A 108,995-nucleotide genomic window follows, 5' to 3' on the forward strand; every position below is an offset into this window, starting at 1 on the left:
GCACATGACGATGCCGAGTGCCGGCACGAACGGGAACAGGGGGACCGAGTAGCTGCGGTCGAGGTCCGGCCGCAGGCGGCGGAGCAGGATGACCGACAGGTTCACGAGCGCGAACGCGAACAGGGTGCCGATGCTGGTGGCGTCCGCGAGTTCACCGAGGGGGATGAGCGCGGCGACCACGGCGACGACCGCGCCGACGATGACCGTTCCGGCGACGGGCGTGCCGCTGCGGCGACCGACCCGCGAGAACACCCGAGGCACCATGCCGTCCTGCGCCATGCGGTACAGGATGCGCGTCTGGCCGTAGTAGACGGTGAGGACGACGCTCGCGATCGCGATGACGGCGCCGATCGAGAAGAAGAGCGCGACGAGCGGTTGCCCGGTGATCTCGGTGAGGATGCCGACGAACGCGGACTCGTCGTCGGCGAACTCGGTCCATGGGCGGGCGCCGATCGCGGCGATGGCGACGAGGATGTAGACGGCGGTGACGATGACCATCGACAGGATGATCGCGCGCGGCAGATCGCGGCGCGGGTTCGTCGCCTCGTCGCCCGCGGTCGATGCCGCGTCGAAGCCGATGTAAGAGAAGAACAGGCGGCTGGACGCTGCGGCGATCCCGGCGACCCCCATGGGTGCGAGCGGTTCGAAGTTACCGAGCGAGAACGCCGAGAACGCGATGACGACGAACACGAGTAGGACGGCGAGCTTCACGAACACCATGACCGTGTTCGCCCACGCGCTGTCCTTCGCGCCACGGACGAGCAGCAGCATGGCTAGTAGCACGAGGGCAGCGGCCGGCAGGTTGATCAGGCCGTCGGCGACGCCGATCGGGTTCGCGAGCGCGGGCGGGAGGCCGAGTCCGAACACCGCGAGCGCCTCGTTCACGTACTGGCCGGCACCGACGGCGACGGCCGCGACGGAGACCCCGTATTCGAGCACGAGACACCACCCGCACACCCAGGCGACTCCCTCGCCCATCGTCGCGTAGGCGTAGGAGTAGCTGGACCCGGAGACGGGCACCGAGCCGGCCATCTCGGCGTAGGACAGCGCCGACAGCAGGGCCGCGAGCCCGGCGACCGCGAACGCGATCCACACGGCCGGGCCGGCGAGTGGGACCGCGGTGCCGAGGACGACGAAGATGCCCGTGCCGAGCGTGGCACCGACGCTGATCATCGTGAGCTGCCACACCCCGAGCGAGCGGCGGAGGGACCCACCGGACGCCGCCTGATCCGTACCGAGGCGGACGAGCGGCATGCGCCGGCGCAGCTGCGCGAGGAGCGGGAGTCGGCGATCAGTCACGGGTACCCATGGTAGACGCGGGTGGCGCGGTCGCTCGCCGCGGGTGGACGACGGATGCCCGTGCCTATCCCGTCTCGGCGAGCTCCGGTCTGGTCTCGTGCCGACGGCCATCGGGTGTCGTCCAGGTGAGGACGCCGCCTGGATGGTGCTCGAGGTCCCAACCCGTCAGGTGTTTCAGCCGGTGATGATGTCGGCAGAGACAGGCGAGGTTGTCGACAGCTGTCGTGCCGCCGTCCTGCCAGGCGACCGAGTGGTCGAGGTCGCAGCTCCGGGCGGCGCGCCCGCAGCCCGGTGCACGACACGTGGTGTCTCGCAGGCGGACGGCGCGGGCGAGGTCTGCCGGGACCCGGTACTGGCCACGCCCGACGGAGAGCACGGCTCCCGTTTCGGGGTTGGTGAGGATGCGGGTCATCGAGGGCGCGGTGACGGCGAGTCGGGCGGCGGTGTCGGGGTCGATCGGGCCGTAGCCGTCGAGCTCGCCCGGTTCGTCGGTGACGCCGAGGGCGGACAGTGCCGGAACGGTCATCTGCACGGTCGCCCGGATGCGGGCCTCGATGCCGACCGGCTCGGCGAGCAAAGGGGTGGCCCCGGCGGCGATCGCCTCCTCCGCGATCCTGGCGGCGGCGTCGAGCGGCGCGGAACCGGGAAGCCACGTGAACGTCCCGGTCGTCTCCGGGTCGACGGGGATGGGGCCGACGTCGTCGTGCACCGTGCCGGCGACGGCGAGCGAGGCGAGGGCGTCGGCGCGCAGCTGCGCGAGCGTGCGGGTGTCGCCGGCGATCCGCGCCGGGACCGCGACGGCGTCGAGACGGTTCCTGATCGCGTGGGCGAGCGGCGCCGTGGTGAACAGGTGCACCCACGCCATGCCGTCGGCCGCAGCCTCGAGCTCGACCCGGCGGTCGGCGATCGAGCGTGCGCGCCGAGCGGTGAACGACTCGGGATGCAGTCGCTCGCGCACGACCCTGGCGCGATGCCGGAGGCGAGCGGCCGTGGATCGGGTGGCGACGGGCAGCACCTGCTCCAGGAACACCGCACGACCCTCCGCCGGGACGTCGCGCAGCTGGTCGGTGATGGCTCGGGCGTGACCGCCACTGATGGAACCCTGCGCCAGCGCCTCGAGCACGGTGGGTGCGTCGTGGACGAGCGCTTCGGCGTCGCCGACCCGCGCTTGGAGCGTCGGCTCCGACATCCTCGTGGCGATCGCGAGCGACGCGCACATCGACCGCCTCGCGAGGTCGCGGGCGTCGGTCGAGGTGGTGCTCGCGGAGACCAACGCTGATGCGGTGGCGTCGGCATACGCGAACGCCTCCGCGAGGAGCCGGGCCTCCTCCGCGTCGAGTGCCGAGCGGCGGCGGGCGAGGTCGACGAAGCGGTCGGTGAACGAGGCGATCCGGTCGGCGAAGACGTCGCTCGGGTGCTCGTGGGGCGCAGGCACCCCCGGCGCCCCGGGTGCCTCAGGCCCCTGGATCGCGTCGTTCTCGGTCATGGATCCAGTCCACCATGGACCACTGACATTCGAGTTGACCAGTTCCCCCGGGCGCCCGAAGGCCTCGCACAGACGACCGCCGAACGCCAGAGCGACAGCGCCGTCACCCGTGACTCGTACGATGAGCGAGTGGGTATGCGTTCGCTGCTGAGTCAGCTGGCCGGGGGAGTCCGAGGAGCGGCGCCGGACGGCGTCGACGAGCAGGCGGTCGTCCGCCTCAATGCGGAACGGCCCGTGCGCGAAGTGCTCGAGTTGGCCGGCCGGATCGGGGAGTCGATGCTGGCTCTCGGAGCCGCAGCGGCCGAGGTCACCGACGCCATCCGCCGGGTCTGCCGGGCGTTCGACCTCGAGTGCCAGGTGGACCTCACCTTCACCTCGATCCTCATCGCGCACGACGGGTCCGAGCTGTCGCCGGGCGTCACCGTGCTCCGCGTGGTCCGCTCGCCCTCCGCCGACTTCGACCGGCTCGCCAAGGTCGTCGTAGTCGCCGAGGGCATCACCAACCGATCCGAACCGATCATGACGGTCACCGACGTCGCCCCCGACGAGGAGGCCGACGTCCGCGACGAACTGCACGCCCGCCTGGGCGCCGCCCACCGCGACCTCGACCGCATCCTCACGGCACGCCGCACCTACCGGCGAGGCTTCGTCACCGTACTGCTGTCGACGATGGCAGCGGCCGTCGCCGTCCTCCTCGGGGGCGGCGTGGTCTCGATGCTGCTCGCCGCCGCCACCACCGCGCTCATCGACAGTGCGTTCCGCGCCTTGAACGTCTGGAAGCTGCCGGTCTTCTTCCTCCAACTCACCGGGGCGGCCATCGCCACGACCGTCGCCGTCCTCATCTCGATCCTCAGCCCTTACGTACCGGACGACCTCTCGGCCCTGCCGCCCGCCCTCATCGTCGCGTCGGGCATCGTGGTGCTGCTCGCAGGCGCCTCGCTCGTCGGAGCGGCAGACGACGCGATCAACGGGTTCCCGGTCACCGCGAGCGGACGGCTCGTCGAGGTGATGCTCCTGACCATCGGGATCGTGGTCGGCATCGGTGGCGTCCTCGACCTCGCCCGACGCCTCGGCATCTCCCTCGTGCTGTTCGACCTCCCCGTCAGCCCTTGGCCCGTCGCTGTACAGATCGTCGGCGCGGCGGTGGCCTCGGCCGCGTGGGCGATGGCCTCGCAGGCGGCCGTCCGCGCGGCGTTCTTCGCCGGAATCACGGGCGCCGTCGCATTCTCCGTCTTCGTGTTCGTCTCCGGCAGTGGCGTCGCCCCCGCAGCGGCCAGCGCGCTCGCCGCGCTCATCATCGGCTTCGCCGCGGAGGCACTCGGCCCGCGGCTGCGGATCCCGGCGATCATCCTCACCATCTGCGGGATCGTCCCGCTGCTGCCCGGGCTCGCGATCTATCGCGGCATGCTCGCGCTCGTGAACGGCGAGCAGGGTTCCGAAGGGGTCGAGCAGTTGCTGCAGGCAGGGCTCACCGGCCTCGCGCTCGCCGCCGGCGTCACACTGGGTGAGATCCTCGCCCGCCGCACGGGCGTCTCGGGCCGCGTGCTGCTGCCCGGGTACATCCGGCGTTCCAAGCGTCACCCGCGCTGAGCGGGGCCGGGGGCGGGGCGCCGTACTTGTCGAGATGCGCCCTTCGACAGGCTCAGGGACCCGGTGGTTGCGGCTCAGGGACCCGGTGGTTGCGGCTCAGGGACCGGGTGATTGCGGCTCAGGGACCGGGGGACAGGCTCAGTGCCCGGCTGGCGTGGCCGTCCGCTGCTGCGGCTTCGCCGCGGAGGTCAGGAACGACGCCAGGACGACGACCGCGAGGACGACGATCATCGCGCCCCGCAGCCCGAAGTGCTCCCCGAGGAAGCCGAGCAACGGCGGCCCGACGAGGAACGCGACATAGCCCGCCGAGGCGACCGCGCCGACCGTCGTCGTCGGGTCGTCGCTCTCGCCCGCCGCGGAGAGCGTCACCGGGAAGCCGAGCGCCGCACCGAGCCCCCACAGCAGGACCGCGAGCCCCGCGACGAGCACATTGTCGGAGAAGACGACGAGGGCGATGCCGACGGCCGACACGATCGCGCTCACCCGCAGTACGTTCGCCTTGCCAAACCGGGCGATCAACGGCTCACCGGAGAACCGTCCGATCGTCATGGCGAGCGCGAACCCGGCGAAGACGATGGACCCGACGGCAGCCGTGGTGCCGTGCCCGTCGACCATGATGAGCGGCAACCAGTCGCCGGCCGCACCCTCCGCGAGCGCGAGGGCGAGCACGATGAGCCCGAGGAAGACGACCCGCTGCTGCCGCCAGACCGCGAGCTGCGCACGGATCCCGGGGGAGTCGGCGCCCGTGTCGGACTGCCGTCCGGTCTCGGCCGGGATCTTCGGCGTCGCCCACACCAGCGCCGCCAGCGCGACGGCCGCGACGATCAGCAGGTGGATCGTCACGGGGAAGGCGATCGCGGTGAGCGCGATGCCGGCCACTGAGCCGATGACGGAACCGAGGCTGTAGCAGCCGTGGAGGACGGGCAGGATCGATCGGCCGGACAGCTGCTCGATGAGCGCACCCTCGATGTTGATCGCGATCTCCGCGAGGCCGAAGCCCAGGCCGATCCCGACGAGACCGAGGAAGACACCGATGCCCTGCCCGACGCCCGCCGTGAGGGCGAGCAGGGCCAGCCCGGTGACGAACGCCGCCCCGCCGATGACGATCGGCCGCCGTGCACCGAACCGCCGGACGAGGGCCGCGGAGGAGAGGATGCCCGTCATCGACCCGACGGAGATCCCGAAGAGGATGAGGCCCATCTCGGCGGTGCTCGCATGGACGAGGTCGCGGACGGCGGGCGTGCGGACGATGAAGGACGACAGGCCGACCCCGACGGTCAGCATGAAGACGAAGATCGCCCCGCGCCGCCGCCGGAGATCGGCGGACAGCGCGGGGCGGGGGTTCGCCTGACCGGCGCGGGCACTCATGCTCCGAGCCTAGGGGTGGCGAGGTGGTGCGGGTGGTGCCTGACTAGCCCGAAGGGTTCTCGACCGGGTCGCCCTCGGCGTCGGTCCCCGTCTCGGGGTCGACCTCCTCGGGCTTCGGCACGTCGTGCTTCGCGGCGTCCTTCACGTCGTCGTGCGTGTGCGGGGGACCGGGGCGGGGGCCGTCACTCGACATCGCCACGCCATCCCTGTCCGGTCTGACCCTCGGTCTCGACGAGCTGCTTGAAGTTGCCGAGGTCCTTCTTGATCGCGTGGTTGTCCACACCGAGCGCCGATCCGAGGTGCTCGAGGAGGCCCTTGGGCTCCCAGTCGAGCTGCACGGTGACACGGGTCTTCGCGTCCTCGAGACGGTGGAACGTGACGACGCCGGCGTGATCGACCTCGCCACCGGTGCTCGTCCAAGCGACGCGCTCGTCCGGGTGCTGCTCGGTGATCTCCGCCTCGAAGACGCGGGTCTGGCCGGCGACCTTGACGGTCCACTCGGTGAGGACGTCGGTGACCTGGGTGATGGACTCGACCTCGTCGAGGAACTTGGGGAAGTCCTCGAAGCGGGTCCACTGGTTGTAGGCGACGGAGACGGGAACGTCGACGTCGATGGTTTCGATGACCTGCGTCATGGGAGCCATCCTCTCTGCTTCTGCGGTACCTGCGTGTGTCTCGTCCGGAAAGCCCGAACGCGATTGCGACGGTACGCGTGCAAGCTGCGATTCCGGGGGCGTAGCCGGAGACGCGGCAACCTGTTACCCTGCCCGGCCTCGGCTCACAACTGGAAGCGGTACCCCATGCCGGCCTCCGTGAGCAGATGACGTGGTGCACCGGGCTCCGGCTCGAGCTTCTTCCGCAGCTGGGCGATGTACAGGCGGAGGTAGCCGGTGTCGGTCACGTGCGTCGGCCCCCAGATCTCCGTGAGCAGCATCTGCCGGGTGACGAGTTTGCCGGCGTTCCGGAGGAGGAGTTCGAGCACCTGCCACTCCGTCGGCGTCAGGCGGACGGTGACCGGTGCGGCGCCGGGGACCTGTCTCGTGACCTGCTTCGCGGCGAGGTCGACCACGATGTCGTCGAACTGCACGGTCGGTTCCGCCTCGGCGCCCGGCACCCGGCGGGTGAGCGCACGGATCCGCGCCAGCAGTTCGTCGATGGCGAACGGCTTCGTCACGTAGTCGTCGGCCCCGGCGTCGAGCGCCTCGACCTTGTCCGTCGAACCGGCCCGCCCGGACACGACGAGGATGGGCGCATCGGTCCACCCGCGCAGCCCCTCGATCACCTGCTTGCCGTCGAGTCCCGGCATGCCGAGGTCGAGCAGGTAGAGGTCGGGGCGGTGCTCCGTCGCGGCGTTGAGGGCTGCGGTGCCGTCCTCGGCGGTGATGATCTCGTAGCCGCGCGCGGTGAGCGTGATGCGGAGGGCGCGGAGGATCTGCGGGTCGTCGTCGGCGATCAGGATCTTCATCGGGCTGCTGGCTCCTCGGTCGGCACGGCCGGCAGCGACACCACCATGGTGAGACCTCCGCCCGGGGTGTCCTCGGGTTCGAGTGTGCCACCCATCCCCTCCACGAAGCCCTTCGAGAGGGCGAGACCGAGGCCGAGGCCGGTGAGGTTGTCGGTGTCGCCGAGCCGCTGGAAGGGGACGAACACGTCCTCGCGTCGGTCGGGCGCGATCCCCGGGCCGTGATCGACGATGCGGATCTCCACGGCGCCGCGGAACGCGCTCGTCGCGATCCGGACGGGGGTGTCGTCCGGGCTGAAGCGCTGCGCGTTCGTCAGGAGGTTCACGATGACGCGCTGCAGGAGGCCGGCGTCGGCGAGGACGGGCGGGAGGTCGGGCGCGAGGTCGAGCTCGGCGTCCTGCGGCCCGATGCCGAGCTCGTCGAAGGCCGGCAGGATCGCGTCCTCGACGTCGATCGGGGCGACCGTCACCGCGAGGACGCCGGCCTGGAGACGACTGACGTCGAGCAGGTTCGTGACGAGGGCCGCCAGCGTGCGCAGGCTGTCGTCGGCGGTCTCGAGGAGGTCCTGGCGGTCCGTCGTGGTCAGCTCGACGTCGGTCGCGCGCAGGCCGGTCACCGCGGCGGTGGCGGCGGCGAGCGGGCGGCGGAGGTCGTGACTGACCGCGGAGAGCAGCGCGCTCCGGACCCGGTCGGTCGCGGCGAGCGGACCGACCTCCTGGGCGGTGGCGCGCAGGTCGGTGTGCTCGAGCGAGGCGTCGAGCTGCGCAGCGATGACGGCGAGCAGGCGGCGATCGGAGGCCGCGAGCACGCCGCCGTGCAGCTCGAGCACCGCACGGGTGCCGATCGGGATGCTCGTGAAGTCCCCGCCGCGGGTCGGTTCGCCGTCGACCGCGAGGACCGCGTCTCCGGCGACGAGGCGGACGCCGGCGAGCGAGAACGACTCGCGGGTCCGACTGACGAGCGCCTGCAGGGCGCCCTCGCCGCGGAGCACGCTGCCCGCGACCGTCGCCAGCAGCTCGGACTCCGCCGCCGCGCGCCTCGACACCCGGGCACGACGCGCCGAGAGGTCGACCACGCCGCTCACGATCACCGCGATGACCACGTAGAGCACGAGCGCGACGAGATGCGCGGGGTCGTCGATGGTGACGGTGTACAGCGGTTGGACGAAGACGAAGTCGAGCGTGATGCCCGAGAGGACGGCCGCGAACACCGCCGGCCAGAAGCCGCCGACGAGGGCGACGAGCACGACGAGCAGCTGGTACGAGAGCACCTCGCTCGTGATCGACTCCTCGGTGCGGGCGAGGTGGAGGAGCCAGGTGACGAGCGGCCCGCCGATCAGCGCGAGGGCGAAGCCGGCGATGTGGCGCCGCGCACTCAGCGCACCGCCGAGCTTCGGCAGCCGGAACCGCCCACCGGCCGCCTCGTGGTTGACGATGTGGACGTCGATGTTGCCGGACTCGCGGATGACCGTGTTCCCGATGCCGGGGCCGGTGACGGCGGCCGACAGGCGACTGCGCCGGCTGACGCCGATGACGAGCTGCGTCGCGTTCGCCGCCTTCGCGAAGTCCACGAGCGCGCGCGGCACGTCGTCGCCGACGACCTGGTGGAAGGTGCCGCCGAGGGTGTCGACGAGTGCCCGCTGCTGCGCGAGTGCACCGGGGTTCGCGGTGCGGAGGCCGTCCTGCGTCGTCACGTGCACCGCGATGAGCTCCCCGCCGGAGGAACGGGCGGCGATCCGGGCGCCCCGACGGAGCAGGGTCTCGCCCTCGGGTCCGCCGGTGAGGGCCACGACGACTCGCTCGCGCGCCTCCCAGGTGCTGTCGATGCCGTGCTCGGCGCGGTAGTCGCGGAGGGCGGAGTCGACCTCGTCGGCCAGCCACAGCAGGGCCAGCTCGCGGAGAGCGGTGAGGTTGCCGAGGCGGAAGTAGTTGGACAGGGCGGCGTCGATCCGCTCGGCCGGGTAGACGCGGCCGCCGGCGAGCCGGTCGCGGAGCGCCTGTGGAGCGAGGTCGATGAGCTCGATCTGGTCTGCGGCCCGGAGCACGGCGTCGGGGATGGTCTCCCGCTGCGGCGCCCCGGTGATCTGCCGCACGACGTCGTTGAGCGACTCGATGTGCTGGATGTTGACCGTCGACAGCACCGGGATGCCGGCGGCGAGCAGGGCCTCGACGTCCTGCCAGCGCTTGTCGTTCGTGGAGCCCGGCGCGTTCGTGTGGGCGAGTTCGTCGACGAGGGCGAGCCCGGGGCGGCGCTCGAGGACGGCCTCGAGGTCCATCTCGTCGAGCGTCACACCCCGATGCTCGACGCCCCGGCGCGGCAGCGTCTCGAGGCCCTCCGTCAGTGCGGCCGTCGCGGCCCGGCCGTGGGTCTCGACGACCGCGACCACTACGTCGACGCCCTCCGCGGCGAGGCGGTGGCCCTCCTCGAGCATGGCGTAGGTCTTGCCGACCCCGGGGGCCGCGCCGAGGAGCACCCGGAGTCGTCCGCGCTGCATGGTGTTCAGTTCTCCTGGAGCATGGCGTAGGTCCTGCCGACCCCGGGGGCCGCGCTGTGTCGTCCGCGCTGCATGGTGTTATCCGTCCAGTCCTGCCACGGCGAGGTTGAGCTGCAGGACGTTGACCGTGGACTCCCCAAGGTAGCCGAGGTCGGGACCCTGCGTCAGACGCTCGACGAGGGCCCGGACCTCGCCCTCGTCGAGGCCGCGCTCGGCGGCGACACGGGGCACCTGCAGCAGCGCGTACGCCGGGCTGATGTGCGGGTCGAGGCCGGACGCGGAGGCCGTCAGCGCGTCGGCGGGGACGCTCGCCGGATCGACGTCTTCGAAGGAGGCGATGGCCGCCCGGCGCTCCTCGATCGAGGCGACGAGGTCGGTGTTCTCCGGCCCGAGGTTGCTGCCGCTCGACGCGCCGCCGTCGTAGCCGTCGCCCGCTGCGGACGGACGCGACTGGAACCACTGCGGCAGCGGCTTGCCGTCGGCGTCGGTGAACGACTGCCCGATGAGCGCCGAGCCGACCGTCTTCCCACCCTCCGAGACGGGCGAGCCGTTCGCCTGCCACGACATCGTCGCCTGTCCGATCCCGGTGACGATGAGGGGGTAGCCGACGCCGAGGACGACGGTGAGGGCGAGCATGGCCCTGATGGCGACCCAGTACTGGGCGATGCCGCTGCGGGATGCACTCATGATGTTCTGTCTGCTTTCGTGTGCTGGGGTACTGGGGCGAGGGGACGGGGTCCGGCTAGAAGCCGGGGATGAGCGTCACGACGAGGTCGATGAGCTTGATGCCGATGAACGGCGCGATCACACCGCCGAGCCCGTAGATCAACAGGTTCCGGCTGAGGACCTTCGAGGCGCTGAGCGGTCGGTACTTCACGCCGCGGAGGGCGAGCGGGATCAGGATCACGATGATGATCGCGTTGAAGATGATCGCCGAGAGGATCGCCGACGCCGGGGAGTGCAGCTGCATGATGTTCAGCAGGGCGAGCCCCGGGAACACCCCGGCGAACATGGCCGGGATGATCGCGAAGTACTTGGCGACGTCGTTCGCGATGGAGAACGTCGTGAGGGCACCTCGCGTGATGAGCAGTTGCTTGCCGATCCGCACGATGTCGATGAGCTTCGTGGGGTCGGAGTCGAGGTCGACCATGTTGCCGGCCTCCTTCGCGGCGGAGGTGCCCGTGTTCATCGCCACGCCCACGTCGGCCTGGGCGAGCGCCGGAGCGTCGTTCGTGCCGTCACCGGTCATCGCGACGAGGTTGCCGCCCTCCTGCTCCTTGCGGATGAGTTCGAGCTTCTGCTCGGGCGTCGCCTCGGCGAGGAAGTCGTCGACCCCGGCCTCCGCGGCGATCGCCTTCGCCGTGAGCGGGTTGTCGCCCGTGATCATGACGGTGCGGATGCCCATCGCACGCAGCTCGGCGAAGCGTTCCGCGATGCCGGCCTTGACGACGTCCTTCAACCGGACGACACCGAGGACCCGGGCGGTGCCGGTGGTGTCGGTCTGCGCCACCACGAGCGGGGTGCCACCGCCGGCGGACACCGCTTCGACGTGCTCCTGGAGCTCGGCGCGGATCGCCTCGTCGAGCGGGTTCGACTCCTGCACCCAGGCGAGCACGGCCGAACCGGCGCCCTTGCGGATCTGTGCGCCGTCCGGCTGGTCGAGACCGCTCATGCGGGTCTGCGCGGTGAACGGGACGATCTCGCCCGCGACGGATCCGCCGAGGTGGACACCCCGCTCGGCGGCGAGGTCGACGATCGACTTGCCCTCGGGCGTCGGGTCGCTGAGCGAGGACCGGGCGGCGGCCTGCGCGAGCTCGTCCGGCGTGACACCGCGGAGGGCGATGAACTCGACCGCCTGGCGGTTGCCGTAGGTGATGGTGCCCGTCTTGTCGAGCAGCAGGGTCGTGACGTCGCCGGCCGCTTCGACGGCACGGCCCGACATCGCGAGTACGTTCCGCTGCACGAGCCGGTCCATGCCGGCGATGCCGATCGCGGAGAGGAGGGCACCGATGGTCGTCGGGATGAGGCAGACGAGGAGGGCGATGAGGACCGGGACGCTGACGGGGGCCGCCGCGTAGGAGGCGATCGGGTTGAGCGTGAGCGCGACGATCACGAAGACGATCGACAGGCTCGCGAGCAGGATGTTGAGCGCGATCTCGTTCGGCGTCTTCTGCCGCGCCGCGCCCTCGACGAGGCCGATCATGCGGTCGACGAAGGTCTCGCCGGGCTTCGAGGTGATGCGGACGACGATGCGGTCGGACAGCACCCGGGTCCCGCCGGTGACGGCGCTGCGGTCGCCGCCGGACTCGCGGACGACCGGGGCCGACTCGCCCGTGATGGCCGACTCGTCGACCGAGGCGATGCCCCAGACGATGTCGCCGTCACCCGGGACGAGTTCGCCGGCGGTCACGACGACGACGTCGCCGAGGGTGAGGTCCGCCGAGGAGACCTGGCCGGTGGCCGTGTGCTCGGCGGACGGATCCGCCGAGGCGTCGTAGGCGGTGACCTGGTTCGCCATGGTCGAGGTGCGCGTCTTGCGGAGGCTGTCGGCCTGGGCCTTGCCGCGGCCCTCGGCCACGGATTCGGCGAGGTTCGCGAAGACGACGGTGAGCCACAGCCAGATCGCGATGCCCCAGGTGAACGACGCCGGCACGGCCGAGCCGCCGGACTCCTGCGCCCCACCGAGGAACGGTTCGGCGATCGCGAGGACGGTCGTCAGTGCGGCCCCGACCTCGACGATGAACATGACCGGGTTCTTGACCATGAGTCGCGGGTCGAGTTTGCGGAAGGCGCCGGGGGTCGCGGCGAGCAGCTGTGCCGGACCGAACGCGGCCTTCGCGGGCTCGTGGTGGTGGTCCTGTTCCTGCTCGGGTTCCGCCGGGGCGGGAAGCGTGTGCGTGGTGGACATGGTTTATGACAGCCCTTCCGCCAGGGGACCCAGCGCGAGTACGGGGAAGTAGGTGGATGCGGTGATGACCACGGGGAAGTAGGTGGATGCGGTGATGACCACGGGGTGTGCGTGGTGGACGTGGCTCATGACAGCCCTTCCGCCAGGGGACCCAGCGCGAGGACGGGGAAGTAGGTGAGTGCGGTGATGACCACGGCGACACCGGTGAGGAGGCCGACGAACTGCGGCCGGTTGGTCGGGAGCGTTCCGGCGGTCGACGGCACCCGGTCCTGCGCGGCAAGCGAACCGGCGAGTGCGAGGACGAGCACGATCGGGACGAAGCGGCCGAGGAGCATGGCGACACCGAGGGCCGTGTTGAACCACGGGGTGTTCGCCGTGAGGCCGGCGAACGCGGAACCGTTGTTGTTCGCGGCGGAGGTGAAGGCGTAGAGGACCTCGGAGAGGCCGTGGAGGCCAGGGTTCCAGATCGACGTCGTCTCCACGTCGGAGCGGACGCCGGGGATGGCGAAGCTCAGGGCGGTGCCGGCGAGCACGAGGGTCGGCGTCACGAGGATGTACAGGCTCGCGAGCTTGATCTCCCGCGGACCGATCTTCTTGCCGAGGTACTCCGGGGTCCGCCCGACGAGCAGCCCACCGATGAACACGGCGATGACGGCGAGCACGAGCATGCCGTACAGGCCCGAGCCGACGCCGCCGGGGGCGATCTCGCCGAGCATCATGTTGATCATCGGCATCATGCCGCCGAGTGCCGTGTAGGAGTCGTGCATCGAGTTGACGGCACCGGTGGAGGTGAGCGTCGAGGTCGAACCGAACAGCGTGGAGGCGAAGACGCCGAAGCGCTGCTCCTTGCCCTCCATCGCGCCGCCGGCCGCCATCGGTGCCGCTCCGAGGCCACGGGCTTCGAGCGCCGTGAGGATCGAGAACGACGCGAGGAAGATGACGCCCATGACCGCGAGGATCGTGTAGCCCTGCTTGTGGTCGCCGACCATGCGGCCGAAGGTGCGCGGCAGGGAGAACGGGATCGCGAGCATGAGGATGTTCTGGACGAGGCTCGTCCACGCGGTCGGGTTCTCGAAGGGGTGCGCGGAGTTCGCGTTGAAGAACCCGCCGCCGTTCGTGCCGAGGAGCTTGATGGCCTCCTGCGAGGCGACCGGTCCGCCGGGGATGGTCTGCGTCGCACCCGTGATGGCGCTGACGTCGGTGAAGCCGTTGAGGTTCTGGATGGTGCCGCCCGCGATGAGCACGACCGCCATGACGACGGAGAGCGGCAGCAGGACACGGAGGGTGCCGCGCGTGAGGTCGACCCAGAAGTTGCCGATGGTGCCGCTGCGCCGACTCGCGAAGCCGCGGACGAGGGCGATGGCGACCGCGATGCCGACGGCGGCGGAGACGAAGTTCTGCACCGCGAGGCCCGTGAGCTGCACGGTGTAGCCCATCGTGACCTCGGGGGAGTACGACTGCCAGTTCGTGTTCGTGACGAAGGATACGGCCGTGTTGAACGACAGGCCCTCGGGGACGGCGGGGAGGCCGAGCGCGAACGGCAGGACGGCCTGCGCACGCTGGAGGGCGTAGACGAGGAGGACACCGACGAGCGAGAAGGCGAGCACCCCGCGCAGGTAGGCCTGCCAGGTCTGCTCGGAGCGGGCGTCGACACCGATCACACGGTAGAAGCCCCGCTCGACGGCGAAGTCCTTGCCGGAGGTGTACACCCGCGCGAGGTACTCACCGAGCGGACGGTAGAGCAGCACGAGGACCAGGACGAGGGTCGAGACCTGGAGGATCGCGAAGAGGGTCTGCATCAGAACCTCTCGGGATTCACGAGCGCGTACACGAGGTACACGACGGCGGCGACGGCCAAGACGGCGGCGAGGAGTTCGAAGACGATCACAGTCTCTCCACTCCCCGGGCGACGAGGCCGACCACAGCGAACACGGCGATGATGCCGAGCACGTAGACGAGGTCGAGCAAGAGGACTCCAGTGTGTGAATGGTGCGTGGTGCTGATGCGTCCCGTTCGGGACAGCTCAGAGCCAACACCCGTCAGCAGCCCGGATCGGCGGTCCTCACGGTTTCCATACGCCTTCCGCGTCGATCCTCACGACCTCCCTACGGTGCGTGGTGTCCACAGCCGCAACGACGCCAAGCTCAACGTCGCGTCTCTGCGCGCTAGACTGGAGTCATCATGATCAGCCCGTTGCCGAAAGGCGCGGGCTGATTTTCTGTTCGGGGGAGGTCCATGGTCGAGTACGCCAAAGACTGGTTGTCCGTTGAGCAGCAGGTCGCCCGACTCGAGTACCACGGCCTCGAGGTTTCGGATCCCGATCATGCCGCCTGAGTCGTGGAATCGATCGGGTACTACCGTCTGACCGGCTTCCTGTACCCGTTTCGGTCGTCCGAAGCGTATGTCGACGAGCATGGCCGCACCCGGGTCCGCATCCTCAGCGGATACCGGCCGGGCACACGTCTCTCGCACGCCGAAGCGATCATCGACTTCGACCGTCGACTGATCGAGATGCTCGATCATCTGCGCGACTCCGAGCATCCGAAACAGGTATACGACACCTACAATGCGCTGGCCGTGATCGCCTACCTGCTGGCATCGATCGATCCGGATACCGATTGGCCGGTGAGGGTCGCAGCACTGTTCCGCGGCTTCCCAACGTCCGAAGCTCTTACGATCGAGTCCCTGGGCGCGCCGACACACTGGGACACCCTCGATCTCTGGCGGGCATGAGCTCCTCGGAGATCTCAGGCAGCGTGGCTTGCTCGGCGGCCCGCACCGTGTCCAGTCGCCTGCTGCCTCAGTCCTGACAGTTCCTAGGGCGTCGAATCCCCCCGCTCGAACGCCCAGGCGCGGGCGGGGTTGTCGCGGGTGATCGTCGACACCGCTTCCGCGCCGAGGGCCTGCGCCAGCTGTGGTGCGATGGCCGTCAGCAGCGCCGCCGGACCGTCGTCGTCCGGCCGCGCGCGAGAGGCGGACGTGGTCGTGTCGGCGCCGAGGAGCAGCGCGGGCAGGTGTCCGTCGTCGATGAGGGCCTCGAGGATCCGCGTCAACCGGTCCGGCTCCATCGGGTGGCCGGGCGACGGTGTGTCGATGCACACCCACGCGCCGGAGCGCGCGGCGTCGAGGATCTGCTCGACGTGGGGGTTCCGGCCGAGATGCCCGAGGACGATGGATCGCGGGTCCACCTCGTCGGCGTCCAGCGCCGCCAGGACGAGGCCGGCCGCCGCTCCCTGCTCGAGGTGCACCGCGATCGGCACTCCGGTGGCGTGATGCGCCACTGCGGCGGCCCGCAACGCGTCCCGCTCGTCCTCGGCGAGGCGGTCGGGGCCGACACCGATCTTGATCAGTCCGCACCCGTGCCGGTCGATGTCGTCGATGAACGCCGCCGCCAGCTCGTCGGCCGAGCGCGTGGGTTCTGCAGCGCCCTCGGGGTAGACACGCCGCAGATGCCGGCCGGTCGCCGCCACGAGGTGGACGCCCGTCGACGCACTGATCCGTCGCAGTGCCGGGAGCCCGCGGCCGAGACCTCGAGGCGTCCACTGGATGATCGTCCCGCCGCCCGCCGCGGCGAACCGCTCGACCGCCGCCAGGGCGTCCGGCTCGTCGACCAGGTCCTGACCGGCCAGGACCGGTGTCCGCAGGAAGAGGTGGTCGTGCGAGTCGACCACGCCCGCCGTCGCCGGGTCGATGTCACCGAGCACCGTGCGGATCACCCGGGTCATCGGGCGTCGGCATCCCCGGCGGTCGCCGCATCGGGCAGCAGCCGCAGGGCCGCCATCACCCGGGGCAGACCCACGTACGGCACGAGGTGGACGAGCGACTCCGCGAGCTCCGTGCGGGTCATCCCGATCCGGAGCGAGGTCGTGAGGTGCCCGCTGAGCTGCGGGTCCACGCCGCCGAGCGCGGTCAGCGCACCGATGATGAGCAGCTGTCGGTCGCGCGGCGTCAGGCCCTCACGCTGATACGTCCCGCCGAACACGGCGCCGACGATCCACTCGTCGAAGCCCGGCGCCGCCGCATCCACCGTCGCGCGCCAGGCCGCGGTCGTCGTCTCGTCCTGCAGCCCCGCCAATCGTTCGCGGCCTGCCACCACATCGAACACCTCGTGCATCGTCTCTCCTTCGATCGTTCCGGCTGTAACGGTTGACACGTTACACTCGAACCATGACGACTGAGACCGACTTCCGCTTCGACGGCGGAGCCACCTGGCTGAACCTGCTCGCCACCCGGGGGCAGAGCTTCGGAACGCGACCGATCGAGCGCATCGGAACGCCGGAAGCCGGACGACGCTGGCTCGGGCTCGTCGGGTTCCCGCCGCAGGACGAGCTGAGCGACGCGGACCTCGCCGGACTGGTGCGGTTGCGGGAAGCGCTCCGCGAACTGGCGATGGCGGCGGTCGCCGGGCGGGAGCCGGCGGCCGAGGCGGCGCAGGAGGTCCGTGCGATCGCTGCGATCCCGGCTGAGCCGGTGTGGCGCGACCAGGTCGCCGGCATCCCGCTCGACATGGCGCTCGCCGCGATCGCCGTCCAAGCGCTCGTCACCCTGCAAGGACCGGACCGACAGCTCCTGCACCAGTGTGCCGAGGTCGACTGCCGGTGGGTGTTCCTCGACACCTCCGGTCGGCGCCACTGGTGTCCGTCGCCGGCCTGTGCCAGCCGGGGTCGCGTCCGCGCCCACCGCGCACGACAGGGCGGCCCGAGCCTCGGCTGACGCGGACCATCCTGTCGTGCGGTTGGCGGGTCGCGCGGACCCGTCGCTGCTACTTCAGCGGCCCGAAGGTCGCGTCGATGTCCGCGAGCTCCATCTCCGCCGTCGCCTGGATCAGCGCGAGGAGATCGGTGTCGAGGCCGGGGGAGAACTCCTCGAACCGCTCGGGCGCGATCGTCGACGGCACGCCCTCCGGAGCCTGCTGCGTCGCGTCCAGTTCGGTGCCGTCGTTCGACGGCGACATGCCCTGGAAGATCCGGCCCGCCTCGGACTGGCCGGCGAGGTCGAACGAGAACTGCTTGCTCTGCAGCCCCTGGTCCACGAGGAGCTTGACCTCGGGGAACTGCTCCGCGTTGGTCTTCGGGATCGGCAGCGACGACTTCCAGTTCACGCCGAGCGTCTCGAGGGCCTTCGCGTAGGCGTTCTCGTGCGCCTGGTCGCGGACGATCAGGTAGGCGATCGTCGAGCGGGCCGTCTTGTTCGACGTCATCTCGTACAGGCGGCACTTCTGCAGCCGACCCGTCGACTCCAACATGAGGTTGTACAGCAGGTCGAGCACGAGGTTGCCGGAGTTGTACACCCAGCTGCCGTTCCACGGGTTGCCGGCCGCATCCACCGGCATGGCCCCCTGCGCCGCGACGAGGTAGTGGTGCGTGTTGACCTCGGACAGGGCGATCGACAGCGGTGTCGCTCCGCCGGCGCCCGGCTGGTCCACCGGGTCCGTCTGCTTGCCCTGGTAGGCGGGCGAGCCGTCGAGCAACCGGGAGATGGTCGTGCCGATGAGCTCGACGTGACTGATCTCCTCGGTGCCGATGCCCTGGATGAGGTCACGGTAGGGCTTCCCGGCCGGCCCACGGAAGTTCATGGCCTGGAAGAGGTACTGCATCATGGTGCGCATCTCGCCGAACTGGCCGCCGAGCCCCTCCTGCAGGGCGGCCGCCGCCGCGGGGTCCGGCTCGTCTTCGGCGATCTCGTTGATGAACCGCTGCACGTGGAAGTACATGGTGATCCTCTCTGATCGGCGTTCCCGGAACCGTCCGCCCCGAGCGCTCGCGCCCAGCCTGCGCCTGTCGAGCGATCCCCGAGGGGTCTGTCATCCGGGCGGCGAAGGGCGTAGAGTCCGACGCTCCCTTACGCTGGGAGGCTGAGGCGTCGAGGGGATCTGGATCAGTGGAACTGCGGTGGTTGACGGCGCCCGAAGCCGAGGTCGCCGCGGCGATGGCCGACGAACGCCGCTCTGCCCGGTCCAAGGGAGTGCCCACCGGGCGCCGAGTGGTCTTCCACCTCTACTTCAGCCTCGTCCTCTGGTATCTCGCGATCGCCCTCGTCTCGGTCGGTGTCAGCGTCGACGAGTACCACGACAGTCGCGTCGAAGCCGACGACGTCATCGGCCTGGTCGTCGCCGCGCTCATCCTCGTGGGGCTGCTCGCCGGCGCCTGGTTCCTGCTGCGGTGGTCGCAACGGCCACCGTCGCCGAAGGCACGCCTGGCCGAGTGGCGGCGACACCTGACCGCGGTGGAGAACGGCTTCACCGAGGAGCCGAAGTCACGGGCGATGTTCTCCTCGCTCATCACCACGACCGGGAAGTACCACAACGCGTTCGTCTCCACTTCCGGGCCGCAGTTCCTGTCGGACCCCCGGTTCGTCCGCGACGAGGTCGAGTTCGGCAACCTCCTCGACGAGGTGAAGCGTTCGGGGGACTGGCACTACCTCGTGGTCCGGCTGCCTGCACCGCTGCCGCACCTCCTCCTCGACGCGACGAGGAACGACACCGTCCGCAGCGACCTGCCACCCGGCCTCGACCGCGGTGGTCTGATCTCACTCGAGGGCGACTTCGACCGCTGGTTCCGGGTGTACGCGCCCTCGGGCTACGGGGTCGACGCCCGGTACGTCCTGACGCCGGACGTGATGTCGTCGCTCATCAGCACCGCCGCGTACTACAACGTCGAGATCCTCGACGACCGCGTCGTGTTCTTCAGCAAGCCCGCCGCCGACTTCGCCTACCCGGCACCGTGGATCGCCGTCGACGCCATCCTCACCGACCTCGTCCCGCGACTCGTCCGGAAGGCCGAGCGGTACCGCGACGAACGGGTGGTGGGGCAGGATGCCGAGAGCGTCCTCGATGCCGCACGGAAGGCCATGGATGCCGAGCAGCAGTGGACGAAGGGGCGGACGGTCGTCTCCGAGGACGGCCGACGACTCCGGGTCCGCGCGCGCTTCCACGCGCTGTGGGGTGTCGTCGGTGCGGCGACGTGGCTCATCACCCGCACCCTGCTGTACTTCATCCCCGCGGCGTTCGCCTTCGCCGGGTTCATGTCCGTCGTCGACGCCCGCTGAGGCGGAATCGGCCGCCCTCGGAACATCGCCGGGCGTGATCGCGTTCGCCCAGGTGTGACCCTCACGCTGCCGGCCCTCGCCGAGTCCGCACCAGACACCCTCGATCGCGCGCTCGCGAGCCTCGAGTGGACGATCCACGGCACCTACCGCGACCGCCTCGCGGACGGTTCCCGGCTCGACCGCGGGCACCCGGCCTCCGGCTTCCTGTACGTGTCGAGCGGACGTATCCGGCTCACCACCCCGGAGGGCGCCCTCGACCTCGACGCCGGCGACCTCGTGTTCTTCCCCCGGGCGCACACGACCGTCCTCCGCGCGCTCGGCGAGGCGGAGCTCCTGGAGGTCGGCCTCGAACCGTCGCGCCAACGGCAGGCGGTCGCCGACACCCTGCCCGAGACGCTGACCGTGCGGGACTTCGCGGGTCAGGAGCGGTCCATGGTCGCGCTCATCGAGGGCATGGGATGCCCCTGCCCGAGCGGCCGCGCACGCCCCGGCGACGCCGTCATCTGCAGCCGGATCGCGACCACGATCGTCTCCGCCGCCCTCCGGTCCTGGAACGAGGCCGGGTGCGCGCCCGAGCGCTGGCTGCAACGCATCGGCGACCCGCACATCGCGGCCGTGCTCGACGCCCTGCACGCCGAACCCGGGCGTCCGTGGACGTTCGAGAGTCTCGCCCGCATCGCGATGATGTCGCGTTCCGCGTTCGCCGAGCGGTTCCGGCAGGTCGTCGGTCACACGCCGCGCGCCTACCTCACGACGGTGCGGATGGAGACCGCGAAGGGGCTCATCATCACGGGCGGGGCGACGGTCGCCGAGCTGGCCGGCGAGCTCGGCTACGCCTCGGAGGACGGCTTCGCACGGGCCTTCCAGCGCTACACGGGCCTGACGCCCGCCCGCTGGCGAGCCGAGGCCGCCGCCGCGTAGGCGTGCGGTCTCGGCCTCGGCGTCGGTGCTGCCTCAGCGCGCGGTGCGCGCCGAGCCGAAGATGACCCCACCGACGATCGCGGAGACCGCGGCGACGATGAGCGCCGGCACGATGCCGACCGCGTCGACGAGGATGCCGCCGACACCGGCGCCGACCGTGATCGCGAGCTGGAATCCGGCGACCACGAGCCCGCCGCCGGACTCCATGCGGTCGGGGACGAGCCGTCCCATCCAGGTGCTCAACGTCGTGAGCCACGCACCGAAGCCCATGCCCCAGGTGGTGATGGCGATGGTGACGACCAACGGCTGCCCCGGGAACAGGGTCACGAGCGCGATCGAGACACCGATGAACGCGGGGACCACGTAGCGGAGCGCCGCCAGGTGGCGGTCGACGAGCAGGCCGATGACGAAGTTGCCGACCACACCGCCGAGGCCGAACGCGGCGAGCAGCACGGCGACACCGGCGGCGTCGAGGTCGGGCACCCGCTCGATCGCGAGCCGGATGTAGGTGAACGCGATGAAGTGTCCGAGCACGGTGAGGATGTGACCCGTCAAGCCCATGCGGATGCCCGGGACCCGGAGGGTGTCGACGAGCGACCGCAGCCCGCCGCTCGACGGTGCCGGCGCGACGGGCGGGAGGACGAGCCGCAGCGCGACGGCGACGACGGCGGTGATCACCGCGACGGCCGCGAAGATGAGCCGCCAGTCCATGATCGACCCGAGGTAGGTGCCCACGGGGACGCCGGCGACGGTCGCGACGGTGGTGCCCGTGTTCACGAGCATGATCGCGCGACCGAGGTGCTTCGGGGCCGAGAGGCGGGCGGCGATCGCGATGGACATGGCCCAGAACGCCCCGAGTGCCGCACCGAGGAGCAGGCGGGCCATTAGCAGCATGACGAAGTCGGCGGAGATCGCGACGAGTGCGCTTGAGACCGCGGCCGCGGCTGCCAGGAGGACGAGCAGCAGGCGGCGGTCGAGGCGGGGGACGAGGATGCCGATGGTCGGTGCCGTCAGGAACCCGACGAAGGCCGTCGCGGTGACGGCCTGACCGGCCTGCCCCTCGGAGATGCCGAGCGACGCGGCCATGGACGGCAGCAGGCTCGGCGGGAGGAACTCGGCGAGCACGAGCACGAAGCTCGTCGCCATCATCACGGCGACGGACGCCCAGGCGGTGCGGTCGCGCTGGGGGCCGGCGACGGGGACGGAGCCGGTGCGCGGTGAATCGAGGGTGTCGGGGGTGCTCATGCTCCCAGTCTGGCGGGGGCTGACGACGCCCGCCCGACGCTGCGTCCGCAGGGTCCGACCGTTCGTCCGCAGACGCTCCGGTGTCGCGTTGCTGGCAACTCGGTGAACCCTGTGTCAAGAAGTTGCACTCCGTGCATCGGTGCACGTAGTGTACCCACGTGTCCACCACCGCCCCCGCCGAGGATCGACGCGCCGCCCTGCGTGCGCGCCACCATCGCGCGATCCTCGACGCCGCCCGCGTCATGATCGCGGAGCAGGGCATCGCGGGCTTCAACGTCGACGTCATCGCCGAGCGCGCCGACGTCTCACGGCGGACGGTGTTCAACCACTTCTCCTCCGTCGACGACCTCGTCACGACCTCCTGCACCGAGGAGCTGGCCGTCGTCATCGAGAGCTTCCGCGCCGCCGTCAACGCCCGCCCGGCCGGCCCGGGGTCGCGGGCCTCGATGTTCGAAGATGTCGCCGCGGCCCTCCGCACGACGGACATCCCCCGCGTCATCGCCTTCCTCTGGAACGCGCTCGGCGGCTTCGCGCCGGAGGACTCGCGGCCGCAGCAGCTCTTCCAGGCCACCTTCTCCCGCACCACCCAGGAGCTCGCCCACGAACTGGCCGAGCGCAACACCGACGTCGACGAACTCGAGGCCGGCTTCCTCGTGTCCTCCCTCATGCACGGTGTCGAAGTGCTCGCGCACCACTGGATCGCGAGCACCGGCGCCACCACGGACGATGATGCCCGTGCGCTCTGGACCACCCTGCTGGAACGGCTCATCGCGAGCGTCCGCACGGGCTACGGCTCCACGCACTGATCCCATCCCCTCCGTCCCCGCACACGTCACCAGCACCACCTCCCGAAGAATCGAGACTCCCTTGGCTGAACTGCTGTATCGCCTCGGACGCTTCTCCGCGCGCCGCGCGTGGGCCGTCCTCATCTCCTGGATCGTGATCCTCGGCATCTCGGTCGGCGCGTTCCTCGCGTTCGGCGGGACGCTGTCGAGCGCCGTGACCATCCCGGGCACGCCGACGGCGAAGGTCACCGACCAGCTCGAGGAGTCGTTCCCGAGCGCCTCCGGCGGCACCGGCGCGATGGTCTTCCACACCAAGGACGGCGACGCCTTCACGGACTCGCAGAAGACCGCCATCGGCGAGCTGCTCGACGAGACCGCCGACCTCAAGGGCGTCGACTCCACGGTCAACCCCTTCGAGACCCAGGAGACGATCGCCGACCAGGCGAAGCAGATCTCCGACGGCAAGGCACAGGTCGACGCCGGTCGCACGCAGCTGACCGACGGACAGGCGCAGCTCGACGCCGGCCAGGAGCAGCTCACCGCCGCACAGACCCAGCTGAGTGCCGCGCTCGCGCAGGCCCAGCAGGCGGCCGGCGGCACGCTCCCCGCCGCGGCACAGGCCCAGTTCGACACCCAGCAGGCGGCGATCACCCAGCAGCAGGCCGCGCTCGACGCCCAGCAGACCACGATCACCGACAACCTCGCGACCATCGACGAGCAGAGCACGAAGCTCGAACTCTCCTCGCAGCTGCTCGACCTCTCCTCCGGCATCCGCACCGTGTCGACCGACGACACCACCGCGGTCGCGAACGTCGTGTTCGAGCAGCGCCAGCAGGAGGTGACGCCCGAGACGAAGCAGTCGGTCATCGACCAGGTCTCCGAGGACGTCCCCTCGGGCGTCGAGGTCGAGTTCTCCAACGAGCTCGCCCAGAGCCTCCCGCAGCTGTTCGGTGTCGGTGAGGCCATCGGGCTCATCATCGCCGCGATCACCCTCCTCGTCATGCTCGGCACGGTCATCGCCGCATCGCTCCCGCTCGTCTCGGCGATCGTCGGTGTCGGCGTGGGTGTCACCGCTTCACTCGCGATGTCCGGTGTCGTCGACATGCTCTCGATCACCCCGGTGCTCGGGGTCATGCTCGGGCTCGCCGTCGGGATCGACTACTCGCTGTTCATCCTCAACCGCCACCGGAAGCAGCTGCTCGACGGCGTCGACCTCCACGAGTCCATCGGCCTCGCGAACGGCACCTCGGGCAACGCGGTCGTGTTCGCCGGCTCCACGGTGCTCGTCGCGCTCCTCGCGCTGAACGTCACCGGGATCCCCTTCCTCGGCATGATGGGCACCGTCGGCGCGATCTGCGTGGCCGTCGCCATCCTCCTCGCCGTCACCCTCACGCCGGCGCTGCTGTCGCTGCTCGGCCTGCGGATCCTCAGCCGCAAGGCACGCGCCTCCATCGGCACTCCGCGCCCCGACGCCGTCCCGACCAAGCCGATGGGCACGATCCGTGCGATCGGCACCCTCGTGGCCGGGCTCGTCGTCCTCGGCGTCGTCGCCCTGCCGGCCCTCGACATGCGGCTCGGCCTGCCCGACGGCAGCTCAGAGGCCGTCGACTCGACGCAGTACCAGTCCTACACGCTCATCGAGGACAAGTTCGGTGCCGGCGTCAACGGCCCGCTGCTCGTCGTCGCGACCCTGCCAGACGCCGCGACCGACGACGAGGTGATCGAGGAGCAGGTGCGCATCGGCCAGAAGATCGCCGACGTGCAGGACGTCAAGGCCGTCGCCCCCGTCGGCGCCTCGGACGACAACAGCGTCCTCGCGTTCCAGGTGATCCCCGAGGAGGGCCCGAACGCGGTCTCCACGGAGCAGCTCGTCCGCGACCTCCGCGACCTGTCGCCGCTGTCCGGCGACGTCGACCTCGGTGTGGCCGGCAGTGCGAGTGGCAACATCGACGTCTCGAAGCAGCTGTCCGACGCCTTGCCGCTCTACCTCGCGCTCGTGGTCGGGCTGTCGCTCATCATCATGATCCTGGTGTTCCGCTCGATCCTCGTGCCCGTCACCGCGACGCTCGGTTTCATGCTGTCGCTCGCCGCGACCTTCGGTGGCATCACGGCGATCTTCCAGTGGGGCTGGCTCGGTCCGGTGTTCGGCGTCCACGACCCGGGGCCCATCCTGAGCTTCCTGCCGACGATCCTGATCGGCATCCTGTTCGGCCTCGCGATGGACTACCAGTTGTTCCTCGTGTCGGGCATGCGTGAGGCGTACGCCCACGGTGCTCCGGCCCGACTCGCGGTGCGCCGCGGTCTCCACGCCGGTCGCACGGTGGTCGTGGCCGCAGCGATCATCATGATCTCCGTCTTCGGCGGGTTCATCTTCTCCCACTCGGCGATGATCCGGTCGATCGGCTTCGGTCTCGCGTTCGGTGTGCTCGTCGACGCGTTCGTCGTCCGCATGCTGCTCATCCCGGCGATCATGCACCTTCTCGGGACGAGCGCCTGGTGGATCCCGAAGTGGCTCGACCGCATCCTGCCGAACGTCGACGTGGAGGGCGCCGCGCTCGAACGCAGCCACCCCCACCACACCGGTTCGGTCGAGACGGTGCCGCAGCAGGACAGCCCGCGGAGTGCGGTCGACGGCGCGGAGACGGCGGCGCTCGGTGCCGGCGTGACCGCGGCGACCGCCGCCCACGTGGCCTCGCCCTCGAGCGAGCTGACCCGCCGGGAGGCGGCTGCGGCCGCCGACCGGACGCACCCGGCGCATGTGCTCACGACGGACCCCGACCCGGGCGAGCAGCAGGTCTCCCGGGTGGAGCCCGGCCTCGACGTCATCGTGCACCCGGCTTCGGCGGGCGTGCAGCGGGTCGCCGTCGGTGCCTACGTGATCGCGGTCGACGCCGACAACGGGACGGCCGTCGTCGAGCCGCCCGCCGGTGGTGTCGTCATCGTCCGGGCACCGAGGTAGCGTCTCGCCAGGCTCGGTGACCGGTGTCTCCGGTCACCGAGCCTGTATCTCCAACGCGCGACGCCGGTTGTCGCCGTCGAACGCACGCTCGGCGACGACCGCGGCCTCAGGCGAGATGCCGTAACCGATCGCGACCGTCCGCCAGTCCATCGTGCGCTCCGCTGTGTCGCGGATGATCGAAGCGGCGGCCGTCGCCGAGAGGCGGAACGCGTCGTGCACCGCGCAGAGTTCGCGGATGTCACGACCGTATCGTTCGCCTCCTTCGGTGATGGGAGTGGCTTCCACCCGGTCGGGGCGCTTGTTCGGTTCCAGGTCGAAGACGGGTGACAGCTTCCAGCCGGTGTGTTGCCGGAGGAATCCGTGGTTCCGGAAATGGTCGTCCACGTTGCCGATGAGCAGGCTGAGCGCGACTCGTCGGAACAGTTCGGCGAGATCCACTCGCGGGGTCGGACTGGCGAACGCGACTGCCTCGGCCAGGTGGACGTACGACAGGGGCTGGTTCTCCGGTTTCGTCGTGAGCGAGTGAGCACTGAGATACCCGATGCGCTGCTCGCCGATGCGGTCGAATCGTTTGGTGAGCAGGATCGACCGGCCCTCGGCGATCCGTTCCAGCTCGAAGTCCGGTGTCTCGACACCCGCCTGACGTGCGAGCGCGAGTGCGGTCGCCTCCCAGGCCATCGGGTCGGAGTATTCGGTGTCGCGAGCGAACTTCGCCATCCAGAGTGCGTCGTGATGGCGGACGACCGCCTTCGGTCGCGCTCCTCCGGCACTGGTCCCTGCCTCGATCAGCACCGCGAGCTCATCGTCGGACTCGGTGCCCGTCTCGAATGCCCGTGCTGCTGCGAGGATCCGGGGCAGGTCGTGGACCTGGGCCACGGGATGGGTGCGTCGCCCGAGGAACGTGCCTTCCACCGCGAAACGTAAGGCGCCCTGACGGGTCTCGTCGTTCACGTGCAGCAGGTAGTCCAGACCGCTTCGCGCCTGCGTTCCGGCGCGGATGATCCGACGCCCCCAGCTGTCGGGCATGGCGTCGCCGAGTGCGCCGAGCGCTTCGCGGCCGGACCATGCGCGGAGCGGACCAGCACTTCGGGGCATGTCGGGCGACAGGTCGTAGCCGCGTGGATCGAGGAGGAACGAGTCCGCGTATCGGAAGACGATGCCCGGCGCGGCCGACCCCGGGTGCCCGTCGGTCGCCACCCGGCCGGCCGGGACTTCGACTCCGTCTGGCAGGACGATGCTCACGTTCGCCTCGACCAGGTGGTCGGGCGCCAGGTCGACGGTCATCGTTGATCGTCTGCGGGCGTCGGTGCAGGGATCCGGACGCGCTCGACGCCAGCTCGAGCGAAGTTCCGCGAGCCGAAATCACTCGCCAGAGGATCTGATGCGTCGATGACCTGGGACAGGATCCCGACGGCTCGGAGTGCTGCGAACAGGTTCTCGGAGGAGGTCGACCGTCCGTTCTCGATGGCGCGCAGCGTGTCCCGCGAGATGCCGGCGCGCTCAGCGACGATGTCCGCCGTCAGGCCGACGATCTTGCGCCAGGCTCGGACGTTCGATCCGAGACGGACCATCTCGCGGCTCAGACCCGGACCGGCGGCCATGATGGCACCTTCTCGATAATGGCGATCATCTTCGTCATTATACGCGTTAATGGCGGAAATTCTCTCCATACGGGGTGGCGGCCGGTGGTCGCCTCCCCGTTACGGCTGCAGGCGGTCGACGATCCAGCCGCCGTCGGCCGCGAGGTAGCGGAGTCGCCGGTGCATGCGGTCGCGACTGGCGTGCCAGAACTCGACCATGTCGGGGACGAGCCGGTAGCCGACCCAGGTGGCCGGCCGCGGCACGTCGTCACCCGAACGCTCGAGCAGCTCGTTCGCGCGGGCGATGAGCGCGTCGAGCGTCTCCTCCGGGCCCTCGGCGAACGGCGTCGACTGGTGCGCGACCGCTGTGGCGGCCCGGGACTTCGGCGAGCGGTCGGCGAACAGTGCGTCCGACTCCTCGTCGCTCAACCGCTCGACCCGGCCCTCGAAGCGGAGCTGCTGCATCGTCTCGCGCCAGTACACCTGCAGGGCTGCGCTCGGGTTCTCCGTCAACTGACCGCCCTTGCGGCTCTCGGTCGAGGTGCCGAACACCAGGCCGCGACCGTCGATCGTCTTCACGTCCACGGTCCGGGCGCTGACGACGCCGACGGCGGTGGCGGTGGCGAGGGTCATCGAGCGGGGCTCGCTCACCTCGCGCTCCACGGCTGCGGCCAACCACGCCTGGGCGAGCGGCATCGGCTCGGTCGGCGGGGTCTCGAACTCGGGCAGGTGCAGGGAGTCGTCTCCGGAGAGGGGTTCAGCGCTCATGGCGCGAGCCTACCCGCGGAGGCCGTGGCCCGGAGCCTTGGGTGCCCGGCACAGTCCCCGCCCGAAGCGTGGTGCACCGACACATGGTGTGTGCTCCGGCTGCGGGTTAGCCTCGGAACCGATCACGAGGAGAGTGGGCACCACATGCCGTACACCGACACCGACGACGTCTCGATCCACTACGAGGTCGAGGGCGACCACGCCGACCCGGTGATCGTGCTCATCGCCGGTGGCGGCGCGCAGATGATCGCGTGGCGCCCCGAACTCCGCGCGATGCTCGTGGACGAGGGGTTTCGGGTGGTGTGGTTCGACAACCGCGACGTCGGCTTCTCCCAGCGCTTCGGCGGCGAGCACGACGTCGACGGCGGCTACTCGCTCGGCGACATGGGTGACGACGTCCTCCGCGTGCTCGACCACCTGGGGGTCGCAGCGGCCCACCTCGTCGGCCACTCGATGGGCGGGATGATGGCGCAGATGGTCGCCCTCGAGCACCCCGAGCGCGTGCTGAGCCTCGGCCTGCTGTCGACGATCCCCGGCCAGGACCCGCGCTACATCCTGCACGGCGAGCGGCCGGAGCTGCTCGTCGAGCCCGTGCGGACCAGCCGCGAGGAGTCCGTCGCCGTCATGGCCGAGCTGGCCGCGCCCGTCCCCGGCGCCCGGTACCAGCCGGACACCGCATGGGAAGTGTGGGCGACGGGTGAGGCGTACGACCGCGGCTACGCGCCCGAGGGCTACAGCCGGCAGTGGGCGGCCCTCCGCCGCGCGCCCGAGAGACTCGACCGGTTGCGCGAGGTCACCGTGCCCACCCTCGTACTCCACGGACGCGAGGACGACGTGCTGCACTGGAGCTCGGCCGTGGACATCGCCGAGGCCATGCCGGCGGCCGAACTCCACGTCCTGCCCGACATGGGGCACCTCATCCCCGCAGAGCTGTGGCCGACGCTCGTCGCCGGCATCGTCCGGGTGGCGCGGCACGCGGAGCAGCTGCGCTGAGGGTGACGTGGTCCCTGAGCCTGTCGAAGGGCGGGGACCGGGGCTACCCTTCGACAAGCTCAGGGACCGGCGTCGGGAGTTGAGGGAACGGGGTTCTCTACGGCATGCCGATGAGGCGCACCCGACAGGCGAGTTCGGCCGCGAAGCGCACGTCGGGATCTGCGAGGTCGAGCTCGAGCGACTGCTCGATGCGGCGGATCCGATAGTTCACCGCGTTCGGGTGGAGGTTCAGTTCCGCGCCCGCCCGCACGAGCGAGTTCCGATGGCTGAGGTAGGCGAGGAGCGTCCGGACCGCGATCGCCGCGCGCTCCGGCCCGAGGTCGTCGAGTGGCGACAGGATGTCGTCGAGCAGCGTGCGACTGAGCGGTGACGCGTAGAAGTCGAGGAGCACCCGGCGCAGCCCGGTGACGTCGGTCGCCTCCATCGTGCCGAACCGCCCACCCGCGATCGCCGCCTCCGCCGCGACCCTGGCCTCCGTCGCCGACTGCCGCAGCCCGGCGGCCCCGCTCTGCGGCGTGCCGAGGCCGACGGTGAACGTCCACTCGGGCCCGGCCACCGACGACGCGTGCGCGACGATGCGCTCCATGACGTCGCGGAGGCGCCGCTGGTGGTCCGCTGCACCGAGCTCCTCCGAGGCGATCACGACGATCTCGTCGCGGCGCATCGCCAGGTGCCACTGCTCGTCGCGTTGGTCGACGAGCTGCAGCGCGAACAGTTCGACGGAGGGGGCGAGCACCGTCGGCGCCCGTCGGTCCGGGTCGCTCACGTGCTTCGGGGTCAACCACGCGACCGCGTGCGACAGCTGCAGCGGGAGGCCGGCGCGCACGGCGTCCATCGCGAAGCCGTCGATGCGGGAGGACTCCGCGAAGATCAACTCGATGATGAGTTCCGCCCGGGACCGCACGGAGCCGAAGCGACCGTGGAGTTCGCGCTGCAGCGCCCGCGACAGCACCGAGGCGATGACGGGGAGCGCGATGGCGGCGGCTGGGTCGTCGCGTTCGGCGTGCACCCGGCCGATGGGGATCTCGCCGATGCACACGGCGTCGGGTTCGAGCCAGCTCGCGCCGGCGTCCTCGACGAGGGTGACGGGGACGCCGAGCGTGGTGCTCGCGACCTCGAGGATCGCCTCCCGGACGCCGACGCCGGAGGCCTGCTCCGTCTCGGCGGCGGACGCCGCGATAACGCGCTCGATCGCGAACTCCGCGCGAGACATCGCCTCCTCCGCGCCGCCGCGGATGGTGCGGTCCATGAGCACGGCGAGATCGGAGGCGATGCCCTGGCTCATGATCACGGGGAGGCCGCCACGGCCCGCGAGCGCGCGCGAGGTCTCGGCGATGGGGAACTCACCGACGAACAGGAGCGCCGCACACCCGGCCGCGATGGCCCGGCGGATGGCGATGTCCACCTGGTACGGCCGGGGGACCGCGCCGTCGGGGGTGGTGACGACGGCGATGGCGTGCTCGGTGGCGTCGTTGAGCTCGTCGAGGGCGAGGATCTCGACGCCGGTGACGAGGACGTCGGCCGGCGAGCCGGCGACGCAGCGAGCGCCGAGATGTTCGGCTTGGAGGATGACGTCGGCGACGGTGACTTGGGCCATGAGCACATTCTGCCCCGATTGTGTGGGCTGCGGGAACATTGTCGTGATTCCGACCCCTGCCTACGCTCGGTACATGTCAACGAACCACCCCGCCGCGCGGTCCGCGGCGTCGGCCACCCCGGTCACGAGCATCACCCTGGCCGACGTGCCCGCCCTCGCGGCCGGTTGCGCCGTCTTCGGCACCGGCGGCGGCGGCGCGGTGCAGACCCCGCAGCTCGGCGTCGAGATCGCACTCGAGCAGTACGGCCCGGTGCCGGTCAAACAGGTCGCCGACCTCGACGAGCACGACGTCGTCGTCGCGATGTCCGGCATCGGCGCCCCTTCGGTGGGCTTCGAGATGCTCGCGGCGACCGGCCAGGCCGAGATCATCGTCGAGGAGATCCAGCGGCTCACCGGCAAGCGCATCACGACGATCATGGCGACGGAGATCGGCGGCAGCAACGGCGTCGGTCCGGTCGGGTGGGCGGCGAGCCTCGGCCTCAGCATCCTCGACGCCGACGGCATGGGCCGCGCCTTCCCCGAGGCGCCGATGACGGCGATGAACGTCGCGAACCTCCCGCCCGGGTACGCCGTGTTGAGCGACGTGATCGGCAACGTCTCGATCCTGCGGCCCGTCAGCCTGTCGTGGCTCGAGCGCCACGCCCGCGCCCTCACCGTCGCGAGCGGTGCCATCTCGATCGGCGCGAACTACGTCATGGACCGCGACACCGTCCGCGGCGCCGTCATCGAGGGCAGCGTGAGCCGGGCCGTGCAGGTCGGGCGACGGCTGCTCACCGCCACCGACCCGGTCGAGGCACTCACCGACGAACTCGGGGCCGCGCTCATCACGGGCGGCAAGGTCGTCGACATCGAACGCCGCACCGAGGGTGGCTTCACCCGCGGTTCCGTGACCGTCGAGGGCATCGGCGAGCACCGCGGTCGCCTCACGCGGGTGGAGATCCAGAACGAGAACCTCGTGGTCATGGAGGACGGCGCGGTCATCGTGAGCGTGCCCGACCTCGTGACCATCGTCGACTCGGAGACGGGCGACGCGATCTCCACCGAGATGCTGCGCTTCGGCCAGCGGGTGAGCGTGCTCGCCTGGGCGTGCGACCCGCTGTGGCGGACGCCGCGCGGACTCGAACTCGCCGGCCCGCGGGCGTTCGGCTACGACCTCGACTACGAACCGTTCGGCACGACGAGTGCGGCCGAGACCCTGGGAGCGACCCGATGAACGCCGGCACCAGCACCGTCACGGACACCTCGGGCGAACTCGCCATCGGCATCGACGTCGGTGGGACCAACACCGACGCCGTCGCGCTCGCGGGCAACGGCGAGGTCGTCTCGTGGACGAAGCAGCCGACCACGCGCGACGTCACCGGCGGCATCCGCGCGGCGCTCGCCGACGTCCTCGAGCAACTGGGCGACGCCCGTGGCCTCGTGGCCCGCGTCATGCTCGGCACCACCCACGCGACGAACGCGATCGTCAACCGCCGTGACCTCGGTCGGGTCGTCGTCATCCGGCTCGGTTCGCCCGCCGCCACCTCGCTCCCGCCCCTCGCCGGGTGGCCGCGGGAGCTGCGCGACGTGGTCCTCGCCGGCAGCGTGCTCGCGGGCGGCGGCCACCTCGTCGACGGCTACCCGATCGCACCGCTCGACCGCGACCTCATCCGGCGCGAGCTCGACGCCCTCGCCGGCACCTTCGACGCGGTCGCCGTCTGCGGCATCTTCAGCCCGTCGTTCCCCGAGCAGGAGCTCGAGGTCGAGGCGCTCGTCCAGGACCACGTCGGAGTCGACGTCCCGGTGTCGCTCAGCCACGAGATCGGCGCCCTCGGACTCCTGGAACGGGAGAACGCGACCGTCCTGAACGCCGCCCTCTACGCCGTCGCCCGCGACGTCACGGCCGCCCTCACCACGGTCGTCGCCGAGGAGCAGCTCGACGCGACCACCTACTTCGCCCAGAACGACGGCACGCTCATGGCCGTCGAGTACGCGGCACGCTACCCGGTCCTGACGATCGGCTCGGGACCCGCGAACTCGATCCGCGGCGCCGCGTTCCTCTCCGGTGCCGACAACGCGATCATCATCGACGTCGGTGGCACCACGAGCGACCTCGGCGTGCTCGTCGACCGCTTCCCGCGCGAGTCGACCCTGCCGCGTGAGGTCGGCGGCGTGCGCACGAACTTCCGCATGCCCGACATCCTGAGCGTCGGCCTCGGCGGTGGCACGATCGTCGACACCGCGACGGGCGTCCCGCGGCACGACTCGGTCGGCTACCGGCTCACCGAGGAGGCGCTGCTGTTCGGCGGCTCCACCCCGACGCTCACCGACGCCGCATCGCTCCAGTTCGGCATCGCCGACCGCGAACTGCCGCCGCTCGACCGCGCGACCCGCCAAGCGCTCGAACACGCCCTCGGGGTCGCCCACGAACGCATCGAGTCCGCCGTGGAACGCATGTCGCTCGGCCGCACGGGCCTCCCGCTCGTCGTGGTCGGCGGCGGCGGGTTCCTCGTGCCGGACTCGGTCCTCGGAGCGAGCGAGGTGCTCCGCCCCGCGCGAGGCAACGTCGCCAACGCGGTCGGCGCGGCCATCGCGCTCGCCGGCGGGCGTTCCGATCAGCTCTGCGACTTCGCCGACCGCGCAGCCGCCATCGAGGAGGCAGGACGCTCCGCGATCGAGAAGGCGATCCAGGCCGGCGCAGACCCGCGCACGGTCGAGGTCGTCGACGTGCTCGAGACCCCCGTCTCGTACGCGACCCGTCCCACCCTCAAGGTCTCCGTGAAGGCGGCGGGTCCGCTCGCCAGGATCGGGACCGCCACGAGACAGCCCGTCTGACGGGCAGCACCAGCCGATTCCCCGCACCACCGCACCGGGCACCACGCATCACAGCCATTCCAGCACGGCACCTCACCCCATCTGATCCGGCCACCCGCGCACCACGGCCACCCGAGTACGAAGGATCCAGCATGAACAGCAAGCAGAAAGCCGCGGCGGCCCTCGCCACCGCGGCGCTCACCGCGGTGGCCCTCACCGCGTGTACCTCCTCGCAATCCTCGGATTCCTCCGGCGAGTACGTCTCCGGCGGCACCTTCGTCACCGCGATGAGCGGCGACCCCGGCAGCCTCGTCCCCATGACGGGGATCAGCCTCGAGGCCCGCGAGATCATCAGCTTCCACTACGAGTCGCTCGTGTACGTCGACGCCGACGGCGAGCTCGTCCCGTGGCTGGCCGAGAGCTGGGAGGAGGACGCCACCTCCATCACGTACACGCTGAAGGACGGCATCACCTGCGCCGACGGCACCCCGTTCACCGCTGAGACGGCCGCCGCGAACATCACCTACAACGCCGACCCGGCCAACGCGACCTTCTACTACGGTGCGCAGGTCTCCGAGCGCATGACCGCGACCGCCGACGGCAACCAGCTCACCGTCACGAGCACGACGCCCGACCCGTTCATCCTCGCCAACACCGGCACCGTCGAGATGGTCTGCCAGGCCGGTCTCGACGACCCGGACTCGCTCGTCGAGACGATGAACGGCACCGGCCTCTTCGCGCTGGACAAGGCGACGCCCGGCTCCAGCTACACCTTCACGAAGCGTGACGACTACACCTGGGGTCCAGGGGACGTCACGAGCGACACCAAGGGCCTGCCGGACACCTTCGAGGTCCGCGTCGTCACCGACCCCGGGACCGCCGCGAACCTGCTGCTCTCCGGCGACGTGAACGCCGCGAGCATCGGCGGAGCCGACCAGGACCGCGTCGAGGCCGCCGGTCTCGCCAGCGAGGGTGTGCGCAACCCGATCGGCGAGATGCTCTTCAACGAGCGCCCCGAGCGCCCCACCTCCGACCCGCTCGTCCGTGAGGCCCTCGTCACCGCGATCGACCGCGAGCAGGTCGGCGAGGTCGTCACCGACGGCACCGCCGAGGAGTCGAAGTCGCTCGTCGTGAAGAGCCCGTACCTCTGCGTCGCCGACGGCCCGCAGTGGACGCTCCCCGAGACCGACGTCGAGAAGTCCGGCGAGCTGCTCGACGAGGCCGGCTGGACGCTCGGCTCCGACGGCAAGCGTTCGAAGGACGGCGAGCCCCTGACGATCAAGTTCATCTACGACGCGGCGACCCCGAGCCACGCGGCAGCGGCCGAGCTCGTGCAGCAGACCTGGGACGAGCTGGGCGTCACGACGGAGCTCTCGGGCAACGACGCGAACGCCTGGTCCGAGCAGCTGTTCTCGACCTTCGACTGGGACACCGGCTTCGTCCAGATCGCCCCGGGCGGACCGGTCATCGTGAACACCTTCTTCGGTGGCGAGACCCCGGACAAGGGTGGCAACAACTTCATGTTCGTCGACAACCCCGAGTACGACGCCCTCGCCGAGCAGGCGAAGACGGCCAGCCCTGAGGCGACCTGCGACCTGTGGCAGCAGGCCGAGGCGAAGCTCATCGAGCGGACGGACGTGTTCCCCATCGCCGACGCGCAGGACTTCCTGTACCTGAACGGCGCCGAGGTCGAGCGTCCGAACTTCATCCGCCCGACGAGCATCCGGATGGTCGGCTGATCATGGCGATCCCCTCGACCGTGACCACCGGACAGGCCACCGACCCGGCCACGGGCCCCGGCGGCCCGGCGGTCGCGCGTCGAGGGGGTCGTGGTGTCCTCGGCGGACTCTCGCCGCGGACGTCCTTCATCCTCCGACGGCTGGGTCGGGTGCTCGTCTCCCTCGCCATCGTCATCGTCGCGACGTTCCTCATCGTGCAGCTCGTCCCGGGCGACCCGGTGCGGGCGGCACTCGGGAACAGCGCGACCCCCGAGCTCGTGGAGCGCACCAGGGCCGACCTCGGCCTGAACGTGCCCGTCCCGGAGCAGTTCGTCAACTACGTCAGCGGTCTGTTCCGCGGCGACTTCGGCACGGCGATCGGTTCGCAGCGGCCGGTCGCCGACACGATCGCGCAACGCTTCCCGGTCACCCTCACCCTCGCGGTCGCGTCCTTCCTCCTCGCGGCGATCGGCGCGTTCCCCATCGGTGTCGCCACCGCGGTGTCCTCGCGCACCGGCCGTCGCCGCCTCGCCGACCTCGGGGTCTCCGGGCTCCTCGGGGTCCTCATCGCGATCCCGAGCCTGCTGCTCGCCGTCGGCCTCATCGCCGTGTTCAGCATCGGCCTGAAGGTCCTCCCGGCGGCCGGTTGGGGCTCGTTCGACCAGGCGATCCTGCCGGTGGTCGCGCTCGCCGTCGGCCCCATGGCCTACCTGGCACGCATCGTGCACGTCGAGATGCTCGCCGTCCTCGAGATGCCGTACATGACGACGGCCCGCAGCAAACGACTGCCGACCCACCTGGTCTACCTGCGGCACGCGCTGCCGAACATGGTGACGTCGACGCTCACGATCGGCGGCATCATCCTCACGGGCATGGTCGCCGGCACCGTGCTCATCGAGACGGTGTTCGCCATCCCCGGTCTCGGCACGAGCATCGTGTCGTCGATCACCTCGAAGGACTACCCGATGATCCAGGGCATCGTGCTCGTGTACGCGATGCTCGTCCTCGGCCTCAACCTCCTCATCGACGTCGCGCTCGCGACGATCGATCCGCGCTCGTCGATCACGGAGGGCTGAGCCCATGAGCACACCCACCCGCACCCGTCGCTCGCCGCTGCTCGACCGTCTCCGCACCCCGCGCGGGCTGACCGGCGCCCTCGGCGCGCTCCTCATCATCGTGGTGGCGGTCGTCGCGCCGAGCGTGTGGGGGACGGCGGCCGACACGACCTCCGTCGCCGACCGCCTCGCCAGCGCGAGCCTCGCCCACCCCTTCGGCACCGACGAACTCGGCCGCGACGTGTTCGCACGGGTCATGGTCGCGACGCGGGTGTCCGTGCTCCTGACGCTCGGTGCGACGGCGATCTCCGTCATCGGCGGCGTGCTGCTCGGCGCCGTCGCGACGGTGCTGCCGCGGCCGCTGCGTCGCCTCGTCACGGCGCTCATCGACATCCTCCTGTCGTTCCCGTGGCTGCTCATGGCGCTGTTCTTCTCCGTCATCTGGGGCGCCAGCGCGACCGGGGCGATGCTCGCCGTCGGCTTCGCGGGCGTACCGACCTTCGCGCGCCTCACCTACACGCTCGCCTCCTCGCTCATCGGACGCGACTACGTGAAGGCCGCCCGCATCGCCGGCGTCGGCCAGGCCGAGGTGCTCGTCCGCCACGTGATGCCGAACATGCTGCCACCGATGCTCGTGAACGCGGCCGTCTCGGCGTCCGGCACCCTCCTCGCCTTCGCCGGGCTGTCCTTCCTCGGCCTCGGTGTCCAGGCCCCCGAGTACGACTGGGGTCGCCTGCTCGGTCTCGGCATCGCCCGCATCTACGGCAACCCGATGGCCGCGATCGGCCCCGGCATCGCGCTCGTCGTGTGCGGCGTCATCTTCACCCAGCTCGGCGAGCTCTGGAACGAGTCGTCGAAGCGGCTGCTCGGCCTGCCGGCTCCAGCCAGACGACGCGGCTCGCGCGCGGCGACCGAGGCCGCCACGGCCGCCGTCCCCACCGAGGAGGCGCCCGTCGTCGAGGTGCGCGACCTCCGCGTCGCGTTCCCCGACCGCGACGGTCGACTCGTCGAGCGCGTCCACGGGATCAGCCTCACGATCATGCCCGGCGAGGTCGTCGGCGTCGTCGGGGAGTCCGGATCCGGCAAGTCGGTGAGCGCGATGGCGATCGCCGCCCTGCTCGGACCGGACTCGTCGGTGCAGGCCTCCGAGCTGACGTTCCGCGGGATCGACATGACCGCACCGCTCACCGCGGGCGAACGGAGCCGCCTGGGCCTCGAACTCGCGATGGTCTTCCAGGACCCGCTCACCTCGCTGAACCCCTCGCTCACCATCGGCAAGCAGCTCCGCGAGACCGTCGAGGTCCACGAGGGCCTGTCGGCGGCCGAAGCGACGAAGCGGGCCGAGGCCGCGCTCGAGTCGGTGCGCATCCCGCTCCCCGCGAAACGGCTCAAGCAGTTCCCGCACGAACTGTCCGGCGGCATGCGCCAGCGGGCCATGATCGGGATGGGCCTCATGGGACGCCCCAAGCTGCTCATCGCCGACGAGCCCACGACCGCGCTCGACGTGACCGTGCAGCGGCAGGTCCTCCGGGTGCTCCACGAGGCGCAGGTGCAGACCGGCGCCGCGATCCTGCTCATCTCGCACGACATCGCCCTCGTGAGCGGCTTCTGCGACCGCATCCTCGTCATGAAGGACGGCCGCATCGTCGAATCCCTCGACGCCGACCGCCTCCACGAAGCCCGTCACCCGTACACCCAGGGGCTCATCGCCTGCGTGCCGGACATGACCTCGGACCGCACCATGCCGCTCCCGGTCATCGGCGCGATGGACGAGGACGACCTCCTGGTCCCTGCCCTTCGACAGGCTCAGGAACCGCTCGTCGACGGGCCGGACGACCAGCCCGTCATCACCACCGAAGGACAGCGCGCATGACCGGTCTCGAGTTCTCCGGCCTCACCGTCCGCTACGGCCACGGCGCCGCAGCACACACGGCCGTCGACGGCTTCGACCTCACCGTCCGCCCCGGCACCTCCCACGGACTCGTCGGGGAGTCGGGCTCCGGGAAGTCGACCGTCGCGGCCGCGGCCGTCGGACTCGTCCTCCCGACGGCGGGCAGCATCCGCCTGAACGGCGCCGACATCGTCGGACGCTCCGCCGCCGCCCGCAGGGCCAGACGCCGCGTGCAGCTCGTCTTCCAGGACCCGTACTCCGCACTCGACCCGCGCATGCCGATCGGCCTGTCGATCGCCGAGGGCTCCCGCGCCACCGGCCGCTCGTGGAGTCGCGCCGAGCAGCGGTCACGCGTCGGCGAGCTCCTCGAACGCGTGCAGATCGACCCGGACCGCGCCTCGGAGCTGCCGTCCGCCTTCTCCGGCGGTCAGCGGCAGCGCATCACGATCGCCCGGGCGCTCGCCGCCGAACCGGAGGTGCTCATCGCGGACGAGATCACCTCGGCGCTCGACGTCTCGGTGCAGGGCGTCGTCCTCAACCTGCTGCGCGAGCTGCAGCGCGAACTCGACCTCACGGTGCTGTTCATCTCGCACAACCTCGCCGTCGTCAACTACATGTGCGACTCGGTGAGCGTCATGCAGGCCGGCCGGGTGGTGGAGGCGGGCCCCACCTCGACGGTCCTCGCCGCTCCCGAGGACGCGTACACCCGCGAGCTCCTGGCCTCCGTGCCCGTGATGGGCCGCCGCATGACCTGGGACGAGGAGGAGCGGCCCGGCCGGTAGGCCGGACCGCTCCTGTCGTCGGCTCTCCCGTCAGTCGCGCTGCTTGCGCGGCAGGGTCTCCGGGAGGAACGCGATGCCGACGATGCCGATCGCACTGAGCACGAGCAGGTACGCGGCAACGAGCCACGGGGCTCCGCCGCTCGCGGCGACGAGGGCCGTGGCGACGAGGGGGACCGTCCCGCCGACGAGCGCGGCCGGGATCTCGCGGGAGAGCGCGATGCCGCTCCACCGCATCGACGTCGGGAAGATCTCCGCGAGCAGGGCCCCGGAGGTGCCGATCGTGGAGCCCTGGATGACCGCCAGGCCGAGGATCAGGCCGAGCGCGACGACGACCGACTGCTCCGTGTTGTAGAGCAGGAACATCGGGAACGCGTACAGGACCCCGAAGATCGCGGCGCCCATGAGGACCGGCTTCCGGCCGATGCGGTCGGCGAGACGGCCGAAGAGCAGCGCCGTCGGGATGGTGAGGACCTCGGCGACGATGAGGCCGATGAGCGCCTCCGTCGGGTTCACCGTCAGGGTGCCCGTGACGTAGGACAGCGAGAACACCTGCACCACGTAGACCCACGGCAGCGCGAACGCGAACAGCGCCATCCCGCAGATGATCACGCGCCAGTGCGAGCGGATCGCGCCGACGAGCGGTGCCGAGCTGGTCGAACCGCGCTCCTCGGCGCTCTCGAAGGCCTTGGTCTCCTTCACCCGCAGGCGGAAGTAGAGCGCGAAGGCGACGATGACGACGCTCGCGAGGAACGGGATGCGCCAGCCCCAGCTCTGGAACTGCTCGGTCGGCAGCGCGCTCACCACGGCGAACACGGTCGTCGCGAGGGCCATGCCGACGTAGACGGAGGCGCCGGGGAAGGAGGCGGCGAACGCGCGGTGCTTCACGTCGGCGGACTCGCTCGCCATCGTGATCGCGCCGGCGAACTCGGCACCCGATCCCATGCCCTGGAAGATCCGCAGGACGATGAGGAGGATCGGCGCCCAGACACCGATGGTCTCGGCGGTGGGCAGCAGCCCGATGAACGTGGTCGCGACGCCCATGAAGAGCAGCGTGATGAGGAGCGTGGGTTTGCGACCGAGCTTGTCGCCGTAGTGGGCGAAGATGAGCCCGCCGATGGGGCGTGCACCGAACCCGACCGCGAAGCCGGCGAACGCGCCGAGGAGCCCGGCGAGGTCGCCGGCGCCCGGGAAGAACAACGGGGCGAAGACGAGTGCCGACGCGAGGCCGTAGAGGGTGAAGTCGTACCACTCGATGACCGTGCCGACGGAGCTGGCGAGGATGGCCCGCCGGCGTTGCACCCGCGAGTCGAGCCCGTCGCGATCGATGTCGCTCTGTCCTCGGACGGTGTCCGTTCCGCGGGGTTCGCTTCCGCGCGCGCTGTCGATGGCCATGGCACTCCTTCGTGTTGGGCGCACCGGGACGGCCCGGACGCCTGAAGAGGCTACCGGCTGCCATGAGGACCGCCCATGTGCCCTCGACACACTCCGATGGGGATTCGGTGCGTCGAGGTCACATGGGCGGATCGGGAGGGTTACAGCGCCTTCGACTCGCGGAGGACGCCGGCGAGCTTCTCCATCTGCTTCGCCTGCGAGGTGTAGTCGAGGGCGGCGGTGTTCCAGGAGTGGATCTGACCGGCGACGAGGGCCGGGTGCGAGGCGAAGGTGGCCTGGGCCTCGAGGTCGCTCTGCTGGAAGCCTTCGACGTTGACGAGGAGGACGTCTCCCGTCATCATCTGGGCCGCGTTCTCCCAGCTGTAGATGTCCCAGTAGTAGTAGCCGTCCGGGTTCGCGTTCGTGTACGTCACGCCGAGTTCGCTGTAGAGCTCGGTCTCCGGCTCGTCCTGCGGCTTCACGACGTAGACGCCGTCGGCGTCCGCGTACATCTGCGTGACCTCGAGGTCGGTCTCCTTCGCGGCGGCGGTCAGGTCGGCGGCCGCGGCGTCGTAGCGCTCCTTGGCGGCGGCGATCGTGTCCTCCTCGGCTCCGAGCGCCTCGGACAGCTTGTTGAGCGAGGCGATGACGTCGGCGCCCTTGCCGCCGACCTTGATGGCGACGACCGGTGCGATCTTCTCGAGCTGCTCCTGCTGCTCGACGTCGGCGACCCCGTAGTACGGGCCCGTGAGGTCGAGGGTGCCTTCGCGGTCGGTCGGGTAGAGGCCGGTCACGATGAGGTCGGGAGCGGCCTCGGCGAGTGCCTCGAGGTCGATCTCGCCGTAGCTGTTGCCGACGATCGCGGTGTCGCCGAGGTCGTAGTCGGCGAAGCGCGGGTCGGTCGCCACGTCGACGCGACCGAAGACCGCGACGGGGTCGATGCCGTTGCCGTGCAGGCCGAGGGCGTAGTCGGCGAAGCTCGCGACACGCTTCGGCTGCTGGTCGAGCTTGACCGTGGTGCCGGTGTCGTCGGTGTAGCTCCAGGCGCCACTGCTGTCGGCGTCGGATGCGGCGGTGGGGGAGCAGCCGGCGAGGCCGACCAGGGCGAGCGCCGGCACGAGCACGAGTGCGGCGCGGCGGAGGCGTGAAGAGATCGTCATGATACTTAGGATAGCCGAACCTAAGTTACGAATCGGTATCGGTATCGGAATCCCGAATCGCCCGGATCACTCGGCGTCGAGTGCGATCGCGTCGTCGGGGTCGACGGGCACGATGAGGGGCGAACCGCTGCTCGGGTCGCGGATGACGATGGCGTCGAGGTCGAAGGCCTCCCGCAGGACGGCCGGCGTGAGCACCTCCCACGGCGTGCCGTCGGCGATGATCCGGCCGCCGCCCACGACGACGAGTCGATCCGAGTACCGGCCGGCGAGCGTGAGGTCGTGCAGCACCATGACGACGGTGGCGCCACGTTCACGGTTGATCGACCGCACGAGCCGGAGCACGTCCAGCTGGTGGCTGAGGTCGAGGAAGGTCGTCGGCTCGTCGAGCAGGATCGTCGGTGCCCGCTGCGCGAGGACCAGGGCGATCCAGGCGCGCTGGAGCTGCCCGCCCGACAGCGAGGCGGTGTCGCGGTCGGCGAGCGTCTCGAGGCCGGTGGCGGCGAGGGCCTCGTCGACGGCGATCGTGTCGGCGGGCGTCCACGGCTTGAGCAGGCTCTGGTGCGGGTGCCGACCGCGCGAGACGAGGTCGCGGACGGTCGTCGCCGACGGCGTCAGCGGCTTCTGCGGCAGGATGGCCAGCCGGCGTGCGACCTCGCGGGTCGGGATCGAGCGCACGGCGCGGCCGTCGAGTTCGACGGACCCGGCCGTCGGCGTGAGCAGGCGACCGAACGCCTTCAGCAGGGTCGACTTGCCGCAGCCGTTGGCGCCGATGAGGGTCGTCACCTGCCCGGTCTCGATGCGGAGGTCGAGCTGTTCGAACACCACCGTCTGCTCGTAGGCGAGCGAGACCCCGCGGGCCTCGAGGGCGGCAGCCGGGTGCGCTTCCGTGGTCATGGCGGGCTTGGTCATGCGGAGGTCTCCCGTTCCTTGCGGCGCGTCAGCAGCCAGATGAGATAGGGGGCACCGACGATCGCGGTGATGATGCCCACCGGGATCTCACCCGGGAGGACGCCGCGGACGAGCGCGTCGCCGCCCGTCACGATGACGGCGCCGAGCAGCGCCGAGGCGAGCAGAGGTGGACGACCGGTGCGGGCGATCCGACGGGCGAGCTGGGGTGCGACGAAGGCGACGAACTCGATCGGCCCTGCGGCGGACACGGCCGCGGCGACGAGCAGGACCGCGCACGCGATGACGATGATCCGGTGCCGTTGGACGGCGACGCCGAGGCCGGTGGAGAGTTCGTCGCCGAGCTGGCTGATGTCGAGGCTGCTCGTCTGCAGGACCGCGGTCGGCGTGAGGATCACCAGCGCGACGAGCACCGGCCACACGCTCGACCAGGAGATGCCGGAGAGACTGCCGACGAGCCACTGCGCCGCCGCTGCCGCCTCGGTGATCTGCGCGCGGGCGATGAGGTAGCTCGTGATGCCGCCGAGCGTCGCGGTGGCACCGATGCCGATGAGGATGAGCCGGAAGCTGTCGACCCCGCCGCGCCAGGACAGGGCGTAGACGGCCGCGGAGGTCACGAGTGCCCCGATCGCGGCCATGGCGGGCAGGCCGAGACTGAGTGCGCCGGCGCCGACGGAGTAGCTGCCGCCGACGAGGACGATCGCTGCGACGGCCCCGAGCGCGGCGCCCGAGGTGACGCCGAGGATGTCCGGGGTGGCGAGCGGGTTGCGGGCGAAGGTCTGGGTGAGTGCCCCGGCCAGGCCGAGGGCCGCGCCGACGAGCAGACCGCCGACGACGCGGGGGAGGCGGAGTTCGAACACGATGAGCTCCTGGCCGCCGGTCCCGCCGCCGAGGAGGGTGGTGATCACGTCGGGGATCGTCAGCGAAGAGGATCCTGCGACGATGCCGAGCAGCGCGAACACCAGCGCGACGACGAGGCAGACGATCGTGACGACGACGACCCGACCGCGCCACAGGCGACCGAACACGCGGCTGCCTTCCGGAACGGCGCTCACAGCTCGGCCATCCGTCCGCGCCGCACGATCATGATGAAGGCCGCGCCACCGATGACGGTGAGGACGACGCCCACGGGCACCTCGGCGGTGCCGCCGATCAAGCGCCCGATCACGTCGCAGGCCAGCAGCACGCCGGCCCCGACGAGTCCCGACGCCGGGAGGAGCCAGCCGTGATGTCCGCCGACGAGGGTCCTGGCGATGTGGGGTGCCGTGAGTCCGACGAAGGCGATCGGGCCGGTCAGCGCGACGGCCGCCGCGGTGAGCAGGGTGATCGCCGCGAGCCCGACGAGGCGTGCCCGGAGGAGGTTCTCGCCGAGCCCGTTCGCGAGTTCGGTCCCGAGCGCCAGGGCGTTCAAGGACCGCACGTTCGCGAGGGCGAAGACGAGACCGAGTCCGGCGAAGACGAGGGCCGCGTCGACACCGGTGAGCGACCGCCCGGAGAGCGAGCCGACCACCCAGATGCGGTAGGCCGCGAGCGTCGTCTCGTCCGACAGCACCAGGTAGGAGGTGAGGGCGACGAGCAGGGCGGAGACGGCGGTGCCGGCGATCGCGAGCGGCACGGGGCTCGAGAGGCCGCGACCGAGGGCGGCGACGGAGAACACGATGACGCTGGCGACGGTGGCACCGAGCAAGGCCAGCCACAGGGTGGTGACCACCGAGCTCGTGCCGAGCACGTAGACGCCGACGACGACGGCGAGGCTCGCCCCGGCCGAGACGCCGAAGAGGCCGGGATCGGCGAGCGGGTTGCGGGTCTGTCCCTGCATCACCGCACCGGCGATCCCGAGGCACGTGCCGACGAGGATCCCGAGCACGGTGCGCGGTACCCGCGAACCCCACACGACGGCACCGGTGTCCTGGGCGGGGTCGAACAGGGCTGTGATGACGGCCACCGGGCTGATGAGGTTGCTGCCGAGCATGAGGCTCGCAAGGGCGATGACGAGCAGGGCGGCACCCAGGCAACCGACGGCGAGCGCGCGTCTCGATCGGAGGAGGGTCGCGCTGCGCATGAAGTAAGCCTAGCCTCACCTATCATCGCCTCGGTGCACGCGTGCCTGGCGCCCGTCGGAGGTGGGAGTCGGCCGGAGTCGTGGCCCATGGAAGTCGGGCGGACGTGTGCGGTTCGCACATGGGTCGATCCTCCAGTGCCCGATACCGTTGTCCGAGACGGATGCAGCACGGCGAAGGTGCTCCCGCGACGCCGGAACGCGGCACGCCCGATGCCCAGGAGGACACGCATGACCGAGCAGCAGCAGCCGAACGGCGCCGACACCGAGGCCATCCTCGCGGCCACCGAGCGACTCGCCGTCCCACCCGGCTCCCTCGAAGGCGTCGTCGTCCTCGACCTCTCCCGCGTGCTCGCCGGCCCCTACGCCGCCTCGATGCTCGCCGACCTCGGCGCCACCGTCATCAAGATCGAGAACCCGAACGACCCCGACGTCTCGCGCGGCTTCCCGCCCTACCTCCGCGACGGCGACGAGGAGTTCAGCGGCTACTACGGCCAGTACAACCGCGGCAAGTTCGGCCTCGCCCTCGATCTCGCGAGCGAGGCGGGCAAGGAGGTGCTGCGCGACCTCGTCGCGAGCGCCGACATCCTCGTCGAGAACTTCCGCCCCGGGACGATGGCGAAGCTCGGACTGCCCTACGAGGCGCTCGCCGAGATCAACCCGAAGCTCGTCTACACCGCGATCTCCGGTTACGGACAGACCGGCTCGCGCAGTCGCCGCCCGGCGTTCGACAACACGGCGCAGGCCGCCGGTGGTCTCTGGTCGATGAACGGCTACGCCGACCAGCCGCCCGTCCGCGTCGGTGTGACCATCGGCGACCTCTCGGCGACCATGTTCGGCGTCATCGGCACGCTCGCGGCCCTCCGGCACGCCGAGCGCACCGGCGTCGGCCAGCTCGTCGACGTCGCCCAGGTCGACAGCATCATCGCCATGACCGAGACCGCCGTCGTCGACTACACCGTCGACGGCACCGTGGCCTCCCCGTCCGGCAACGAGCACGCCTGGGTGCGCCCCTACGAACTGTTCCCCTGCGCCGACGGCCAGGTGTTCTTCGGCGCCTACACCGACAAACTCTGGAAGGCGAGCTGCGAGCTCTTCGGCACTCCGGAGGCGATCGCCGACCCCGAGATCGACACCATGCGCAAGCGCTTCGACGAGGAGGTCTACGCCCGACGGGTGAAGCCGCTCGTCGTCTCCTGGTTCGCCGACCGCACCCGCGCCGAGCTGGAGGAACTCGCCGGCGATGTCGTGCCGCTCACCGCGGTCAAGACGATCGGCGAGGTCGTCGAGGATCCGGGCACCGCCGAACGCGACATGGTCGTCGAGACCGACTACGGCTCCTTCGGCACGCTCCGCTCCTTCGGCCAGCCCATCAAGCTGAGCGCCACCCCGGCCACGACCGACCGCCCCGCGAACCGCATCGGGGAGCACGCCGACGACGTCCTCGCGGCGCTCGCCGGGTACGACGCGGAGCGCATCGCCGGACTCCGCGCCGACGGAGTGATCTGAGTGGAACGCGAGGAACGGTTGGCGGCCGGGCCCGCGTCCTGGTACCGGAGCACCTTCGCGACCGGGATGCCGGAGCCGGTCGTCGGCGAGGAGCTCCCGGCCGGGTGGGAGGGCGTCTACTTCCCGTTCACGACGCCGTTCGCCCAGCTCCGTGAGGACGGCTCACCGGCCGAGGACGGCGTGCTGCCGACCATCGACCTGCCACGCCGCATGTACGCGGGGGAGGACACGGAGTTCCTCCGGCCGCTCCGCTACGGCGAGCCGGTGACGCAGCGCACGAGTCTCGGTTCGCTCGTCGAGAAGCAGGGTCGGGCGGGTCGCCTCGTCTTCGCGGACCTCGTCCGCGAGTTCGTCGTCGACGGCGAGGTCGCCGTGCGCAGCACCTGGCACGACGTGTTCCTCGAGGCGCAGCCGGCGGTCCCGACGCCGCGGGTGTCGGCACCGGCGCCGGCTCCGGAGGACGCGGCCGATCCCGACGAGGGTGCCGACTGGTCGGAGCGCCGCTCGCTCGACTCGCGGCAGCTGTTCCGGTTCTCGGCCGTGACCGGCAACACGCATCGGATCCACTACGATCGCCGCTGGGCGCGCAACGTCGAGGGGCTCGACGACCTGCTCGTGCACGGTCCGCTGACCCGCATCCTCGTCCTCGATGCGCTCGCCGCGCATGCCGACGGTCGCCGACTCGCGTCGGTGCGGTTCCGGGCGAAGGCGCCGGTGCTCGTGGACACGACGTTCCGCATCGTCGGCACGGACGACGCTGCCGGCACCTCGGTCGTCGTGCGTGCCGCCGACGGTACGGTCCTGGCCTCCGCCGACGCCGCCTGGCGCCCCTGACGGGAGCCCTGTCGGGTCGGCCTGCCTCCCGCGCGTCCTAGGCGTCGATCACGAGCGTCGGCGTCAGCGACCGCGAGACGCACGGGTACATGATCATCGACGCGTCGTCGGTGGTCAGCGAGTCACGATGTTCGGGCGTCCCATCGACCACCTGCACCGCGCACGAGCCGCAGACGCCCCGCAGGCACGAGCCGGGGATGCCGACCCGCGCGGCCTGCATCGCCTGCAGCATCGTCTGCCCTGCCGTGACCTCGACGGTGCGCTCGGAGCGCGCGCACTCCACGGTGAAGGCCGTGTTCGGCAGGTAGGCGCGGGGCTTCGGTTCGAACCGCTCGAGGTGCAGCCGGCAGTCGTCCGGCAAGGTCTCCGCCAGATCGGTGAGGGTGTCGGTGAAGCCGCGCGGCCCGCACGCGGACACGTCGGTGCCCGGCTCGAGCCCGGCGAGCAGCCCGGCGAGGTCGAGTCGACCGCTCTCCCCGCTGACGTGGATCCGCACGTGGTCGCCGAGGGCCTCGAGTTCCGGCCCGAACGCGACGTCCTCGCGGGTGCGCACCGCGTACACGAGCGTCCAGTCGGCATCGCCGGCGGCGAGTCGTCGCGCCATCGAGAGCAGCGGCGTGATCCCGATGCCCGCGGCGAGGAGCAGGTGGCGTTTCGCGTCGGAGAGCGGGAACAGGTTCCGCGGGGGCCGGATGAAGACCTTCCGCCCGACGCGGAGGAAGGTGTGGATGTAGTGGGACGCACCCCGCGAGTGCTCTTCGCGCAGGACCGCGATCCGGTAGTGGAACTCGTCGGCGGGATCGCCGCAGAGCGAGTACTGCCGTTCGTGGCGGGTGATGAGCTGCAGGTCGATGTGGGCGCCGGGGTCCCATGCCGGGAGGCGGCGGCCCTCAGGGTCGGCGAGCACCACACTGACGATCGTGGGCGTCTCGCGCACGATCTCCTGGACGATGAGCGGGGTCATGCCCGCGCGGTTGCGCATCAGGAATCCTCACTGTCGATGGCTTCGCCGATCATGAACGCTGCTCTCGCTCCAGCCATCAGTACAGGCTCCGGTTGCCGACGGCGACGGCCTCGTCGATCGCGTCACCGACCTCGGTGCTCAGCCCGGACATGCTCGCCCAGATCCGGCCGGCGCTCGGCACCTCGTCGGCGAGCTCCTGCATCTCGGCGTCCCAGATCCCGCCGCGGAGGAGCGCCCGACCGCAGTGCAGGTAGACCTCCTCGGTGCGCACCACGATCGCGAGCTGCGGTGTCACGTGGTCCTGCTCGAGCATCGCCATGAGCGCCGGGTCGTCGGTGACGATGGCGGTGCCGTTGATCCGCAGGGTCTCGCTCATGCCTGGCACGAAGCACAGCATGCCGATGTGGCCGTTCTGCACGATGTTCTGCAGGGAGTCGGCGAGCCGGTTGCCGAGGCGTTCCGGGATCACGAGGGTGCTCGGGTCGAGTGCGCGGACGAACCCCGGGTAGTCGCCGCGCGGCGAGTTGTCGCAGGTGCCCGCCGCGTCGGAAGTCGCGATGGTGCAGAAGGGCGAGTGGGCGAGGAAGGCGAGGCAGTTCTCGTCCAGCTCGTCCATGATCTTGGCCGTCGCCGCCGGATCCGGTTCGCCGAGCGAGCGACGGATGGCCTCGACGTCGATCGAGGCGAATGCGTTGGCCGGCATGGCGGACCCCTTCTCTGTCCCTCCGACCCTACGGTCGGTCCCCGCACGCATCAATGGTCCGTCGACACACGGTTCGGGTCGTTCTTGTGCCATCGTCCCAAGCCGCGTCATCGGCCGAAGGAGCGACGGAACATCGCCTTCGCGCGAGCCGCGGTGTCTGCGCGATGGGATGCCGGGATCCGGGTGAGGGTCGCACCCACCATCGAGACGGCCATGAGGATGTCGTCCGGCTCCACGTTCGGCGCGATGCGTCCAGCCGCCAGTTCCCGGCCGTGCAGCTCGTGCGCGAGTCGGTCGAGGCGCGTGCCGAGGGCGGTGACGCGTGGGTCGTCGCCCGCCCCGAGGATGGCCTCGACGAACGGTGAGGTGACGAGCGCCTGGTCGATCACGACGTCCAGCAGGGTGTCCAGGGTGGCGTCGGGGCGCGCGGCGTGCTCCTCGAGCTCGCCGACGTTCTCCTCGAGGACGGCGAGCGCGAGCGAAAAACGGTCGGGGAAGTGGCGGTACAGGCTGCCCTGGCCGACCCCGGCGCGTTTCGCGACCGCGCTGAGCGGGGCGCCGAACCCGTCCGCGGTGAACACCTGGCGCGCTGCGGCGACGAGTGCGCGGCGGTTCTCCGGACCCGCGCTCGGGCCGCGGTTCGGCTTCGCGGGTGTCGACGGCATCCCGGTAGCGTAACGCCGCGCGGCCGGTCCGGTGCACCTGGCTGGGAGCCCACCGTGAGGGCTGGTGGCCATGTCGTCGGCGGCGTACCGTGTACCGGACAATGATGTCCGGATCGCGGATCCGCCGTGCGCCACCATCCCGAGAACGAAGGAACCCCATGAGCGTCCTCACCGCCAACACCCCGATCGCCGCCTGGCTCGCCGACCCCACCGGTGGCCCGCTCATCCGCGGCCTCCTCGTCCAGTTGGGCACCGAGGAGTCGCAGCTCGCGCCCATCGCCGGCCTGCCGCTCCAGCAGCTCGTGGCTCTGAGTCAGGGCAAGCTGCCGCAGTCGCTCATCGACGAGCTCGTCCTCGCGGCGAACGACGGTGTCGCGCCGGTCGATGCGGCGCCCGAGGGGTGGCAGGAGCGCATCACCGCCGGACGGTTCGCCGGGAAGACGGTGATCGTCACCGGTGCCGCCTCCGGCATCGGTCGGGCGACGGCGTCGCGCGTCGCCCGGGAGGGTGGCCGGGTCGTCGCCGTCGACCTGTTCGAGGACAAGCTCGCCGACCTCGCCGCGAGCCTGCCGGACGCCGAGCTGGTGACCGTCGCCGGCGACATCACGAAGCAGGACGACATCGACGCGATCGTCGCCGCGGCAGGGGAGCGGATCGACGCGCTCGCCAACGTCGCCGGCATCAACGACGACTTCTCCCCGCTGCACGAGACGAGCGACGCGACCTGGGACCGCGTCATGGGCGTGAACGTGACGGGCGCCTTCAAGCTGACCCGGGCGGTCCTCCCCGCGATGGTCGCGGCCGGATCCGGTTCGATCGTCAACATCGCCTCCGAGGCAGGGCTCCGCGGCAACGCCTCCGGGAACGCGTACACGACCTCCAAGCACGCGGTCGTCGGCATGACCAAGAGCGCCGCGTTCATGTACGGCCCGCACGGTGTCCGCGTGAACGCCGTCGCCCCAGGCGGTGTCGCCACCGGCATCCCGTTCCCGCCGAACGTGTCCGAGGCGGGATCCGCACGGCTCGGCCCGTTCCAGGCGGCGATCCCGACGATCGCGACGGCCGAGCAGCTCGCCGCCTCCATCACCTTCCTGCTGAGCGACGACGGGGTGAACGTCAATGGCGTGATCCTGCCGTCCGACGGCGGATGGTCGGTGCAGTAGCACCGCGCTCTTCACGATTCGTTAAGAACCATCGTTCTTAACGCTTGATTCGGGTCGGTTGCGTGTTCGACTTCTGCAACGGTTGAAGGACACAGGCGCGCTCAGCGTCGCCCGTCATCTGCGAACGGTCCGAACGAGTACGGCCGGAACGACCGTCGCAGCGCGGTAACACCGCACTCAGGGCCCCACCGATCTTGGCGGAAGGTGGGGCCCTGCGCGGTGTCCGGGGTCCGTCGACTCGCCGCCTGTCGGCTCAGCGCGTGATCGACGCGGCGAACCGCCACGGCTGCGAGCGGATCGTCGCGACCGCGCGGGTGACGGCACCGAGGGCCACGACGTCCGCCCCGAGTTCGGACGCCCGGACGAGCGGGGTCGGCGCGTAGACGCCCTGCTCGAGCCAGCGATGGGCGGCGGCGATGACGGGGGAGGCGACCCGCGCCACGCCACCGGCGACGACGACCTCCTCGACGTCGAGGAGGCTGCCGAGCACGACGCACACGCGGCCGAGGCGCTCGCCGAGTCGTTCGACCAGCGCTTCCGCATAGGCGTCGCCTCCGGTCGCGGCGTCCACGATGTGGCTCACGTCGAGCGCGTCGACGGGCGTCAGGGCGAGCGGGGACGCCGAGGGCACCCGTCCCGTCCGGCGGTCCTCCTCCAGCCAGGACCGGGCGGCACCGTCGAGTCCCTCCGAGGAGCCGACACCCTCGACCATGCCGAGCACGCGGAGTTCGCCGGCACCACCGGCGCCGCCGTGCAGCAGGACGCCGTCGACGATGAGGCCGGCACCGAAGCTCACGCCGGCGAGGAGGACGGCGATGGACTCGCGCGCCACCGCGCCGAGGGCCCGTTCCGCGGACGCCGCCAGATTGGCGTCGTTCTCGAGCACCACCTCGCCCCAGGGGCCGAGCCGGGTCGCGAAGTCGGGGTTCATCCGGGCCCAGTAGTCGTGGTCGCCGCGCGGAGAGCGACCGTGCACGTCGACCGGAGCCGGCACGCCGACCGCCGTCACGAGCACCTGGCCGGCCGTCGTGCCGGCTTGGGCGGTCGCCTGCTCGACGGCGGCGCGGGCGGTGGCGAGGCGCAGGTCCGGATCCTCGTCGCCGCCCACGATCGGCAGTTCCGCCCGACCGACGACGTCGCCGCGCAGTGTCGCGACGAGCGCGGCGACCCGGTGCTGCCCCACGTCGAGGCCGACGACGAACGCGGTGTCGGCGGCCAACTCGTAGCGTCGCGCCGGCCGGCCCCGTCGGTAGTCGCCCGCGGCGCGTGCGTCGTCGAGCTCCCGGATCCAGCCGCGGTCGGCGAGGAGATCGCACGCGTTGAGGACGGTCGCGCGCGTCAGCCCGGTCGCGTCCATGACCTCGCTGGCGGTGAACGGGCCGTGATCGAAGGCGTATGCGGCGACGAGTTCGACACTCGCTCGGCCCGTCTCGACCCCCGGTTCGACCATGGGGTGACTGTAGCAGGGTTGCGAAACTAGATATGGTCGCTATATTTAGTGGCGAAGGTCGACCACCGCCGGTCACGACTCCGTGCCCGGCATCCGCACCCCGAAAGGATCCGCCCGAGCATGGACACGAGCACCACCACGTCACCGTCGAAGGCTCCGGACCTCCGGGTCGGCGTCATCGGCCTCGGCTTCGCCGGCACCACCCACCTCGACGCCTTCACCGCCCTCCCCGGCGCGACGGTCGTCGCCCTGTCGGGCCAGGAACCCACCAGGCTCGCCGAGCTCGCCGAGAGCCGCGGCGTCCCCGACACGTATGCCGACTGGGAGGACCTCGTCGCCCGCGACGACCTCGACATCGTCTCGATCGGCGTGCCGAACGCCCTGCACCACCCGATCGCCGTGGCCGCACTCCGCAGCGGCAAGCACGTCTTCTGCGAGAAGCCGCTCGCGACCACCGCCGACCTCGCCGCCGAGATGGTGGAGGCGGCGACGGCCGCCGACCGCGTGCTCGAGGTCGCCTACAACCACCGCCGTCGCGCCGACGTCGCCTACCTCGCCCGCTACCTCGCCGAGGAGCCCATCGGCCGTGTCTACCACTCGCGCGCCTCCTGGCTGCGTCGGCAGGGCGTACCCGGCATCGACTCCTGGTTCACGAACAAGGCGGCCGCGGGTGGCGGACCGCTCATCGACCTCGGTTCGCACGTCCTCGACATCGCCCTGTCCCTCCTCGGCGAACCGCGCGTGACACACGTCTCCGCGGTCGCCTACAACGAGCTCGGCCGCGCCGGTCGCGGTGGCTCCTCGGGCGGCGGTCCGGTCTCGAGCCGGTCCACGCACGCGTTCGACGTCGAGGACTTCGCCTCAGCCCTCCTGCGCTTCGAGGACGGCGGCAGCCTGCACCTCGAGGCGTCGTGGGCGTCCTACTCGAAGGCCCACGAGGACATCTCGGTCGAGCTCCTCGGCTCGGAGGGTGGCGTCCGCCTCCACGTCGACAACTACAACACCGAGGGCACGGTGACGATCTACCGCGACGTGGCCGGCGCACCGACGATCGAGCGACCCGCCGTGCAGGTGCCGTCCGGTCACCACCAGTCGGTCATCGCGGAGTTCCTCGAGACCATCCGTGCGGGCGAGTCCGCCGGTGGCGAGCTGCGGTTCGCCGGTCACCACGGCGAGTACGCCCTGCACCGCAGCCGCGTCATCGACGCCGCTTACGCCTCGGCCGCCGCCGGGCACGAACTGGAGGTCCCCGCATGAGCACCACGTCCCCCATCCGCATCCGTGTCTGGAACGAGTTCGTCCACGAGTCCCGCGGTGACGCGGTCGTCCTCGGGCACTATCCCGACGGCATCCACCGGGTCATCGCCGACGGACTCGAGGAGTCGCTCGGCGAGGCCGTCAGCGTGACGACGGCGACGCTCCAGGAGTCGGAGCACGGGCTCACGGAGGAGGCGCTCGCGAACACCGACGTCCTCTTCTGGTGGGGCCACATCGCCCACGACCAGGTGTCGGACGAGGTCGTCGAGCGCGTCGTCAGGCATGTCCACGCCGGGATGGGCATCGTCGTCCTGCACTCCGGTCACTACTCCCGCGTCTTCCAGCGTCTGATGGGCACGACGTGCGCGCTCAAGTGGCGCAACGACGGCGAGCGCGAGCTCGTCTGGACCGTTCTGCCGGACCACCCGATCGCCCAGGGGGTCCCGCACCCGATCGTCATCGACCGGCAGGAGATGTACGGCGAGCACTTCGACATCCCGCGGCCCGATGAGGAGGTGTTCCTCTCCACCTTCGCCGGCGGTGAGGTGTTCCGCTCCGGCGTCGCCTACCACCGTGGGCGTGGGCGGGTCTTCTACTTCTCGCCCGGCGACCAGGAGTACCCGGTCTACCATCACCCCGACATCCGTCGGGTGCTGGCGAACGCGGCCGAGTGGGCGCGTCCGACGATCGAGCGCACCCCGCCGACCGCCGACCAGCACCCCAGGGACTGGTTCCTGGGCGAGCAGGCGTAGTCTGCTGGCAGATCAGCTGGAATCACCGGGAGGGACGACATGCCGGAGAAGCAGAACCCGTCACTGAAGGACCCTGAACTCTACGAGAAGCTCCGAGACGACGGTGCGTCCAAGAGCAAGGCCGCGCGCATCTCGAACGCCGCGGCGAAACAGGGCCGCTCGAAGATCGGCGAGAAAGGCGGCGAGTCCGGTTCGTACGAGGACTGGACGGTCGCCGAACTCCGCGACCGCGCGAAGGAGATCGGCCTGAGCGGCTACTCCGGCAAGCGGAAGAGCGAACTGGTCTCGATGCTCCGGAACAGCTGAGCGGCTACTCCGGCAAGCGGAAGAGCGAACTCGTCTCGATGCTCCGGAACAGCTGAGCGCGCGGCACCGCCGCCGAGGTCACTCCGACCGGGCGGCGGAGTCGTGTTCGCTCGACGCGTGCACGACGACTTCGCCGGTGTTCGCCTCGTGCATGAACGACTCGAGCAGGGAGCGGTCCATCTCGCCGACCTCGTCGGTGTCGAAGGAGAACTGCAGCGCGATCGCGGGGTGCAGCCACAGCGTCGTCCGCCCCTCGGTGGTGGAGTCCTGTCGCACCGTCAGGGCGAACGACTCGTTCCGGCGGAGCTTCATCAGCGCGATCGTCTTGACGTGGGCGAGCATGCGGTCGTCGAGACGCACGCGAGCGTCGCCCGTGCCATACACCAGTTGTCCCATGGGAACCCTCGACTTCCGACCCCGGGAGACAGCCGTCGGCGCGGATGGCCGACATCTGAGCGCGCTCCGACGGGGTCCGGGTCGGATGGGCGCTCAACCAGGATACGAGACATCCGAGGGGTTCGCCCGATTATCCACAGACCCCTTCGGTCGACCGACTGGTCAGGCGGCCTGCGCGCATTGTCCGCCCCTCGGCCCTTCCGCGCAATGGCCCCTGCAGCCCGCGCATGCCGCGCTAGCGTGGCACACCTGAGAGGGGAGCTGACGATGGGATTCCTACGCCTCGGTGCGCTCCGATCACAGGTCGACGATCAGACGCTCGCCCAGCTCGAACACGTGATCCTGACGCGCATGCTCGATGACCAGTCCTTCCGCCTGCAGCTCCACCGTGGACGGTTCCACTCCTCCGAACCCGTCACCGTCTCGCCCGAGCAACCGATCGTGTTCGCCTTCGACGCCGAATTCGAGCCGCCGATCGACGAGCGGATGGCGGCCGAGATGCTCGAGGAGATCGAGATCACCGGCGGACTCCACGTCGTCGTCGCCTGACGCGCACCAGACCGATACCAGCACCACACCACAACCACCACCACAGGAAAGCAGGAGCGACATGAGCGACTTCACCGGAGCAGACGCATTGGGCACCGACCCCGACATGGTCGCGGGCACCCCTCCCACCGAGATCCCTGACGAGCCGACGGGCGAGGACACCGAGGACGAGCCGGACGTGCTCGAGCAGCCGGACGCCGCACCACTGCACGACGCCGACGGCCACTGAGCTGGAGCGCCCGCACGACCGAGAAGCGCCGCCGACCCGAGGGTCGGCGGCGCTTCGTCGTATTGAGGGTCGTGGCTCAGGCCTCGTCGGTGTCCTCGGGGTCGGCACCCGGGCGGACCGCCGCGTCGTCGCGGATGTCGATCCGGGTGACGCCGTCGCCCTGATCGGTGACGTCGATGCGGGGAGCCGCGTCCGCCTCGGTCGCGTTCGGGGCCGTGGTCAGCTGGTCGTGGCGGTTCTCGTCGTGCGTGTGCGGAGTCTGGTCGCTGTCGGTCATGCCCAGACGATAGCGCACGGCGCGCGACCCACCGCCGGTATACCTTTCCGGTCCAGGATTCAACCACTGCCGCGTCGCCGCGCGGTTTTCGACAATGGTCGCATGAGAAAGCTGTACTACTCGAGCGGCTATCTGCTGATGGCCGACCAGACCTGCAAAGCACTGCTGCGGTATGCCCGCGCCCTCGCCCAGTCCGGCGAGTCCGACATCATCACCGTGCCGACGATCAACGAGGGCGGGAGCATCGGCTTCGCGCACCTCCTCATCGGCCCGACGAGTCAGCTGTTCTCGACGCCCGTCGAGAACGCCTCGGAGGAGCCGCTCGACGAAGCGACCATCGTCGAGCTGGAACAGCGCACCGCCGAGCTGCAACCGGCGAGACCGGAATGGGCGACGGAGCTGACCGACATCGACGACCTGGAGTTCGACCAACGCTCGATGTGAGCTGCGGAGAGCACTCGACACAGGAGAGCGGGCCGACGGAGAACCGTCGGCCCGCTGTCGTTTGCGTGCTTCAGACGCGCGGTCCCGGCTCCGGCACGAGGACGAGCCCGTGCGTCGAGTCCGCGCTGATCGCGAGCGCTTCGAGCCAGGCACGGTTCAATTCGACCGGGACACTGCCCGCGTACTTGAACCGCAGCGACATCGCCGGGTGCAACCAGATCGTGGAGCGGCCGTCGCCCGCTCGCGGGTCGTCTTTCCAGCCGAAGTAGAACCCTTCACCGCGGCGCAGCTTCGCGCCGATCACGTGCTGCAGGTGCGCGAGCACCCGGTCGTCGAACGTCACGCTGACGTCGGCGTCGTAGATCATCTTGCCCATGGGTCCTCCAGTCCGCCCACCCCTCCTCCAACGGTAGGCCCGAGTCCGCGGGAGCGCCACGGAGCCCAGGGGGGTTGCGAAACCGTCGTCCAGGCACGAGTGGTGCAACACCCCGAGCCCGATCGCAAGCCTGCGATGCGGACACGACGAGCGATCTACCGTGTCGGCATGACTGACACCCCGACCCCACCCAACCGTCTCGACCTCGCCTTCTCGCCCACCCGGGCCATCGTCACCGCCTCCGACTCGGGCATCGGCCGCGCCGCCGCCGTCGCGCTCGCCGAAGCCGGGATGGACGTCGGCATCACGTGGCACACGGACGAGGGGGGCGCCGACGCCACCGCCGAGGAGGTCCGTGCGCTCGGTCGCCGCGCCGTCGTCGCCCAGCTCGACACCACCGACCTCACCGCCTGCGGTGACGTCGTCGACCGGCTCGTCGCGGAGCTCGGCGGACTCGACGTCTTCGTGAACAACGCCGGAACCGGTGCCTCGACGCCGTTCCTCGAGATCGAGCTCGAGGAGTGGCGCCAGGTCGTCGCCGCGGACCTCGACGGCGCGTTCGTCTGCATGCAACGCGCCGCCCGACACCTCGCCGAGGGTGGCGCCGGTGGACGGATCATCGCCGTGACGAGTGTGCACGAGCACCAGCCACGCGTCGGATCCACCGCCTACGACGCCGCCAAGCACGGACTCGGCGGTCTCGTGAAGACGGCCGCCGTCGAACTCGCCCCGTACGGCATCACGGTGAACTCGGTCGCCCCGGGGGAGATCGCGACGCCGATGACGGGTCAGACCGACGAGGACCCGCACGACACCGAGCGCCCCGGCATCCCCGTCGGCCGCCCGGGCGATGCGCGGGAGATCGCCTCCGTCATCGCGTTCCTGGCGTCGCCGGGTTCCAGCTACCTCACCGGGGTGTCCATCCCCGTGGACGGCGGCATGCTCCTGATGGGACCGCAGGCCGGATCGCACATCACGGCACACGATTGGCGCGCAGCCGCCAGCCAGTGACGCGGAACGGGAGAGGCACCGGTCGTGTACCGGTGCCTCTCCCGTGTCCAGCTCGCGGCTCAGACGCCGATCGGCAGCGCCTCCGCGATCGAGGTGCGGTGCAGGACGTCCCAGCGGCTCGTGTAGCTGCGCTCGGGGAGCGAGCGGAGCGCCTCCACCAGATGGGTCGGAAGCAGGTCGCGGCGGGCCTCACGCGTCAGGTCGCTGGGGCGGCAGGGGTACTCCATGCCGCGTAGGAATTCGTCGAGCTCGGTGAACACGAGCATCTCCTCTCTGGGCGCGTCGTGGCACCCGATGTCAGGCGGGCCGGCTGCGTCGACCGGTCGTCGGACCGCCGTGCCCTCCTTCGAGTGTCGTTCCCGTTCAGCCGCTCGGCGCGCTCTTGCCTTTCCGTCGTCGAGCTGCTACTCGGGCGCGGCGGGTGGTCTGGACTGGGGGTGGGGCGCGAGGCGGTTCCGGACTACCGTGTGCCCATGACGAAGCTCCGCGTCCACAATCTCGCCGTCTCGCTCGACGGCTTCGCGACCGGTGAGGGCCAGTCCTTCGAGACGCCCTTCGGCCACGCCGAGCACCGGCTGATGCAGTGGTTCCTGCCGACGCACACCTTCGTGGCGATGACCGGCCACGAGGCCGAGGCGGTCGGTGCCGGGACCCGCGGCATCGACGACGCGTTCGCGTCGGCCACGGGCGACCGCATCGGTGTCGAGATCATGGGTCGGCGCAAGTTCGGTCCGCAGCTCGGGCCCTGGGAGGACGAGAGCTGGCGCGGATGGTGGGGCGAGGAACCGCCGTTCCACAGCCCGGTGGTCGTCCTCACGCACCACGAGCGACCGGACCTCGTCGTGGGGGAGACGACCTTCCTCTTCCGAGCGCTGTCGCCGGTCGACGCGTTGGCGCTCGCCACCTCGCTCGCCGGCGGTCTCGACGTGCGGCTCGGTGGTGGGCCCACGACCGTCCGGACGTTCCTCGAGGCGGACCTCGTCGACCACCTCCACGTCGTCGTCGTCCCGATCCTGCTCGGCCGCGGAGTGCGCCTGTGGGACGGCCTCGAAGGGCTGGAGGACCGGTTCGCGGTGGAGGTGACGGCATCGCCGAGCGGGGTCGTGCATTACGTGTTCACGCGGACGCCGCGCTGAGTGTGAGAACGCCCGCCTCGAACGCCCACCTCGAACGCCCTCCCTGGGAATGCAAGGGGCGGCGTCGAACGGGTGACGTCCCCTAACGTGGCGTCATGCCCCAGACCATCGCAAGCCCACGATTCCCGTCAGCCCCGTGTTCCGCCGCCGTCGAACGGCCCGTGCGATGAGCCGCGGTGTCGCCGTCGTCACGGGCGGTACGGCAGGCCTCGGCCGGGCGACGGTCCGGGAACTCGCGAAGCGCGGCTGGGACGTCGCCGTGCTGGCACGCGGTGAGGACGGACTCGCCGCGACCATCGCCGAGGTCGAGCAGGCCGGGCGACGCGCGCTGGCCGTGCCGACCGACGTGGCCGACCGGGAAGCGGTCGAACGGGCCGCGGACCGCGTCGAGGCCGAGCTCGGACCGATCGAGCTGTGGGTCAACTGCGCCATGGTCGGGGTGTTCGGTGACTTCCTCACGACCGAGCCGGCGGACTTCGAACGCGCCGTCGCCGTCAACTTCTTCGGTTTCGTCAACGGCACGCGCGCGGCGCTCTCGCGCATGGTGCCTCGTGATCGCGGACACGTCATCCAGGTGGGCTCGGCGCTCGCGCACCGCGGCATCCCGCTCCAGGCGGCGTACTGCGGGTCCAAGTTCGGTGCGCGCGGGTTTACCGAGTCCCTGACCGCGGAGCTCATCCACGCCGGCAGTGCCGTCAAGCTCTCGACGGTCGACATGCCTGCCCTGAACACCATCCAGTTCAGCTGGGTGAAGTCGCAGCTGCCCGAGCACCCGCAGCCCGTCCCGCCGATCTACCAGCCCGAGGTGGGCGCCACGGCCATCGCCGACGTCGCGGACAAGCCCCGACGACGCACCTGGGTGGGGGAGTCGACCGTCGGAACCATCCTCGGTGACCGCTTCGCCGGTTCGTTCCTCGACTGGTTCCTCGCCAGGACGGGTTACTCGGGGCAGCTCGCCTCCGACAAGGACGACCCGCGCATGCCCGACAACGTGTACACGCCGGCCCCCGGCGATCACGGTGCTCGCGGGGTGTTCAGCGACAAGGCGCACTCGTGGAGTCCACAGACGTGGGCGATCCGACACCGTCCCGCCGTGTACGCGACCGCATTGGGCGCCGTCGCAGCGGGCGTCGCCCTCGTGACCGGCGCGGCGAAGCGCCGCTGACCGCCGTGGGGGCAGGGATGCGCAGGTCGACGGAGGAGTTCGACGCGGTCGTCGTCGGCGCCGGCCCGAACGGGCTCGCCGCCGCGGTGACCCTCGCCCGGGCAGGCCTGCACGTGCAGGTCGTGGAGCGAGGCGACACCATCGGTGGTGGCGCCAGGACCGCGGAACTCACCCTCCCGGGCTTCCATCACGACATCTGCTCGGCGGTCCACCCGATGGCGCTCGCCTCCGGGTTCTTCCGCTCCTTCAAGCTCGAACGCCGGATCGAGCTCGTGGTGCCGGAGATCTCCTACGCACACCCCCTCGACGACGGCCGCGCCGGCATCGCCTACCGCGACATCGACCGCACCGCCGACGCGCTCGGCCGCGACGGAGCAGCGTGGCGCGCGCTCATGGGGCCGCTCGCCGCGGACGCCGACCGGGTGTCGCAGTTCACCGGCGGCAAGCTGCTCCAGGTGCCCCGCCACCCGGTCACGGTCGCCAAGTTCGGCCTGCGCGCGCTCGAACAGGGGAGCCCCGCCTGGAACCTCCGGTTCCGCGAGGACACCGCCCCGGCGATGCTCAGCGGGGTGGCCGCGCACTCGATCCGGCCGATGCCGAGCCTCGCCACCTCGGCGGCAGCCCTGTCCCTCGGCGCCTACGCCCACGCCCGCGGCTGGCCCATCCCCATCGGCGGCAGCCAGGCGATCGTCGACGCCCTCGCCGCAGACCTCCTCGCCCACGGCGGCGAGATCGTCACGGGTACCGAGGTGCGCTCCATCGACGAGCTCCCCACAGCACGCGCCGTGCTGTTCGACACGACGCCGAAGGCGCTCGCCGAGATCGCGGGGAGCCGCCTTCCCGACACCTACCTCCGGCGTCTCTCCCGCTTCCGCTACGGCGACGGCGTCGCGAAGGTCGACTTCGCGCTGTCCGGTCCGGTGCCGTGGACGAACCCCGAACTCGCGAAGGCGGGGACCCTCCACCTGGGCGGCAGTCGACCCGAGATCGCCGCGGCCGAGCGGGACGTCGCGCGCGGTCGGCACAGCGAGTCGCCCTACGTCCTCGTCTCGCAGCCCGCCGTCGGCGACCCCGGGCGCGCGCCGGGTGACGCGCAGGTCCTCTGGGCGTACACGCACGTGCCGAGTGGCTCCGCGCTCGACCAGACCGAGGCGATCACCCGGCAGATCGAACGGTTCGCTCCCGGCTTCCGCGACGTGATCCTGACCTCCGCGTCGATGACCGCCCGCGACATGGCCCGGTACAACCCGAACTACGTGCTCGGCGACATCGCGGCCGGTGCGGCGAGTTTCGCCCAGCTCGTCGCGAGACCGGTGCTGTCGAACGACCCGTGGCGGACGCCGACCCCCGGCATCTTCCTCTGCTCGTCCTCGACCCCGCCCGGCCCAGGCGTCCATGGGCTCGCGGGGTGGCACGCGGCCCGCAGTGCGCTCCGCTCCGTCTTCGGACGCGACCGCATGCCCTCGCTCGCCCCGGATTGAGCGCCGACGACCTGCTGACCTCGTCCCTGCTTCAGCGAAAGGAACACCATCGTGTCCCACACCAGCCGCATCCTCGATTGCCCGCCCGACCGTGTCTTCGCCGTCCTCGCCGACGGGTGGCTCTTCCCAGCCTGGGTGGTGGGGGCGTCACGCATGCGCGACGTCGGCGATCGTTGGCCGCACGTCGGCGGGAAGCTGCACCACTCCTTCGGCGTCTGGCCGGCCGTGCTGAACGACGAGACGACCGTGTTGCAGTGGGACCCGCCGCACGCCTTCGTCATCCAGCCGAAGGGCTGGCCGCTCGGCGAGGCGCGCGTCGCGGTCGAGGTGGAACCGCACGAGCGCGGTTGCGTCGTCCACCTCCACGAACAGGCCGTCGCCGGGCCGGGCGCCCTGATCCCCGTGTGGCTGCTCGACATCGGCCTGCACCTCCGCAACATCGAGACCCTGCGTCGGCTCGCGCACCTCGCGGAGGGCGGCGCCGGCGGGACGCACCTCGTGGAGGCGGCTGAACCGACGGCCGACGATCGGAAGCGCGCCGAGTTCCCGAAGCGGTCGGTGTTCGCGCGGGTGGTGTCAGTCGCCGTGGTCGCTGTACCGGTGATCGCGGTGGCACGCAGGCTCGCCCGTCAGTGACGTCCGTCTGACGCCGACGCCGACGCACAACCGCGACGGGATCGCAAGCGCGGGACGGGGTTGCACGGCTGCCGTACCGTTGCGCGGATGACCTCGACCGACACCACCAGGGCTGATCCTCCTTCCACGCTCAAACGCGACATCTCGGGGAAGATGCTCTACCTGTTCATCCTCGGTGACGTCCTGGGGGCCGGGATCTACGCCCTTATCGGTCAGATCGCGGGCGAGGTCGGCGGGGTCACCTGGGTGCCGATGATCGTCGCCCTCCTGCTCGCGCTGCTCACGGCCGCGTCGTATGCCGAGCTCGTCACGAAGTATCCGAAGGCGGGCGGCTCGGCCGTCTTCGCGGAGCGGGCCTACAAGCGGCCGATGGTCTCGTTCCTCGTCGGCTACTGCATGCTCGCGGCGGGTGTCGTGAGCGCCTCCGGGTTGGCGTTGGCGTTCGCGGGCGACTACCTCGCGACCTTCATCGACCTGCCCCCGGTCCTCGGCGCCGTGCTGTTCCTCATCGTGATCGCGCTGATCAACGCCCGCGGCATCAAGGAGTCCGTCCGGGCGAACCTCGTCATGACGATGATCGAGACCACGGGGCTCGTCCTCGTGGTGGTCGCCGTCGCGATCATGCTGGGCGGCGGCAAGGGCGACCTCGGGCGCGCGACGCAGTTCGCCGAGGGCGGGAGTCCCGTCATCGCGGTGTTCGGTGCGGCCCTGCTCGCGTACTACTCCTTCGTCGGCTTCGAGACGAGTGCGAACGTCATCGAAGAGGTCAAGGATCCGTCGCGCGTCTACCCGAAGGCGCTGTTCGGTGCGCTCGCGACGGCCGGTGTCCTCTACGTGCTCGTGGGCACCGCGGCCTCGATCGCCGTGCCCTCCGACGAGCTCGGCGAATCGACCGGTCCGCTGCTGACGGTCATCCAGGCGACCGGCGTCGGCATCCCGGCATGGCTGTTCAGCCTCATCGCCCTGGTGGCCGTCGCGAACGGCGCGCTGCTCACGATGATCATGTCGAGCCGGCTCGCCTACGGCATGGGTTCGCGGGGGCTGCTTCCGAGCGTGTTCACGAAGGTGCTGCCGAAGCGTGGGACGCCGTGGGTCGCGATCCTCGTCACCACGGGTGTCGCGATGGTCCTCACCGCGACCGGCAGTATCGCCACCCTCGCCGAGACGGTCGTCCTCCTGCTGCTCATCGTGTTCCTCAGCACGAACATCGCGGTGCTCGTGTTGCGTCGCGAGCGGGTCGAGCACACGCACTTCCGTGCTTGGACGGTCCTGCCGGTGCTCGCGGTGCTGTCGTGCCTCATCCTGCTCACGCAGCAGAGCGCTGAGGTGTGGTTGCGCGGCGGCATCATCGTCGCGGTGGGTGTGGTCCTGTACGCGATCACGCGCCTGGTCCGTCGTCGGAAGAGCGGTTCGGACGTCACCGCGCGGTGACGCTGCGGCGACCCCGGGGTGGCTTGGTCGGCTCGGGGCGGGTGGTGCCGTGGTGGTCGTCGTCGGGCTGGTGTGGATCGTCGGCCCGCGGCTGATCCGGCGCGCGCGCGACCGCGTGTCCTGAGGGGCACGGCGGTCAGGCTGGACGACCCGACCGTCGGGTCACGTCCGCGACAATGGGGTGATGTCCGACACCTGCGCCTTCTGTCAGCTGATGCGTGACGAGCCCGCCGACGTCGTCTGGGTGGAGCGCGAGGAGGAGGCGGTCGCCTTCCGACCGTTGCCCGAGTCGGCGCTCGCGCCGGGGCACACGCTTGTGGTGCCTCGGGCGCACAGTGTCGGTCTGCTCGACGCGGATCCGCGGGCGTTGCAGGCGACGACGGCCCTGGCCCAGCGGGTGGGTCGGGCGATGCGGGCGGCACTCGGTGCGACCGGGGTCGTCGTGTTGAGTGCGTCCGGTGTCGATGCCGGGCAGAGCGTCCCGCACTACCACCTGCATGTCGTGCCCTGCTGGGACGACGACGGGGTCACCTTCTGGCCCGAGGGGCTGTCGCAGCATCGGGTCGACGGGGACCCGCATGAGCTCCTGGCGGAGATGTTCGAGTAGCGGGAACTCGCTGCGCCTTGGGTTGACCTCAAGGCCGATTGAGGTTCTACGGTTGCAGTATGACCATTCCCACCACGCCGTCCACCGATCCCGACGCCCTCGCCCACGCCGCGACCGTCGACGGGTTCAAGACGGCGTTCCGCGACCACCCGGCCGGCGTCGCGCTCATCAGTGCCGCAACCGATCGAGGCGACGTCGGTCTGACGGCGTCATCCGTGGCGTCCGTCGCCGTCGACCCGCCGATGCTGTCGTTCTCCGTCACCCGCGCGACGGGTTCCGCCGGTGGGCTCCTCAGTGCGGGGACCGTCGTCGTGCACCTCTTGGCGGACCACCACCTCGAGGTCGCGAAGGCGTTCGCCAAGACGGGCGAACCGCGGTTCACGCCGGAACAGCACTGGGAGCGACTCTCGACCGGAGAGCCCTACCTGCCGAGTGCCCGTGCCGCGCTGCGCTGCCGGATCGTCCAGACCGTGCCCGCCGGCAGCTCGATGCTCGTCATCGCCGAGGTCCTCGAGGTCATCCCGCCCGGGACGGACGCGCCGGCGCTCGTCTACCAGAACCGCAACTTCCACCGTCTGGAGTCCGACCCGCTCGGTTGAGCGTCAGCCGGGCGCGGGTGAGCCTCAGACGCGTGCCGCGATCGCGCCGATGTCCGCGATCGCTTCGATGACGCGTTCGGGGTGTTCGGCGATCCGGTTGAGGACGTAGAGCCACCACTCGGGTCCGTAGACGAGGTACTCGCGTGTGGTGAATCCGCGCCGGCGGAGATCGTCGAGCAACGCCGTGCCGAGCCCCTGGAGCATCTCGAACTCCACGTGCGGCTGCCGCAGTTCGTCGCCGAGTGCTCCCTCAAGTGCCGCGACCAGGTGCGGGTCGTGGGTGGCGATGTTGACACGGTGGCCGGCCCGGACGAGACGCGTCACCATCGCGATGTACGCCGCCGTCATCGGTGCGGCGTCGCGCGGGTGCGCCACCTCCGTCGATTCGAGGAAGGCTCCCTTCACGACGCGCACCGGCCCGGGACGGGTGAGTACGCGTTCGAGGTCCGCCGGGGTGCGGTGGAGTCTCGCTTGCAGGGTGATGCCGGTCTCCGGGAACCGGTCGGCGATCTGCTCGAAGATCGAGAGGACGAGATCGGTGCGGTCTGAGCCCTCCGCGGAGATCATGATCGAGGTGCCGGCGTCCCTGGCCGCCTGTGCGAGGGTCAGGCCGTTGCGGAGGCCGAGTTCGGCGGAGACCACCGATCCGATGTGCGAAAGGTCGAGGGAGATCGTGGCGGTCTGCTCGGCCGCACCGATGCGTCGGGCGAGATCGACGAACTCCGCCGTCTGTTCGTCGGCGATCCGTGCGTCGCGGACGGACTCGCCGACGAGCTCGATGCTGCCGAGGTGCCCACGGCCGGCGTTCGCTGCGAGGAGTCGCAACGCCGAAGCGGCGTCGTCGCCGGCGATGTAGCGGACGGCGACCCGTCGGGCGATGGCGGCGGCCTCCGGGTGGGCGAGGACCCGTGCTTTGAGGTCCTCGTCGAGGGCCCAGGCGCGCAGGGTGTCGGCGGCGCGCGACAGTGTCTCGTCGTTCATCAGCATGCTCCGACCCTATCCATTCCGGCTGCGTGCCCAGTGCAGCGTGAGAGCCTGCGCAGCGTCGGACCCTGTGGGACGTGGGTGGTGCGCGCTACGCTCGCTGACGTGGCGAGCTTCGAGGAGAAACCGATCCTGGACCTCACGCTCGAGGAGTGGGAGGCCTACCTCGTCGGCGCGCCGAGCGACGACGGGGTGCGGTTGAAGCTGCGGAAGAAGACCTCGAAGGCGACGGGCATCACGTGGTCGGAGGCACTCGACGTGGCGCTGTGTCATGGCTGGATCGACGGGCAGAGCAAGCGGCTCGACGACGACTACACGCTGCAGGCGTTCACGCCGCGACGGAAGAACAGTCCGTGGTCGCAGATCAACCGGGAGCACGTGGCCCGGCTCATCGAGGAGGGGCGGATGCGTCCGGGTGGGCTCGCCGAGGTCGAACGGGCGCAGGCCGATGGTCGGTGGGATGCCGCCTACCGGCAGAAGGACGCGGTCATGCCGGCGGATCTCCAGGCCGCGCTCGACGCCGACCCGGCTGCGGCCGCGTACTTCGCCACCCTGGGGCGCACCGAACGGTTCCGGGTCTTCTTCCGGTTGAACGGCATCAAGACGCCCGCCGTCCGGGCCGCTCGCATCGTCGACGTCGTCACGAAGGCGGCGCTCGGCGAGCAGCATTACCGGTGATGGGGAGGGCACAGATGACGGTGTCTCCGAGGATGGTGTGGACGGTCGTCCATGACGAACGACGGAAGCTCGTCGCCGATCTGGCCGGGCTCAGCGAGGAGCAGTGGGCCACACCGTCCCTCTGCGCGGGATGGGACGTGCACGACGTCGTGGCCCACCTCGTCGATTCGGCGAAGACGACGCGCCTCGGGTTCGCGCGCCGGCTCATCGCGGCACGGTTCGACTTCGACCTCGACAACGAACGCGGCATCGAGCGGGAGCGGCAGAACCGGCCATCGGAGACGCTTGCGGCCCTGGGCGCTGCCGCCGAGCTGAGCCGCACGCCGCCGGCGAACCTCGCGACCAGACTCGTCGAAGCCATCGTGCACGGGGAGGACATCCGCCGGCCACTCGGTCTCCACCCGAGCTACCCGACGACGGCTGTCGTCCAGGCGTTGGAGTATCAGCTTCGGACGGGCGTCTCGATGGGCGGCGGCAAAGAACGCGGGCAGGGTGTCCGACTCGTCGCTGACGACACCGGCATGAGCTGGGGTGACGGGCCCGAGGTCCGCGGTTCCGCGCTGGACCTCCTGCTCGCGGTCTCGGGCCGGCCGACCGGGCTCGCGCTGCCGGCGAGCTGAGGGGGCGAGGGGCGGGTACATGCCCGTCGACAGGCTCAGGGAGCGGAACGTTCCGGGCGCACCTCCGCCGGTCACTGAGCTTGTCGAAGTGCGCACGAGAAACCCTTCGACACGTCGACAGGCTCAGCGGCGCACCTCAGGGACCGGTAACGGTCAGAACGGTGCGGGGTCCGGGGCTGTTCGGTGATGCTTGCCGTCGGGTGTCGTCCAGTCGAGCACGCCGCCGGGGCCGTGGTCGAGGTTCCACCCCGGCAAATGCTTCATGCGGTGGTGATGTCGACAGAGGCAGGCGAGATTCCCGACATCTGTGGTACCGCCGTCTTGCCAGGCGACCGAATGGTCGAGGTCGCAGGCCCGGGCGCGGCGCCCGCAGCCAGGTGCCCGACAGGTGCCGTCTCGGAGGCGGACCGCGCGCTGCAGATCGGCGGGAACGCGATACTGGCCTCGACCGACGGAGAGGACGGCTCCGGTTTCCGGCTGGACGAGGATGCGGGTCATGCTGGGTGCGTTGACTGCGATCCGGGCTGCGGTCTCCGGATCGATGGGGCCGTAGCCGTCGAGCGTGGCGGGTGCGTCGGAGACGCCCGCCATGCTCAGTGCCGGGACGGTGATCTGCACGGTCGGCTTGATGTGTTCCTGGACCTCGATCGGGTGCGGGAGGACGGCGTTCGAGGCGACGTCATCCGGGGTGACGCCGGTGAGGGCGAGGGCTGCAAGGGCATCGGCCTGGAGCTGCCCGCAGGTGCGCTGGTCGCCAGCGCGTCGCGCTTCCGCAGCAGCGCTCTCAAGCCGCTCGACGATGCCCTGCGCGATGGGAGCGGTCGTGAAGAGGTGCACCCAGGCCATCCCATCTGAAGCCGCCTCGAACTCGACGCGGCGGTCAGCCTCGGAGCGCACCGCACGGGCGGTGATGGACTCCGGGTGGAGTCGCTCGCGGAGGTCCTTCGCGCGCTTCTTCAGTCGCGCGACCGTGGACCGTTCCGCCACCGTGAGCACCTCTGCGAGGAACGAAGCGCGACCGGCGTTGGGGACCTCGCGCAGTTGGTCGGTGATCGTCCGCGCATGCCGGCCGGAGATCCTGCCGGCCTCGAGTGCAGCCAGCACGGACGGTGCCTCGTTGACGAGGCGCTCGGCGTCGTCTGTGGCGTGCAGGACGGTCTGTTCCGAGGAACGCGTCGCCATCGCGAGCATCGCGCCCGTCGAGCGGCGCGACAGCGCACGCCGTTCTGCAGGCGGGTAGATGGCGGGGACGACCGTGGCCGCGAGCGCGTCCGCATAGGCGGCGGAACGGGCGAGCAGGCGCGCTTCCTCAGCGTCCAAGGCCGCACGCCGGCGACAGATGCTCGCGTATTCATCCGAGAACTCGGCGAGCTGCGCGGCGTACTCGTCGCTCGCGCGGATCGCGGTGGTGGTCTCGGTCATGACTCCAGTCCACCACGGACCACTGACATTCCAGATGCCGAGTCCGGGCGGGTGGGGATGCATCCCATGAGCACTTCGACAGCCTCAGTGACCGGGGCTCGTCAGCGAGATTCGGTCGGAACCCGCCGCGCGCAGCTCCGGTCAGACGGCTCTGGCCAGCAGCTCCGTGACCCGCTTCGCGACGGCGTCGTTCCACGCGGTGATGCCGAACGCGGTCGGCCACATCTCGCCGTCGTCGAGCTTCGCCGAGTCGTTGAACCCGAGGGTCGCGTAGCGCGCCTTGAACTTCGCGGCAGCCTGGAAGAACACGACCGCTTTGCCGTCGGCACCGACGTAGGCGGGCATGCCGTACCAGGTCTTCGCGGCGAGACCGTAGTCGCCACCCATGATCAGCTCGTGCAGCGGCTCGGCGATCGCCCGATCGGCGTCCTCCATGTCCGCGATCGCGTCGACAACGCCCTGCAACGCCTCCTCGCGGTTCGCCGCCGCCTTGAGCTCCTTTACCCGCTCCTTCATCGCCGCGCGTTCTTCAGCGCTGAATCCACTCTTCGTACTCGACTGCTGCTCAGCCATCTCGACGTCCTTCCGTTCGGGGCTGTGGTTTGCCTCTCACGGTAGCCCTGCGAGCCCCACGGCGCTGCTCGAATCCGGCTCAGTCGTCCAGCGCCCCCTGGCCGAGCACCGACTCCACGATGACGCGGATGGCGTAAGCACTTGTCTCGGCGAGGTCGACGTCGGCGGGGTCGATGAGCCATTGCACCTGCAGACCGTCCATGACCGCGAGGATCGACGCCGCCGCGCGATGGATCGTCTCGGGTGCGTCGACGCCGCGCTCAGCGCACACCGCCTGGAACGCCTCGGCGATCTCACGTCGCAGGGTCCGATAGCGGTCGTCGAAGTAGTGCCTGGCCGGGTGGTCCTCCGTCACCGACTCCGCTGACAGGACGACGAACGCCTGCACGATCCCGGCCCGCTGCGCGTTCGTCGCCGCCGTGCGGATGAGGTGCTTGAACAGTTCGATGCCGCCGGGGATGTGCTGGTCGTCGAGGTTCTCGACGTCGGTCGCATCGCGGTAGCTGAGCACCTCGAGGAGCAGCTGGTCCTTCGAACCGAAGTGGTGCAGGATGCCCGCCGGCGTCATGTCGACCAGCTCGGCGATGTCGATGAGGGTGCCGTTCGCGTACCCCTTCGCGCCGAAGACGTCGAGCGCCGACCGCACGACCTCCGCCCGCCGCGCGACGGTCGAGGGACGGGGCTGCGGTTGTCTCTTCACCGTGCCGGGTGGTTTCACAGTCGTCATGCCGTCCGTTCCGCGATGAGCCTCGATGCGGCGAGGATACCGCGCTTGCCAACTTACTGAATGGTCAGTAAGTTATCACCGAATCCCGACTTGCGCCGCACTGCCGCAGCGCACACCCAAGAGGAGAAAGCGATGAAGCTGAGAACCCCACTGCTGGCCGCGTTCGCGGCCACAGCCCTGCTGCTCACCGGATGCACCGGTGGCGGCGGGTCGAGCGACGGCCCCGAGGAGGGTGCCGCGCTGACGATCGCGAAGCCTGACGGCTCGATCGCCACCGAATCCAACAACCCCTACGTCGGCGACTCGTCCGCCATGAAGCTCGGGTACATCAACGCGATCCTCGAGCCGCTCGCGATCGTCAACCTCGTCGACCCGAGCGCCGAGGTCAAGCCGTGGCTCGCGTCCGAGATCGCCTGGACCGACGACTACACCTCCGTCGCCCTGACCGCCCGCGACGGCGTCACGTGGAACGACGGCGAGGCCTTCAGCGCCGACGACATCGCCTTCACCTTCCAGCAGTTCATCGACCACCCGGAGCTCGACAACTCGGCCCTCGGACTCACCGGCGTCGCGACCGAGGGCGATACCGTCACCCTCTCGTTCACGAACCCGATGTTCGTGAAGCAGGACAAGGTCCTCCTCAAGCAGATCGTCCCGAAGCACATCTGGGAGTCCGTCGACGACCCGGCCACCTTCGAGAACCCCGAGCCCGTCGGCACCGGCCCGTACACGCTGACGAGCTTCAGCACCGAGAGCGTCGAACTCTCCGCCCGCGACGACTACTGGGGCGAGCAGCCGGCCGTGCCGACGCTCTACTACGTCTCGTACAACGACAACACGGCGCTCACCACCGCCCTCGCGAACGGCGACGCCGACTGGGCGCAGGCCTTCATCCCGAACGTGCAGTCCGCGTACCTCGACAAGGACAAGGAGCACAACGTCTACTGGGCGGCCGCCGGTCTCGCCGTCGACGCGATGTTCGTGAACACGCAGACGAAGCCCTTCAACGACCCCGCCTTCCGGCAGGCCGTCAACCTCGTCATCGACCGCGAACAGCACCAGCAGATCGCCCGTGAGGGCGGCGTCCCCGAGCTCAGCTCGGTCACCGGCCTGCCGACCCCGGCCGGCGACGCGTTCATCCCCGCCGAATTCGAGGGCGAGGACTACACCGTCGACGCGAAGGCCGCGAAGCAGGTCCTGACCGACGCCGGGTACACCTGGAACGACGACGTGCTCACCGACCCCTCGGGCGAGGCCGTCACCTTCACCCTGTCCGTCCCGCAGGGGTGGAACGACTACGTGACCGGCATCAGCCTCATCGCCGATTCGGTCAAGACCCTGGGCGTCACCGCCACCGTCGACACCCCCGACCAGGACACCTGGTGGGCGGCGAAGTCGGACGGCGACTTCCAGGCGATCCTGCACTGGACCGACACCGGTGCGACGCCGTACGACCTGTACTCCGACATCATGGACGGCCGCTGGCTCGTCGCCGAGGGTGAGGCAGCCGACTTCAACTTCGGACGCTACGACAGCCCCGAGGCCACCGCGGCGCTCTCGGCCTACGCCAACGCGACGGACGACGCCACACGGGCGGCAGCCCTCGAGACGGTCCAGAAGCTGTTCGTCTCCGACGTGCCGGCCATGCCGATCGGCACGCGCCCGTTCATCGGTTCGTACAACACCCGGAACTACACCGGTTGGCCGAGCGAGGACGACCCGTACGCCCCGGCCGACCCGACGCAGCCGACCGCCGTGTACATCCTCACGCAGCTCAAGGCCGCGAAGTAGGGGTACCCGCACACCGACGGGCGGGGTGCTCATCCACCCCGCCCGTCACCTCCCGCATGCGCAACGGCATGCACCGCGATCAGCACAGAACGGACTCACGCAGTGCCCAACGACGACCTGCTGACAGTCCGGCACCTTCTTTCATCAGCACAGAACGGACTCACGCAGTGACCAACGACGACCTGCTGACAGTGTCCAACTTCAGCGTCACCTACGACGTCGAACCGCCCGTCGAAGCCGTGCGCGACGTCTCGCTCACCCTCCGCCGCGGCGAGATCCTCGGCCTGGCCGGCGAGTCCGGTTGTGGGAAGACGACGCTCGCCTACGGCTTGCAACGGCTCCTCAAACCACCGGCCGTCATCACGGGTGGCAGCGCCGTCTTCCACGACGAGTCGGGCGAGGACATCGACCTCGGCACGCTCGGCGAGGAGGAGATGCGCGCGTTCCGCTGGGACAAGGCCTCCATGGTGTTCCAGGGCGCGATGAACGCCCTGAACCCGGTGACCACCATCGGCCGCCAGCTGGACGACGTCTTCACCACCCACCGCCGGCGGATGACCCGGCCCGAGCGCCGCGACGAGGCCGGCAAGCTGCTCGACATCGTCGGCGTCGGTAGCGACCGGCTGAAGTCCTACCCGCACGAACTCTCCGGCGGCATGCGCCAGCGGGTCATGATCGCGATGGCGCTCGCCCTGAAACCGCAGCTCATGATCATGGACGAGCCGACCACCGCGCTCGACGTGCTCGTCCAGCGGGAGATCCTGCAGCAGATCTCCGAGCTCCGGACCGAGTTCGGCTTCTCCGTCATCTTCATCACCCACGACCTCCCGTTGCTCCTCGAGATCTCCGACCGCATCGCCGTCATGCGCGCCGGCCGCCTCGTCGAGATCGACACGGCCGAGCGCATCTACCGCCAGGCGCAGGACCCGTACACCCGGAAACTCCTCGCCTCCTTCCCGAGCCTCACCGGCGAACGCGGCGACTTCGTCCGCGGCGCACAGACCGGAGTGACCGCATGACCACCCTCGAGTTCTCCCACGTCTCCAAGCGCTACCGGGTGCGCGGTTCCGGCCACATGCTCGCGCTCGACGACGTCAGTTTCACCCTGCGCTCCGGCCAGACCCTCGCACTGGTGGGGCAGTCCGGCAGCGGCAAGTCCACGATCGCGAAGATCCTCACCCAGTTGGAACGGGCGACGAGTGGTGACATCCTGCTCGACGGGAAGGCGATCCCTCGGCGCGGTCGCGCGCTCCGCCGCTACCGGCAGCAGGTCCGCATGGTCTTCCAGGACCCGTTCGCCTCGCTGAACCCCTCGCACACGATCCGGCATCACCTGGAGCGACCACTGCGCCTCGACCACGTCGTGCCGGAGGCGGAGGTCGAAGACGAGGTGCACCGCCTCCTCGAGCGCGTGCAGCTCGACCCCGCCGGCACGATCGACCGGCGGCCACACGAGCTGTCGGGCGGCCAGCGGCAGCGAGTCGCCATCGCCCGCGCGCTCGCCTCGCGGCCCTCCCTCCTCATCGCCGACGAACCCGTCTCGATGCTCGACGTCTCCATCCGACTCGGGGTCCTCAACCTGCTCGCCGAGTTGCAGCGCGAATCGCAGCTGGGGGTCCTGTACATCACGCACGACCTCGCGACGGCACGCCACTTCAGCGACGAGATCATGGTCCTGCACCACGGCGAAGTGGTCGAGCGCGGTCCGGCCGACGACGTGATCCTCCGCCCCCAGCACCCGTACACGCTCGCGCTCCGCAACGCGTCCCCAGACCCGGACCGCCACTTCGCTGGAACGGAGACCATCGCATGACCTTCTTCCTCCGCCGCGCCGCCTTCTACGCGTTCACCGCCTGGGCCGCGATCACGATCAACTTCTTCCTGCCACGGATGCTCAAGGGCGACCCGGTGTCGGCGTACATCGCGAAGAACCAGGGCCGCATCAGCCCCGAGGCCGCCGACTCCCTCCGCACCCTGTTCGGCCTCGACGCCGACAAGTCGATGCTCGAGCAGTACCTCGACTACTGGCGGCTGCTCTTCTCGGGCGACCTCGGCCGGTCCTTCTCGAAGGGACTCGCACCCGTCACCGACGTGATCGCTGCGGCCCTGCCCTGGACGGTCGGGCTCGTCGGCATCGCGACGATCCTCTCCTTCGTGCTCGGCACGTCGATCGGCGCCCTCATCGGCTGGCGACGCGGGAGCAAGGCGGACTTCATCGTCCCGCTGTCCACCTTCTTCTCCACCGTGCCGTACTTCTGGATGGGGCTCATCGCGATCGCCGTGTTCTCGACCCTGCTCGGCTGGTTCCCCGCCTCGCACGCCTACGGCAAGGGGTCGAGACCGGAGTTCACGCTCGACTTCATCGGGCAGGTGATCGCCCACGGCTTCCTCCCCGCGGCGACGATCGTGCTCGCCTCGCTCGGCGGGTGGATCCTCGGCATGCGCAACATGATGGTGACCGTGCTCGACGAGGACTACGTCACGGTCGCGCAGGCGAAGGGCCTCCCGACCCGCCGGGTGCTCGTGGACTACGCCGCCCGCAATGCGATGCTGCCGCAGCTGTCGAGCTTCGCGCTCTCACTCGGCTTCATCGTCGGCGGGACGATCGTCATGGAGATGGTCTTCTCCTACCCGGGCGTCGGCAAGCTCCTGCTCGACGCCACGACGGCGAAGGACTACCCGCTCATGCAGGGCCTGTTCCTCGTCATCACCCTCACCGTCCTCGTCGCGAACATCCTGGCCGACGTCGCCTACGCGGTGCTCGACCCCCGCACCCGCCAGATGGAGTCCTGACATGACCATCCCCACCACCCAGGCCGTCACCACCGAGGCCCTCGCCACCGCGGAGGCGCCGAAGCCGTCGCCCACGGGTCGCTCGTTCGGCGCCAGGTTCGGAGCGTCGTTCGCGATGTTCCGCAACGGCAAGTCGATCACCGGCCTCTGCATCCTCGGGTTCTTCATCCTCGTCGCGATCTTCGGCGATCTCATCGCGCCCTACGGACCGCTCGAGAAGGACTTCACCGCGCTGCGCCAGGCGCCGTCAGCGGCCCATCTCCTCGGGACCACCCACATGGGCGAGGACGTCCTCAGCCAGCTCGTCTACGGCACCCGCGGCGTCCTCGTCGTCGGGTTCCTGGCCGGGATCTTCGCGACGATCATCGCCGTCGCGATCGGTGTGACCGCCGGGTACGTGTCCGGGTTCACGAGCGAGTCCTTGTCGGCCCTGACGAACGTGTTCCTCGTCATCCCAGGCCTGCCGCTCATGATCATCGTCGCGTCGCAGTACGACGACCCGAGCCTGTTCCTCATCGCCGGCGTGCTCGCCCTCACCGGGTGGGCGTGGGGCGGCCGGGTGCTCCGCGCCCAGACCATGTCTTTGCGGAACCGCGACTTCGTCCAGGCGGCGAAGGCGAACGGCGAGTCCCTCTTCCGGATCATCACCGTCGAGATGCTGCCGAATCTCACCGCCATCATCGCCTCGAGCTTCGTCGGCACGGTGACCGCGGCGGTCCTCGGCCTCACCACGCTCGCCTTCATCGGCGTCATCCCCATCACGAACCTCAACTGGGGCACCATCCTGTTCTGGGCGCAGCAGAACGGCGCCTTCCCCGACTTTTGGTGGTGGTACGTGCCCGCCGGCGTGTGCATCGCACTCCTCGGCGTCGCGTTGTCGCTCATCAACTTCGGCATCGACGAGTACGTCAACCCACGACTACGGTCGGCGGGCGAACGTGCCAGGGCTCTGCGGAAGCGCGGCATCAAGCCGGGGGCGAGCGTCACCGCCGTCCGCACCGAATCTGCAGCACGAAGCGGCACGATGAGTACGACCGACACGACCGACCCCGAACGCGCTGGAGCGACCGAACGATGAAGACCGAGACCGCCCGCTACCTCGACCCCACCCTGCCGATCGCCGCGCGGGTCGACGACCTCGTGGGCCGCATGACGGTGCGCGAGAAGGTCGGGCAGATGATGCAGCTGGACGCGCGCGACGACATCGAGGCACACGTCCTCGAGACCCAGGTGGGGTCGATCCTGCACGCCTCGCCCGAGCGGCTCGCCACGGCGCACGCGTTGACGAGGCGCACGCGACTCCAGATCCCGTTGATCGTGGGGGAGGACTGCATCCACGGCCACTCCTTCCATCTCGGCGCGACGATCTTCCCGACGCAGCTGGCCATGGCCGCCAGCTGGGATGCCGGGCTGCTCGAACGGGTCGCCAGGGCCACCGCCGTCGAGGTCGCCGCCACCGGGGTGCACTGGACGTTCTCGCCGGTGCTCTGCATCGCCCGCGACCTCCGCTGGGGGCGGGTGGGGGAGACCTTCGGTGAGGACCCGTTCCTCATCGGCGAGCTCGCCTCGGCGATGGTCCGCGGCTACCAGGGCGACGGTCTCACCGACCCGACCGCCATCCTCGCCACCGCGAAGCACTTCGCCGGGTACTCCGAGACGCAGGGCGGCCGGGACGCGAGCGAGGCCGACATCTCGCCGCGCAAGCTGCGGTCCTGGTTCCTGCCACCCTTCGAGCGTGTCGCCCGCGAGGGGTGCGCCAGCTTCATGCTCGGCTACCAGTCGATCGACGGCGTCCCGATCACGGTCAACGAATGGTTGCTGAACGACGTCCTCCGCGACGAGTGGGGCTACGAGGGGACGCTCATCACCGACTGGGACAACGTCGGACGCATGGTGTGGGAGCAGCACGTGAGCCCCGACCACGTCCACGCCTCCGCCGCGGCCGTCCGCGCCGGCAACGACATGGTGATGAACACGCCGGGCTTCTTCGACGGAGCCCTCGAAGCACTCGACCGCGGCATGCTCGAGGAGTCCGACCTCGACCGCGCCGTCCGTCGCATCCTCACCCTCAAGTTCGCCCTCGGGCTCTTCGAACACCCACGGCACCCGGACCCGGCCGAGCAACTCGCGGTGATCGGTTCGCCGGCACACACCGAGCTCAACCTCGAGACCGCCCGTCGCTCGCTCGTCCTGCTCCGCAACGAGGGCGTCCTACCGATCAACGGCGGCTACCGTGCCGACGAGGCCGGACGGGCGATCGCCGACGCCGAGACCGAGGCCGGACCCGTCCGCATCGCCGTCGTCGGCCCACTCGCGGACGACGCGCAGATGCAGCTGGGTGACTGGGCCGGGAACTCCGGTCAGGCGGGGTGGCTGCCCGACGGCCAGCCGCGCGAGCTGATCACGACCGTGCTGGACGGCCTGCGTGCAGCGACCCCGGCCGGCAGCACGGTCACGACCGCGTTCGGGGCCGACATCCTCACGCTCTCGCCGGATCCGACCGGAGCGACCTTCCCCGACGGACAACCCCGTCCACCGCTCGTCACCCCGGCCGAACCGGACGCGGCACTCATCGCGGAAGCCGTCGCCCAGGCCGAGCAAGCCGACGTGGTGGTCGCCGTGGTCGGCGACCGGATCGAACTCGTGGGCGAAGGCCGCTCCACCGCGACCCTGGAGCTCGTCGGCGGCCAGATCGCCCTCCTCGACGCCCTGGCCGCCACCGGGAAACCGCTCGTGGTGCTGCTGCTCGCGTCGAAGCCGCTCGTCCTCCCGCCGTCCGCGCTCACAGCGGACGCGATCGTGTGGGCGGCGAGCCCCGGCATGCAGGGTGGTCGAGCGATCGCCGAACTCCTGCTCGGCCTCATCGAGCCGACCGGGCGCCTCCCGATCTCGTTCGCCCGGCACGCCGGCCAGCAGCCGACGTACTACAACCAGATCCGCGGCCAGCACGGCGACCGCTACGCCGACCTCACCCAGGACCCGGCCTTCGCGTTCGGCGACGGCCTGTCGTACTCGACCGTCGAGTACGGGGAGCCGCGCCTCGACCGGATCGTCCACACCCGCACGGACACCGTGCGCGCGGAGATCGAGGTGCGGAACACCGGTACCCGTCCCGTGCTCGAGACGGTCCAGGTGTACGTCAGCGACCTCGTCACCTCGGTCAGCTGGGCGGACCAGGAACTGAAGACGTTCCGTCAGGTCGCCGTCGAGCCGGGGGAGACCGCGGTGGTCACGATCGAGCTGCCGGTCGCCGAGTGCACGATCGTCGACGCCCGCGGGCGTCGGGTGGTCGAGGCCGGTGAGTTCGGACTGCGCGTCGGCGGCTCGTCACGGGCCGAAGCGCTGCGGTCGGTCCGCTTCACCGTCGAAGACTGAGGCGCTGCGGCCACTCGCTCGGACAGCACGAAGCCGCCCCGCCGGTCCGCACGAAGTCCCTCCTGTTTCGTGCGTCCCGTCGGGGCGGCTTCGCGCCGCGTGCGCGGTCGGTCAGGCCAGCTCTTCGACGTCCGCGCGGACCGTGACCTCGCCGCCGTTGGCGCCGTGCATGAGGTCCTCCAGCAGCGGGCGGTCCATCTCGAACGTCTCATCCGACTCGAAGCTGAACTGCAGCGGGATCGACGGGTGCAGCCAGAGCGTGACCCGGCCGCGCTCCGTCGAGGTGTCGCGCAACGTCACCGAGAACGACTCGTTCCGGCGCAACTTCATGAGGGTGATGGTCTTCACATGAGCCAGCATCCGGTCTTCGAGGTGGAAACGGTTCTCGCCCGTTCCGTACACGATCGCGCCCATGGTGTCTGCCCTTCTCCGGACCTCCGACGGTCGACACGACGAGATGCGTCGGTGTCGAGCGGCCAGCCTGGAGACCCACTTCAATGTCCGCCGGACAAGTCTAGGAAGCTTGAAATCGTCGCCCTGAACTGTTGATTTCCGGGGGCCGGCTGCGCTATGCGTGTCTGCTCCGCGATGCGGTCAGGACAGCGGGTCGGAATCCTGTCCCTCGGAGAGCGCCGAGGACGGTGTGTCCTGGGACTCACCGTCGGGCGTGCCCATGGCGATGCCGATGCCGGGGCCGACGAGCAGGTTGATGGGCTCGAGCTGCCCCTCACCGCGATCGACCTGCAGCCAGCGGAACGTGCCGGAGGCGATGCTCTCGAGGACCTCGGCGCGGAACGCGTCCGGGTCTTCGACGGCGATGGAATACGGGAGGCCCTGGTAGACGATCTCCATACGGCTCATGCGTTCTGTCCTGTCCGGTTCGGAGCGGGCTCGGCGATGACCGACAGGCCGTGCGCCGAGTTCGCCGTGACGTTCAACGCGTCGATCCACGCGCGGTTGAGATCGATCGGGACGCTGCCCGAGTACTTGAAGCGCAATGGCACCGAGGGGTGGATCCAGATCACACTGCGTCCGTCGCCGGCCCGCGGGTCGTCCTTCCACCCGAAGTAGAACGCCTCGTTCCGCCGGAGCTTGCCTCCGATGACGAACTGCAGGTGCGCCAGCAGCCGATCCTCGAACGTGATCGAGACCTCGGAACCGTAGATCAGTTTTCCCATGGCGGGTCGTGCTCTCCTCATCGTGCGTCGCGCGGAGTCCCGCGCGATGTGATGCTTCACCATAAGACTCCAGGCCGTGAATTCCCAGCCAATGCCCATCGGGTTCCCGCGCGATGCCCACGTACGGGTGAGACTGGAACGATCGGGAGGTCGTGTCAAGGGGCCCGACATCCTCAGCCGAGGTGCGTACCCTCCCCTGGAGGAGGTGCCAAACCATGGCAACAGCAGAGAAGACCAGCACGACCCGATCGGCTCCCGGAGGAACCGGCGCGAAGCCCACCCGCCGTCAGAACGCGGAGAAGGGTTTCGTCGCGTCGAAGGCCCTCGACGAGAACATGCAGGCGGTCCTCGTCGACCTGATCGAGTTGTCGATCCAGGGCAAGCAGGCCCACTGGAACGTCGTCGGACGCAACTTCCGCGACACCCACCTGCAGCTCGACGAGATCATCGACGCGGCCCGCGAGTTCAGCGACACCGTCGCCGAGCGCATGCGCGCCCTGCACGCCGTGCCGGACGGCCGGAGCGACATCGTCGCCGAGACGACCACGCTGCCCGAGTACCCGCAGGGTGAGATCGACACGGCCGAAACGATCGACCTGATCACCGTCCGCCTGGAGGCGACCGTCGGCACGATGCGTCGTGTCCACGACGACGTCGACGAGGAGGACCCGACCAGCGCGGACATCCTGCACGCGATCATCCAGCAGCTGGAACAGTTCGCGTGGATGATCAGCGCGGAGAACCGCACGGTGACCCGCAGTCGATGACCCGGGGCGGCGTCCGGAGACGACTACTCGTCTTCGGACGCCGCCACCCGAGGTCGTGCGGCCAGGTTCAGCGACTACTCGTCTTCGGCGCCGCCGCCCGAGGCCGTGTCCTCACCATCGGTGGACTCGGAGCCGTCCGAGCTCGAGCCGTCGGGGATCTCCTCCGCGTCGGGACGTGAGGATGATGCAGATGCGTTCGTCATGTTCGCTTCCTTCCTGGTTGTCGCCATCGGAGATGACGACACCAACGCTAGGCCGCGGAGCTGATCGACGGGTGGGGGTTGACGCCCTGACGGGGCGAGACCAGCATGGCGGCTGTGATGAGCGATGAACCGGTGATGGCCCGCGAGACGAGCACGGGGAGCATCCGCACACCCCGGCAGCGGCTCGGTGCCTGGATCACGCCCGCACTCCGCCCCTGGCGGCTGATGCTCGCGCTGAAGACCGCCATCGCCGCGACGGCCGCCTGGTTCCTCGGCGGCTTCATCCCCGGCGAGCTCGGCGACTTCTCCTACTACGCTCCGCTCGGCGCGCTCGTAAGCCTCACGCCGACGCTCATGGACTCCGTCCGGTCGAGCCTCCAGACCCTCATCGGGCTGGGACTCGGCATCGGCCTCGCCTGGGCGCTCATCGTCTCACCGGCGCCGGGCTGGGTGTCCGTCGCCCTCTCCGTCGGGCTCGGGACGATCCTCGCCGGTCTGCCCGGCCTCGGTCAGGGACGCGACTACGTGCCCATCGCCGCCCTCTTCGTCATCATCATCGGCGGCGCCAACGCGAACGACTTCTCGCTCGGCTACCTCGTGCAGATGGCGCTCGGCGTGCTCGTCGGGTTGCTCGTGAACCTGCTCATCATGCCGCCGCTGTTCGTCCGGGAGTCGGCCGCGGGCATCGCCGCGGCGCGCGGCCGCATGGTCGACGCGCTCCGGACCATGTCGACGACCCTGTCGTCCGAGACGGAGCCGGCGGCCGACGACCCACCGCCGTGGGAGCGGTCCGTGACGTCGCTGCGGCACGACATCGACGCTGCCAGGGGACTCGTGCGCGACGCGGCGGAGAGTCGTCGCGCCAACCCGAGGACCAGGTGGAACAAGCACGACTTCCGCGGCGACCAGGGTGCACTGGAGGCGCTGGAACGGATTGCCCCCGCCGTGGTCGAGCTCGGCGACGCGCTCCGCGCCGCCCTGTGGGGGATCCCCGTGCCCGTGCGGCTCGGCGCCGAGGTACGTGCGACGCTCGCCGACGCCTTGGACGCCGCCGCCGACCTCGTCGACGCCGCGATCGACGACGAACGGCTGCCGGAGGCCCTCGAGACCTCGGATCAGGCGCTCGTCGCCCTGCGGCGGGCGGTCAGGTCGGCGCACGTCGACGCGGTGAACCAGGCCGGCTCCGACGCCGGATCGGCAGATGACCCGGCCGACGACCCGGGCGGGGAGAACCTGCTCTTCGCACTCCGACGCATCCACGCCGAGGTCGAGAGCTCGAAGCGGACCGACCAGGCGGAGTGACGGGCCGGAGCCGACGGAACGCCGTGCATGAGGCGTCCCGTCGGCCCGGGACCGGTCAGAGTATCGGCTTGCCGCCCGTGACCGCGATCACGGCACCCGAGATGTAGCTGCCCTCGTCCGACGCGAGCAGCACGTACGGCGGCGCGACCTCGGCGGGCTGTCCAGGACGCCCGAGGGGTGTGTCCGTCCCGAACGACTCGACCGTCTCCGGCGGCATCGTGGACGGGATGAGCGGCGTCCAGATGGGGCCGGGGGCGACGGCGTTCACCCGGATCCCGTCCGCACCGAGCATCTGCGCGAGCGACGCGGTCATGCTCGCGAGGCCCGCCTTCGTCATGGCGTAGGGCATGAGCTGCGGCGACGGCGAATCGGCCTGCACGGAGCTGGACGCGATGATCGCGGAGCCGGGCGCCATGTGGGGGACGGCGGCCTTGCTCAGGTGGAAGAACGCGCTCAGGTTCGTGGCGAGCGTGTGGTCCCACTCCTCGTCCGGGATCTCGGCGAGGCTCTCGCGGGTCATCTGGTGCGCGGCGTTGCTCACGAGGATGTCGACCTTGCCGAAGTGCTCGACCGTCGCGCGGACGATCTCACGGCAGTGCTCGGGGCTCGTCAGGTCGCCACCGATGCTGAGCGCGGTCCGGCCGGCCTTCTCGACCCAGCGGACCGTGTCGGCCGCATCCTCGTCCTCGTCGAGGTAGCTGACGACGACGTCGGCACCCTCCCGCGCGTAGGCGATGGCGACGGCCTTGCCGATGCCGCTGTCGCCGCCGGTGATGATGGCGACCTTGCCCTCGAGCTTGCCGGAGCCCTGATAGCTGGTCTCGCCGTGGTCGGCCTGCGGCGTGAGCGCTCCCTCGGTCCCGGGTGGCTGCTGCTGCTGAGCGGGCTGATTCATGGTGTTCCTCCCTGTGCTGCTGTGGATGTCGGCATGCTGCGGTGTGCGGTCCTTCCACCCAAGCCGATCCGGGAGATCCGCCTCCAGGGGTTGACGCCCGGGCCGGGCGAGGCGGACGGCGCTAGCAGTCGCGTGGGGGCCCCGCCAGCCCCGACGATTCCGGGACACGGCTCGTAGGGTGAAGTGCATGACCGCAGCTGGCGAGGACCTCCGTTCGTACGCACCGATCGGAGACGGCCGTACCGTCGCCCTCATCGGGATGCGAGGCCAGGTCGACTGGTTGCCCATCCCCGACCTCAGTTCGATGCCCGTGTTCGCGAGGCTCGTGGACGACGACACCGGTGGGTGCATCGAACTCGAGCCCGTCGGCGAATACACCGTGAAGCGGCGCTACGTCGCCAACACCAACGTGCTGCGGACGACCTTCACCACCGAGCACGGGCGGGCGTCCATCACCGACGCCCTCGTCACCGGCATCGCGGGGCGCCTCCCGTGGGCCGAGCTCGCGCGTCGCATCGACGGGATCTCCGGCAGTGTCGAGTTCCGGTGGCGGGTGCGACCGGGGACCGCACTCGGCACGGCCTCCCCGTGGATCGAGGACAGCACCCGCGGCCCGATCATCCGCTCCGGCGCCACCACGATCGCGGTCGTCGGGGACGAGCACGGTGCAGCACCGGTCGACGGGGCCGGATCCGGCGCCACGGAACTCGACGGAGGGTTCACGACGAGCGAGGACTCCCGCCACCTGTTGATCGTCGTCGCCACCCACGGCGAGCCCATCCACCTGCCGGTGCCGGCCAACGTCGACGCCGGCATCGACCGGACGATCGAGAACTGGCGTGCGTGGTCGCGGGCGTTCTCCTACGAGGGTCCGTGGGCCGAACAGGTGCAGCGCAGCGCGCTCGCCCTCAAGCTGCTGATCTTCAGCCCGACGGGCGCGATCGCCGCCGCGGCGACGACGTCCCTGCCGGAGAACCCCCGCGGGGCGAAGAACTGGGACTACCGGTTCGCCTGGGTGCGCGACCTCGCGTACACCGCACACGCGCTCGTCCGCTTCGGCCTCCGCGAGGAGACGCACGCCGCGGTCTCGTGGCTGCTCAGGACCATCCGCGAGAACGGACCGGAGCTCCACATCTTCTACGGCCTCGAGGGTGGGGTGCCCGACGGCGTGGTCGAGCACGACGTCCCCGGCTGGCGCGGCATCGGCCCGGTGGTCAGCGGCAACCCGGCCCAGGGGCAGTTGCAACTCGGCGTCTACGGGGACCTCATCGCGATCTGCCGCACCTACGTCGACGCCGGCAACGTGCTCGACGTCGAGACCGGACGACTGCTCGCCGAGGTCGCCGACCGCACCTGCGACCTGTGGCGCAACCGCGACGCCGGCATGTGGGAACTGCCCGACGAGGAGCACTACGTCTCGTCCAAGATGGGCTGCTGGCAGGCGCTCGGCGACGCCGTGCACCTGGCGGAGCTCGGTCAGGTCGCGGGCAGTGCCGATCGTTGGCGGGCCGAGCAGACGAGGATCCGCGAGTGGATCGACGAGCACGGCTGGTCGGAGGAGCGCGGGGCCTACGTCATGCACCCGGGCAGCGACGACCTCGACGCCTCGGTGCTCCTCCACGCGATGAGCGGTTTCGACCAGGGCGAGCGCATGTCCTCGACGATCGACGCCATCACGGCCGAGCTGGGGGACGGCGCGCTGCTGTACCGCTACTCGGGCGTGCAGCAGGAGGAGTTCACCTTCGTCGCGTGCGCGTTCTGGCGGGCGTCCGCCCTCGCCTGTGTCGGCCGCCACGACGAGGCGATCGCCGCCATGGACGAACTCGTCGGCATGACGAACGACGTGGGCATCCTCGCCGAGATGATCGACCCGGCCGACGGCGCGCACTGGGGTAACCTGCCGCAGGCGCTCAGCCACCTCGCGCTCATCAACACGGCCCTCACGATCAAGGAGCTCACGGGCGAGGACTGAGCCGTGTCACCTGGCGTCGCCGGGCAAGGTCGCGCACGGGAGTAACCCTGCTGACGGTCGGCGAGGTCATCGATCAGCCTCGCCCCGCGCGGTCGCGCACGGGAGTAACCCCTCGGCTCCAGGATTGCAAGCCCCGGGGTCGGAGCCCGCGGAATCCGTACCGTTGCAGCGATGGATGTTCAACCGCAGGTCTTCCGAGGCACCCCCGCCATCCTCGTCGAGAGCATCTGGTGGGACGCCCGCACGGACGAGCTTGTGTGGGTCGACATCGCTGCCGGCACGCTCCACCGTGGCCCGCTCGACGGAGCCGTCGACGGCAGTGACGACCGCGTCACCGAGCTGCCTCCGCCCCTCAGCGCGGTGCAGCCGCGCGTCGGCAGCGGGTACATCGCCGCACTCGGTGGTCGCATCGTCACCCTCGACGAGGACGGGCTCATCGCCGAGAACGTCGCACGGATCGACCACGCGCACGCCGGCATGCGGAGCAACGAGGCGAAGGTCGACCCGTTCGGACGCTTCCTCGTCGGATCGATGAACACCACCACCGGTGAGCCCGATGCGGCGCTGTACCTCCTCGACGACACGGGGCTCCGCACGCTCCTCGGCGGTTTCGGGGTCGCCAACGGCTTCGAATGGTCCGACGACGGGCGGACGGTCTACCTCACCGACACCGCCGTCAAGACGGTCTACCGCGCCGCCTACGGCGAGGACGGACGTCTCGGACCGCTCGAAGCCTTCCTCGTCGACTACGACTCCGACGGGCTCGCCCTCGACACCGATGGCCGGTTCTGGAACGGCGTCTCCGGAGCCGGAACCGTCCTCCGATGGGGCCCGGACGGCGCCGTCGAGGACCGACTCACCGTCCCGGTGCCCGGCGTCACCTCCGTCGCCTTCGGCGGGCCGGAGCTCTCGACGCTCTTCGTCGGCACGTCGCGCGACGGGCTCTCCGAGGACGAGCTCGAGCGCGCCCCGCTGAGCGGCGCCATCTTCCGGTTCGACGGTCTGGCGACCGGCCGACCCGTCAACACCTACGGACGTCGATCAAGCTCGGCAGCCGCCCCCGCCGGCACACCGACCTGACCCACCCAGACCACCCACCGACCGAACACTGAACGAGAGGACCATCACCATGGCCGACGACCAGTACACCTTCACCGACCCGGCGAAGCTCTACGCCCACATTTCCGCCGAGAAGCAGCACCAGCCCGAGCCGGGGCTCGACGCGGAGCTCGACCCCAAGGCCGACCTCGGCGAGGAGAGCTACCGGGGCACCGGGCGGCTCACCGGCCGCAAGGCGCTCATCACCGGCGGCGACTCCGGCATCGGTGCCGCCACCGCGATCGCCTACGCCCGCGAGGGCGCCTCCGTGGCGCTCTCCTACCTCCCCGAGGAGGAGGAGGACGCGCAGCGCATCGCGGGCATCGTCCGCGAGGCCGGCGCCACCGTGCTCACCCTCCCGGGCGACCTGCGCGACCCCGCCTACTGCCGCGACCTCGTCGCCAAGACCGTCGAGGGCCTCGGCGGCCTCGACATCGTCGTGAACAACGGCGGCAAGCAGAAGTTCAACGAGGACCTCACCACCCTCACGGACGAGCAGTTCGACGACACCTTCAAGACCAACGTCTACGCGATGTTCTGGATCACGAAGGCCGCCCTGCCGCACCTGCCGGCCGGTTCGTCGATCATCAACACCACGTCGATCCAGGCGTACTCGCCGTCGGACATCCTCGTGGACTACGCGTCGACGAAGGCGACCATCAACGCCTTCACGAAGGCGCTCGCCCAGCAGCTCGCGCCGAAGGGCATCCGCGTCAACGCGGTCGCACCGGGGCCGATCTGGACGCCGCTCCAGGTGTCCGACGGTCAGCCGCAGGACAAGATCGCCGAGTTCGGCGAGGACACCCCGCTCGGCCGCATGGGCCAGCCGGCCGAGCTCGCCCCCGCGTACGTGTTCCTGGCGTCGGCGGAGTCGAGCTACGTGCTCGGTGAGACGCTCAACGTCAACGGCGGCATGCCCACGCCGTAAGCGTCGGCGACACGACGAAGCGCACGGTCCCTCGGGGCCGTGCGCTTCGTCGTGTGGGGGAGAGGCTCGTTGTCAGTCCGCGCGGTCTGCCGCTCGGCGGACCCTGCGGCCCTCGAGCACGTCCTTGGCGTCACGCTCGGCCACGGCCTTGATGGCGGCGTCCGACCGCAGGGGGAGCTGCAGCTCGGTCTCCGCCGCGACCCCCGCCGCGAGCTGACGACCGCGCTGGATCTCGATGTCGAGCTGGGCGCCGAACAGCAGCGCCAGGTTCGCGATCCAGATCCACAACAGGAAGATCACGATGCCGGCGAGTGAACCGTAGGTGGCGTCGTAGTTGCTGAAGTTCGCGATGTAGAACCCGAAGCCGAGCGAGGCGACGAGCAGGATCAGGAGGGCGACGAGTGCCCCGATGCTGATCCAGCGGAATTTGGCCGGCTTCACGTTCGGCGTGGCCGAGTACAGCACCGCGAGGACGAAGACGAGCGCCGCGGCCATGACGGGCCACTTCGCGATCGACCAGACGGTGAGGCCCGTCTCGCCGAGACCGACCGCCTGCCCGATGGCCTGGGCGACCGGGCCGGAGACGATGAGCGCGATCGCGATCACCGAGACGACGAGTAGGACCACGAGGGTCACGATGAGCTGCGTGGGCCGCAGGGTCCAGATGGTGCGGCCCTCCTCCACGCCGTACATGCGGTTGAGCGCGCGCCCGAACCCGCCGACGTAGCCGGAGGCCGACCAGATGGCACCGGCGATACCGGCGATCAGGGCGAAGCCGATGGCGGGCGACTCGACGAACTGGTTCACCGCGTCCGTGAGGAAGCCGAGGCTGTCGCCCGGCGCGAGGTTGCCGACGATCTCGAGGAGGGCGTCGGTGCCGCTGCGGCTCTGCCCGAACAGGCCGAGGATCGAGACGAGCGCGAGGACCGCCGGGAAGAGCGACAGGATCGCGAAGTAGGTGAGTCCTGCGGCCAGGTCGGTGCACTGGTTGGAGAGGAAGGAGTGCAGCGTGCGCTTCAGCACGTAGCCCTTCGGGATCGGGACGCGCTGCGGCAGCATCGTCTCCTCGCCGTCGTCCGCGTTCCGGTTCTCCGGGTCGTCCGGCTGGCTCGCGTCGCTGCGCTCACGGCCCTGCTTGGTGCTCTCAGACACGGTGCCCCCGGTTCGCGCGCCACAGCAGCACACCGGCGCCGACGACGGCCACCGAGGCGACGACGATCGCCGTGGTCCGGAGGTGATAGGCGACAGCGGTCCGGACGTCGAACTTGCGGAACAGGAGGTCGAGCGTCTGCGCGAGGTGCTCCCGCGTCTCCTCGACCTCGAGCTGGAGGCTGTTCAGGCCGGCGCCCTCGGGCGGGGTGGGGCGGGTGAGGTCCTGGTCGCTCATGCTGCGGCCTCCTTGCGGTCGTGCTTCGAGTCGTGGTGCGGCTGGTCGGCGACGTGGTCGCCGGTGAGGGCTTCGACGCTGCGCTCCGGGACGGGCTTGGCGCCGGCCTTGAGCTTCTTGACGCCCACGAGGGCGAGGATGACGGCGACGAGGATCAGGACGACGCCGACGATCAGCGCGGCCAACCACGCCGGGAGGACGGTCGCGAGGCCGAGGACGGCCGCAGCGATCAGGGTCCCGAATCCGAAGAGGACGAGCACGAGTGCTGCGACGAGCAGGCCGGCCCCGATCCCGAGGTCCTTCGCCTTCTTCGTCATCTCGGCCTTGAAGAGGGCGATCTCGCCGGTGACGAGGCGGACGACGTCCTCGCGGAGATCGGTGAGGAGGGTCTTCATCGGGGGAAGTCCGCGGCGACTCCGTCTGCGGTCCGCCGCGCTTCTGGCATCGGTCATGTCAGCACTCTTCTCGTTGTGGTCCTCCAGCCCACACCCCTCGCGCGCGCGAGGCAAGGGCTTGACAGGCGTGTCCGGCGATTCGGAATATCGCCGCCTCCAAATGGTTATACCTACAAGTAATATCGACCCGTGCGCATCGCCGCACCACCGAACGGAGATCGCATGTCCACTGTGCTCGACGAGCGACTGCTCGCCCCGGAGACGACGATGGGTGCGGTCACGCTGCGCGTCGGTGATCTGGACCTCATGTCCGGGTACTACGCCAACGCGTTCGCGATGGAGCCGCTGGAGGAGCGGAGTCGGGCTCGTGAGGTGCACCGGGCCCTCGGGCGCGGCGACACCCCGCTCGTGCGTCTCGTGCACACACCGGACCTCCCTGCCGTGGACCGCCGTCAGGCCGGTCTCTTCCACACCGCGTTCCTCTTCGAGGACGAGGCGAGCCTCTCGGCGACGGTGTACCGCGCCGCGCAGGACCCTCGTGGCCAGTTCGTCGGATCCAGCGACCACTTCGTGAGCGAGGCGTTCTACTTCACCGACCCCGAGGGTAACGGCGTCGAGCTGTACACGGACCGCCCGCGCAGCACCTGGGTGCGGTCCGGTGACCAGATCGCCATGACCACGACGTACCTCGATCCCAACGCCTACCTGCAGCGGCACCTCACCGAGGACGCCCTCGATGCCGGCCCCTCCCGCGCCGGCGCCGTCGGCCACGTGCACCTGCAGGTCGGCGACCTCGCGACGGCCCGGGCGTTCTACGTCGACGCCCTCGGCTTCGAGACGACGCAGACGGAGTACCCCGGTGCGGTCTTCGCCTCCGCCGGCGGATACCACCACCACATCGCGATGAACGTGTGGAACAGCCAGGGTGCCGGTCCGCGGGCGGCCGCGCTCGGCCTCGGGGATGTCGCCATCACCGTCCCCGACCTCGCGAACCTCGATACGCTGACCGCACGACTGCGTTCGCACGCCATCCCGTTCGACGCGGACGGCCGGTCCGTGAGCGTGTCCGACCCGTGGGGCACGCGCGTCACCGTCGCCCTGCCCGACCTCTCGACCGAGGAGCTGCTGTCCCGATGACCACCACCCTGCGCGACGTCCGATCCGCCGATTGGGTGGGCACCGCCGCATCCGCGCCGACCGTCGCCGTGCTCCTCCACGGCTACGGCTCCCATGAACACGATCTGACGGGGCTCGTCGAGCCGCTCGCGCTCGGGATGCCGTGGGCGTCGCTGCGCGCGCCGCTCGACATGGGCCACGGCGGTGCCGCGTGGTTCGAGATCACGACGCCCGGCAACCCGGACCCGGAGCCGATCGCCCGCGCGACGGACGAGGTCTGGGGCTGGATCGACGAGCACGTGCCGGCCGAGGCGCGCGTCGTGCCGATCGGCTTCTCGCAGGGCGGCTTCATGGCCTCGCAGCTGCTCCGCACGCGGCCTGAGCGGGTCGTGGCTCCGGTGATCCTCGCCGGGTTCGTGCTGAGCGCCCCGCAGCCAGGCGACGAGGTGCTCGCCGCCACGAAGCCCGCGGTGTTCTGGGGACGTGGTCTCGAGGACCGGGTCATCGCCGAGCCGGCCGTCGCGCGCGCCGCGGCCTGGCTGCCGCTGCACACCACGCTCACCGAACGGACCTATCCCGGTCTCGCGCACGGTATCGACCAGGCCGAGATCACCGACGTGCGGGCCTTCATCGAGGAGCACGCGCGCTAGCGTTCCGCGGAGCGCTTCCTCAGTCGGACGGCTGGGCCGGCGACACCACCTGGGGCCGGACGTGTTCGTACACGACGCTCGTGCGGACGTCGGCCACCTCCTCACGCTCTGTGAGCTTGTCGATCACGAACGCGTAGAGTGCGTCGTTGTCGGCCACGGCGACCTGGAGCAGGAAGTCCTCGTTGCCGGACACGACGAAGACGGCGATGGTCTCCGGCAGGGTGATCGCCCAGCTGCGGAACGCGTCGATGTTGACCCGCGACGGCGGTCGGATGCGGATCGCGATGAGCGCTTGGACCGAGCGACCGATGGACGGCAGATCGACGTCCAATCGCGCACCGCGGATGACGCCTCGGCGGAAGAGCCCGCGCGTCCGGTCCAGTGCCGTGGTGGGGGAGACGCCGACCGCCGCCGCGATGTCGCGGTTGGTGCGTCGTGCATCGCGTTGCAGTTCGCGCAGGATCGCCGTATCAAGTTCGTCCATGTGGTCGATTCTCGCAGCATCACCGTACGACGTACGGCCTGGAACCCAGGCCTGCGTCGATCGTCATAGCCTGTTGCCCGTTCCACGCACGACATCAGGGAGAGACATGACGGAAGAGCAACGCGTCGGCTTCACGCCGGAGGAGATCGACACGGCCGCACCCACGCGGTCCGCGCGCCTGAAATGGGTCGTCGTCGTCCGGGAGGGCGTTCCCGCGGGCCGTGCCGTGAACGCCGTCGCCTGCGTCGCCGCAGCCGTCGGTGCCGGGGTGAGTGGCCTGCTCGGTCCCGACGCCGTGGACGCCGACGGCTCGACCCATGTCGGCCTGCCCTGGGCGGGATGCAGTGTGCTCGCCGCGTCGGTCGAGCAGCTGACGGCGATCCGGAGCAAGGCGGCGGGCTCTGAGGGGGTGCTCGTCGTCGACATGCCGGAGGCCGCACAGCTCACGCGGGTGTACGACGAGTACCGGGAGACGGTCGCCGAGACGCCGTCCGCGGCCCTCGCCCCGCTGGCGGTCGCACTCGTCGGCCCCCGCAACCGGGTGGACCGCATCGTCGGCAGGCTGCCGTTGCTCGCCTGAGCGCAAGCCCGGTCGCTACGGAGGAACGGGTGCCAGGCGCTGGTTAGGGTTGTCGGGTGCGTTCCCCTGTCCAGCCCGCCGAGCGCGCGCCGTCCGCCGCGGCCCTCGCCACGAGTCGTGTGGTGTACCTGCTGATCGCCGTCATCATCGCGATCTCGCTCGTCATCCAGATCGTCCTCGTCATCACCGGCGGAGCCGACGCCCGCTCGGGCGGGGTGGACATGTCCGTCGGCTTGGCGACCCGCTTCGCCAGGATCTTCAGCGCCTTCACGATCCTCAGCAACCTCATCGTGCTCACGGTCTCCGTCCTCCTCGCCATCGATCCGCTCCGCGACGGACGGCTCTGGCGGGTCGCGCGACTCGACGCCCTGCTCAGCATCGTCATCACCGGCATCGTCTACGCCGTGGTGCTCGCGCCGCAGGTGAACCTCACCGGGTGGGCGCTCGTCATCACGATCGGATTCCACTACCTCTCGCCGTGGCTGACGCTCGGTGCGTGGCTCGTGTTCGGCCCACGCCCGCGGTTCACCTGGGGCACGGTCGCCTGGGCGTTCATCTGGCCGCTCACCTGGGTGGTGTTCACCTTCGTCCGCGGTGGGATCACCGGGTGGTACCCGTACCCCTTCCTCGACGTGACCCAGCTCGGTCTGCCGGGGGCCGTGCGGAACGCCCTGCTGGTGCTCGTCGTCGCGATCGTGTTCGCCGTGCTCCTCAAGCTCGTCGACCGCGTGCTGCCGGCGACGCTCAGGGGTGCAGCACGACCTTCCCGTTGAGCGTCCGGGACTCGGCGAGTTCCATCGCGGGGACGATGTCGGCGAGCGGGAACCGGGCTGCGATGTTGGCCGTGAGCTCGCCGTGCTCGAGGAGTCGGAAGACCTCGCCGAGGTCCGCCTCGAGGTGGCGGCGGAAGCGGGCCGGACGGAGCCGGTGGCCCGCCCACAGGTCGTAGAACGTCGCACTGCGTCCGTTCGGGAGGGCGGACCACAGCACGGCCTGCCCGATGGCCTTGAGGAACGGGGTCATGAGGGCGCCGGAACCGCCCACCACCGAGATGATCGAGTAGGTCACGAGCGAGCCGCCCCGCGCGAGGAGCCTGAACGCCGTGCGGGTGGTCTTCCCGCCGACGTTGTCGAACACCGCGTCGACCCCGTCGGGAGCCAGCTCGCGCACGCGCTCGGCGAGTGCCGGATCCGCGTAGTCGACGGGGATGACCCCCGCAGCACGCAGGGCCTCATGGTGTCGTGGTGAGGCGGCGCCGATGACCCGGACGCCGTGCAGTCGCGCCAGTTGGATGAGGATGCCGCCGACACCGCCGTTCGCGCCGAAGAGGAGGATCGTCTGGCCCGGCTGCACCCGCGCCGTGCGGTGCAGCATCTGCCAGGCGGTGACACCGTTCACGACGACGGTCTCGGCGTCCTCCGAGCTGACGCCCTCGGGGACGAGGATGCTGTCGCGGGCGGCGACGAGCGAGTGGCTCGCCCAGGCGCCCGTCTTCGTCAGGGTGGCGACGCGCTTGCCGAGCAGGCTCCGGTCGCCATCGTCGCCGACGGCCAGCACACGTCCCACGAGGTCGTATCCGGGGACGAAGGGGAAGGCGGGCTGGCCGAGGTAGCGGCCCTTCCGCATGGACTGTTCGGCGAAGGAGATGCCGGTCGCCTCCATCTCGACGAGGAGCTGTCCGGGGCCGGGCGACGGGACGGTGCCCGTCGTGACGACGAGTCCGGACGGTTCGACGAGGCCGGGGAGGACGACCTGGGTGGTGACGAGCTCGGCGGCGGGGGTCGGTGTCGTGTTCATGATGGGCTGCTTTCCTGTTGTGTGTGACTGGACAGTCACTTCGATGGGTGCGGAACGATGACGACCGGCGGTCGTCACGGGTCAGTCGTGTCGGATGCCGTGGTCCACGACGCGCGCCCAGTCGGCGTCGACGTCGCCGAGCCCCGCCTGGACCACGAGGTGACAGAGCTGGCCGTAGGCGAGGCTGCGCTGCACGGAGACCGCGTCCGCCCCCGAGTCGCGGGACATCACGCGGACGACGAGTGCGAGGCCGGCGCGGACGGCCTCCTGGATCTCCGGGACGTCGCACGCGCTCTGGGCGTGCACCTGAAGGGCGATGAGGCTGCGGTCGCGGATGAGTTCGATGTAGGCCTGGGTCATCGCGTCGAGCTTGTCCGCCGGACTCCACTCGGGGTGCTCGGCGACGGCGCCGGACATGGCGGCCGCCACCTGCTCGTAGCAGTGCTCCACGGCGGCCACGAAGAGTCCGAGCTTGCCGTCGAAGAGGCGGAAGACGTAGGCGGGCGAGATCTTGGCGGCCTTGGCCACGTCCGTGACGGGGGTGGCCCGGTAGCCGGCGATCGCGAAGACCTCGACGGCGCTCGCGATGGTGCGCACGCGCTGGTCCTCTGCGGTCGATCGGCTCATGTGACTGATTGAACACAAACAAGCGATGGATGTCAAGCACCCGTGTCAGGATGGGGCATGCCCGTCGTCGAATCCCGCTGCACCGTGCCCGTCACCCCCGACGTCGCCTTCGCGATCTCCCAGACCACCGGCGCGATCCGGATGCGCTGGGACCCGTTCATCCGGCGCCAGCACTTCCTCGACGGCGCGACGGCCGCGGCGAAGGGCGTGCGCACCTTCACCGTGCAGCGCTTCGGGTTCCGCATGGTCAGTGAATACGTGTCCTACCACCCGCCCACCAACGTCGGCATGAAGATGACGAAGGGCTCGTGGTTCTTCGAGCGGCTCGCCGGCGGGTGGCGCTTCAGCGCGGTCGAGGGCGATGAGGGGAGCACGCTCGCCGTGTGGCGGTACAACTTCACCTGCCAGCCGCGGTGGTTGGCACCCATCGCTGAACGCATCGGCGCGTTCGTCCTCCAACGCGACATCGACCGCCGGATCCGCGGGTTCGCGCGCGGGTGCGAGGACCCGGTGGTCGTCGCCGCGGTCACCGCCACCGACTGACCGGGCTCAGGGGCGCAGGAACGACCCGATCCCGAAGCGGGCGTTCACGCCCGGACTGAACAGGACGGAGTCGGGCTCCCGCTCTACGACGCCGGGGAGACCCGCCGCCGCCGTCAGCTCGTCGCGCAGCGTGGTCACCCGCGCCGGGTGGAGTACCCACGGCTCGTGCTCGTTCGGCAACCACTGCGTCCGCCCGAAGCGGCTCTGGAACAGACCCCAGCGCGCCGTGAGGAACCGCGACAGCTCGTCGTCGACGGTCGTGGTGCTGTCGACGTCGACGCCGAGCCGGAACCCGGGACCGCGTTTCGTCGGTGACGCGGTGATCCGGCGGGACGCGTACTCCCAGCCGTCCGTCGTCGGGCGCTGCGCGGTCCGCGCCCACTCGTAGGGCAGGCCGAACATCGCCCGGGCCGCGAGGACCGCGGGCAGGCTCGACGCCTCGAGCGAACGGAACACGACGCCGCGGCGCCCCTCGGCGTCGACCCCGTAGAGCCGCACGTTCACCTCGGTGAACGACCCGCCGATCGGCGACGGCGGCAGGGGTCCGATGCGGGCGTCACCCAGTTCGAACGCGATCAGCCCGACCCAGTTGGAGCCGTCGAAGACGTCGGGGACGACGCCCGGCGGCAGGAGCGGCGCGACGGCGCTCGCCGGGACCCGCCAGTGCACGAAGGCGAGGTGTCGCCACTCCTGGGCAGCCACGACGGGACCTGCGAGCGCCGTCGCCGTGGGGGAGATGGCGGCGAGACGGGTTTCCGGTACGTCGGTCACGCGCGGTCCCGGAGGGGTTCGAGGTGCTCGTACTCCGGCAGGTCGATCGTGTCGGCCGGCGGCGAGAAGAGCTGTGCGCCGACGAACTTCGCCGGTTTCGACCCGGCCACCCGCAGTGCCGTGCGGAAGGCGGCGACACCGGCCTTCGAGGTCGGGTTGGCGAGCTGCGGCGTGCCCGGGGGGAGTGTCTGCGCCTGCTCGACGTACGGGCGCATGATCCGCTCGTACCCGCGGAACGCGTCCCGGTGGTGCACGTGCGCGGCCAGCTCGCCCGCGAGGACGTAGGCGCCCACGATCGACAGGCTCGTCCCCATGCCGCTCACCGGTGACGCGCACCAGGCGGCGTCACCGAGCAGCGCCACCCGGCCGGACGCCCAGCGCGGCGTCCGGACCTGGCCGATGGACTCGTAATAGACGTCGTCGGCGTGGTCCAGGGCGTCGAGGACCCGGTTCGCCTGCCACGGGAGCCCGGCGAACCGGCTCCGCAGGTGCCGTCGCTGCGCCTCGAGGTCGCGGCGTGCCGGCACGACCCCGTCGCCGCGGTCGGAGGTGACCTCCGTGAGGACGGCCCTGGTGGTGCCGTGGCGGTCCGGACGCAGGGTGACACTGCGGCCGCCGACCCCCGAGTACCACTGCCACCAGGGGACGTCCGCGGCGTCGCGGGGGATGGTGAGGTACGTCATCTCGAGCCCCAGGGACCTGATGACCGCTTCGCCCGGGAACGCCAGCTCGCGGGTCGAGGAGCGGATGCCGTCCGCCGCGACGACGAGGTCGAACTCCTCGTCGTCACCGTGCGCGAACGACACGCGCACGCGCTCGCCGTCGTCGTCGAGTCCGGTGATGTGGTCGCCGTACCGGTAGGTGGTCGCGCCCTCGGTCGCGTCGACGAAGATGCGTGCCAGGTCGCCGCGGAGGATCTCGACCTCGGCCGTCGCGCCGTCGGTCTCCGAGGACTCGGACACCGGGAACTCGGCGATCGTCTCGCCGGCGTCGCCCACGAACCGGGTGCCGCGTTCGCCGGTCGTCGCCTCCTTCGCGGCGTCCTCGAGGCCGGCCCGTCGCAGGACCTCGCGGGCCGCCCCGCGCACGTCGATGTTCTGGCCGCCGTCGCGGAACGCCGGTGCCCGCTCGACGACGGTGGTGTCCCAGCCGTAGCGGTTCAGCCAGAAGGCGAGGGAGGGGCCGGCGATGCTGGCTCCGGAGATGAGGACGCGGGGGACGGTCATGATGGTGCACCTCTCGAGGAGCGAGGGATGGCCGCTCCGGTCACTCCCATCTTCGCGCCCGCCTGGCCGGATCGCGCACGGTTGACAGCTCTCGTCATCCGGGTGCCCGCCACTTGTACGCTTGGGGCATGTCGAGGATCGAGCGCAAGCGTCGCAAGCGGAGTGTGCGGGTCGATCGCGTGTACGACGGCGACGTCTACGTCCGCGTCAACTCCGTGGGCTCCAGCGGCGACCGTTCGTTCATCCTCATCCCCGGTATCGGCGTCTCCTCGACCTACTTCGAGCGGCTCGCTCCGCACCTCAACGAGTTCGGCCCCGTGCACGCCCTCGACCTGCCCGGGTTCGGCGGCGTCCCGCACCCGACGTCGACGCTCACGATCCGCGAATACGCCGACCTCGTCGGCCGGGTCATCGACGAGCTCGACCTGAAGGACCCGATCATCGTCGGTCACTCGATGGGCAGCCAGGTGGTCAGCGACCTCGTCTCGCGTCGTCCCGAGCTGTCGACGCTCATCCTCATCGGTCCGGTGGTCGTCCCCGGGCAGCGTCGCGTGCTCACCCAGGCGGTGCGCTTCCTGCAGTCGAGTTGGCACGAGCCGCTCACCGTCAAGGTGCTCGCCGTCAGCGCCTACGTCTTCTGCGGGTTCAAGTGGTTCTCGCGGGTCCTCCCGGAGATGCTCAGCTATCCCATCGAGGAGGCGCTGCCGAAGGTCGAGGCGCACACCCTCGTGATCCGCGGCGAGTACGACGCGGTCGCTCCACGCGAATGGGTGGAGCGGGTCGGCGAGCTGCTCCCCTCCTCGCGGCTCTGGGAGATCCCGGGCGCGGCGCACTCCGTCATGTACGCGCACGCCGAGGAGGTCGCCAAACTCTGCGTCGACCACGCCCGACGCACGGTGGCGGACGGCGACGACGACCGGCTCCAGGTCTACCCGGAGGACGAGGAGCGGAGCGACGACCGCGAGCCCGAGGCGCCGCAGCCGAAGGCCGTCCTCGAGGCCGTGCAGGGGCGGATCGTGGAGACCATCGGCATCGTCACGGACGACGACGACCGCGTCGCCGAAGGCAAGTCCCAGGTGGCCGACGCGGTCTCCTCCATCGACCACGACTGAGCGGTCTCCGCGGTGTGACGGATCGGGGTGCTCCGGCCCGGTTCAGGCGCGTCTAGCGAGGATCGCTGCATGAGGCCGGTGATCGAGGCAGCCTACCGGTGACAGCGCTGGTCGCGCGTGTGTCCGCTACAGCGTCGCCAGGAATGCCCGGATGTCGTCCGCGAGGAGCTCGGGCTCCTCGTGGGGCGCGAAGTGGCCGCCGCGGGGCATGACCGTGTACCGGCGCACGTCGTAGCTCCGCTCGGCCCAGCTGCGCGGCGGGCTCGCCAGATCGTGCGGGAAGAGCGCGACCGCCGTCGGCACGTCCACCCGGTCGACGCGCGTCGTGATCCCGGTCGCGGACTCGTAGTACGGGCGGAGCGAGGTGCCGATCGCGTTCGTGAACCAGTAGACGGAGGCGAGCGTCGCGAGGTAGTCGTCGCTGAACCGTGTGGAGACGTCACCGTCGCAGTCGCTCCAGGCCCGGTGCTTCTCGAGGACCCAGGAGAGCAGGCCGACGGGGGAGTCGGACAGTGCGGGAGCGAGCGTGAGCGGACGCGTGTGGTGTTGATGCTCGTACGCACCCTCCTCGGCGTCCCAGACCTCCACCCGGGCGACATGTGCCCGCTCCTCCGCGGTGAGCGTCTCGGCGTCGACCTCGCGTGGCGCGGCGACCGCGAGGAGGTGGATACCAGCGACCGCCTCGGGGTGCGCTTGCCCGAGCCGCGAGGTGATCCCCGCACCGAGGTCACCGCCATGCGCGGCGTACCGGCTGAACCCGAGGTGATCGTGCATCAGGGTGTGCCACAGCTCATGGGTCTGCTGGCCGAAGGTCGGCCGCTGCGGCGAGAACGGCAGCCCGGGCAGCGCGGGCACGATGACGGTGACGGCGCTCGCCGGGTCGCCGCCGAAGTGGGACGGCGTCGCGAGGCGCCTGGCGAGTTCGACGAGTTCGATGGCGGTGCTCGGCCATCCGTTCGTGAGGACGATGGGGATCCCGCCCGGCGCCTCGGCGTCGAACCGGAGGTAGCCGATGTCCGCACCGTCGATCTCGGCCCGGTGCCACGGCAGGGCGTTGATCGCCGACTGCTGCGCTGTCCAGTCGAAGCCGTCCGCCCAGTAGGTGACGAGCCGCCGCAGCTCGTCCTGGTCGGTGCCGGCCTCCCAACCGTCCGTCGGCCACCGTTCCGGCCAGCGGGTGTCGCGGAGTCGGCGGCGGAGGTCGGCGAGCTCGTCGGCACCGACGTCGATGACGGTCTGGCCCGCTGGCGACCGCGTCACCTGGTAGCGGCGCTCGATGCCGGCGGTCGCGCGGCCCCACTCGCTCGACGCGACGCGGGCCTGGTGGGCTTCGAACGCCTCGTCGCCGCCGAAGACCTCGGCGACGTCCCAGACGAGCGGGTCGTCCGACCGGGTGACCTCGAACGACACACACCCCGGTTCGGCGCGGGTGAGCGCGAGGTGCTGCGCGAGATGCGCTTCGACGATCGCCGCCTCGGTCGGTGTCGCGCAGATCAACTGGCCGGTCAGGTGCACGGTGGTCATGGTCTCACCGTAGCGAGGGTCGGTCGTCCGAACGTCTCGTTCCGAGCTCTGCACCGCGCTTCCAGAGCCACTCGACGGGGCCGAGGGTGAAGCGGCGGAGCCAGAGATGGGCGAAGCCGGTCACGAGGGCGGCGATCACGACGAAGGCGACGACCGTGACCGGGACGCGCCATTCGGCCGTGAGCTCGGCGAGGCCGAAGCCCCAGCCGTAGAAGATCGCACCACCGAGGAGGTTCTGCAGCAGATAGGCGCTCAGGGCGACCTTGCCGAGTTCCCGGAGGCGTCGCGCGGCCCACCCGTCCGTGCCGAAGCGCCGACACAGCTCGACGGTCGCCCCGAGGACACCGAGGGCGACGAGTGGTGCGGCCAGATAGCGCTCGGCGAGGAGCCCCGCGGTTCCTCCGGCGATGCCGAGCACGAGGTCGACCGGCAGGGCGCAGGCGCCGATGATCATCAGTCGGCGTCGGAGCGGACCGCCGGTCTCACCGAAGACGCCGGCGCGGAAGAGGTGCGCGCCGGTGAGGAACATGGCCAGGGTGAGGAACCCGATGAGGACCGGTTCCGCCCGGAACACCGCGAGGTTGTCGAGGCGGAAGGCCGCCAGCCCCAGGAAGGAGTCGGTGGCGTACGGGCTCGGCCCGGCGGGGAGTTCGAGGTCGCCTGACGCCGACGGTGTCGTGGCGATGAACGCGACGATCGCGGTGATGAGAAGGACGTGCAGCGCGCCGAAGACGACGATCATCACCCGCTGCGTCCTCGGTCTCGTGAGCAGGAGCCAGGCGACGATCGCGCCGGTGATCGCGTAGCCCATGAGGACGTCGAACTCCGCGATGAGGACGTAGTTCACCGCGCCGTCGATGAGTAGCAGGGTGGCACGCCAGAGGTAACGGCCGGGCCAACGGCGTCCGCGGCGTCGGGCGGCGTCGTGCTGGATGACGAGGCCGACGCCGAACATGAGGGTCAGCAGGGCGAGGAACTTGCCCTGGGTGAGCGCCATGAGTGCGAGCTGGGTCACCCCGGCGGCGGGGCCGGTCTCCGGTGTGACCGGGGCGGCGAGCATGCCGAGCAGCCCCCAGGGGTGCGAGAAGACCCAGATGTTCGTGCCGAGCGTGCCGAGGATCGCGAGTCCGCGGACGACGTCGAGGGCGGCGATCCGCGGGGACGGCCGCACGGCCGCGGGCAATACGCTCGTATTGGTCATGGGAAGACCGTACCCTGTTGAGAGGGCGAGGTGAAAGCGGAGGCGATGGCGGACGAGAACGGCAGCCGGGTGCGGATCGTCGACGCCCTGCTCAGGATCATGGCGACGCAGGGGGCCGACGCGCTGACGATCCGCACCGTCGCGGGCGAGGCGGGCGTCTCCGTCGGCGCCGTCCAGCATCACTTCGCGACGAAGGACCGCCTGCTCGTCGCGGCGATGACCGAGGTGAACGAGCGGTTCCGAGCCCGGGTCGCCGAGCGTCTCGAGGCCCTCACCTCGGGCGAGGAGCGGCTCCGGGTGTTCTGTCGCGAGATCGCCTGCATCGAGGGCTCGGACCTCACCGACGGGATCGTCTGGGTCGCGTTCGCGGCGCGGGCCAGCACGAACGCCGACATCCGGGCGATCCACGCGACGGACTGGGCGCGGACCGAGGACGTGTTGCGCCACCTCCTCGCCGACGCCTTCCCCGATGCGGCCTTCACGACCGACGACGCGGCACTCCTCCTGGCCGTCCTCGACGGCATCGCCGTGGCGCGGGCAGCTGAGCAGTCCGACCGGATGACGCCGGCGCGGGCCGAGCGCCTGATCGACGCGACGCTGCGGAGCCTCGGGCTCGCGGGCTGAACCGCGCGGGCCAGGTTCGCGAACGCATCAGGTTCGCGTCAGCGTCAGGCTCCGTCGACGTCGAGCTCGACGAGGTAGCCGACCAGCCGGGGCTCGACCTCGCCCGGTGGTGGGACGGTCCCGCGCGCTGCATGCGCTTCGGCTTCCGCGTCCGAGGCCGCCTGTTCCGCTGCTCGTGCTGCCGACCGGGCTCCTGCTGCCGACCGAGCATCGGCGTCTCCGGTTTCGCGCCGGGGTGGGATCCGCGGCGTCTCCTGCACGACGGGCGGCCCTGGCACGCTTTCGTGGTGCGTCACGAACGGGGAGTGCGGGACGCCGATGTACACGCCGCTCCCCGGAGGCCCGATGAGGCGTCTCGCCGCAGGCAGGGCTCCGAGTGGCAGCGGAGGGCGTTCGCTGTGGACGAGACGCGAGGGCATCGACACCGTCGACAGCCGCGCCAGAGTGCCCGTGAGCCGCTCCGGGGCGGGGTCCTCCTCGTGATGCATCTCGACGCCGTCGATCCGTGCCGTGAGATCCGCTCCGACCGCTTCGGTCAGCCAGCTCCGCTGCCCGTCGTCCACGGGCCAGACCGAGAGGGTCACTCGTTGACCGGGTTCCAGCGGCCCACCACAGCAGCCCCACTCCCAGCGGGTGAGCCAGAGCGTGCGCCGGGTCATCCGCCCACCTCCGGGTCCGGGACGCTGAGCTCCGCCGCCAACTCGGCGGTGGGCGCGGTGAGGACCCGCAGCGCGATCGCGTCACCCGGCATCGGTACCCGACCGATCTCATCCAGTCCCCAGTGGCGGTACATCGCGGCGACCGCGGTCGCCCGCTCGTAGACGCCGATGAACGTCTGCGCTTCCGTCCGATCCTGCAGCAGTGCGGCGAGGCACTGGCGTCCGATGCCGCGTCCGCGTTCGGACGCCGTGACCGCGAGCTCGTGGACGACGACCGCGTCGTCAGGCTGGGCGAGCGCTGCGCTCGCCGCGTCGCTTCCCTCGGCGAGCTGCGCGAGGATGCCGAGCCAGGCCGGGTCGGCGTCGAGCCCGTGTGCGAGCGCGAAGCCCACGAGGCGACCGTCGGTGGACGCCGTGACAAGCCGCCCACCCCGGTGCCCGAGGTGCTCGGGACCCCACTGCCGGATGGTCCCGAGGTCGAGAGCATCCTCCAGGTAGGGCTCGGCGGTGAACGCCTCCACGAACAGCGCGGTGACGTCGTCCCACACGGCATCGGGTGCGGATCCGGAGAAACTCTCCAAGGCGACCGGGTTCGTCATCAGGCCAGCATAGGGAGGCGAAGTCCCCGTTCATTCGCCCATCTTTGGGCGAAGCGGCGTTCGCTCGCCCAAAGATGGGCGAACGAAACGCGTCCTAGAGGGTGTTGCCGAGCTTGAAGCCCTGCGCCTCGTCGCCCTTCCGCGTGTAGGAGAAGCCGTCGGCACCGATCGTGACTTCGAGCTCCGAGTCGTCGGTGCGGGAGAGGACCGGCTTCGGCTCACCGTCGAGGTCGAGCACGAGCGAGGCGTCCGTGTACCAGCTCGGCACGACCGCGTTGCCCCACCAGTCGCGTCGCTGGTTGTCGTGCACGTCCCACGTGACCACCGGGTTGTCCGGGTCGCCCGTGTAGTAGTCCTGCGTGTAGATCTCGATGCGGTGGCCGTCGGGGTCGCGGATGTACAGGTAGAACGCGTTCGAGACGCCGTGACGCCCCGGTCCACGCTCGATGACGTCCGACATCCGCAGCGCACCGAGCTTGTCGCAGATCGCGATGATGTTGTGCTTCTCATGCGTCGCGAAGGCCACGTGGTGCATGCGCGGACCGTCGCCACCCGTCATCGCCGTGTCGTGCACGGTCGGCTTCCGACGCATCCACGCCGCGTACGTGGTGCCGGCCTCGTCCTGGATGTCCTCCGTCACCCGGAACCCGAGGTCCTCCATGTGGGCGACCGCGCGCGGCACGTCCGGTGTCACCTGGTTGAAGTGGTCGAGCCGCACGAGCGCACCCGGCGTGTACAGGTCGTACCGCCACGCCAGACGCTCGACGTGCTCGACGTCGTAGAAGAACTCGATGGGGAACCCGAGCGGATCCTCGACCCGCACCGAGTCGCCGATCCCCTTCACATACCCCTCCGCACGTCGCTCGACCCGGCAGCCGAGCTCGGTGTAGAACGCGACCGCCCGATCGAGGTCCTCAGGGCTCCGCACCCGGTAGCTGAACGCCGCGACGGCCGCCACCGGCCCCTGCCGCAGCACGAGGTTGTGGTGGATGAACTCCTCGAAGCTCCGCAGGTAGACCGTGTGCTCGTCCTCCTCCGTCACCACGAGGTCGAGGACCTCGACGTAGAACTTCCGGCTCGCCGCGAGGTCCGTCACCACGATCTCCATGTACGCGCACCGCAGGATGTCCGGCGGCGTGGCGGTGGGCGTCGGGATCCGGTTCCCGGGCGTGGGGATCGGGTCGGTGTCGGTCACGACGGGCTCGGGGCCGGCAGGGGTGATGGGGTTCGACATGAATGCGTCCTTGCGTGATGTCTGATGGGAGAGGGGTGTCGCGGGTCGCGCGTCAGTGGGCGGGCTGCAGCGGCCCGCCCGTGCCGAAGCGCGGGGAGTGCGCCTGGTTGAGCGTGATGTGGACCGCCTGCTGGTCGGTGTAGAAGTCGATGGAGCGGTAGCCGCCCTCGTGGCCCAGCCCCGACGCCTTCACGCCGCCGAACGGGGTCCGGAGGTCGCGGACGTTGTTCGAGTTCAGCCACACCATCCCGGCCTGCACGTTCTGCGAGAAGGTGTGTGCGCGCTTGAGATCGTTCGTCCAGATGTAGGCCGCCAGTCCATACTTCGTGTCGTTCGCGAGCGCGAGCGCCTCCTCGTCGGAGTCGAACGGGGTGATCGCGACGACCGGACCGAAGATCTCCTCCTGGAAGATCCGTGCGGTGGGGGCGACGTCGGCGAACACGGTCGGTGCGACGTAGTTGCCGGTCGGGAAGCCCTCCGGCCGTCCGCCCCCGGCGACGAGGCGTGCCTCGCCCTTGCCGATCTCGACGTAGCCCATGACCTTCTCGTAGTGCTCCGGGTGCACCAGGGCACCGACCTCTGTGGCCGGGTCGTTCGGGTGACCGACGACGATGTTGCGAGCCCGCTCCGCGTACCGTTCGACGAAGTCGTCGTACACGCTGCGCTCCACGAGGATGCGGCTTCCCGCGGTGCAGCGCTCGCCGTTCAGGGAGAAGACGCCGAACACGGTCGCGTCGATCGCGTCGTCGAGGTCGGCGTCGGCGAACACGACCGCCGGCGACTTGCCGCCGAGCTCCATCGACAGCCCCTTCAGGAAGGGCGCGGCGTTCGCGAAGATGAGCTGACCGGTGCTGCTCTCGCCCGTGAAGGAGATGAGCGGCACGTCCGGGTGCTTCACGAGCGCGTCGCCGGCATCCTCGCCGAGGCCGTTCACGAGATTGAACACGCCGTCCGGAACCCCTGCACCGCGGAAGATGTCCGCCCAGAGGCTCGCCGACAGCGGGGTGAACTCGGCGGGCTTCAGCACGACCGTGTTGCCCGTCGCGAGCGCGGGGGCGAGCTTCCAGCTCTCGAGCATGAACGGCGTGTTCCACGGGGTGATGAGCCCCGCGACGCCGATCGGTTTGCGGTTCACGTAGTTCACCTGGCGACCGGGCACCTTGTAGGTGTCGTCGTGCTGGGCGACGATCAGGTCCGCGAAGAACCGGAAGTTCTCGGCGGCCCGCTTCGCCTGGCCGAGCGCCTGGGTGATCGGCAGGCCGGTGTCGAAGCTCTCGAGTTCTGCGAGACGGGCGTCCTGGGCTTCGACGGCGTCGGCGACCCGATGCAGGATCCGGCTGCGCTCGCGGGGGAGGAGCTTCGGCCACGGCCCCTCGTCGAAGGCGCGCTTGGCGGCGGCGACGGCGAGGTCGATGTCGGCCTGCTTCCCCGCGGCGGCCTGGACGTAGGTCTCGTTCGACACCGGGTCGAGGACGTCGAAGGTGTCGCCGTCGACCGAGTCGACGAACTCGCCGTCGATGAAGTGCCGGATACGGTCGGGCAGCGCTGCCGGAACGTGCTGGGTCATGAGTGGTTCCTCCGGTGGGTGGTGGATGACGACGATGACGACAACGGCGCCGCGCTCGGCGGCTTGTGGTCGGCCTGGTAGGCGAGCATCGCGTCGAGGGTCGCCGTGCGGTGGTCGCGTGCGGCGATCTCGATCTCGAGCGGCTCTGCTCCCGCGGCGATCAGCTCGAGGATGCCGTCGTGCTCGGCGACCGACTCCCGCGCGCGGCCGGGCACGAAGCTGAACGTCGAATCGCGGAGCGCGTTGAGACGGCTCCAGCCGCGGTGCACGAGGTCGAGCACGTGCGGGTTCGGGCACTCCTCGAAGAGCACGGCGTGGAACTCCAGGTTGAGGGCCGTGAACGCGTGCGGGTCGAAGTCGTCGAGGGTGCGGCGCATTCGCTCGTTGATCTCGTGGGCGCGGGCGAGGTGGTCGTCGGTGAGGTACGCGGCACTCATCGACGTCGCGGCGCCCTCGACGAGCGCGAGTGTCTGCATGGTGAAGAGGTACTCGGTCTCCTGCAGCAGCGCGACCTGCGCGCCGACGTTCCGTTCGAAGGTGACGAGCCCCTCCGCCTCGAGCCGGCGGATCGCCTCGCGCACGGGGACGACGCTGATGTCGAGCTCGCCGGCGATCTGCCCGAGCACCAGGCGGTACCCGGGGACGAAGCGACCCTCGTCGATGCCCTCGCGGATGAAGCGGTAGGCCCGCTCGGACTTGCTCAGGGTGGGTCGCTCGGCGGTCATCGGCCCTGCTCGCTCTCGTATCGTGCCCGCCACTCGGCGTTCAGCGGGAACAGGCCGTCGACCGCGGCACCCTGGAGCACCTGCTGGGCGATCCAGGCGTCCTCGGCCTCCTGCGTCACGGCCTCGGCGGCGACCTCGGCGACGAGCGCGCGGGGGATCGCGATGACCCCGTCGCCGTCGCCGACGATCACGTCGCCGGGCAGGACGGTCGCGCCGCCGCAGGTGACGGCGACGTCGATCTCCCACGGCACATGCCGGCGCCCGAGGACGGAGGGATGCGGTCCCTGCGAGAAGGTCGGGAGCGCGAAGCCGGCCACCTGTTCGGCGTCGCGGATCCCGCCGTCGGTGACCACTCCGGCCGCACCGCGCTGCTGGGCACGCAGGGCGAGGACGTCGCCGACGGTGCCGGTGCCGCGCTCGCCGCGCGCCTCGATGACGATGACCTCGCCCGACTCGACCGTGTCGAAGAGGCGCTTCTGCGCGTTGAAGCCGTTGCCGCGTTCGGCGAAGAGGTCGGGCCGGTGGGCGACGAAGCGGAGGGTGCGGGCGACGCCGACCATGCGCGTTCCGGGACGCGAGGCGTGCACGCCCTCCACGAAGACCCCGGTGTAGCCCCGTGCTCGGAGCTTGGCGCTGAGCGTCGCGGTTGAGACCGCCGCGAGCTGCTCGGCGACCGCGGGATCGAGCGGTTCCACCACCCGGGAGGTGGCCCCCTGGTCTGTGAGCGTTCCCTGGTCCCCGAGCGTGTCGGAGGGCACGCCCGCCAGCTCGGCATCGCCCCAGGCCTCGACGCGTTGCCGGTCGTCGACGGCGGGCTTCGAGCCGACGTCGCCGAAGGGCACGGTGCCGTCGACGACGGTGGTCACGAGTCGGCCGCTCGACGGGGTGCCGGAGGCGGTGGGGGCGTCGACCTCGACCTCGACGACGTCGCCCGGGACGACGACGGAGGAACCGGCCGGCGTGCCCGTGAGGATCACGTCGCCGGGCTCGAGCGTCGTCAGCTGCGAGAGGTCGGCGATGAGCTGGGCGAAGGGGAAGAGGAGGGTGTCGCTCGTGTCCTCCTGGACGAGCTCGCCGTCGACCCAGGTGCGGACGCGGAGGCCAGCGGGGTCGATGCGGTCGGCGGGGATGACGGTCGGGCCGAGGGGCGTGTAGCCGTCGCCACCCTTGGATCGGAGGTTCGAGCCCTTGTCGGCCGTGCGCAGGTCGTAGAGGCCGAAGTCGTTCGCGGCGGTCACGCCGGACACGTGCTGCCAGGCGTCCTCGACCGTGACGCGCCGGGCCGCGGTGCCGATGATGATCGCGATCTCACCCTCGAAGGCGAGGAGTTCCGCGCCGGCCGGTCGCTCGATGGTGTCGCCACTGCGGGCGACGGAGGACCAGGGCTTGAGGAAGTACGAGGGGTGCTCGGGGGTACGTCCGCGTTGTGCGGCCCGCGAGGGGTAGTTGAGGTGTACGGCGATGATCTTGCCGCCCGCAGCAGCCCAAAGGTCGCCGTCGTCATCCTGGTTCGTCATCGTCCGTCCTCAGCTTGGTATACGGAATCATATACGATCCCGATGGATTCGGAAAGGGTCAGTAGCCGTCGCCACGCGGGGCGGCACGACGGCCGTCGATGAACCGCTCGGCCAAGCCCTCCGAGGCTCGCGCGAGCAGCGAGACGTCGGCCCCGACGAGGACGAACGACGCGCCGTGGTCGAGGTAGTGCTCCGCCACGACGGGGTCGAAGGCGTTCACGCCGGCCGGCTTCCCGGCAGCGGCAGCGGCGTCGAGGACGCGCTCGACGGCCGCGATCACCGTCGGATGCCCCTGCTGGCCGAGGAGGCCCATGGAGGCCGAGAGGTCGGCCGGTCCCACGAACACCGCGTCCACACCGTCCACCGCGAGAATCTCGGCCGCGTGTTCGACCGCGGACGCCGACTCGATCTGCACCGTCAGCGACACGGATCCGTTCGCCAGTGACAGATAGTCGTCCACCCGGTTCCAGCGGGACGATCGGGCCAAGGCGCTACCGACCCCGCGGACGCCCTGTGGTGGGTAGCGCACGGCCCGGACGAGCTCGGTGGCCTGAGCGGCGGACTCGACCATGGGCACGATGAGGTTCTGGGCTCCGAGGTCGAGGACCTGCTTGATCACGACGGGATCGCCGAACGGCACCCGCACGAGCGGGCACACCGGGAATGCCGCGACGAGCTGCAGCTGCAGCTGGATGCTCTCGAGCGTGTTCGCGGAGTGCTCGCCGTCGATGAGGAGCAGGTCGAGGCCGCTGCCCGCGGCGATCTCCGCAGCGACCGGACTCCCCGACACCACCCACATGCCCACCAGGGGGCGGTCGGCGGTCCGCAGGCGCTCGCCGAAGGTCGGCGGCAGGGTCATTCGAATCGGCATGTCACGGCTCCCAGTCCCTGGTACTCGGCGTGCACGGTGTCGCCGCGCTCGACCCACATCGGTCTCGTGAAGGAGCCGGCGAGGACGATCTCCCCGGCTGCGAGGCTGCCGCCGTGCTGGGCGAGCTTGCCCGCCAGCCACGAGACGCCGAGCGCCGGGTGCCCGAGGACGGCTCCAGCGACGCCCGATTCCTCGATCGTCTGGTTGCGGTAGAGGAGCGCCGAGACCCAGCGGGGGTCGATCGCGTCGGGTCGGACCGGCGTGCCACCCAGCACCATCGCCCCGAGTGCCGCGTTGTCGGCGATCGTGTCGACGATCGTGCGGCCCTCGAGCTCGATGTGCGAATTGAGGACCTCGAGCGCCGGGACGACGTAGTCGGTCGCGTCGAGCACCTCGAAGATCGAGCAGCCGGGGCCCTGGAGCGGGCGGCCGAGGACGAAGGCGAGCTCGACCTCCACCCGCACGTTGGAGTACGCGTCGAAGTCGAGCGTGGCGCCGGAGTCGAACACCTGGTCGTCGAAGATCACGCCGTAGTCGGGTTCGGTGATGCCGGTGGCCTGCTGCATCGCCTTGGAGGTGAGGCCGATCTTGTGGCCGACGACGCGGTGTCCGGCGGCGATCCGGCTCTCCGCCCACAGTGCCTGTATCGCGTAGGAGTCCTCGACGTCCATGTCGGGATGGCGGGCGGTGAGGAGCGGGATGATGCTCCGGTCGTCGTGGGCGGCGGCGAGTTCGGCGGCGATCGCCCGGCGTTCGTGATCCTGCATCGGTCCCGTCCTCATCTGCGTCGACTGCGGTCTGCGATCACGATACGGTGCGTCGTCATCGACTGCCTCTTGCGCGTTCCCCACGATTGTATACGATGTGGTGTACATTCTGGCGGCCCAACGGTGGGTCGCGACGGACAAAGGGGTCTCGAGACAATGACAACCGCATCTCTGGCGCGGGCGACGACGCCCGCGGAACTCCGCCGGGTGGCCTTCGCCACCGTCATCGGCACCACGGTCGAGTGGTACGACTTCTTCCTCTACGCGAGTGCCGCCGGACTCGTCTTCTCGCAGCTCTTCTTCCAACCGGCCGGTCCGCAGGCGGCGCTCCTGCTGTCGTTCGCGACCGTCGGTGTCAGCTTCCTGTTCCGTCCGCTCGGGGCGTTCGTCGCCGGCCACTTCGGTGACCGCATCGGGCGCAAGCGCATGCTCGTCATCACGCTCTTCCTCATGGGCGCGGCGACGACCCTGATCGGTCTGCTGCCCACCTACGACCAGATCGGCATCCTCGCGCCGGCACTGCTCGTCTTCCTCCGCATCCTCCAGGGGCTGTCCACCGGTGGCGAGTGGGGTGGTGCGGTCCTCATGGCCGTCGAACACGCGCCGACCGGCCGGCGTGGGCGGTTCGGCGCGTTCCCTCAGATCGGCGTGCCCATCGGGCTGCTGCTCGCGTCCGGCATGCTCGCGCTCATGACCGGCGTGATCTCGCCCGGGGCCGCGTTCCTCGAGTGGGGCTGGCGGGTCCCGTTCCTGCTGAGCTTCGTGCTGATCATCGTCGGCTACGTCGTGCGCCGCAAGGTCGACGAGAGCCCCGTCTTCGTCGCCCTCGCGCGGAACAAGGAGCGTCGCCGCGTCCCCATCGTCGAGCTGTTCCGTCACCACTGGCTGCTCGTCCTGCTCGCCGCCCTCACCTTCGCGGGCAACAACGCCGCCGGGTACATGACCACCGGCGGCTACATCCAGAACTACGCGACCACGCCCCTCGCCGACGGCGGCCTCGTCGGGATGGAACGCACACCGGTCCTCCTCGCGGTCACCGGTTCGGCCGTGGTCTGGCTGATCGTCACTTGGTTCGCCGGCTCGTTGTCGGACCGCATCGGGCGACGCAACACGTACATCATCGGCTGGGTCGCGTTCCTCGCCACCGTGTTCGTGCTCTTCCCCCTCGTGAACACGGGCAACCCGGTCCTCCTGTTCCTCGGACTGGCGCTGTTCACGATCGGCAACGGCTTCACCTACGGGCCCCAGGCGGCGTACTTCGCCGAACTGTTCCCCGCGTCCATCCGGTACACCGGCGTCTCGGTCACCTACGCGATCGGTGCGATCCTCGGCGGTGCGTTCGCGCCCACGATCGCGACCTGGCTCGTGCAGCTCACCGGCTCGGCGACGAGCGTCGCGTTCTACATCGCGGGCATGATCGTCATCGCGTTCGCAGCCACGCTGCTCCTCCGCGACCGCACTGGCATCCCGCTCGGTGGCGAGGCCGAGGAGCAGCAGGGTCGCGGCCAGGTGTACGGCACGCGGATGTAGCCGGG

112 protein-coding genes (1 of these 112 only partly in view) are annotated in these 108,995 nt (G+C 70.4%); 52 read left to right on the forward strand and 60 right to left on the reverse strand.

Annotated elements, in window-relative coordinates; genetic code table 11:
* Together QRN26_RS08810 and QRN26_RS08815 are read right to left on the reverse strand one after the other, a co-directional pair.
* Positions 1 to 1,254: the 5' portion of an APC family permease gene (locus QRN26_RS08810; RefSeq protein WP_285036407.1), read on the reverse strand. 171 nt of this gene lie to the left of the window's left edge; the window shows 1,254 of its 1,425 coding nt (coding positions 1-1,254); the start codon lies at positions 1,252 to 1,254; the stop codon falls past the left edge of the window.
* Between the two features lie 109 nt (positions 1,255 to 1,363).
* Positions 1,364 to 2,785 (reverse strand): HNH endonuclease signature motif containing protein, encoded by a 1,422-nt coding sequence (locus tag QRN26_RS08815; protein ID WP_285036274.1) that lies wholly within the window; start codon positions 2,783 to 2,785, stop codon positions 1,364 to 1,366.
* Positions 2,786 to 2,920: 135 nt separating this feature from the next.
* Between QRN26_RS08815 and QRN26_RS08820 the strand changes: the two genes are divergently transcribed.
* Positions 2,921 to 4,375, forward strand: a complete 1,455-nt coding sequence (locus QRN26_RS08820; RefSeq protein WP_285036275.1) for a threonine/serine exporter family protein — start codon at positions 2,921 to 2,923, stop codon at positions 4,373 to 4,375.
* Positions 4,376 to 4,513: 138 nt separating this feature from the next.
* Here the strand turns inward: QRN26_RS08820 and QRN26_RS08825 are convergent, their stop codons facing one another.
* From QRN26_RS08825 to kdpF, 10 genes are all read right to left on the reverse strand, one after another.
* Positions 4,514 to 5,743: an MFS transporter gene (locus QRN26_RS08825; protein WP_285036276.1), complete on the reverse strand. Its 1,230-nt coding sequence runs from the start codon at positions 5,741 to 5,743 to the stop codon at positions 4,514 to 4,516.
* Positions 5,744 to 5,786: 43 nt separating this feature from the next.
* Complete coding sequence (locus tag QRN26_RS08830) at positions 5,787 to 5,936, reverse strand: hypothetical protein (protein WP_157579871.1); 150 nt, start codon at positions 5,934 to 5,936, stop codon at positions 5,787 to 5,789.
* Positions 5,926 to 6,378, reverse strand: a complete 453-nt coding sequence (locus QRN26_RS08835; protein ID WP_056009346.1) for an SRPBCC family protein — start codon at positions 6,376 to 6,378, stop codon at positions 5,926 to 5,928. The genes QRN26_RS08830 and QRN26_RS08835 overlap by 11 nt, the downstream gene beginning before the upstream one ends.
* 143 nt (positions 6,379 to 6,521) lie before the next feature.
* Positions 6,522 to 7,208 (reverse strand): response regulator, encoded by a 687-nt coding sequence (locus QRN26_RS08840; protein ID WP_056009344.1) that lies wholly within the window; start codon positions 7,206 to 7,208, stop codon positions 6,522 to 6,524.
* A complete protein-coding gene (locus tag QRN26_RS08845; protein ID WP_285036277.1) occupies positions 7,205 to 9,700 on the reverse strand; it encodes a sensor histidine kinase in 2,496 nt (831 codons plus the stop codon). The genes QRN26_RS08840 and QRN26_RS08845 overlap by 4 nt, the downstream gene beginning before the upstream one ends.
* 78 nt (positions 9,701 to 9,778) lie before the next feature.
* Positions 9,779 to 10,387, reverse strand: coding sequence for a potassium-transporting ATPase subunit KdpC (kdpC, locus tag QRN26_RS08850; protein ID WP_056009340.1), 609 nt, complete (start codon positions 10,385 to 10,387; stop codon positions 9,779 to 9,781).
* 55 nt (positions 10,388 to 10,442) lie between these two features.
* The gene (kdpB, locus tag QRN26_RS08855; RefSeq protein ID WP_285036278.1) at positions 10,443 to 12,608 is read right to left on the reverse strand and encodes a potassium-transporting ATPase subunit KdpB; all 2,166 of its coding nucleotides are present in this window, start codon (positions 12,606 to 12,608) and stop codon (positions 10,443 to 10,445) included.
* A gap of 3 nt (positions 12,609 to 12,611) precedes the next feature.
* Positions 12,612 to 12,737 (reverse strand): hypothetical protein, encoded by a 126-nt coding sequence (locus QRN26_RS08860; protein WP_285036279.1) that lies wholly within the window; start codon positions 12,735 to 12,737, stop codon positions 12,612 to 12,614.
* The gene (gene kdpA, locus QRN26_RS08865; RefSeq protein ID WP_285036280.1) at positions 12,734 to 14,407 is read right to left on the reverse strand and encodes a potassium-transporting ATPase subunit KdpA; all 1,674 of its coding nucleotides are present in this window, start codon (positions 14,405 to 14,407) and stop codon (positions 12,734 to 12,736) included. Before kdpA ends, QRN26_RS08860 begins: the two co-directional genes overlap by 4 nt.
* Positions 14,407 to 14,496 carry a K(+)-transporting ATPase subunit F gene (gene kdpF / locus QRN26_RS08870; RefSeq protein ID WP_285036281.1) on the reverse strand — a complete coding sequence of 30 codons (90 nt, stop codon included), beginning with the start codon at positions 14,494 to 14,496 and terminating at the stop codon, positions 14,407 to 14,409. Before kdpF ends, kdpA begins: the two co-directional genes overlap by 1 nt.
* 449 nt (positions 14,497 to 14,945) lie before the next feature.
* Here kdpF and QRN26_RS08875 point away from each other — a divergent pair, with 449 nt between their 5' ends.
* Complete coding sequence (locus QRN26_RS08875; protein ID WP_285036282.1) at positions 14,946 to 15,341, forward strand: Abi family protein; 396 nt, start codon at positions 14,946 to 14,948, stop codon at positions 15,339 to 15,341.
* Positions 15,342 to 15,424: 83 nt separating this feature from the next.
* Here the strand turns inward: QRN26_RS08875 and QRN26_RS08880 are convergent, their stop codons facing one another.
* On the reverse strand, positions 15,425 to 16,333 hold the full coding sequence (locus QRN26_RS08880) for a phosphotriesterase family protein (RefSeq protein WP_285036283.1): 909 nt from the start codon (positions 16,331 to 16,333) through the stop codon (positions 15,425 to 15,427).
* Positions 16,330 to 16,722 (reverse strand): carboxymuconolactone decarboxylase family protein, encoded by a 393-nt coding sequence (locus QRN26_RS08885; protein ID WP_285036284.1) that lies wholly within the window; start codon positions 16,720 to 16,722, stop codon positions 16,330 to 16,332. The genes QRN26_RS08880 and QRN26_RS08885 overlap by 4 nt, the downstream gene beginning before the upstream one ends.
* A gap of 53 nt (positions 16,723 to 16,775) precedes the next feature.
* Here QRN26_RS08885 and QRN26_RS08890 point away from each other — a divergent pair, with 53 nt between their 5' ends.
* Positions 16,776 to 17,321 (forward strand): CGNR zinc finger domain-containing protein, encoded by a 546-nt coding sequence (locus tag QRN26_RS08890; protein ID WP_285036285.1) that lies wholly within the window; start codon positions 16,776 to 16,778, stop codon positions 17,319 to 17,321.
* Positions 17,322 to 17,370: 49 nt separating this feature from the next.
* Here QRN26_RS08890 and QRN26_RS08895 read toward each other — a convergent pair whose 3' ends face one another.
* Positions 17,371 to 18,321: a manganese catalase family protein gene (locus tag QRN26_RS08895; RefSeq protein ID WP_285036286.1), complete on the reverse strand. Its 951-nt coding sequence runs from the start codon at positions 18,319 to 18,321 to the stop codon at positions 17,371 to 17,373.
* A gap of 182 nt (positions 18,322 to 18,503) precedes the next feature.
* Between QRN26_RS08895 and QRN26_RS08900 the strand changes: the two genes are divergently transcribed.
* Positions 18,504 to 19,655 carry a hypothetical protein gene (locus QRN26_RS08900; protein WP_285036287.1) on the forward strand — a complete coding sequence of 384 codons (1,152 nt, stop codon included), beginning with the start codon at positions 18,504 to 18,506 and terminating at the stop codon, positions 19,653 to 19,655.
* Positions 19,656 to 19,709: 54 nt separating this feature from the next.
* On the forward strand, positions 19,710 to 20,576 hold the full coding sequence (locus tag QRN26_RS08905; RefSeq protein ID WP_285036288.1) for a helix-turn-helix transcriptional regulator: 867 nt from the start codon (positions 19,710 to 19,712) through the stop codon (positions 20,574 to 20,576).
* 33 nt (positions 20,577 to 20,609) lie between these two features.
* On the opposite strand, the gene QRN26_RS08910 is transcribed toward QRN26_RS08905, so the two are convergent.
* Positions 20,610 to 21,821 carry an MFS transporter gene (locus QRN26_RS08910; RefSeq protein ID WP_285036289.1) on the reverse strand — a complete coding sequence of 404 codons (1,212 nt, stop codon included), beginning with the start codon at positions 21,819 to 21,821 and terminating at the stop codon, positions 20,610 to 20,612.
* Between the two features lie 158 nt (positions 21,822 to 21,979).
* Here QRN26_RS08910 and QRN26_RS08915 point away from each other — a divergent pair, with 158 nt between their 5' ends.
* Both QRN26_RS08915 and QRN26_RS08920 read left to right on the forward strand, forming a co-directional pair.
* The gene (locus QRN26_RS08915) at positions 21,980 to 22,627 is read left to right on the forward strand and encodes a TetR/AcrR family transcriptional regulator (RefSeq protein ID WP_056009323.1); all 648 of its coding nucleotides are present in this window, start codon (positions 21,980 to 21,982) and stop codon (positions 22,625 to 22,627) included.
* Between the two features lie 61 nt (positions 22,628 to 22,688).
* Positions 22,689 to 25,565: an MMPL family transporter gene (locus QRN26_RS08920; protein WP_285036290.1), complete on the forward strand. Its 2,877-nt coding sequence runs from the start codon at positions 22,689 to 22,691 to the stop codon at positions 25,563 to 25,565.
* 33 nt (positions 25,566 to 25,598) lie between these two features.
* Here the strand turns inward: QRN26_RS08920 and QRN26_RS08925 are convergent, their stop codons facing one another.
* The 3 genes from QRN26_RS08925 to QRN26_RS08935 form a co-directional block, all read right to left on the reverse strand.
* Complete coding sequence (locus tag QRN26_RS08925; protein WP_285036291.1) at positions 25,599 to 26,849, reverse strand: type II toxin-antitoxin system HipA family toxin; 1,251 nt, start codon at positions 26,847 to 26,849, stop codon at positions 25,599 to 25,601.
* Positions 26,846 to 27,166: a helix-turn-helix domain-containing protein gene (locus QRN26_RS08930; RefSeq protein WP_056009319.1), complete on the reverse strand. Its 321-nt coding sequence runs from the start codon at positions 27,164 to 27,166 to the stop codon at positions 26,846 to 26,848. The genes QRN26_RS08925 and QRN26_RS08930 overlap by 4 nt, the downstream gene beginning before the upstream one ends.
* A 99-nt stretch (positions 27,167 to 27,265) precedes the next feature.
* Positions 27,266 to 27,913 (reverse strand): pyridoxal 5'-phosphate synthase, encoded by a 648-nt coding sequence (locus tag QRN26_RS08935; protein WP_056009317.1) that lies wholly within the window; start codon positions 27,911 to 27,913, stop codon positions 27,266 to 27,268.
* 144 nt (positions 27,914 to 28,057) lie between these two features.
* On the opposite strand from QRN26_RS08935, the gene QRN26_RS08940 reads away from it, so the two are divergent.
* Positions 28,058 to 28,906, forward strand: a complete 849-nt coding sequence (locus QRN26_RS08940; protein WP_056009316.1) for an alpha/beta fold hydrolase — start codon at positions 28,058 to 28,060, stop codon at positions 28,904 to 28,906.
* 97 nt (positions 28,907 to 29,003) lie between these two features.
* Here QRN26_RS08940 and QRN26_RS08945 read toward each other — a convergent pair whose 3' ends face one another.
* Entirely contained in the window at positions 29,004 to 30,503 is a 1,500-nt protein-coding gene (locus tag QRN26_RS08945) for a PucR family transcriptional regulator (protein WP_285036292.1), read from the reverse strand.
* 73 nt (positions 30,504 to 30,576) lie between these two features.
* Here QRN26_RS08945 and QRN26_RS08950 point away from each other — a divergent pair, with 73 nt between their 5' ends.
* From QRN26_RS08950 to QRN26_RS08975, 6 genes are all read left to right on the forward strand, one after another.
* A complete protein-coding gene (locus QRN26_RS08950) occupies positions 30,577 to 31,716 on the forward strand; it encodes an S-methyl thiohydantoin desulfurase family protein (RefSeq protein WP_056009312.1) in 1,140 nt (379 codons plus the stop codon).
* On the forward strand, positions 31,713 to 33,317 hold the full coding sequence (locus tag QRN26_RS08955) for a hydantoinase/oxoprolinase N-terminal domain-containing protein (RefSeq protein WP_285036293.1): 1,605 nt from the start codon (positions 31,713 to 31,715) through the stop codon (positions 33,315 to 33,317). Before QRN26_RS08950 ends, QRN26_RS08955 begins: the two co-directional genes overlap by 4 nt.
* 131 nt (positions 33,318 to 33,448) lie before the next feature.
* Positions 33,449 to 35,035 carry an ABC transporter substrate-binding protein gene (locus tag QRN26_RS08960; RefSeq protein ID WP_285036294.1) on the forward strand — a complete coding sequence of 529 codons (1,587 nt, stop codon included), beginning with the start codon at positions 33,449 to 33,451 and terminating at the stop codon, positions 35,033 to 35,035.
* A 2-nt stretch (positions 35,036 to 35,037) separates the two neighbouring features.
* On the forward strand, positions 35,038 to 36,090 hold the full coding sequence (locus QRN26_RS08965) for an ABC transporter permease (protein ID WP_285036295.1): 1,053 nt from the start codon (positions 35,038 to 35,040) through the stop codon (positions 36,088 to 36,090).
* A gap of 4 nt (positions 36,091 to 36,094) precedes the next feature.
* Positions 36,095 to 37,942: a dipeptide/oligopeptide/nickel ABC transporter permease/ATP-binding protein gene (locus QRN26_RS08970; RefSeq protein WP_285036296.1), complete on the forward strand. Its 1,848-nt coding sequence runs from the start codon at positions 36,095 to 36,097 to the stop codon at positions 37,940 to 37,942.
* On the forward strand, positions 37,939 to 38,742 hold the full coding sequence (locus tag QRN26_RS08975; protein WP_056009304.1) for an ABC transporter ATP-binding protein: 804 nt from the start codon (positions 37,939 to 37,941) through the stop codon (positions 38,740 to 38,742). Before QRN26_RS08970 ends, QRN26_RS08975 begins: the two co-directional genes overlap by 4 nt.
* 30 nt (positions 38,743 to 38,772) lie before the next feature.
* Here the strand turns inward: QRN26_RS08975 and QRN26_RS08980 are convergent, their stop codons facing one another.
* The 5 genes from QRN26_RS08980 to QRN26_RS09000 form a co-directional block, all read right to left on the reverse strand.
* Positions 38,773 to 40,134 carry an MFS transporter gene (locus tag QRN26_RS08980; protein WP_285036297.1) on the reverse strand — a complete coding sequence of 454 codons (1,362 nt, stop codon included), beginning with the start codon at positions 40,132 to 40,134 and terminating at the stop codon, positions 38,773 to 38,775.
* A 140-nt stretch (positions 40,135 to 40,274) separates the two neighbouring features.
* On the reverse strand, positions 40,275 to 41,273 hold the full coding sequence (locus QRN26_RS08985; protein ID WP_056009302.1) for an ABC transporter substrate-binding protein: 999 nt from the start codon (positions 41,271 to 41,273) through the stop codon (positions 40,275 to 40,277).
* Positions 41,274 to 41,339: 66 nt separating this feature from the next.
* Complete coding sequence (locus QRN26_RS08990; RefSeq protein WP_285036298.1) at positions 41,340 to 42,182, reverse strand: ABC transporter ATP-binding protein; 843 nt, start codon at positions 42,180 to 42,182, stop codon at positions 41,340 to 41,342.
* Positions 42,179 to 43,207, reverse strand: coding sequence for a FecCD family ABC transporter permease (locus QRN26_RS08995; protein ID WP_285036299.1), 1,029 nt, complete (start codon positions 43,205 to 43,207; stop codon positions 42,179 to 42,181). Before QRN26_RS08995 ends, QRN26_RS08990 begins: the two co-directional genes overlap by 4 nt.
* Positions 43,208 to 43,230: 23 nt before the next feature.
* Positions 43,231 to 44,241 carry a FecCD family ABC transporter permease gene (locus tag QRN26_RS09000; protein WP_285036300.1) on the reverse strand — a complete coding sequence of 337 codons (1,011 nt, stop codon included), beginning with the start codon at positions 44,239 to 44,241 and terminating at the stop codon, positions 43,231 to 43,233.
* A 228-nt stretch (positions 44,242 to 44,469) separates the two neighbouring features.
* Between QRN26_RS09000 and QRN26_RS09005 the strand changes: the two genes are divergently transcribed.
* Positions 44,470 to 45,747 (forward strand): CaiB/BaiF CoA transferase family protein, encoded by a 1,278-nt coding sequence (locus QRN26_RS09005; RefSeq protein ID WP_285036301.1) that lies wholly within the window; start codon positions 44,470 to 44,472, stop codon positions 45,745 to 45,747.
* Positions 45,748 to 46,581 carry an FAS1-like dehydratase domain-containing protein gene (locus QRN26_RS09010; protein ID WP_285036302.1) on the forward strand — a complete coding sequence of 278 codons (834 nt, stop codon included), beginning with the start codon at positions 45,748 to 45,750 and terminating at the stop codon, positions 46,579 to 46,581.
* Between the two features lie 37 nt (positions 46,582 to 46,618).
* Here QRN26_RS09010 and QRN26_RS09015 read toward each other — a convergent pair whose 3' ends face one another.
* The 3 genes from QRN26_RS09015 to QRN26_RS09025 all read right to left on the reverse strand — a co-directional run bounded on the left by QRN26_RS09015 (position 46,619) and on the right by QRN26_RS09025 (position 48,913).
* Positions 46,619 to 47,563 (reverse strand): PDR/VanB family oxidoreductase, encoded by a 945-nt coding sequence (locus QRN26_RS09015; protein WP_285036303.1) that lies wholly within the window; start codon positions 47,561 to 47,563, stop codon positions 46,619 to 46,621.
* A 58-nt stretch (positions 47,564 to 47,621) separates the two neighbouring features.
* Entirely contained in the window at positions 47,622 to 48,248 is a 627-nt protein-coding gene (locus QRN26_RS09020; RefSeq protein ID WP_200921051.1) for an MSMEG_1061 family FMN-dependent PPOX-type flavoprotein, read from the reverse strand.
* Positions 48,249 to 48,355: 107 nt separating this feature from the next.
* Complete coding sequence (locus QRN26_RS09025; protein ID WP_285036304.1) at positions 48,356 to 48,913, reverse strand: TetR family transcriptional regulator; 558 nt, start codon at positions 48,911 to 48,913, stop codon at positions 48,356 to 48,358.
* A 158-nt stretch (positions 48,914 to 49,071) separates the two neighbouring features.
* Between QRN26_RS09025 and QRN26_RS09030 the strand changes: the two genes are divergently transcribed.
* Positions 49,072 to 50,076: an SDR family NAD(P)-dependent oxidoreductase gene (locus tag QRN26_RS09030; RefSeq protein ID WP_285036305.1), complete on the forward strand. Its 1,005-nt coding sequence runs from the start codon at positions 49,072 to 49,074 to the stop codon at positions 50,074 to 50,076.
* Between the two features lie 253 nt (positions 50,077 to 50,329).
* On the opposite strand, the gene QRN26_RS09035 is transcribed toward QRN26_RS09030, so the two are convergent.
* Positions 50,330 to 51,526 (reverse strand): ROK family transcriptional regulator, encoded by a 1,197-nt coding sequence (locus QRN26_RS09035; protein ID WP_285036306.1) that lies wholly within the window; start codon positions 51,524 to 51,526, stop codon positions 50,330 to 50,332.
* Between the two features lie 120 nt (positions 51,527 to 51,646).
* Here QRN26_RS09035 and QRN26_RS09040 point away from each other — a divergent pair, with 120 nt between their 5' ends.
* From QRN26_RS09040 to QRN26_RS09050, 3 genes are read left to right on the forward strand one after another with little or no spacing between them, the layout of a single operon-like run.
* Complete coding sequence (locus QRN26_RS09040; protein WP_056009285.1) at positions 51,647 to 52,783, forward strand: Gfo/Idh/MocA family protein; 1,137 nt, start codon at positions 51,647 to 51,649, stop codon at positions 52,781 to 52,783.
* Positions 52,780 to 53,535 carry a ThuA domain-containing protein gene (locus tag QRN26_RS09045; RefSeq protein WP_285036307.1) on the forward strand — a complete coding sequence of 252 codons (756 nt, stop codon included), beginning with the start codon at positions 52,780 to 52,782 and terminating at the stop codon, positions 53,533 to 53,535. The genes QRN26_RS09040 and QRN26_RS09045 overlap by 4 nt, the downstream gene beginning before the upstream one ends.
* A gap of 39 nt (positions 53,536 to 53,574) precedes the next feature.
* Positions 53,575 to 53,841, forward strand: coding sequence for a DUF7218 family protein (locus QRN26_RS09050; protein WP_056009283.1), 267 nt, complete (start codon positions 53,575 to 53,577; stop codon positions 53,839 to 53,841).
* A 78-nt stretch (positions 53,842 to 53,919) separates the two neighbouring features.
* On the opposite strand, the gene QRN26_RS09055 is transcribed toward QRN26_RS09050, so the two are convergent.
* Positions 53,920 to 54,237 (reverse strand): DUF7882 family protein, encoded by a 318-nt coding sequence (locus QRN26_RS09055; RefSeq protein ID WP_056009281.1) that lies wholly within the window; start codon positions 54,235 to 54,237, stop codon positions 53,920 to 53,922.
* 267 nt (positions 54,238 to 54,504) lie between these two features.
* On the opposite strand from QRN26_RS09055, the gene QRN26_RS09060 reads away from it, so the two are divergent.
* Positions 54,505 to 54,786 carry a DUF7882 family protein gene (locus QRN26_RS09060; RefSeq protein WP_056009279.1) on the forward strand — a complete coding sequence of 94 codons (282 nt, stop codon included), beginning with the start codon at positions 54,505 to 54,507 and terminating at the stop codon, positions 54,784 to 54,786.
* Between the two features lie 61 nt (positions 54,787 to 54,847).
* The gene (locus QRN26_RS09065) at positions 54,848 to 55,015 is read left to right on the forward strand and encodes a hypothetical protein (RefSeq protein WP_157579867.1); all 168 of its coding nucleotides are present in this window, start codon (positions 54,848 to 54,850) and stop codon (positions 55,013 to 55,015) included.
* A gap of 76 nt (positions 55,016 to 55,091) precedes the next feature.
* Here the strand turns inward: QRN26_RS09065 and QRN26_RS09070 are convergent, their stop codons facing one another.
* Entirely contained in the window at positions 55,092 to 55,292 is a 201-nt protein-coding gene (locus QRN26_RS09070; RefSeq protein ID WP_056009277.1) for a hypothetical protein, read from the reverse strand.
* A gap of 102 nt (positions 55,293 to 55,394) precedes the next feature.
* Between QRN26_RS09070 and QRN26_RS09075 the strand changes: the two genes are divergently transcribed.
* Entirely contained in the window at positions 55,395 to 55,736 is a 342-nt protein-coding gene (locus QRN26_RS09075) for a hypothetical protein (protein ID WP_056009275.1), read from the forward strand.
* 70 nt (positions 55,737 to 55,806) lie between these two features.
* Here the strand turns inward: QRN26_RS09075 and QRN26_RS09080 are convergent, their stop codons facing one another.
* Positions 55,807 to 56,112, reverse strand: a complete 306-nt coding sequence (locus tag QRN26_RS09080; RefSeq protein ID WP_056009273.1) for a DUF7882 family protein — start codon at positions 56,110 to 56,112, stop codon at positions 55,807 to 55,809.
* 168 nt (positions 56,113 to 56,280) lie between these two features.
* On the opposite strand from QRN26_RS09080, the gene QRN26_RS09085 reads away from it, so the two are divergent.
* Complete coding sequence (locus QRN26_RS09085; RefSeq protein ID WP_056011627.1) at positions 56,281 to 57,123, forward strand: SDR family oxidoreductase; 843 nt, start codon at positions 56,281 to 56,283, stop codon at positions 57,121 to 57,123.
* 59 nt (positions 57,124 to 57,182) lie between these two features.
* Here the strand turns inward: QRN26_RS09085 and QRN26_RS09090 are convergent, their stop codons facing one another.
* Positions 57,183 to 57,383: a DUF2795 domain-containing protein gene (locus tag QRN26_RS09090; RefSeq protein ID WP_162235747.1), complete on the reverse strand. Its 201-nt coding sequence runs from the start codon at positions 57,381 to 57,383 to the stop codon at positions 57,183 to 57,185.
* A 213-nt stretch (positions 57,384 to 57,596) separates the two neighbouring features.
* Between QRN26_RS09090 and QRN26_RS09095 the strand changes: the two genes are divergently transcribed.
* From QRN26_RS09095 to QRN26_RS09125, 7 genes are all read left to right on the forward strand, one after another.
* Positions 57,597 to 58,259: a dihydrofolate reductase family protein gene (locus QRN26_RS09095; RefSeq protein WP_056009269.1), complete on the forward strand. Its 663-nt coding sequence runs from the start codon at positions 57,597 to 57,599 to the stop codon at positions 58,257 to 58,259.
* Between the two features lie 166 nt (positions 58,260 to 58,425).
* A complete protein-coding gene (locus QRN26_RS09100) occupies positions 58,426 to 59,424 on the forward strand; it encodes an SDR family oxidoreductase (protein WP_285036308.1) in 999 nt (332 codons plus the stop codon).
* A gap of 17 nt (positions 59,425 to 59,441) precedes the next feature.
* On the forward strand, positions 59,442 to 60,905 hold the full coding sequence (locus QRN26_RS09105) for a phytoene desaturase family protein (RefSeq protein WP_285036309.1): 1,464 nt from the start codon (positions 59,442 to 59,444) through the stop codon (positions 60,903 to 60,905).
* A 51-nt stretch (positions 60,906 to 60,956) separates the two neighbouring features.
* Entirely contained in the window at positions 60,957 to 61,541 is a 585-nt protein-coding gene (locus tag QRN26_RS09110) for an SRPBCC family protein (protein ID WP_082455952.1), read from the forward strand.
* 87 nt (positions 61,542 to 61,628) lie between these two features.
* On the forward strand, positions 61,629 to 62,972 hold the full coding sequence (locus QRN26_RS09115; protein WP_285036310.1) for an APC family permease: 1,344 nt from the start codon (positions 61,629 to 61,631) through the stop codon (positions 62,970 to 62,972).
* A 184-nt stretch (positions 62,973 to 63,156) separates the two neighbouring features.
* Positions 63,157 to 63,579: an HIT family protein gene (locus QRN26_RS09120; RefSeq protein ID WP_285036311.1), complete on the forward strand. Its 423-nt coding sequence runs from the start codon at positions 63,157 to 63,159 to the stop codon at positions 63,577 to 63,579.
* 59 nt (positions 63,580 to 63,638) lie between these two features.
* The gene (locus tag QRN26_RS09125) at positions 63,639 to 64,178 is read left to right on the forward strand and encodes a flavin reductase family protein (protein ID WP_056779522.1); all 540 of its coding nucleotides are present in this window, start codon (positions 63,639 to 63,641) and stop codon (positions 64,176 to 64,178) included.
* Positions 64,179 to 64,202: 24 nt separating this feature from the next.
* Here the strand turns inward: QRN26_RS09125 and QRN26_RS09130 are convergent, their stop codons facing one another.
* On the reverse strand, positions 64,203 to 65,165 hold the full coding sequence (locus QRN26_RS09130; protein ID WP_285036312.1) for a proline dehydrogenase family protein: 963 nt from the start codon (positions 65,163 to 65,165) through the stop codon (positions 64,203 to 64,205).
* A 102-nt stretch (positions 65,166 to 65,267) separates the two neighbouring features.
* Between QRN26_RS09130 and QRN26_RS09135 the strand changes: the two genes are divergently transcribed.
* Together QRN26_RS09135 and QRN26_RS09140 are read left to right on the forward strand one after the other, a co-directional pair.
* The gene (locus tag QRN26_RS09135; RefSeq protein ID WP_285036313.1) at positions 65,268 to 65,840 is read left to right on the forward strand and encodes a YdeI/OmpD-associated family protein; all 573 of its coding nucleotides are present in this window, start codon (positions 65,268 to 65,270) and stop codon (positions 65,838 to 65,840) included.
* A gap of 14 nt (positions 65,841 to 65,854) precedes the next feature.
* Positions 65,855 to 66,460 (forward strand): maleylpyruvate isomerase family mycothiol-dependent enzyme, encoded by a 606-nt coding sequence (locus QRN26_RS09140; protein ID WP_285036314.1) that lies wholly within the window; start codon positions 65,855 to 65,857, stop codon positions 66,458 to 66,460.
* Positions 66,461 to 66,613: 153 nt separating this feature from the next.
* Here the strand turns inward: QRN26_RS09140 and QRN26_RS09145 are convergent, their stop codons facing one another.
* From QRN26_RS09145 to QRN26_RS09155, 3 genes are all read right to left on the reverse strand, one after another.
* Positions 66,614 to 67,882 (reverse strand): HNH endonuclease signature motif containing protein, encoded by a 1,269-nt coding sequence (locus QRN26_RS09145; protein WP_285036315.1) that lies wholly within the window; start codon positions 67,880 to 67,882, stop codon positions 66,614 to 66,616.
* A 141-nt stretch (positions 67,883 to 68,023) separates the two neighbouring features.
* Positions 68,024 to 68,455, reverse strand: coding sequence for a hypothetical protein (locus QRN26_RS09150; protein WP_285036316.1), 432 nt, complete (start codon positions 68,453 to 68,455; stop codon positions 68,024 to 68,026).
* Positions 68,456 to 68,534: 79 nt separating this feature from the next.
* Positions 68,535 to 69,182 carry a TetR/AcrR family transcriptional regulator gene (locus QRN26_RS09155; RefSeq protein WP_285036317.1) on the reverse strand — a complete coding sequence of 216 codons (648 nt, stop codon included), beginning with the start codon at positions 69,180 to 69,182 and terminating at the stop codon, positions 68,535 to 68,537.
* 132 nt (positions 69,183 to 69,314) lie between these two features.
* Between QRN26_RS09155 and QRN26_RS09160 the strand changes: the two genes are divergently transcribed.
* The 6 genes from QRN26_RS09160 (at position 69,315) to QRN26_RS09185 (ending at position 77,141) form a co-directional block, all read left to right on the forward strand.
* Positions 69,315 to 70,973 (forward strand): ABC transporter substrate-binding protein, encoded by a 1,659-nt coding sequence (locus tag QRN26_RS09160; RefSeq protein WP_285036318.1) that lies wholly within the window; start codon positions 69,315 to 69,317, stop codon positions 70,971 to 70,973.
* Positions 70,974 to 71,140: 167 nt separating this feature from the next.
* Positions 71,141 to 71,992 (forward strand): ABC transporter ATP-binding protein, encoded by an 852-nt coding sequence (locus tag QRN26_RS09165; protein ID WP_285036319.1) that lies wholly within the window; start codon positions 71,141 to 71,143, stop codon positions 71,990 to 71,992.
* The gene (locus QRN26_RS09170) at positions 71,989 to 72,786 is read left to right on the forward strand and encodes an ABC transporter ATP-binding protein (protein ID WP_056009243.1); all 798 of its coding nucleotides are present in this window, start codon (positions 71,989 to 71,991) and stop codon (positions 72,784 to 72,786) included. Before QRN26_RS09165 ends, QRN26_RS09170 begins: the two co-directional genes overlap by 4 nt.
* Positions 72,783 to 73,766 (forward strand): ABC transporter permease, encoded by a 984-nt coding sequence (locus tag QRN26_RS09175; RefSeq protein WP_056009241.1) that lies wholly within the window; start codon positions 72,783 to 72,785, stop codon positions 73,764 to 73,766. The genes QRN26_RS09170 and QRN26_RS09175 overlap by 4 nt, the downstream gene beginning before the upstream one ends.
* A gap of 1 nt (position 73,767) precedes the next feature.
* The gene (locus QRN26_RS09180) at positions 73,768 to 74,844 is read left to right on the forward strand and encodes an ABC transporter permease (protein ID WP_502927377.1); all 1,077 of its coding nucleotides are present in this window, start codon (positions 73,768 to 73,770) and stop codon (positions 74,842 to 74,844) included.
* Positions 74,841 to 77,141, forward strand: coding sequence for an exo-beta-d-1,3/1,6-glucosidase (locus QRN26_RS09185; protein WP_285036320.1), 2,301 nt, complete (start codon positions 74,841 to 74,843; stop codon positions 77,139 to 77,141). The genes QRN26_RS09180 and QRN26_RS09185 overlap by 4 nt, the downstream gene beginning before the upstream one ends.
* 111 nt (positions 77,142 to 77,252) lie before the next feature.
* Here the strand turns inward: QRN26_RS09185 and QRN26_RS09190 are convergent, their stop codons facing one another.
* From QRN26_RS09190 to QRN26_RS09200, 3 genes are all read right to left on the reverse strand, one after another.
* A complete protein-coding gene (locus QRN26_RS09190) occupies positions 77,253 to 77,555 on the reverse strand; it encodes a DUF7882 family protein (RefSeq protein ID WP_056009237.1) in 303 nt (100 codons plus the stop codon).
* 180 nt (positions 77,556 to 77,735) lie between these two features.
* On the reverse strand, positions 77,736 to 78,002 hold the full coding sequence (locus QRN26_RS09195) for a hypothetical protein (RefSeq protein ID WP_157580265.1): 267 nt from the start codon (positions 78,000 to 78,002) through the stop codon (positions 77,736 to 77,738).
* Positions 77,999 to 78,319 carry a DUF7882 family protein gene (locus QRN26_RS09200; protein WP_056009234.1) on the reverse strand — a complete coding sequence of 107 codons (321 nt, stop codon included), beginning with the start codon at positions 78,317 to 78,319 and terminating at the stop codon, positions 77,999 to 78,001. Before QRN26_RS09200 ends, QRN26_RS09195 begins: the two co-directional genes overlap by 4 nt.
* 215 nt (positions 78,320 to 78,534) lie before the next feature.
* On the opposite strand from QRN26_RS09200, the gene QRN26_RS09205 reads away from it, so the two are divergent.
* Positions 78,535 to 79,086, forward strand: coding sequence for a Dps family protein (locus QRN26_RS09205; RefSeq protein WP_056009232.1), 552 nt, complete (start codon positions 78,535 to 78,537; stop codon positions 79,084 to 79,086).
* A gap of 74 nt (positions 79,087 to 79,160) precedes the next feature.
* On the opposite strand, the gene QRN26_RS09210 is transcribed toward QRN26_RS09205, so the two are convergent.
* Positions 79,161 to 79,289, reverse strand: coding sequence for a hypothetical protein (locus QRN26_RS09210; RefSeq protein WP_255353626.1), 129 nt, complete (start codon positions 79,287 to 79,289; stop codon positions 79,161 to 79,163).
* 117 nt (positions 79,290 to 79,406) lie between these two features.
* Between QRN26_RS09210 and QRN26_RS09215 the strand changes: the two genes are divergently transcribed.
* Positions 79,407 to 80,591, forward strand: coding sequence for an aromatic acid exporter family protein (locus tag QRN26_RS09215; protein WP_285036321.1), 1,185 nt, complete (start codon positions 79,407 to 79,409; stop codon positions 80,589 to 80,591).
* A 55-nt stretch (positions 80,592 to 80,646) separates the two neighbouring features.
* Here QRN26_RS09215 and QRN26_RS09220 read toward each other — a convergent pair whose 3' ends face one another.
* Entirely contained in the window at positions 80,647 to 81,486 is an 840-nt protein-coding gene (locus tag QRN26_RS09220) for an SDR family oxidoreductase (protein ID WP_285036322.1), read from the reverse strand.
* A 187-nt stretch (positions 81,487 to 81,673) separates the two neighbouring features.
* On the opposite strand from QRN26_RS09220, the gene QRN26_RS09225 reads away from it, so the two are divergent.
* The 3 genes from QRN26_RS09225 (at position 81,674) to QRN26_RS09235 (ending at position 85,484) form a co-directional block, all read left to right on the forward strand.
* The gene (locus tag QRN26_RS09225; RefSeq protein WP_285036323.1) at positions 81,674 to 83,458 is read left to right on the forward strand and encodes a glycoside hydrolase family 15 protein; all 1,785 of its coding nucleotides are present in this window, start codon (positions 81,674 to 81,676) and stop codon (positions 83,456 to 83,458) included.
* A 171-nt stretch (positions 83,459 to 83,629) separates the two neighbouring features.
* Complete coding sequence (locus tag QRN26_RS09230) at positions 83,630 to 84,538, forward strand: SMP-30/gluconolactonase/LRE family protein (RefSeq protein WP_285036324.1); 909 nt, start codon at positions 83,630 to 83,632, stop codon at positions 84,536 to 84,538.
* A 49-nt stretch (positions 84,539 to 84,587) separates the two neighbouring features.
* Positions 84,588 to 85,484 (forward strand): SDR family oxidoreductase, encoded by an 897-nt coding sequence (locus QRN26_RS09235; RefSeq protein ID WP_056009222.1) that lies wholly within the window; start codon positions 84,588 to 84,590, stop codon positions 85,482 to 85,484.
* A gap of 72 nt (positions 85,485 to 85,556) precedes the next feature.
* Here the strand turns inward: QRN26_RS09235 and QRN26_RS09240 are convergent, their stop codons facing one another.
* From QRN26_RS09240 to QRN26_RS09250, 3 genes are read right to left on the reverse strand one after another with little or no spacing between them, the layout of a single operon-like run.
* Positions 85,557 to 86,636, reverse strand: a complete 1,080-nt coding sequence (locus QRN26_RS09240) for a YihY/virulence factor BrkB family protein (protein ID WP_285036325.1) — start codon at positions 86,634 to 86,636, stop codon at positions 85,557 to 85,559.
* On the reverse strand, positions 86,629 to 86,871 hold the full coding sequence (locus QRN26_RS09245) for a DUF3618 domain-containing protein (RefSeq protein ID WP_056009218.1): 243 nt from the start codon (positions 86,869 to 86,871) through the stop codon (positions 86,629 to 86,631). Before QRN26_RS09245 ends, QRN26_RS09240 begins: the two co-directional genes overlap by 8 nt.
* The gene (locus tag QRN26_RS09250) at positions 86,868 to 87,323 is read right to left on the reverse strand and encodes a phage holin family protein (protein WP_082455948.1); all 456 of its coding nucleotides are present in this window, start codon (positions 87,321 to 87,323) and stop codon (positions 86,868 to 86,870) included. The genes QRN26_RS09245 and QRN26_RS09250 overlap by 4 nt, the downstream gene beginning before the upstream one ends.
* A gap of 165 nt (positions 87,324 to 87,488) precedes the next feature.
* Here QRN26_RS09250 and QRN26_RS09255 point away from each other — a divergent pair, with 165 nt between their 5' ends.
* Both QRN26_RS09255 and QRN26_RS09260 read left to right on the forward strand, forming a co-directional pair.
* Complete coding sequence (locus QRN26_RS09255; RefSeq protein ID WP_056011619.1) at positions 87,489 to 88,403, forward strand: VOC family protein; 915 nt, start codon at positions 87,489 to 87,491, stop codon at positions 88,401 to 88,403.
* A complete protein-coding gene (locus tag QRN26_RS09260; protein ID WP_056009214.1) occupies positions 88,400 to 89,032 on the forward strand; it encodes an alpha/beta hydrolase in 633 nt (210 codons plus the stop codon). Before QRN26_RS09255 ends, QRN26_RS09260 begins: the two co-directional genes overlap by 4 nt.
* Before the next feature lie 19 nt (positions 89,033 to 89,051).
* Here the strand turns inward: QRN26_RS09260 and QRN26_RS09265 are convergent, their stop codons facing one another.
* Positions 89,052 to 89,516 carry an Lrp/AsnC family transcriptional regulator gene (locus QRN26_RS09265; RefSeq protein WP_056009213.1) on the reverse strand — a complete coding sequence of 155 codons (465 nt, stop codon included), beginning with the start codon at positions 89,514 to 89,516 and terminating at the stop codon, positions 89,052 to 89,054.
* Between the two features lie 106 nt (positions 89,517 to 89,622).
* Between QRN26_RS09265 and QRN26_RS09270 the strand changes: the two genes are divergently transcribed.
* Positions 89,623 to 90,096, forward strand: coding sequence for a DUF2000 domain-containing protein (locus QRN26_RS09270; RefSeq protein WP_285036326.1), 474 nt, complete (start codon positions 89,623 to 89,625; stop codon positions 90,094 to 90,096).
* Between the two features lie 56 nt (positions 90,097 to 90,152).
* A complete protein-coding gene (locus QRN26_RS09275) occupies positions 90,153 to 90,869 on the forward strand; it encodes a Pr6Pr family membrane protein (protein ID WP_056009209.1) in 717 nt (238 codons plus the stop codon).
* Here the strand turns inward: QRN26_RS09275 and QRN26_RS09280 are convergent.
* Positions 90,841 to 91,893 (reverse strand): medium chain dehydrogenase/reductase family protein, encoded by a 1,053-nt coding sequence (locus tag QRN26_RS09280; RefSeq protein ID WP_056009207.1) that lies wholly within the window; start codon positions 91,891 to 91,893, stop codon positions 90,841 to 90,843. The genes QRN26_RS09275 and QRN26_RS09280 overlap by 29 nt on opposite strands.
* Before the next feature lie 81 nt (positions 91,894 to 91,974).
* Positions 91,975 to 92,520, reverse strand: coding sequence for a TetR/AcrR family transcriptional regulator (locus QRN26_RS09285; protein WP_056009205.1), 546 nt, complete (start codon positions 92,518 to 92,520; stop codon positions 91,975 to 91,977).
* A gap of 57 nt (positions 92,521 to 92,577) precedes the next feature.
* Between QRN26_RS09285 and QRN26_RS09290 the strand changes: the two genes are divergently transcribed.
* Entirely contained in the window at positions 92,578 to 93,063 is a 486-nt protein-coding gene (locus tag QRN26_RS09290; RefSeq protein WP_056009203.1) for an SRPBCC family protein, read from the forward strand.
* Between the two features lie 6 nt (positions 93,064 to 93,069).
* Here QRN26_RS09290 and QRN26_RS09295 read toward each other — a convergent pair whose 3' ends face one another.
* Together QRN26_RS09295 and QRN26_RS09300 are read right to left on the reverse strand one after the other, a co-directional pair.
* Positions 93,070 to 93,834, reverse strand: a complete 765-nt coding sequence (locus QRN26_RS09295) for a YqjF family protein (RefSeq protein WP_285036327.1) — start codon at positions 93,832 to 93,834, stop codon at positions 93,070 to 93,072.
* Complete coding sequence (locus QRN26_RS09300) at positions 93,831 to 95,060, reverse strand: FAD-dependent monooxygenase (RefSeq protein WP_285036328.1); 1,230 nt, start codon at positions 95,058 to 95,060, stop codon at positions 93,831 to 93,833. The genes QRN26_RS09295 and QRN26_RS09300 overlap by 4 nt, the downstream gene beginning before the upstream one ends.
* Positions 95,061 to 95,188: 128 nt before the next feature.
* On the opposite strand from QRN26_RS09300, the gene QRN26_RS09305 reads away from it, so the two are divergent.
* Complete coding sequence (locus tag QRN26_RS09305) at positions 95,189 to 96,172, forward strand: alpha/beta fold hydrolase (protein WP_285036329.1); 984 nt, start codon at positions 95,189 to 95,191, stop codon at positions 96,170 to 96,172.
* A gap of 126 nt (positions 96,173 to 96,298) precedes the next feature.
* Here the strand turns inward: QRN26_RS09305 and QRN26_RS09310 are convergent, their stop codons facing one another.
* Positions 96,299 to 97,696, reverse strand: coding sequence for an epoxide hydrolase N-terminal domain-containing protein (locus QRN26_RS09310; protein WP_285036330.1), 1,398 nt, complete (start codon positions 97,694 to 97,696; stop codon positions 96,299 to 96,301).
* Positions 97,697 to 97,700: 4 nt separating this feature from the next.
* Positions 97,701 to 98,897, reverse strand: coding sequence for a DUF418 domain-containing protein (locus tag QRN26_RS09315; RefSeq protein ID WP_285036331.1), 1,197 nt, complete (start codon positions 98,895 to 98,897; stop codon positions 97,701 to 97,703).
* Positions 98,898 to 98,942: 45 nt separating this feature from the next.
* Here QRN26_RS09315 and QRN26_RS09320 point away from each other — a divergent pair, with 45 nt between their 5' ends.
* Entirely contained in the window at positions 98,943 to 99,521 is a 579-nt protein-coding gene (locus QRN26_RS09320) for a TetR/AcrR family transcriptional regulator (RefSeq protein WP_285036332.1), read from the forward strand.
* Positions 99,522 to 99,565: 44 nt separating this feature from the next.
* Here QRN26_RS09320 and QRN26_RS09325 read toward each other — a convergent pair whose 3' ends face one another.
* From QRN26_RS09325 to QRN26_RS09360, 8 genes are all read right to left on the reverse strand, one after another.
* Positions 99,566 to 100,180 carry a DUF6578 domain-containing protein gene (locus QRN26_RS09325; protein ID WP_285036333.1) on the reverse strand — a complete coding sequence of 205 codons (615 nt, stop codon included), beginning with the start codon at positions 100,178 to 100,180 and terminating at the stop codon, positions 99,566 to 99,568.
* Positions 100,177 to 100,779, reverse strand: a complete 603-nt coding sequence (locus QRN26_RS09330; RefSeq protein WP_285036334.1) for a GNAT family N-acetyltransferase — start codon at positions 100,777 to 100,779, stop codon at positions 100,177 to 100,179. The genes QRN26_RS09325 and QRN26_RS09330 overlap by 4 nt, the downstream gene beginning before the upstream one ends.
* A 94-nt stretch (positions 100,780 to 100,873) precedes the next feature.
* Positions 100,874 to 102,013 carry a 3,4-dihydroxyphenylacetate 2,3-dioxygenase gene (gene hpaD, locus QRN26_RS09335; protein WP_285036335.1) on the reverse strand — a complete coding sequence of 380 codons (1,140 nt, stop codon included), beginning with the start codon at positions 102,011 to 102,013 and terminating at the stop codon, positions 100,874 to 100,876.
* 52 nt (positions 102,014 to 102,065) lie between these two features.
* Positions 102,066 to 103,580 carry a 5-carboxymethyl-2-hydroxymuconate semialdehyde dehydrogenase gene (gene hpaE / locus QRN26_RS09340; RefSeq protein ID WP_056009187.1) on the reverse strand — a complete coding sequence of 505 codons (1,515 nt, stop codon included), beginning with the start codon at positions 103,578 to 103,580 and terminating at the stop codon, positions 102,066 to 102,068.
* Positions 103,577 to 104,305, reverse strand: coding sequence for a GntR family transcriptional regulator (locus QRN26_RS09345; protein WP_285036336.1), 729 nt, complete (start codon positions 104,303 to 104,305; stop codon positions 103,577 to 103,579). The genes hpaE and QRN26_RS09345 overlap by 4 nt, the downstream gene beginning before the upstream one ends.
* A complete protein-coding gene (locus QRN26_RS09350; RefSeq protein WP_285036337.1) occupies positions 104,302 to 105,822 on the reverse strand; it encodes a fumarylacetoacetate hydrolase family protein in 1,521 nt (506 codons plus the stop codon). The genes QRN26_RS09345 and QRN26_RS09350 overlap by 4 nt, the downstream gene beginning before the upstream one ends.
* 58 nt (positions 105,823 to 105,880) lie before the next feature.
* On the reverse strand, positions 105,881 to 106,693 hold the full coding sequence (locus QRN26_RS09355) for an HpcH/HpaI aldolase family protein (RefSeq protein WP_285036338.1): 813 nt from the start codon (positions 106,691 to 106,693) through the stop codon (positions 105,881 to 105,883).
* The gene (locus QRN26_RS09360) at positions 106,678 to 107,460 is read right to left on the reverse strand and encodes a 2-keto-4-pentenoate hydratase (RefSeq protein ID WP_285036339.1); all 783 of its coding nucleotides are present in this window, start codon (positions 107,458 to 107,460) and stop codon (positions 106,678 to 106,680) included. The genes QRN26_RS09355 and QRN26_RS09360 overlap by 16 nt, the downstream gene beginning before the upstream one ends.
* Before the next feature lie 156 nt (positions 107,461 to 107,616).
* Here QRN26_RS09360 and QRN26_RS09365 point away from each other — a divergent pair, with 156 nt between their 5' ends.
* Positions 107,617 to 108,990, forward strand: coding sequence for an MFS transporter (locus QRN26_RS09365; protein ID WP_056779436.1), 1,374 nt, complete (start codon positions 107,617 to 107,619; stop codon positions 108,988 to 108,990).
* The last annotated feature ends 5 nt before the right edge of the window (positions 108,991 to 108,995 follow it).

The organism is Plantibacter sp. ME-Dv--P-095 (genome assembly GCF_030209365.1).
Taxonomy (GTDB): Bacteria; Actinomycetota; Actinomycetes; order Actinomycetales; family Microbacteriaceae; genus Plantibacter.

Excerpts from the sequence above, each read along its gene's own strand:
- QRN26_RS08825 (WP_285036276.1), bottom strand. The coding sequence starts at position 5,743 with ATGAGTGCCCGCGCCGGTCAGGCGAACCCCCGCCCCGCGCTGTCCGCC.
- QRN26_RS09305 (WP_285036329.1), top strand. The coding sequence starts at position 95,189 with ATGTCGAGGATCGAGCGCAAGCGTCGCAAGCGGAGTGTGCGGGTCGAT.
- QRN26_RS09320 (WP_285036332.1), top strand. The coding sequence starts at position 98,943 with ATGGCGGACGAGAACGGCAGCCGGGTGCGGATCGTCGACGCCCTGCTC.
- QRN26_RS09095 (WP_056009269.1), top strand. The coding sequence starts at position 57,597 with ATGACGAAGCTCCGCGTCCACAATCTCGCCGTCTCGCTCGACGGCTTC.
- QRN26_RS09210 (WP_255353626.1), bottom strand. The coding sequence starts at position 79,289 with ATGACGAACGCATCTGCATCATCCTCACGTCCCGACGCGGAGGAGATC.
- QRN26_RS09140 (WP_285036314.1), top strand. The coding sequence starts at position 65,855 with ATGACGGTGTCTCCGAGGATGGTGTGGACGGTCGTCCATGACGAACGA.
- QRN26_RS09325 (WP_285036333.1), bottom strand. The coding sequence starts at position 100,180 with ATGACCCGGCGCACGCTCTGGCTCACCCGCTGGGAGTGGGGCTGCTGT.
- QRN26_RS08970 (WP_285036296.1), top strand. The coding sequence starts at position 36,095 with ATGAGCACACCCACCCGCACCCGTCGCTCGCCGCTGCTCGACCGTCTC.
- QRN26_RS09170 (WP_056009243.1), top strand. The coding sequence starts at position 71,989 with ATGACCACCCTCGAGTTCTCCCACGTCTCCAAGCGCTACCGGGTGCGC.
- QRN26_RS09355 (WP_285036338.1), bottom strand. The coding sequence starts at position 106,693 with ATGCCGATTCGAATGACCCTGCCGCCGACCTTCGGCGAGCGCCTGCGG.
- QRN26_RS09130 (WP_285036312.1), bottom strand. The coding sequence starts at position 65,165 with ATGCTGATGAACGACGAGACACTGTCGCGCGCCGCCGACACCCTGCGC.
- QRN26_RS08820 (WP_285036275.1), top strand. The coding sequence starts at position 2,921 with ATGCGTTCGCTGCTGAGTCAGCTGGCCGGGGGAGTCCGAGGAGCGGCG.
- QRN26_RS09310 (WP_285036330.1), bottom strand. The coding sequence starts at position 97,696 with ATGACCACCGTGCACCTGACCGGCCAGTTGATCTGCGCGACACCGACC.
- QRN26_RS09050 (WP_056009283.1), top strand. The coding sequence starts at position 53,575 with ATGCCGGAGAAGCAGAACCCGTCACTGAAGGACCCTGAACTCTACGAG.
- QRN26_RS09160 (WP_285036318.1), top strand. The coding sequence starts at position 69,315 with ATGAAGCTGAGAACCCCACTGCTGGCCGCGTTCGCGGCCACAGCCCTG.
- QRN26_RS08880 (WP_285036283.1), bottom strand. The coding sequence starts at position 16,333 with ATGACCCGGGTGATCCGCACGGTGCTCGGTGACATCGACCCGGCGACG.
- QRN26_RS08990 (WP_285036298.1), bottom strand. The coding sequence starts at position 42,182 with ATGACCAAGCCCGCCATGACCACGGAAGCGCACCCGGCTGCCGCCCTC.
- QRN26_RS09300 (WP_285036328.1), bottom strand. The coding sequence starts at position 95,060 with ATGACCGTCCCCCGCGTCCTCATCTCCGGAGCCAGCATCGCCGGCCCC.
- QRN26_RS09255 (WP_056011619.1), top strand. The coding sequence starts at position 87,489 with ATGTCCACTGTGCTCGACGAGCGACTGCTCGCCCCGGAGACGACGATG.
- QRN26_RS09125 (WP_056779522.1), top strand. The coding sequence starts at position 63,639 with ATGACCATTCCCACCACGCCGTCCACCGATCCCGACGCCCTCGCCCAC.
- QRN26_RS09020 (WP_200921051.1), bottom strand. The coding sequence starts at position 48,248 with ATGCCGGCCAACGCATTCGCCTCGATCGACGTCGAGGCCATCCGTCGC.
- QRN26_RS09350 (WP_285036337.1), bottom strand. The coding sequence starts at position 105,822 with ATGACGAACCAGGATGACGACGGCGACCTTTGGGCTGCTGCGGGCGGC.
- QRN26_RS09235 (WP_056009222.1), top strand. The coding sequence starts at position 84,588 with ATGGCCGACGACCAGTACACCTTCACCGACCCGGCGAAGCTCTACGCC.
- QRN26_RS09145 (WP_285036315.1), bottom strand. The coding sequence starts at position 67,882 with ATGACCGAGACCACCACCGCGATCCGCGCGAGCGACGAGTACGCCGCG.
- QRN26_RS08860 (WP_285036279.1), bottom strand. The coding sequence starts at position 12,737 with ATGAGCCACGTCCACCACGCACACCCCGTGGTCATCACCGCATCCACC.
- QRN26_RS09155 (WP_285036317.1), bottom strand. The coding sequence starts at position 69,182 with ATGACGACTGTGAAACCACCCGGCACGGTGAAGAGACAACCGCAGCCC.
- QRN26_RS09265 (WP_056009213.1), bottom strand. The coding sequence starts at position 89,516 with ATGGACGAACTTGATACGGCGATCCTGCGCGAACTGCAACGCGATGCA.
- QRN26_RS09195 (WP_157580265.1), bottom strand. The coding sequence starts at position 78,002 with ATGAGCCGTATGGAGATCGTCTACCAGGGCCTCCCGTATTCCATCGCC.
- QRN26_RS09225 (WP_285036323.1), top strand. The coding sequence starts at position 81,674 with ATGACCGCAGCTGGCGAGGACCTCCGTTCGTACGCACCGATCGGAGAC.
- QRN26_RS09015 (WP_285036303.1), bottom strand. The coding sequence starts at position 47,563 with ATGCGCAACCGCGCGGGCATGACCCCGCTCATCGTCCAGGAGATCGTG.
- QRN26_RS09000 (WP_285036300.1), bottom strand. The coding sequence starts at position 44,241 with ATGCGCAGCGCGACCCTCCTCCGATCGAGACGCGCGCTCGCCGTCGGT.
- QRN26_RS09215 (WP_285036321.1), top strand. The coding sequence starts at position 79,407 with ATGAGCGATGAACCGGTGATGGCCCGCGAGACGAGCACGGGGAGCATC.
- QRN26_RS08840 (WP_056009344.1), bottom strand. The coding sequence starts at position 7,208 with ATGAAGATCCTGATCGCCGACGACGACCCGCAGATCCTCCGCGCCCTC.
- QRN26_RS09290 (WP_056009203.1), top strand. The coding sequence starts at position 92,578 with ATGCCCGTCGTCGAATCCCGCTGCACCGTGCCCGTCACCCCCGACGTC.
- QRN26_RS09315 (WP_285036331.1), bottom strand. The coding sequence starts at position 98,897 with ATGACCAATACGAGCGTATTGCCCGCGGCCGTGCGGCCGTCCCCGCGG.
- QRN26_RS08950 (WP_056009312.1), top strand. The coding sequence starts at position 30,577 with ATGTCAACGAACCACCCCGCCGCGCGGTCCGCGGCGTCGGCCACCCCG.
- QRN26_RS09205 (WP_056009232.1), top strand. The coding sequence starts at position 78,535 with ATGGCAACAGCAGAGAAGACCAGCACGACCCGATCGGCTCCCGGAGGA.
- QRN26_RS09025 (WP_285036304.1), bottom strand. The coding sequence starts at position 48,913 with ATGCCGTCGACACCCGCGAAGCCGAACCGCGGCCCGAGCGCGGGTCCG.
- QRN26_RS08930 (WP_056009319.1), bottom strand. The coding sequence starts at position 27,166 with ATGGCCGCCGGTCCGGGTCTGAGCCGCGAGATGGTCCGTCTCGGATCG.
- QRN26_RS09200 (WP_056009234.1), bottom strand. The coding sequence starts at position 78,319 with ATGGGAAAACTGATCTACGGTTCCGAGGTCTCGATCACGTTCGAGGAT.
- QRN26_RS09250 (WP_082455948.1), bottom strand. The coding sequence starts at position 87,323 with ATGACCGATGCCAGAAGCGCGGCGGACCGCAGACGGAGTCGCCGCGGA.
- QRN26_RS08940 (WP_056009316.1), top strand. The coding sequence starts at position 28,058 with ATGCCGTACACCGACACCGACGACGTCTCGATCCACTACGAGGTCGAG.
- QRN26_RS09150 (WP_285036316.1), bottom strand. The coding sequence starts at position 68,455 with ATGGCTGAGCAGCAGTCGAGTACGAAGAGTGGATTCAGCGCTGAAGAA.
- QRN26_RS09045 (WP_285036307.1), top strand. The coding sequence starts at position 52,780 with ATGAGCACCACGTCCCCCATCCGCATCCGTGTCTGGAACGAGTTCGTC.
- QRN26_RS09285 (WP_056009205.1), bottom strand. The coding sequence starts at position 92,520 with ATGAGCCGATCGACCGCAGAGGACCAGCGCGTGCGCACCATCGCGAGC.
- QRN26_RS09005 (WP_285036301.1), top strand. The coding sequence starts at position 44,470 with ATGACCGAGCAGCAGCAGCCGAACGGCGCCGACACCGAGGCCATCCTC.
- kdpC (WP_056009340.1), bottom strand. The coding sequence starts at position 10,387 with ATGAGTGCATCCCGCAGCGGCATCGCCCAGTACTGGGTCGCCATCAGG.
- hpaD (WP_285036335.1), bottom strand. The coding sequence starts at position 102,013 with ATGTCGAACCCCATCACCCCTGCCGGCCCCGAGCCCGTCGTGACCGAC.
- QRN26_RS08955 (WP_285036293.1), top strand. The coding sequence starts at position 31,713 with ATGAACGCCGGCACCAGCACCGTCACGGACACCTCGGGCGAACTCGCC.
- QRN26_RS08975 (WP_056009304.1), top strand. The coding sequence starts at position 37,939 with ATGACCGGTCTCGAGTTCTCCGGCCTCACCGTCCGCTACGGCCACGGC.
- QRN26_RS09035 (WP_285036306.1), bottom strand. The coding sequence starts at position 51,526 with ATGGTCGAACCGGGGGTCGAGACGGGCCGAGCGAGTGTCGAACTCGTC.
- QRN26_RS08910 (WP_285036289.1), bottom strand. The coding sequence starts at position 21,821 with ATGAGCACCCCCGACACCCTCGATTCACCGCGCACCGGCTCCGTCCCC.
- QRN26_RS08935 (WP_056009317.1), bottom strand. The coding sequence starts at position 27,913 with ATGAGCGCTGAACCCCTCTCCGGAGACGACTCCCTGCACCTGCCCGAG.
- QRN26_RS09270 (WP_285036326.1), top strand. The coding sequence starts at position 89,623 with ATGACGGAAGAGCAACGCGTCGGCTTCACGCCGGAGGAGATCGACACG.
- QRN26_RS09040 (WP_056009285.1), top strand. The coding sequence starts at position 51,647 with ATGGACACGAGCACCACCACGTCACCGTCGAAGGCTCCGGACCTCCGG.
- QRN26_RS09085 (WP_056011627.1), top strand. The coding sequence starts at position 56,281 with ATGACTGACACCCCGACCCCACCCAACCGTCTCGACCTCGCCTTCTCG.
- QRN26_RS08835 (WP_056009346.1), bottom strand. The coding sequence starts at position 6,378 with ATGACGCAGGTCATCGAAACCATCGACGTCGACGTTCCCGTCTCCGTC.
- QRN26_RS09115 (WP_285036310.1), top strand. The coding sequence starts at position 61,629 with ATGACCTCGACCGACACCACCAGGGCTGATCCTCCTTCCACGCTCAAA.
- QRN26_RS09070 (WP_056009277.1), bottom strand. The coding sequence starts at position 55,292 with ATGACCGACAGCGACCAGACTCCGCACACGCACGACGAGAACCGCCAC.
- QRN26_RS08965 (WP_285036295.1), top strand. The coding sequence starts at position 35,038 with ATGGCGATCCCCTCGACCGTGACCACCGGACAGGCCACCGACCCGGCC.
- QRN26_RS09260 (WP_056009214.1), top strand. The coding sequence starts at position 88,400 with ATGACCACCACCCTGCGCGACGTCCGATCCGCCGATTGGGTGGGCACC.
- QRN26_RS08830 (WP_157579871.1), bottom strand. The coding sequence starts at position 5,936 with ATGTCGAGTGACGGCCCCCGCCCCGGTCCCCCGCACACGCACGACGAC.
- QRN26_RS09185 (WP_285036320.1), top strand. The coding sequence starts at position 74,841 with ATGAAGACCGAGACCGCCCGCTACCTCGACCCCACCCTGCCGATCGCC.
- QRN26_RS09230 (WP_285036324.1), top strand. The coding sequence starts at position 83,630 with ATGGATGTTCAACCGCAGGTCTTCCGAGGCACCCCCGCCATCCTCGTC.
- QRN26_RS09120 (WP_285036311.1), top strand. The coding sequence starts at position 63,157 with ATGTCCGACACCTGCGCCTTCTGTCAGCTGATGCGTGACGAGCCCGCC.
- QRN26_RS09365 (WP_056779436.1), top strand. The coding sequence starts at position 107,617 with ATGACAACCGCATCTCTGGCGCGGGCGACGACGCCCGCGGAACTCCGC.
- QRN26_RS08815 (WP_285036274.1), bottom strand. The coding sequence starts at position 2,785 with ATGACCGAGAACGACGCGATCCAGGGGCCTGAGGCACCCGGGGCGCCG.
- QRN26_RS09190 (WP_056009237.1), bottom strand. The coding sequence starts at position 77,555 with ATGGGCGCGATCGTGTACGGAACGGGCGAGAACCGTTTCCACCTCGAA.
- QRN26_RS08895 (WP_285036286.1), bottom strand. The coding sequence starts at position 18,321 with ATGTACTTCCACGTGCAGCGGTTCATCAACGAGATCGCCGAAGACGAG.
- QRN26_RS09080 (WP_056009273.1), bottom strand. The coding sequence starts at position 56,112 with ATGGGCAAGATGATCTACGACGCCGACGTCAGCGTGACGTTCGACGAC.
- QRN26_RS09065 (WP_157579867.1), top strand. The coding sequence starts at position 54,848 with ATGAGCGACTTCACCGGAGCAGACGCATTGGGCACCGACCCCGACATG.
- QRN26_RS09360 (WP_285036339.1), bottom strand. The coding sequence starts at position 107,460 with ATGCAGGATCACGAACGCCGGGCGATCGCCGCCGAACTCGCCGCCGCC.
- hpaE (WP_056009187.1), bottom strand. The coding sequence starts at position 103,580 with ATGACCCAGCACGTTCCGGCAGCGCTGCCCGACCGTATCCGGCACTTC.
- QRN26_RS09075 (WP_056009275.1), top strand. The coding sequence starts at position 55,395 with ATGAGAAAGCTGTACTACTCGAGCGGCTATCTGCTGATGGCCGACCAG.
- QRN26_RS09030 (WP_285036305.1), top strand. The coding sequence starts at position 49,072 with ATGAGCGTCCTCACCGCCAACACCCCGATCGCCGCCTGGCTCGCCGAC.
- QRN26_RS09220 (WP_285036322.1), bottom strand. The coding sequence starts at position 81,486 with ATGAATCAGCCCGCTCAGCAGCAGCAGCCACCCGGGACCGAGGGAGCG.
- QRN26_RS08925 (WP_285036291.1), bottom strand. The coding sequence starts at position 26,849 with ATGACCGTCGACCTGGCGCCCGACCACCTGGTCGAGGCGAACGTGAGC.
- kdpB (WP_285036278.1), bottom strand. The coding sequence starts at position 12,608 with ATGTCCACCACGCACACGCTTCCCGCCCCGGCGGAACCCGAGCAGGAA.
- QRN26_RS08985 (WP_056009302.1), bottom strand. The coding sequence starts at position 41,273 with ATGACGATCTCTTCACGCCTCCGCCGCGCCGCACTCGTGCTCGTGCCG.
- QRN26_RS09055 (WP_056009281.1), bottom strand. The coding sequence starts at position 54,237 with ATGGGACAACTGGTGTATGGCACGGGCGACGCTCGCGTGCGTCTCGAC.
- QRN26_RS08890 (WP_285036285.1), top strand. The coding sequence starts at position 16,776 with ATGACGACTGAGACCGACTTCCGCTTCGACGGCGGAGCCACCTGGCTG.
- QRN26_RS08945 (WP_285036292.1), bottom strand. The coding sequence starts at position 30,503 with ATGGCCCAAGTCACCGTCGCCGACGTCATCCTCCAAGCCGAACATCTC.
- QRN26_RS08960 (WP_285036294.1), top strand. The coding sequence starts at position 33,449 with ATGAACAGCAAGCAGAAAGCCGCGGCGGCCCTCGCCACCGCGGCGCTC.
- QRN26_RS08885 (WP_285036284.1), bottom strand. The coding sequence starts at position 16,722 with ATGCACGAGGTGTTCGATGTGGTGGCAGGCCGCGAACGATTGGCGGGG.
- kdpA (WP_285036280.1), bottom strand. The coding sequence starts at position 14,407 with ATGCAGACCCTCTTCGCGATCCTCCAGGTCTCGACCCTCGTCCTGGTC.
- QRN26_RS09280 (WP_056009207.1), bottom strand. The coding sequence starts at position 91,893 with ATGAACACGACACCGACCCCCGCCGCCGAGCTCGTCACCACCCAGGTC.
- QRN26_RS09175 (WP_056009241.1), top strand. The coding sequence starts at position 72,783 with ATGACCTTCTTCCTCCGCCGCGCCGCCTTCTACGCGTTCACCGCCTGG.
- QRN26_RS09105 (WP_285036309.1), top strand. The coding sequence starts at position 59,442 with ATGCGCAGGTCGACGGAGGAGTTCGACGCGGTCGTCGTCGGCGCCGGC.
- QRN26_RS09100 (WP_285036308.1), top strand. The coding sequence starts at position 58,426 with ATGAGCCGCGGTGTCGCCGTCGTCACGGGCGGTACGGCAGGCCTCGGC.
- QRN26_RS09180 (WP_502927377.1), top strand. The coding sequence starts at position 73,768 with ATGACCATCCCCACCACCCAGGCCGTCACCACCGAGGCCCTCGCCACC.
- QRN26_RS08980 (WP_285036297.1), bottom strand. The coding sequence starts at position 40,134 with ATGGCCATCGACAGCGCGCGCGGAAGCGAACCCCGCGGAACGGACACC.
- QRN26_RS09245 (WP_056009218.1), bottom strand. The coding sequence starts at position 86,871 with ATGAGCGACCAGGACCTCACCCGCCCCACCCCGCCCGAGGGCGCCGGC.
- QRN26_RS09060 (WP_056009279.1), top strand. The coding sequence starts at position 54,505 with ATGGGATTCCTACGCCTCGGTGCGCTCCGATCACAGGTCGACGATCAG.
- QRN26_RS09330 (WP_285036334.1), bottom strand. The coding sequence starts at position 100,779 with ATGACGAACCCGGTCGCCTTGGAGAGTTTCTCCGGATCCGCACCCGAT.
- QRN26_RS09345 (WP_285036336.1), bottom strand. The coding sequence starts at position 104,305 with ATGACCGCCGAGCGACCCACCCTGAGCAAGTCCGAGCGGGCCTACCGC.
- QRN26_RS08845 (WP_285036277.1), bottom strand. The coding sequence starts at position 9,700 with ATGCAGCGCGGACGACTCCGGGTGCTCCTCGGCGCGGCCCCCGGGGTC.